This is a genomic window from Sphingomonas baiyangensis, assembly GCF_005144715.1.
GTDB classification, from domain to species: Bacteria; Pseudomonadota; Alphaproteobacteria; order Sphingomonadales; family Sphingomonadaceae; genus Sphingomonas; species Sphingomonas baiyangensis.
In genome coordinates, this window is record NZ_SWKR01000002.1 from 729,864 (window position 1) to 842,367 (window position 112,504).

General features: G+C 67.1%; 114 protein-coding genes, 4 tRNA genes and 1 pseudogene (2 of these 119 only partly in view). 63 read left to right on the plus strand and 56 right to left on the minus strand.

Annotated elements, in window-relative coordinates:
* On the minus strand, positions 1–544 hold the 5' portion of the coding sequence (locus FBR43_RS06685) for an SPOR domain-containing protein (protein WP_136942424.1). The gene continues 368 nt to the left of window position 1, outside the view; the window shows 544 of its 912 coding nt (coding positions 1–544); the start codon lies at positions 542–544; its stop codon lies beyond the left edge, outside the window.
* Positions 528–1,556, minus strand: coding sequence for a lytic murein transglycosylase (locus FBR43_RS06690; protein ID WP_136944076.1), 1,029 nt, complete (start codon positions 1,554–1,556; stop codon positions 528–530). Before FBR43_RS06690 ends, FBR43_RS06685 begins: the two co-directional genes overlap by 17 nt.
* A gap of 173 nt (positions 1,557–1,729) precedes the next feature.
* Here FBR43_RS06690 and FBR43_RS06695 point away from each other — a divergent pair, with 173 nt between their 5' ends.
* Genes FBR43_RS06695 through FBR43_RS06705 form a run of 3 tightly spaced genes read left to right on the plus strand, consistent with a single transcriptional unit; the run spans position 1,730 to position 4,131 of the window.
* Positions 1,730–2,974, plus strand: a complete 1,245-nt coding sequence (locus tag FBR43_RS06695; RefSeq protein ID WP_136942425.1) for a hypothetical protein — start codon at positions 1,730–1,732, stop codon at positions 2,972–2,974.
* 29 nt (positions 2,975–3,003) lie between these two features.
* Positions 3,004–3,651 carry an acyltransferase family protein gene (locus tag FBR43_RS06700; protein ID WP_136942426.1) on the plus strand — a complete coding sequence of 216 codons (648 nt, stop codon included), beginning with the start codon at positions 3,004–3,006 and terminating at the stop codon, positions 3,649–3,651.
* A gap of 36 nt (positions 3,652–3,687) precedes the next feature.
* A complete protein-coding gene (locus FBR43_RS06705) occupies positions 3,688–4,131 on the plus strand; it encodes an acyltransferase family protein (RefSeq protein ID WP_136942427.1) in 444 nt (147 codons plus the stop codon).
* 3 nt (positions 4,132–4,134) lie between these two features.
* Here the strand turns inward: FBR43_RS06705 and FBR43_RS06710 are convergent, their stop codons facing one another.
* The 7 genes from FBR43_RS06710 to dnaE all read right to left on the minus strand — a co-directional run bounded on the left by FBR43_RS06710 (position 4,135) and on the right by dnaE (position 16,525).
* A complete protein-coding gene (locus FBR43_RS06710) occupies positions 4,135–4,902 on the minus strand; it encodes an SDR family NAD(P)-dependent oxidoreductase (protein WP_136942428.1) in 768 nt (255 codons plus the stop codon).
* A gap of 1 nt (position 4,903) precedes the next feature.
* Positions 4,904–6,088 carry a zinc-dependent alcohol dehydrogenase gene (locus FBR43_RS06715; RefSeq protein WP_136942429.1) on the minus strand — a complete coding sequence of 395 codons (1,185 nt, stop codon included), beginning with the start codon at positions 6,086–6,088 and terminating at the stop codon, positions 4,904–4,906.
* On the minus strand, positions 6,088–6,714 hold the full coding sequence (locus tag FBR43_RS06720) for an SRPBCC family protein (RefSeq protein WP_136942430.1): 627 nt from the start codon (positions 6,712–6,714) through the stop codon (positions 6,088–6,090). The genes FBR43_RS06715 and FBR43_RS06720 overlap by 1 nt, the downstream gene beginning before the upstream one ends.
* A gap of 120 nt (positions 6,715–6,834) precedes the next feature.
* Positions 6,835–10,416: an ABC transporter permease/M1 family aminopeptidase gene (locus FBR43_RS06725; RefSeq protein ID WP_136942431.1), complete on the minus strand. Its 3,582-nt coding sequence runs from the start codon at positions 10,414–10,416 to the stop codon at positions 6,835–6,837.
* A gap of 17 nt (positions 10,417–10,433) precedes the next feature.
* A complete protein-coding gene (locus FBR43_RS06730) occupies positions 10,434–11,327 on the minus strand; it encodes an ABC transporter ATP-binding protein (RefSeq protein ID WP_136942432.1) in 894 nt (297 codons plus the stop codon).
* A 57-nt stretch (positions 11,328–11,384) separates the two neighbouring features.
* On the minus strand, positions 11,385–12,977 hold the full coding sequence (locus FBR43_RS06735; RefSeq protein ID WP_136942433.1) for a long-chain fatty acid--CoA ligase: 1,593 nt from the start codon (positions 12,975–12,977) through the stop codon (positions 11,385–11,387).
* A gap of 62 nt (positions 12,978–13,039) precedes the next feature.
* On the minus strand, positions 13,040–16,525 hold the full coding sequence (dnaE, locus tag FBR43_RS06740; protein WP_136942434.1) for a DNA polymerase III subunit alpha: 3,486 nt from the start codon (positions 16,523–16,525) through the stop codon (positions 13,040–13,042).
* 153 nt (positions 16,526–16,678) lie between these two features.
* Here dnaE and FBR43_RS06745 point away from each other — a divergent pair, with 153 nt between their 5' ends.
* The 7 genes from FBR43_RS06745 to FBR43_RS06775 are packed head-to-tail and all read left to right on the plus strand — an operon-like array spanning position 16,679 to position 28,958.
* Positions 16,679–19,021: a sensor histidine kinase gene (locus FBR43_RS06745; RefSeq protein ID WP_136942435.1), complete on the plus strand. Its 2,343-nt coding sequence runs from the start codon at positions 16,679–16,681 to the stop codon at positions 19,019–19,021.
* A complete protein-coding gene (tsaE, locus tag FBR43_RS06750) occupies positions 19,018–19,464 on the plus strand; it encodes a tRNA (adenosine(37)-N6)-threonylcarbamoyltransferase complex ATPase subunit type 1 TsaE (protein WP_136942436.1) in 447 nt (148 codons plus the stop codon). Before FBR43_RS06745 ends, tsaE begins: the two co-directional genes overlap by 4 nt.
* Entirely contained in the window at positions 19,449–20,432 is a 984-nt protein-coding gene (locus FBR43_RS06755) for an aminoglycoside phosphotransferase family protein (protein WP_249276485.1), read from the plus strand. Before tsaE ends, FBR43_RS06755 begins: the two co-directional genes overlap by 16 nt.
* Position 20,433: 1 nt before the next feature.
* Entirely contained in the window at positions 20,434–21,189 is a 756-nt protein-coding gene (locus FBR43_RS06760) for a nucleotidyltransferase family protein (RefSeq protein ID WP_136942438.1), read from the plus strand.
* Entirely contained in the window at positions 21,182–24,127 is a 2,946-nt protein-coding gene (gene addB / locus FBR43_RS06765; protein ID WP_136942439.1) for a double-strand break repair protein AddB, read from the plus strand. The genes FBR43_RS06760 and addB overlap by 8 nt, the downstream gene beginning before the upstream one ends.
* Positions 24,120–27,476, plus strand: a complete 3,357-nt coding sequence (gene addA / locus FBR43_RS06770; RefSeq protein ID WP_136942440.1) for a double-strand break repair helicase AddA — start codon at positions 24,120–24,122, stop codon at positions 27,474–27,476. The genes addB and addA overlap by 8 nt, the downstream gene beginning before the upstream one ends.
* A gap of 45 nt (positions 27,477–27,521) precedes the next feature.
* Positions 27,522–28,958 carry an AMP nucleosidase gene (locus tag FBR43_RS06775; protein WP_136942441.1) on the plus strand — a complete coding sequence of 479 codons (1,437 nt, stop codon included), beginning with the start codon at positions 27,522–27,524 and terminating at the stop codon, positions 28,956–28,958.
* Positions 28,959–28,964: 6 nt separating this feature from the next.
* Here the strand turns inward: FBR43_RS06775 and FBR43_RS06780 are convergent, their stop codons facing one another.
* From FBR43_RS06780 to FBR43_RS06805, 6 genes are read right to left on the minus strand one after another with little or no spacing between them, the layout of a single operon-like run.
* Positions 28,965–30,320: a sensor histidine kinase gene (locus FBR43_RS06780; RefSeq protein WP_136942442.1), complete on the minus strand. Its 1,356-nt coding sequence runs from the start codon at positions 30,318–30,320 to the stop codon at positions 28,965–28,967.
* Positions 30,317–31,414 carry a hypothetical protein gene (locus FBR43_RS06785; RefSeq protein WP_136942443.1) on the minus strand — a complete coding sequence of 366 codons (1,098 nt, stop codon included), beginning with the start codon at positions 31,412–31,414 and terminating at the stop codon, positions 30,317–30,319. The genes FBR43_RS06780 and FBR43_RS06785 overlap by 4 nt, the downstream gene beginning before the upstream one ends.
* Positions 31,415–31,450: 36 nt before the next feature.
* A complete protein-coding gene (locus FBR43_RS06790) occupies positions 31,451–32,626 on the minus strand; it encodes a hypothetical protein (protein ID WP_136942444.1) in 1,176 nt (391 codons plus the stop codon).
* A gap of 6 nt (positions 32,627–32,632) precedes the next feature.
* Positions 32,633–33,829, minus strand: coding sequence for an exo-beta-N-acetylmuramidase NamZ family protein (locus FBR43_RS06795; protein ID WP_136942445.1), 1,197 nt, complete (start codon positions 33,827–33,829; stop codon positions 32,633–32,635).
* Entirely contained in the window at positions 33,826–34,365 is a 540-nt protein-coding gene (locus FBR43_RS06800; protein WP_136942446.1) for a DOMON-like domain-containing protein, read from the minus strand. Before FBR43_RS06800 ends, FBR43_RS06795 begins: the two co-directional genes overlap by 4 nt.
* 9 nt (positions 34,366–34,374) lie before the next feature.
* Positions 34,375–35,292, minus strand: coding sequence for a DUF808 domain-containing protein (locus tag FBR43_RS06805; RefSeq protein ID WP_136942447.1), 918 nt, complete (start codon positions 35,290–35,292; stop codon positions 34,375–34,377).
* 130 nt (positions 35,293–35,422) lie between these two features.
* Between FBR43_RS06805 and FBR43_RS06810 the strand changes: the two genes are divergently transcribed.
* Entirely contained in the window at positions 35,423–35,668 is a 246-nt protein-coding gene (locus tag FBR43_RS06810) for a hypothetical protein (protein ID WP_136942448.1), read from the plus strand.
* 379 nt (positions 35,669–36,047) lie between these two features.
* On the opposite strand, the gene FBR43_RS06815 is transcribed toward FBR43_RS06810, so the two are convergent.
* Complete coding sequence (locus FBR43_RS06815) at positions 36,048–36,752, minus strand: hypothetical protein (RefSeq protein ID WP_136942449.1); 705 nt, start codon at positions 36,750–36,752, stop codon at positions 36,048–36,050.
* Between the two features lie 170 nt (positions 36,753–36,922).
* On the opposite strand from FBR43_RS06815, the gene dcd reads away from it, so the two are divergent.
* On the plus strand, positions 36,923–37,474 hold the full coding sequence (gene dcd, locus FBR43_RS06820) for a dCTP deaminase (protein ID WP_136942450.1): 552 nt from the start codon (positions 36,923–36,925) through the stop codon (positions 37,472–37,474).
* Between the two features lie 52 nt (positions 37,475–37,526).
* Here the strand turns inward: dcd and FBR43_RS06825 are convergent, their stop codons facing one another.
* The gene (locus FBR43_RS06825) at positions 37,527–37,889 is read right to left on the minus strand and encodes a tetratricopeptide repeat protein (protein WP_136942451.1); all 363 of its coding nucleotides are present in this window, start codon (positions 37,887–37,889) and stop codon (positions 37,527–37,529) included.
* 207 nt (positions 37,890–38,096) lie between these two features.
* Here FBR43_RS06825 and FBR43_RS06830 point away from each other — a divergent pair, with 207 nt between their 5' ends.
* Positions 38,097–39,236 carry an SET domain-containing protein-lysine N-methyltransferase gene (locus FBR43_RS06830; RefSeq protein WP_136942452.1) on the plus strand — a complete coding sequence of 380 codons (1,140 nt, stop codon included), beginning with the start codon at positions 38,097–38,099 and terminating at the stop codon, positions 39,234–39,236.
* Here FBR43_RS06830 and FBR43_RS06835 read toward each other — a convergent pair.
* Complete coding sequence (locus tag FBR43_RS06835; RefSeq protein ID WP_136942453.1) at positions 39,227–39,763, minus strand: gamma carbonic anhydrase family protein; 537 nt, start codon at positions 39,761–39,763, stop codon at positions 39,227–39,229. The two genes, FBR43_RS06830 and FBR43_RS06835, sit on opposite strands and share 10 nt — an antisense overlap.
* A 9-nt stretch (positions 39,764–39,772) precedes the next feature.
* Positions 39,773–40,741: a thioredoxin-disulfide reductase gene (trxB, locus tag FBR43_RS06840; RefSeq protein WP_136942454.1), complete on the minus strand. Its 969-nt coding sequence runs from the start codon at positions 40,739–40,741 to the stop codon at positions 39,773–39,775.
* A gap of 206 nt (positions 40,742–40,947) precedes the next feature.
* On the opposite strand from trxB, the gene FBR43_RS06845 reads away from it, so the two are divergent.
* Positions 40,948–41,184, plus strand: coding sequence for a hypothetical protein (locus tag FBR43_RS06845; RefSeq protein WP_136942455.1), 237 nt, complete (start codon positions 40,948–40,950; stop codon positions 41,182–41,184).
* Between the two features lie 115 nt (positions 41,185–41,299).
* Here the strand turns inward: FBR43_RS06845 and FBR43_RS06850 are convergent.
* The 4 genes from FBR43_RS06850 to FBR43_RS06865 form a co-directional block, all read right to left on the minus strand.
* Positions 41,300–41,376: transfer RNA gene (locus tag FBR43_RS06850), tRNA-Met, on the minus strand.
* Positions 41,377–41,435: 59 nt separating this feature from the next.
* On the minus strand, positions 41,436–41,951 hold the full coding sequence (locus FBR43_RS06855; protein WP_136942456.1) for a 2'-5' RNA ligase family protein: 516 nt from the start codon (positions 41,949–41,951) through the stop codon (positions 41,436–41,438).
* Complete coding sequence (locus FBR43_RS06860) at positions 41,948–43,894, minus strand: potassium transporter Kup (protein ID WP_249276486.1); 1,947 nt, start codon at positions 43,892–43,894, stop codon at positions 41,948–41,950. Before FBR43_RS06860 ends, FBR43_RS06855 begins: the two co-directional genes overlap by 4 nt.
* Positions 43,895–44,021: 127 nt before the next feature.
* The gene (locus FBR43_RS06865; RefSeq protein ID WP_169542662.1) at positions 44,022–44,492 is read right to left on the minus strand and encodes an Lrp/AsnC family transcriptional regulator; all 471 of its coding nucleotides are present in this window, start codon (positions 44,490–44,492) and stop codon (positions 44,022–44,024) included.
* Positions 44,493–44,623: 131 nt separating this feature from the next.
* Here FBR43_RS06865 and ald point away from each other — a divergent pair, with 131 nt between their 5' ends.
* From ald to FBR43_RS06880, 3 genes are all read left to right on the plus strand, one after another.
* Entirely contained in the window at positions 44,624–45,730 is a 1,107-nt protein-coding gene (gene ald / locus FBR43_RS06870) for an alanine dehydrogenase (RefSeq protein WP_136942458.1), read from the plus strand.
* A 51-nt stretch (positions 45,731–45,781) separates the two neighbouring features.
* Positions 45,782–45,994 (plus strand): DUF3072 domain-containing protein, encoded by a 213-nt coding sequence (locus FBR43_RS06875; RefSeq protein ID WP_136942459.1) that lies wholly within the window; start codon positions 45,782–45,784, stop codon positions 45,992–45,994.
* A 103-nt stretch (positions 45,995–46,097) separates the two neighbouring features.
* Positions 46,098–46,457 carry a hypothetical protein gene (locus FBR43_RS06880; RefSeq protein ID WP_212611901.1) on the plus strand — a complete coding sequence of 120 codons (360 nt, stop codon included), beginning with the start codon at positions 46,098–46,100 and terminating at the stop codon, positions 46,455–46,457.
* Between the two features lie 37 nt (positions 46,458–46,494).
* Here FBR43_RS06880 and FBR43_RS06885 read toward each other — a convergent pair whose 3' ends face one another.
* The 3 genes from FBR43_RS06885 to FBR43_RS06895 form a co-directional block, all read right to left on the minus strand.
* Positions 46,495–47,151 carry a tetratricopeptide repeat protein gene (locus tag FBR43_RS06885; protein ID WP_136942461.1) on the minus strand — a complete coding sequence of 219 codons (657 nt, stop codon included), beginning with the start codon at positions 47,149–47,151 and terminating at the stop codon, positions 46,495–46,497.
* 37 nt (positions 47,152–47,188) lie between these two features.
* Positions 47,189–48,241, minus strand: coding sequence for a Glu/Leu/Phe/Val family dehydrogenase (locus tag FBR43_RS06890; protein WP_136944078.1), 1,053 nt, complete (start codon positions 48,239–48,241; stop codon positions 47,189–47,191).
* Positions 48,242–48,268: 27 nt separating this feature from the next.
* Positions 48,269–48,345 (minus strand) — tRNA-His (locus FBR43_RS06895).
* 188 nt (positions 48,346–48,533) lie between these two features.
* Between FBR43_RS06895 and FBR43_RS06900 the strand changes: the two genes are divergently transcribed.
* Complete coding sequence (locus FBR43_RS06900; RefSeq protein ID WP_136942462.1) at positions 48,534–49,214, plus strand: prolyl hydroxylase family protein; 681 nt, start codon at positions 48,534–48,536, stop codon at positions 49,212–49,214.
* Between the two features lie 62 nt (positions 49,215–49,276).
* Here the strand turns inward: FBR43_RS06900 and FBR43_RS06905 are convergent, their stop codons facing one another.
* From FBR43_RS06905 to lon, 5 genes and pseudogenes are all read right to left on the minus strand, one after another.
* Positions 49,277–52,051 carry a TonB-dependent receptor domain-containing protein gene (locus FBR43_RS06905; protein ID WP_136942463.1) on the minus strand — a complete coding sequence of 925 codons (2,775 nt, stop codon included), beginning with the start codon at positions 52,049–52,051 and terminating at the stop codon, positions 49,277–49,279.
* A 95-nt stretch (positions 52,052–52,146) separates the two neighbouring features.
* A complete protein-coding gene (locus FBR43_RS06910) occupies positions 52,147–53,760 on the minus strand; it encodes an autotransporter outer membrane beta-barrel domain-containing protein (RefSeq protein ID WP_136942464.1) in 1,614 nt (537 codons plus the stop codon).
* A gap of 264 nt (positions 53,761–54,024) precedes the next feature.
* Positions 54,025–54,099 (minus strand) — tRNA-Val (locus tag FBR43_RS06915).
* Between the two features lie 63 nt (positions 54,100–54,162).
* Positions 54,163–54,438, minus strand: a pseudogene (locus FBR43_RS06920) (HU family DNA-binding protein); the annotation flags it as partial.
* Between the two features lie 208 nt (positions 54,439–54,646).
* A complete protein-coding gene (gene lon / locus FBR43_RS06925; protein ID WP_136942466.1) occupies positions 54,647–57,043 on the minus strand; it encodes an endopeptidase La in 2,397 nt (798 codons plus the stop codon).
* Between lon and FBR43_RS06930 the strand changes: the two genes are divergently transcribed.
* Positions 57,042–58,790, plus strand: a complete 1,749-nt coding sequence (locus FBR43_RS06930; RefSeq protein ID WP_249276487.1) for a M1 family metallopeptidase — start codon at positions 57,042–57,044, stop codon at positions 58,788–58,790. The two genes, lon and FBR43_RS06930, sit on opposite strands and share 2 nt — an antisense overlap.
* On the opposite strand, the gene FBR43_RS06935 is transcribed toward FBR43_RS06930, so the two are convergent.
* Positions 58,777–59,946, minus strand: a complete 1,170-nt coding sequence (locus FBR43_RS06935) for a pyridoxal phosphate-dependent aminotransferase (RefSeq protein WP_136942467.1) — start codon at positions 59,944–59,946, stop codon at positions 58,777–58,779. The genes FBR43_RS06930 and FBR43_RS06935 overlap by 14 nt on opposite strands.
* Positions 59,947–60,042: 96 nt before the next feature.
* On the opposite strand from FBR43_RS06935, the gene FBR43_RS06940 reads away from it, so the two are divergent.
* The 11 genes from FBR43_RS06940 (at position 60,043) to FBR43_RS06990 (ending at position 70,434) form a co-directional block, all read left to right on the plus strand.
* Entirely contained in the window at positions 60,043–62,346 is a 2,304-nt protein-coding gene (locus FBR43_RS06940; protein ID WP_136942468.1) for a bifunctional salicylyl-CoA 5-hydroxylase/oxidoreductase, read from the plus strand.
* Positions 62,343–63,104, plus strand: coding sequence for an SDR family NAD(P)-dependent oxidoreductase (locus FBR43_RS06945; protein ID WP_136942469.1), 762 nt, complete (start codon positions 62,343–62,345; stop codon positions 63,102–63,104). The genes FBR43_RS06940 and FBR43_RS06945 overlap by 4 nt, the downstream gene beginning before the upstream one ends.
* A gap of 91 nt (positions 63,105–63,195) precedes the next feature.
* On the plus strand, positions 63,196–64,005 hold the full coding sequence (locus FBR43_RS06950; RefSeq protein WP_136942470.1) for an enoyl-CoA hydratase family protein: 810 nt from the start codon (positions 63,196–63,198) through the stop codon (positions 64,003–64,005).
* Positions 64,005–65,165, plus strand: a complete 1,161-nt coding sequence (locus FBR43_RS06955) for an acyl-CoA dehydrogenase family protein (protein WP_136942471.1) — start codon at positions 64,005–64,007, stop codon at positions 65,163–65,165. The genes FBR43_RS06950 and FBR43_RS06955 overlap by 1 nt, the downstream gene beginning before the upstream one ends.
* Positions 65,165–65,575: an acyl-CoA thioesterase gene (locus FBR43_RS06960; protein WP_136942472.1), complete on the plus strand. Its 411-nt coding sequence runs from the start codon at positions 65,165–65,167 to the stop codon at positions 65,573–65,575. Before FBR43_RS06955 ends, FBR43_RS06960 begins: the two co-directional genes overlap by 1 nt.
* Complete coding sequence (locus FBR43_RS06965) at positions 65,572–65,970, plus strand: RidA family protein (protein ID WP_136942473.1); 399 nt, start codon at positions 65,572–65,574, stop codon at positions 65,968–65,970. The genes FBR43_RS06960 and FBR43_RS06965 overlap by 4 nt, the downstream gene beginning before the upstream one ends.
* 10 nt (positions 65,971–65,980) lie before the next feature.
* Entirely contained in the window at positions 65,981–67,156 is a 1,176-nt protein-coding gene (locus FBR43_RS06970) for an acyl-CoA dehydrogenase (protein ID WP_136942474.1), read from the plus strand.
* Positions 67,157–67,202: 46 nt separating this feature from the next.
* The gene (locus FBR43_RS06975) at positions 67,203–67,964 is read left to right on the plus strand and encodes a class II aldolase/adducin family protein (RefSeq protein ID WP_136942475.1); all 762 of its coding nucleotides are present in this window, start codon (positions 67,203–67,205) and stop codon (positions 67,962–67,964) included.
* A 12-nt stretch (positions 67,965–67,976) separates the two neighbouring features.
* Positions 67,977–68,516 (plus strand): (2Fe-2S)-binding protein, encoded by a 540-nt coding sequence (locus FBR43_RS06980; RefSeq protein WP_136942476.1) that lies wholly within the window; start codon positions 67,977–67,979, stop codon positions 68,514–68,516.
* 110 nt (positions 68,517–68,626) lie between these two features.
* Positions 68,627–69,664 carry an RcnB family protein gene (locus FBR43_RS06985; RefSeq protein ID WP_136942477.1) on the plus strand — a complete coding sequence of 346 codons (1,038 nt, stop codon included), beginning with the start codon at positions 68,627–68,629 and terminating at the stop codon, positions 69,662–69,664.
* 80 nt (positions 69,665–69,744) lie between these two features.
* Complete coding sequence (locus tag FBR43_RS06990) at positions 69,745–70,434, plus strand: prolyl hydroxylase family protein (protein ID WP_136942478.1); 690 nt, start codon at positions 69,745–69,747, stop codon at positions 70,432–70,434.
* Between the two features lie 46 nt (positions 70,435–70,480).
* Here FBR43_RS06990 and FBR43_RS06995 read toward each other — a convergent pair whose 3' ends face one another.
* Positions 70,481–71,320, minus strand: a complete 840-nt coding sequence (locus FBR43_RS06995; protein ID WP_249276489.1) for a class I SAM-dependent methyltransferase — start codon at positions 71,318–71,320, stop codon at positions 70,481–70,483.
* Between the two features lie 38 nt (positions 71,321–71,358).
* Between FBR43_RS06995 and recJ the strand changes: the two genes are divergently transcribed.
* The gene (recJ, locus tag FBR43_RS07000; RefSeq protein ID WP_136942480.1) at positions 71,359–73,125 is read left to right on the plus strand and encodes a single-stranded-DNA-specific exonuclease RecJ; all 1,767 of its coding nucleotides are present in this window, start codon (positions 71,359–71,361) and stop codon (positions 73,123–73,125) included.
* 59 nt (positions 73,126–73,184) lie between these two features.
* Positions 73,185–73,259, plus strand: a tRNA-Glu gene (locus FBR43_RS07005).
* Positions 73,260–73,269: 10 nt separating this feature from the next.
* On the opposite strand, the gene FBR43_RS07010 is transcribed toward FBR43_RS07005, so the two are convergent.
* From FBR43_RS07010 to FBR43_RS07090, 17 genes are all read right to left on the minus strand, one after another.
* Complete coding sequence (locus tag FBR43_RS07010; protein WP_249276490.1) at positions 73,270–74,376, minus strand: site-specific integrase; 1,107 nt, start codon at positions 74,374–74,376, stop codon at positions 73,270–73,272.
* A complete protein-coding gene (locus tag FBR43_RS07015; RefSeq protein ID WP_136942482.1) occupies positions 74,358–74,606 on the minus strand; it encodes a hypothetical protein in 249 nt (82 codons plus the stop codon). Before FBR43_RS07015 ends, FBR43_RS07010 begins: the two co-directional genes overlap by 19 nt.
* Complete coding sequence (locus FBR43_RS07020) at positions 74,603–75,496, minus strand: tyrosine-type recombinase/integrase (RefSeq protein WP_136942483.1); 894 nt, start codon at positions 75,494–75,496, stop codon at positions 74,603–74,605. The genes FBR43_RS07015 and FBR43_RS07020 overlap by 4 nt, the downstream gene beginning before the upstream one ends.
* Entirely contained in the window at positions 75,489–75,923 is a 435-nt protein-coding gene (locus tag FBR43_RS07025; protein WP_136942484.1) for a hypothetical protein, read from the minus strand. Before FBR43_RS07025 ends, FBR43_RS07020 begins: the two co-directional genes overlap by 8 nt.
* Before the next feature lie 220 nt (positions 75,924–76,143).
* The gene (locus tag FBR43_RS07030) at positions 76,144–76,647 is read right to left on the minus strand and encodes a hypothetical protein (protein WP_136942485.1); all 504 of its coding nucleotides are present in this window, start codon (positions 76,645–76,647) and stop codon (positions 76,144–76,146) included.
* Positions 76,648–76,872: 225 nt separating this feature from the next.
* On the minus strand, positions 76,873–77,235 hold the full coding sequence (locus tag FBR43_RS07035; RefSeq protein ID WP_136942486.1) for a hypothetical protein: 363 nt from the start codon (positions 77,233–77,235) through the stop codon (positions 76,873–76,875).
* On the minus strand, positions 77,232–77,588 hold the full coding sequence (locus tag FBR43_RS16105) for a GapR family DNA-binding domain-containing protein (RefSeq protein WP_169542524.1): 357 nt from the start codon (positions 77,586–77,588) through the stop codon (positions 77,232–77,234). The genes FBR43_RS07035 and FBR43_RS16105 overlap by 4 nt, the downstream gene beginning before the upstream one ends.
* Position 77,589: 1 nt before the next feature.
* Positions 77,590–79,026 (minus strand): AAA family ATPase, encoded by a 1,437-nt coding sequence (locus FBR43_RS07045; protein WP_136942488.1) that lies wholly within the window; start codon positions 79,024–79,026, stop codon positions 77,590–77,592.
* Positions 79,023–79,607 carry a J domain-containing protein gene (locus FBR43_RS07050; RefSeq protein WP_136942489.1) on the minus strand — a complete coding sequence of 195 codons (585 nt, stop codon included), beginning with the start codon at positions 79,605–79,607 and terminating at the stop codon, positions 79,023–79,025. Before FBR43_RS07050 ends, FBR43_RS07045 begins: the two co-directional genes overlap by 4 nt.
* Complete coding sequence (locus FBR43_RS07055) at positions 79,604–79,939, minus strand: hypothetical protein (RefSeq protein ID WP_136942490.1); 336 nt, start codon at positions 79,937–79,939, stop codon at positions 79,604–79,606. Before FBR43_RS07055 ends, FBR43_RS07050 begins: the two co-directional genes overlap by 4 nt.
* On the minus strand, positions 79,929–80,174 hold the full coding sequence (locus FBR43_RS07060) for a hypothetical protein (protein WP_136942491.1): 246 nt from the start codon (positions 80,172–80,174) through the stop codon (positions 79,929–79,931). Before FBR43_RS07060 ends, FBR43_RS07055 begins: the two co-directional genes overlap by 11 nt.
* Complete coding sequence (locus FBR43_RS07065; RefSeq protein ID WP_136942492.1) at positions 80,164–81,213, minus strand: AAA family ATPase; 1,050 nt, start codon at positions 81,211–81,213, stop codon at positions 80,164–80,166. Before FBR43_RS07065 ends, FBR43_RS07060 begins: the two co-directional genes overlap by 11 nt.
* A gap of 121 nt (positions 81,214–81,334) precedes the next feature.
* A complete protein-coding gene (locus FBR43_RS07070; protein WP_136942493.1) occupies positions 81,335–81,517 on the minus strand; it encodes a hypothetical protein in 183 nt (60 codons plus the stop codon).
* Entirely contained in the window at positions 81,514–82,008 is a 495-nt protein-coding gene (locus FBR43_RS07075) for a hypothetical protein (RefSeq protein ID WP_136942494.1), read from the minus strand. The genes FBR43_RS07070 and FBR43_RS07075 overlap by 4 nt, the downstream gene beginning before the upstream one ends.
* A 20-nt stretch (positions 82,009–82,028) precedes the next feature.
* Positions 82,029–82,946 carry a PD-(D/E)XK nuclease-like domain-containing protein gene (locus FBR43_RS07080; protein WP_136942495.1) on the minus strand — a complete coding sequence of 306 codons (918 nt, stop codon included), beginning with the start codon at positions 82,944–82,946 and terminating at the stop codon, positions 82,029–82,031.
* 84 nt (positions 82,947–83,030) lie between these two features.
* Entirely contained in the window at positions 83,031–83,465 is a 435-nt protein-coding gene (locus FBR43_RS07085) for a hypothetical protein (protein ID WP_136942496.1), read from the minus strand.
* A gap of 10 nt (positions 83,466–83,475) precedes the next feature.
* Positions 83,476–84,099, minus strand: a complete 624-nt coding sequence (locus tag FBR43_RS07090; RefSeq protein WP_212611902.1) for a S24 family peptidase — start codon at positions 84,097–84,099, stop codon at positions 83,476–83,478.
* An 83-nt stretch (positions 84,100–84,182) separates the two neighbouring features.
* Here FBR43_RS07090 and FBR43_RS07095 point away from each other — a divergent pair, with 83 nt between their 5' ends.
* The 8 genes from FBR43_RS07095 to FBR43_RS07125 all read left to right on the plus strand — a co-directional run bounded on the left by FBR43_RS07095 (position 84,183) and on the right by FBR43_RS07125 (position 89,876).
* Positions 84,183–84,395: a hypothetical protein gene (locus tag FBR43_RS07095; RefSeq protein ID WP_136942498.1), complete on the plus strand. Its 213-nt coding sequence runs from the start codon at positions 84,183–84,185 to the stop codon at positions 84,393–84,395.
* Between the two features lies 1 nt (position 84,396).
* Positions 84,397–85,797 carry a DEAD/DEAH box helicase gene (locus FBR43_RS07100; protein WP_136942499.1) on the plus strand — a complete coding sequence of 467 codons (1,401 nt, stop codon included), beginning with the start codon at positions 84,397–84,399 and terminating at the stop codon, positions 85,795–85,797.
* A gap of 220 nt (positions 85,798–86,017) precedes the next feature.
* Positions 86,018–86,224, plus strand: a complete 207-nt coding sequence (locus FBR43_RS07105; protein WP_136942500.1) for a hypothetical protein — start codon at positions 86,018–86,020, stop codon at positions 86,222–86,224.
* Positions 86,221–86,601, plus strand: coding sequence for a hypothetical protein (locus FBR43_RS07110; protein WP_136942501.1), 381 nt, complete (start codon positions 86,221–86,223; stop codon positions 86,599–86,601). Before FBR43_RS07105 ends, FBR43_RS07110 begins: the two co-directional genes overlap by 4 nt.
* A 17-nt stretch (positions 86,602–86,618) precedes the next feature.
* Positions 86,619–86,753, plus strand: a complete 135-nt coding sequence (locus FBR43_RS16545; protein WP_262708681.1) for a hypothetical protein — start codon at positions 86,619–86,621, stop codon at positions 86,751–86,753.
* Positions 86,750–87,337: a hypothetical protein gene (locus tag FBR43_RS07115; RefSeq protein ID WP_136942502.1), complete on the plus strand. Its 588-nt coding sequence runs from the start codon at positions 86,750–86,752 to the stop codon at positions 87,335–87,337. Before FBR43_RS16545 ends, FBR43_RS07115 begins: the two co-directional genes overlap by 4 nt.
* The gene (locus FBR43_RS07120; RefSeq protein ID WP_136942503.1) at positions 87,334–87,630 is read left to right on the plus strand and encodes a hypothetical protein; all 297 of its coding nucleotides are present in this window, start codon (positions 87,334–87,336) and stop codon (positions 87,628–87,630) included. The genes FBR43_RS07115 and FBR43_RS07120 overlap by 4 nt, the downstream gene beginning before the upstream one ends.
* Positions 87,627–89,876 (plus strand): VapE domain-containing protein, encoded by a 2,250-nt coding sequence (locus FBR43_RS07125; RefSeq protein ID WP_136942504.1) that lies wholly within the window; start codon positions 87,627–87,629, stop codon positions 89,874–89,876. The genes FBR43_RS07120 and FBR43_RS07125 overlap by 4 nt, the downstream gene beginning before the upstream one ends.
* 55 nt (positions 89,877–89,931) lie before the next feature.
* Here the strand turns inward: FBR43_RS07125 and FBR43_RS07130 are convergent, their stop codons facing one another.
* The 4 genes from FBR43_RS07130 to FBR43_RS07145 all read right to left on the minus strand — a co-directional run bounded on the left by FBR43_RS07130 (position 89,932) and on the right by FBR43_RS07145 (position 91,530).
* Complete coding sequence (locus tag FBR43_RS07130; protein WP_136942505.1) at positions 89,932–90,291, minus strand: hypothetical protein; 360 nt, start codon at positions 90,289–90,291, stop codon at positions 89,932–89,934.
* Positions 90,288–90,659: a hypothetical protein gene (locus FBR43_RS07135; RefSeq protein ID WP_136942506.1), complete on the minus strand. Its 372-nt coding sequence runs from the start codon at positions 90,657–90,659 to the stop codon at positions 90,288–90,290. Before FBR43_RS07135 ends, FBR43_RS07130 begins: the two co-directional genes overlap by 4 nt.
* A 60-nt stretch (positions 90,660–90,719) precedes the next feature.
* Positions 90,720–91,058, minus strand: a complete 339-nt coding sequence (locus tag FBR43_RS07140) for a hypothetical protein (protein WP_136942507.1) — start codon at positions 91,056–91,058, stop codon at positions 90,720–90,722.
* Positions 91,059–91,137: 79 nt separating this feature from the next.
* Entirely contained in the window at positions 91,138–91,530 is a 393-nt protein-coding gene (locus FBR43_RS07145; RefSeq protein ID WP_136942508.1) for a DUF3846 domain-containing protein, read from the minus strand.
* 143 nt (positions 91,531–91,673) lie between these two features.
* Here FBR43_RS07145 and FBR43_RS07150 point away from each other — a divergent pair, with 143 nt between their 5' ends.
* From FBR43_RS07150 to FBR43_RS07240, 19 genes are all read left to right on the plus strand, one after another.
* Entirely contained in the window at positions 91,674–92,162 is a 489-nt protein-coding gene (locus FBR43_RS07150; RefSeq protein WP_136942509.1) for a type II toxin-antitoxin system TacA family antitoxin, read from the plus strand.
* A 213-nt stretch (positions 92,163–92,375) separates the two neighbouring features.
* A complete protein-coding gene (locus FBR43_RS07155) occupies positions 92,376–93,155 on the plus strand; it encodes a hypothetical protein (RefSeq protein WP_136942510.1) in 780 nt (259 codons plus the stop codon).
* 34 nt (positions 93,156–93,189) lie between these two features.
* Positions 93,190–93,681 (plus strand): Gp49 family protein, encoded by a 492-nt coding sequence (locus FBR43_RS07160; protein WP_136942511.1) that lies wholly within the window; start codon positions 93,190–93,192, stop codon positions 93,679–93,681.
* The gene (locus FBR43_RS07165) at positions 93,678–93,902 is read left to right on the plus strand and encodes a hypothetical protein (RefSeq protein WP_136942512.1); all 225 of its coding nucleotides are present in this window, start codon (positions 93,678–93,680) and stop codon (positions 93,900–93,902) included. The genes FBR43_RS07160 and FBR43_RS07165 overlap by 4 nt, the downstream gene beginning before the upstream one ends.
* Before the next feature lie 206 nt (positions 93,903–94,108).
* Positions 94,109–95,569 carry a hypothetical protein gene (locus tag FBR43_RS07170; RefSeq protein ID WP_136942513.1) on the plus strand — a complete coding sequence of 487 codons (1,461 nt, stop codon included), beginning with the start codon at positions 94,109–94,111 and terminating at the stop codon, positions 95,567–95,569.
* A 2-nt stretch (positions 95,570–95,571) separates the two neighbouring features.
* Positions 95,572–97,575 (plus strand): portal protein, encoded by a 2,004-nt coding sequence (locus FBR43_RS07175; RefSeq protein ID WP_169542527.1) that lies wholly within the window; start codon positions 95,572–95,574, stop codon positions 97,573–97,575.
* Between the two features lie 9 nt (positions 97,576–97,584).
* Positions 97,585–98,523: a hypothetical protein gene (locus tag FBR43_RS16110; RefSeq protein ID WP_169542528.1), complete on the plus strand. Its 939-nt coding sequence runs from the start codon at positions 97,585–97,587 to the stop codon at positions 98,521–98,523.
* 55 nt (positions 98,524–98,578) lie between these two features.
* The gene (locus FBR43_RS16115) at positions 98,579–99,181 is read left to right on the plus strand and encodes a hypothetical protein (protein ID WP_169542529.1); all 603 of its coding nucleotides are present in this window, start codon (positions 98,579–98,581) and stop codon (positions 99,179–99,181) included.
* Positions 99,182–99,360: 179 nt separating this feature from the next.
* The gene (locus FBR43_RS07190; protein WP_136942517.1) at positions 99,361–100,449 is read left to right on the plus strand and encodes a N4-gp56 family major capsid protein; all 1,089 of its coding nucleotides are present in this window, start codon (positions 99,361–99,363) and stop codon (positions 100,447–100,449) included.
* A 55-nt stretch (positions 100,450–100,504) separates the two neighbouring features.
* The gene (locus FBR43_RS07195) at positions 100,505–100,909 is read left to right on the plus strand and encodes a hypothetical protein (RefSeq protein ID WP_136942518.1); all 405 of its coding nucleotides are present in this window, start codon (positions 100,505–100,507) and stop codon (positions 100,907–100,909) included.
* 18 nt (positions 100,910–100,927) lie between these two features.
* Positions 100,928–101,635: a hypothetical protein gene (locus FBR43_RS07200; protein ID WP_136942519.1), complete on the plus strand. Its 708-nt coding sequence runs from the start codon at positions 100,928–100,930 to the stop codon at positions 101,633–101,635.
* Entirely contained in the window at positions 101,635–102,330 is a 696-nt protein-coding gene (locus FBR43_RS07205; RefSeq protein WP_136942520.1) for a tail fiber domain-containing protein, read from the plus strand. Before FBR43_RS07200 ends, FBR43_RS07205 begins: the two co-directional genes overlap by 1 nt.
* A complete protein-coding gene (locus FBR43_RS07210) occupies positions 102,327–103,838 on the plus strand; it encodes a hypothetical protein (protein WP_136942521.1) in 1,512 nt (503 codons plus the stop codon). Before FBR43_RS07205 ends, FBR43_RS07210 begins: the two co-directional genes overlap by 4 nt.
* Positions 103,835–104,041, plus strand: coding sequence for a hypothetical protein (locus FBR43_RS07215; RefSeq protein WP_136942522.1), 207 nt, complete (start codon positions 103,835–103,837; stop codon positions 104,039–104,041). The genes FBR43_RS07210 and FBR43_RS07215 overlap by 4 nt, the downstream gene beginning before the upstream one ends.
* Positions 104,038–104,430: a hypothetical protein gene (locus FBR43_RS07220; protein WP_136942523.1), complete on the plus strand. Its 393-nt coding sequence runs from the start codon at positions 104,038–104,040 to the stop codon at positions 104,428–104,430. Before FBR43_RS07215 ends, FBR43_RS07220 begins: the two co-directional genes overlap by 4 nt.
* A gap of 8 nt (positions 104,431–104,438) precedes the next feature.
* Positions 104,439–106,199 (plus strand): hypothetical protein, encoded by a 1,761-nt coding sequence (locus FBR43_RS07225; RefSeq protein WP_136942524.1) that lies wholly within the window; start codon positions 104,439–104,441, stop codon positions 106,197–106,199.
* A complete protein-coding gene (locus tag FBR43_RS07230; protein WP_136942525.1) occupies positions 106,196–107,062 on the plus strand; it encodes a hypothetical protein in 867 nt (288 codons plus the stop codon). Before FBR43_RS07225 ends, FBR43_RS07230 begins: the two co-directional genes overlap by 4 nt.
* A complete protein-coding gene (locus FBR43_RS16600) occupies positions 107,028–107,318 on the plus strand; it encodes a D-Ala-D-Ala carboxypeptidase family metallohydrolase (RefSeq protein ID WP_394344013.1) in 291 nt (96 codons plus the stop codon). Before FBR43_RS07230 ends, FBR43_RS16600 begins: the two co-directional genes overlap by 35 nt.
* Complete coding sequence (locus FBR43_RS07240) at positions 107,315–110,131, plus strand: hypothetical protein (RefSeq protein WP_136942527.1); 2,817 nt, start codon at positions 107,315–107,317, stop codon at positions 110,129–110,131. The genes FBR43_RS16600 and FBR43_RS07240 overlap by 4 nt, the downstream gene beginning before the upstream one ends.
* On the opposite strand, the gene FBR43_RS16290 is transcribed toward FBR43_RS07240, so the two are convergent.
* A complete protein-coding gene (locus FBR43_RS16290) occupies positions 110,128–110,385 on the minus strand; it encodes a thermonuclease family protein (RefSeq protein WP_249276491.1) in 258 nt (85 codons plus the stop codon). The genes FBR43_RS07240 and FBR43_RS16290 overlap by 4 nt on opposite strands.
* A gap of 368 nt (positions 110,386–110,753) precedes the next feature.
* Positions 110,754–110,984: an Arc family DNA-binding protein gene (locus FBR43_RS16295; protein WP_212611903.1), complete on the minus strand. Its 231-nt coding sequence runs from the start codon at positions 110,982–110,984 to the stop codon at positions 110,754–110,756.
* Here FBR43_RS16295 and FBR43_RS16430 point away from each other — a divergent pair.
* The 4 genes from FBR43_RS16430 to FBR43_RS07270 form a co-directional block, all read left to right on the plus strand.
* Positions 110,938–111,324, plus strand: coding sequence for an Arc family DNA-binding protein (locus FBR43_RS16430; protein WP_136942528.1), 387 nt, complete (start codon positions 110,938–110,940; stop codon positions 111,322–111,324). The genes FBR43_RS16295 and FBR43_RS16430 overlap by 47 nt on opposite strands.
* 105 nt (positions 111,325–111,429) lie before the next feature.
* The gene (locus FBR43_RS07260) at positions 111,430–111,855 is read left to right on the plus strand and encodes a hypothetical protein (RefSeq protein WP_136942529.1); all 426 of its coding nucleotides are present in this window, start codon (positions 111,430–111,432) and stop codon (positions 111,853–111,855) included.
* Positions 111,852–112,124 (plus strand): hypothetical protein, encoded by a 273-nt coding sequence (locus FBR43_RS07265; protein ID WP_136942530.1) that lies wholly within the window; start codon positions 111,852–111,854, stop codon positions 112,122–112,124. Before FBR43_RS07260 ends, FBR43_RS07265 begins: the two co-directional genes overlap by 4 nt.
* Positions 112,121–112,504 carry the 5' portion of a hypothetical protein gene (locus FBR43_RS07270; RefSeq protein WP_136942531.1) on the plus strand. 369 nt of this gene lie beyond the right edge of the window, so 384 of the gene's 753 nt are visible here — the first part of the coding sequence; the start codon lies at positions 112,121–112,123; its stop codon lies off the right edge, out of view. Before FBR43_RS07265 ends, FBR43_RS07270 begins: the two co-directional genes overlap by 4 nt.

Consider the following 112,504-nt stretch of genomic DNA (forward strand, 5'->3'; position numbering starts at 1 on the left):
CCGGCTTGGCACTGTCGGTCGCCGGCTTCCTGGGCGCCGGGGTGGCTGGCGGACGGTCGGGCATCGGCATCGCTCCACGCGGCGGAAGGTCCTTGCGCAGCCCGGTGAGCAGCACGGGAGGGGCATCGAGCCGCTGCACCGCTTCGCCGCGACGGGCTGCCGCCATATCGGGCGCGGGCGGCGTCACCGCGCGCACGCGCACGGCGGCCATCGGCTGCGTCAGGCCGAGCGCAGTACGCGCGGCGGGCGACAATGCGACGATCGCGGGCGCGGCGAGCGGCGCCTGTTGCGTCACCGCAAGCAGCACCGTGCGGCCACTGTCGAGCGCCGTCACTTCGACATGGCTGTCGATGGGCAGCGTGGGGTGCGCAACGCCCGCCTCGGCGCGATCGGCGGCATAGCCCACCGCGTCGTAGCGCGCCGCCTCGCCCGAAGTGGCGCGCGGTCCCTCGCCTGCCGGCAGTTCGGGCGGCGGCGTGGCGGGAGGCGTTGCGGCCTGTTGCGGCGCCATCAGCACCGCGACAATCTCAACGAGCGACTTCATCGGCGAGCAACCCCACGGACAGCGCGTAAAAGTTCGAGCAATTGTAATCGAGTATCACACGATAATTCGACGTGAGCAGATAGGCGGTCTGCCCCGGCCCATCGGGCTCGAGCAATACTGCCTGCACATCGTCGGCGGGCCACGCGCCGCCCTGCGGCGTCACGCCGAGCGCGCGCCATTCGCGCATCGTGCGCCACTGGCTGTGCCGCTCGAACACGCGCGGACAGCGCGGCGACACGGTGCGCGTGTCGAGACTGCCGCGCGCGAGGCTGCCGGGCACCGAGACCGCGAAGCCCCAGGGCTGACCGCGTCGCCAGCCGGCGTTGCGCAGGTAATTGGCGATCGACGCGAGCGCATCGGTCTCGTTGTTCCAGATGTCGGCGCGACCGTCGCCGTCGCCGTCCTTGGCGAGACGCAGATACACCGACGGCAGGAACTGCGGATGCCCCATGGCGCCGGCCCAGCTGCCCTTCAATTGCTCGCGCGGGGTACCCTGATCGATGATCTTGAGCAGCGCGATGAACTCGCCCGCGAACAGCGGACGGCGCCGGCCTTCATAGGCGAGCGTGGCGAGCGAGCGCGCGAGATCGAAATCGCCCTTGTAGCCGCCGTAATTGGTCTCGTGCCCCCAGATCGCGACGAGAATCTTGGCGGGCACGCCGCTATCGGCCTCGATCGCGCGGAGGCGGCCGAGATTGGCGGCGAAGGCGCGGCGCCCCCGGCCGATGCGCGCGGCATCGACATGCCGCTCGCGATAAGGGGCGAAGCGGGGGACGGGGGCGTTGGGCCGCGTATCGCCGGGCTGGCCGCGATCGAGTTCGATGACGCGCGGGTTCATCGTCAGCGTCGGCAGCACTGCATCGGCGGTGCGCGCACTGACGCCCGCGCGCAGCGCATCGGCCCGCAGCGTCCGCAGATAGGCCTGGAAGCCCGCCTCGTCCTGCGCCGCCGCGCCGCCCACCAATCCGAACGCCGCCAATCCACCCAGAATGGCCGCACCAACGATACGCATCACGCTACTAGTCCCCGGCATGGCGGCGTTGTGGCACATAATCCCGCAGCCATGCACCCCCCTTTCGCGCCGCGCGGCGGGAATATGGCCGCGCGACCCAACGTTCGAGCGCAGCGCTTGGCGCTCGCCGCAGGACGCGCTAGGGCACGCACGAACGCCTGGGTGGAGCCGCGATGCATCTGACTGCGCATGAGCGCCTCGAACGTGCGGCTCAGGGCATGCGCCCGGCGCTGCGGGCGCCGGCGCGGATGAAGGCCGCGCGTGCGCCGTCGGACCGGCTGGGGCTCCTCGCGGTGCTGACGATCGGCGCCTATCTGTTCGCCAAGCAATTCTATTTCTTCAGCGGCGGCAGCATTCAGCCCGCCGACGGGCTTATTACCGCAATGGCGCTGTTCGTCGTCGGCCCGCGCGGGCTTGCGCAGTTTCTGCGCCAGCAGCCGCTGCTGACGGCGATGACAATCTGGATTGCGCTGGTGAATTTCACCTGGTTCGCGATCTCGGGCGTCAGCGACTATGTGGTCACGACGCTCTATTACGTCTTCAACCTGTTCGTCGTCGTCGCGGTGTTCAGCACACGGCTCGACCGGCCCGAGGCGTTCGACCGGATCGTGCCGTGGTTCATCTTCGCGGCGATCCTCGCGCAGTTCGCGGTGGTCTATTATATCGGCGACAGTGCGGGGCTGCGCAGCAAGGGCACGTTCCGCAATCCCAACCAGCTTGCCTATTGGGGCGTGTGCCTCTTCAGCCTGTTGATGATCCTGCGCAGCAACAAGCCAAAGCCGATCGACCTGCCGTTCCTGCTGATGATCCTGTATTGCGAGGCGATGTCGGCATCGCGCGCCGGTGTGGTGGCGACCGCGCTGCTGATGCTCATCTGGCTCTATTTTGCGTTGCGCACGCCGGCGCTTCGTATGGTCGGCGCGGCGGCGGGAGTAGTCGCGGCATGTCTGCTGATGGTTGCCGGTGCCGTCAGCACCGATCGCATCGTGTCCGACGACCGCGTCCGTATTCGCCTCAACGACAATCGCGAGGGTCAGATCGAAGAACGCAACTACGACCGTATTGTCGACAATTACGAATATATCGTGGTCGGCGCGGGTGAAGGCGACCTTGAGCGGTGGGGCAGCGGCGACGAGTTCGCGATGGAAATCCACTCGTCGTTCGGTACGATGCTGTTCTCCTACGGTCTGCCCGGCCTGGCGCTGTTTGTCGCGTTTCTCGCGGCGGCGACGCTCCGCGCTCCGTTCGGGCTCGCAATCTATCTGCTCCCGCCGATCCTTTACGGCGTCACCCATCAAGGCCTGCGCTTCTCGTTTTTCTGGATCGTGATCGGCGTGCTGCTGGCGATTGGCGAAGCCGCCCGCCGCCGCCGTGTGTCACAGCGACCGCTCTATACGGGGCGCCGCCTCGCCTTTTGAACGTTCGGGTAAGTGATCGAGGTGGGCGCATGGCATCGCACAAGTTCGTCGCGCTCGATTCGTGGCGCGGGATCGCCGCGCTCACGGTTGCGTTCGGCCATCTGAAGACGTCGGGCTTCCTTTCGACGCTGCCGGTTGCGAGCGGTTCCTATCGCTTCGTCGACTTCTTCTTCGTGCTGTCGGGCTTCGTCATCGCGCATTCGAGCGGCGTTCGCATCGCCTCAAAACGCGGCGAGATCTGGCCGTTCTTCATCCGCCGGATCGCCCGGCTGTGGCCGCTCCATCTTTTCGTTCTCGGTCTTTTCGCGGCTTATCGCGTGCTGCTCGCCATTGCGAAGATTTTGGGCCTCCGGGCAGGTTCCGCTGCCTTTGAGGGTGAATTTGCGCTCGCCTGGCTGCCCGCCAACCTGACGATGACGCAGGCCTGGGGTTTCCTGCCGATGGCGACGTGGAACGAGCCGGCTTGGTCTATCAGCGCCGAGTTCGCCGCCTATATCACTTTCGCACTGTGCCATGCCGCTTTCGGGGCGCGCGGATGGATCGCGCTGGCGGTCATCGGCGCGCTGGCGGCGATGTTCACGCTGCTGCATCCGCGGGTGATGCAGGCGACCTATGATCTGGCGCTGGTGCGCTGCCTGCTGAGCTTTTCGGCCGGCGTGCTGGCCTATATCGCCTGACCGCGCGTCGCGGCGGCGCGATTGCCCGCCCCGACGTTGACCGAGGCCGTGTTTGCGGCAGCGGTATTCGCGGCGGTCGCGCTGCTGCCGCACGACCTGAACATCCTGTGCGTGCCGCTATTCGCCGCGACCGTGCTGGTGTTCGCGCGCGAGCAGGGGCGGCTCTCGCGGCTGTTGCGCCACCCCTGGTTCGAGGGGCTCGGGCGGCGCTCCTACTCGATCTACCTCGTCCACGCCTTCGTCGCCGTGGGCCTGCTGTCGGCCGCCGCAGTGGCGAGCGTGCTCGACCTGCCGCTGATCGGTTTCGGCGAGGCGCAGCCGGGCCAGAAAGGCATCGTCGCGCCGCCGCTGCTGGCCGATGCGATCATCGTCGCGTTCCTCGTGCTGATCGTCCAGCTTTCGAAGCTCAGCTATCGCTTCGTCGAGCTGCCCGGCAGCGCCCTGGGAGCGCGACTGCTCCGCAAGGCGCCCCCGGGCTAGGCGCTATTCGGGCTTGGCCATCTTCGCGTGCTGCTTCGCCAGCACCGTATCGGGCGTGAGGTGCGAGAGCGCGGCCTGGATCTTGTTCTTGGCGCCCGAGACGACATGCGCCGATCCATCGATCATCGCCTTCCAGCCGTTGCGCGCGGTGTCGGCGGGGTCTTCCTTGCCGTCGTCCTTGCCCACCGGCGTGTCGAGCATGTTGGCGCGCCGGAAGAAATCGGTGTCGGTGGGGCCGGGCATCAGCACCGTCACGCCGACGCCGGTGTCCGAAAGTTCCTCACGCAACGCGTAGGCGAAGCTGTCGAGATATGCCTTGGTCCCGTTGTACACCGCCTGATAGCTGCCGGGAATAAGCCCCGCGATCGATCCGACGATGAGGATGCGGCCCTCGCCGCGCGTGACCATCGTCTGCGCAACCTTCTGGATCAGATAGGTCGTGCCGGTGACGTTGGTGTCGATCACGCGTCGCCAATCGGCCGGCGCCTGCTCGACGAAGGCGTGGCCCAGGCCGCGGCCCGCATTGGCGATGAGTATGTCGATCGGGCGGCCATCGACGGCATCGATCAGCCGGTCATTGCCCTCGAACGTCGCGAGATCGGCCTCGACCGCCTCTACGCGCACGCCGCCGGTACGCAATTCGCCCGCTGCGGCATCGATCTGCGGCTCGTCGGCGACGAGCAGCAGGTCGTAGCCCTCGCTCGCCGCGATCTTCGCCAGTTCGCGCCCGATACCAGTCGAGGCGCCGGTGATGACTGCCAGCTTGCCCATGTCAGCTCTCCATGCCGGGTTTGAGGACGATCTTGGTGTAGTCGTCCTGATGGTTCTTGAAGTTCGCATAGCCTTCAGCCGCCGCTTCGAGCGGCAGGCGGTGCGAGATGAGGAAGGTCGTGTCGATCTTGCCCTCGGCGATCATCGCCAGCAGCTTGTTGGTGTATTTCTGCACATGCGTCTGACCGGTCCTGAGCGTTATGCCCTTTTCCATCAGCGCGCCGAGCGGAAACTTGTCGGTCATGCCGCCATAAACGCCCGGGATCGAAAGCCGCCCGCCCTTGCGCACCGCGAGGATCGCCTGCTTGAGCGCCGATGCGCGATCAGCGCCGATGCCGACCTTCTGCTTGGCAATGTCGAGCATGTTGTCGACCGAGAAGCCATGCGCTTCCATGCCGACGGCATCGATCACCGCATCGGGGCCGCGACCGCCCGACATTTCGAGCAGCGCCTCGCGCACATCGGTTTCGCGGAAGTTGACGATCTCGGCGCCAAGCCCCTTGGCCAGCGCGAGCCGGTGCGGGTAATGATCGATGACGATCACGCGCGCGGCACCCATGATGAGCGCGCTCTGTGCGGCGAACAGGCCGACCGGACCGGCGCCCCAGACGGCGACCACGTCGCCGCTCTCGATCTCGGCATTCTCCGCCGCCATCCAGCCGGTGGGCAGGATGTCCGACAGGAACAGCACCTTGTCGTCATCGAGACCGTCGTCCTCGATCACCACGGGACCGACATCGCTGAACGGCACGCGGACATATTCGGCCTGGCCACCGGCATAGCCGCCGGTCAGGTGCGAATAGCCGAACAGCCCGGCCATCGGGCTGCCGTACAGCGTCTCGGACATCTCCTGCTTGTCGACGGGGTTCGAATTGTCGCAGGCGCTGAACTGCTGCTTGCCGCAGAAATAGCAGGCGCCGCATGCGATGACGAACGGCACCACTACGCGCTGGCCCTTGCGCAGCGTTGAATGCGGGCCGGTTTCCACCACGCGGCCCATGAACTCGTGGCCGAGCACATCGCCCGGTGCGACAGCGGGGATCACCCCGTCATACAGATGCAGGTCCGATCCGCAGATCGCCGTCGAGGTGATCTGGATGATCGCATCGCGCGGATTGACGATCTCGGGATCGGGCACGGTATCGACGCGGACGTCCTGCTTGCCGTGATAGCACAAGGCGCGCATCAGGCTTTCTCCTCGGTTTCGAGCCGGCGCTCGGATGTGGCGATCTCGCCCGTTTCCATCAGCATGCGAAAGCGCCGCAGGTCGCGGCGCGCCTGGATGGCGGGCTCGCGTTGCAGCAATTTGGCCACCGCCTGACCGGCGCGACCGAAGGGCGGGATATAGGCGATCACCAGTTCGACCTCGGTGCCGCCGCCCGGCGCATCGCTGAAGCGCACGCGCCCTTCGGTATCGATGTCCGATCCTTCGACCGACCGCCAGGCGATGATCCTGCCCGGCTTCTCCTCGGCGATGCGCGTCTCGACCGAGACGGTGCCGCCGCCGGGCGCCCTGATCGTCCAGCGCGAGCGATCGTCGCCGAGTAGTTCGACCATGTCGAGATTGTCCATGAACGCCGGCAGGTTGGTGAAGTCGCGCCAGAACGCGAACAGCTCGTCGCGCGACGGCTTCATGATCGTCACCGTCTTGCCGACGACGGCATAGTCGCCGAAGCGAGAACGCCGCGCGGTGCGGCCAGGTGCGTCGTCCGCCGCGCCGTGCGGACGCGACGAGCGGGCGAGCAGCAGCCCGCCGCCGATCGCGAGCAGTGCCGCCGCTCCGCCGGCTGCAGAAAGCGTCTTTCGTTGCATGTTGGCCTCCGTTCGGAATGCCAAGCGCGCAAAGCAGCTTTACTGTTCCGCCAAGCGGAAGATCAATGCGAATTATCGAGCATATGACGACCGATGCTGATGCAGATCAATATTAGCGGTCTATTCGACCGCAACCAGATTGTCGTCGCCGTTACGATCGACATATTTGTTGTACGGATCGATGCCGGCGAACGCGGGCCGCCGATCGGTGACCAAGCGTATCTGCTGGCGACCGCTGCGCACCGGGCGGCGCTCCATGAACAGCACGTCGGCGCGGTCGAACGCGCCGATGCCGGGGCGCGCGGTGAACAGGCCGATGTCGATTTCGTCGGCCAGGGGTGCTGCGCGCTCGGCCCCCTGCCCATCGGCATAGGCCTTGCCCGCTTCGACCGTCAGCACCGTCTCGAACCGGCCGGGCGCCACTTGCCGCGTCGACGCGGCCGTTGCCTTCAGGTCGTAGATGGTGATGCGTTCGAGCAGATCGGCGACGAGCTGGCGCTCGGCATCGTTGCGCGCGAGGCTGCGGAAGCCCTCGACCAGCTCGGTCGAGCGCGCATAGGGCTGGCTCTTGAAGCGGTAGCGCGCGAGCAGGTTGGCGAGCATGGCGTTGACGCGGTCCTCGCCCAGCCGGTCCTGCAACAGGTACATCGCCAGCGCGCCCTTGCGGTAATGGATATAGCCCTGATTCTCGACACGGTTGAGCGGCAGTTCCTCGATCGCCTCGCCGCCGCGTGAGCGCAGATAGTTGTCGAGCTCGTATTTCAGGAAGCGGCGGATGCGATCTTCGCCGTACAGCTCCTTCATCACCATCAGCGCACCATATTGCGCCATCGTCTCGACCAGCATCGTGCCGCCCTGCATGTCGGCACTGATGAGCTGGTGCGCCCAATATTGGTGCGCCATCTCGTGTGCGGTGACGTAGGTCACGTAATCGATGGCGTCGGGATCGCGCGTGTCGGCGATGAAGCCGATCTTCTCCGAATAGGGGATGGTGCCGGCAAAGGCCTGCGCGAAGGTCGCGTAGCCGGGAAACTCGATGATGCGCGCATAGTCGAACTGATAGGGGCCGAAGGCGCGCTCGAAATAGGCGAGCGAGCGCTGCATCGCGGTCAGCATCTTGGGTACGTTATAGTCGTGCGCGGGATGGTGATAGACGCTGAGCGCGACATCGCCCGCCTGCGCCTTCGCCTCGGCATAGCGCGCCGACTGAACCGAGAAGAAGGCGAGGATCGGCGCGCTCGACACGAAGCGTGCGGTGCGGCGGCCGTTGGCGGTTTCGTCCGACATGCGACTGCCGGGCGCGACGGGCGTCTGGTCGCTCGTTGAGACGGTGATGTCGGACATCACCCAGTCGGCATTGCCGATATAGTTGCGCCGCGTGGCGGCCAGATCCTCGAGCTTGGCGGGGCGCAGCTCGGCGGGCAGGCCGTATTTGCGTCGTTCGCTGCGATCGGTGAGCAGGCCGATGCGTTGCATGCCGATCTGCGGCGCGAACTCGGTATTGTTGAGGAAGCTACCATTGGCGACCAGCCGCGTGTCGTCGCCATTGGCGCGCAGCCCGCGCTGCTCGCGCCGCGTGGTGAAATCGAGCGTGGTGCGTGCACCCGGCGCGAGCGGCGTATCGAAGCGGTAGATGCGGTATTTGTGCAGCCGGTCTTCCATCGCCAGCGTGGCGTTGGGGAGGCCGAGGCCGGTAATTTCGGTGTTCGGATCGCCCATGCGGACGTGCAGCGTCTCGATCGGCGCGTCGGTATCGTTGACGAGCGTGTAGCGCCCGCGCGCTTCCATGCGGCGCTCGGCCGGATAGAGATCGACGCGAACGCGCATCGCCGTCGCCGAGGGCTGCGCCACATTCTCGTATTTGAGGAAGCGCTTTTCATATTCGGCAAGCCGCGCATTGCGATCGTCACGCGTGCGATAGGTGTTGAGGACGTTCATGTTCCAGTAGAGGAACGCGCCGGTGCCCGCGAACACCAGCAGCGCCGCCGCGATGACGATGCCGGGGGTGCCGCGCAACCGCGCGGGCATGCGCCGCAGCCGCGCCTTCAACCGTGTCTCGGTGCCGCGCCGCCACAGCAGGTGCGCGAGCACCGCCAGCACGATGGCGAAGGCGCCCCAGTAGAGCCGCAGCCACCAGCCGAGCGGCCCGCCGACCTGATCGCCGTTGATGTCCGAAAGCTGAGGCGTGCCACTGGCGCCGTAGAGGTAGAGCGGATGCTCGAAGCCGACATTCGACAGCGTGATGGTGGCGACCAGATAGACGACCATCAGCGCCCAGCCGACATATTTGTTGGGGCTGAGCGCCTGGATGAACACCGCCAGCACCGCGATCAGGACCATGTCGATGCCATAGGGCAGCAGATACCAGCCCAGATACTGACCCAGATCAATCGACGCGCCGCCGCGGATCGTCTGCACGAGGATCGCGGCGACGACCGAGATGGCGAGCGTCGCGAACAGCACCAGCGATACCGCCAGCGTCTTGGGCAGCATATAGGCCCAGTTGGGCAGCGCCGTCGCATCGACGATCTCGTGCATCCGCCGGTCGCGATCGCGCCACACCACTTCGCCGGCATAATAGATCGCGATGATGATGGGGATGATGCCGAACGCGCCGAACAGCACTTCGAGGATGGCGAAGGTAAGGGGCCGCGCGGGCGTGCCGTACAGCTCGTTCGAGCCGATCAGGCCGCCCACGGCATTGGCGAGACCGATGACGATGAGCACGAAGAAGGCTGGGCTCTTGACGAGCTGGCCGATCTCGAAGCGGCAACGACGCAACAACTGGCTGCGCCACGCCCGCTCGGGAGCGACGGGCGGCAGCGTCGCCACAAGCTCGGGCGCGACAGCACCGAGCTTCGCCGCGCTGCGCGCCTGCCGGCGCAGCTTGCGCTTCGAGATGCCACGCTCGGCGAAGCTGAAGCGCCAATAGGCGATGACCAGCGCAAGCAGCGCGACGCCGAGCACCAGGATACGATTAACGAGCAGGCGCCCCTCGAACGGCGCGATCAGCGTGTTCGATTCGCTCGCCGTCCAGTAGCGCGTGGCGTTGCCGAGCGCGGCGATGCCGAACGGCTCGAAATAGGCGACGGTATCGCGCCATTCGGGCTTCGAGGCAGTGACGCCTACCAGCACGAAATAGGCGACGAGGAACACGACGACGCCGAGATAGCTGTACATCATCGAACGCGTCATGGTCGCGACCGCGAAGAAGATCGCCGCCGTGAGGACGAGGTTGGGCAACGCTAGCGCGGTGAAGGCGAAGGCATAGTCGCGCGCGCGATTGGGCCCCAGCGTCTCGGCATCGAGCCAAGGCATCAGCGATCCGATCCACATCGCCAGCGGCACCGCGGCGAAGGCAATGACCGCTGCACCCAGCGCGCCGGCGAACCGGCCGATCAGATAATCGAACCTGGCGACGCGCGTGGAGCGCACCATCGGCCCGAAGCCGCTCTCGTCGTCGCGCACGATCACGTTCGCCACGAACGCGGTCGTGACGAACATGAAGAACACCGACATGATGAGGTGCGTCTGCGCGATCGCCGCGGGCGAATTGGCATGCACGTTGCCGCCGCTGCCGATCTGGATCTGGTCGATCGTCACGGCGCCGAAGGTCAGCAGGAAGAACAGGATCGCGACGACCCAGAAGACGGGGCTGCCGAGCTGGTAGCGGAGTTCGAAGCTGGCGATGCGGCCGAACATGGGTGTGCTCCCCCGGCTCAGGCGGCGTGCGCGGGGGCGGCGCGGCGGCTGTGCGCCAGCGTCGAGAAATACACGTCCTCGAGCCCGCCCTGCACGCTTTCGAAGCCGTCGCCGGGGTCGCTGTCGGCGAGCACATGGATGACGGTGCGCCCGGCGAACAGCCGCGTCGAGATGACTTCGTGACGCTCGCGATACTCGTCCAGCGCGTCGCGCGATATCGTGCGCGCCCAGATGCGCCCGCGCGCCTGATCGATCAGCTCGAGCGGTGCGCCTTCGCGCTGGATGCGCCCGCCGGCGAGGATTGCCATGCGCGGGCACAGATCGGCCACGTCCTCGACGATATGCGTCGAAAGGATGATGACGACATTCTCGCCGATCTCGGCGAGCAGGTTGAGGAAGCGGTTGCGCTCCTCGGGATCGAGGCCGGCGGTGGGCTCGTCGACGATGATGAGCTCGGGATTGCCGATCAGCGCCTGCGCGATGCCGAAGCGCTGCCGCATCCCGCCCGAAAAGCCCGCGATCGCCTTCTTGCGGACGTTCCACAAATTGGTCTGGTTGAGCAGCGTCTCGACCGTCGCCTTGCGATCGGCGGCCGAGGCGACGCCTTTCAGCACCGCCATGTGATCGAGCATGTCATAGGCCGACACGCGCGGGTAGACGCCGAAATCCTGCGGCAGATAGCCGAGCGTGCGCCGCAGCCGCTCGGGCTCGGCGATCACGTCGATGTCGCCGAAGGTGATGCTGCCCTCGGTCGGCGTCTGCAACGTGGCGATCGTGCGCATCAGCGTCGACTTGCCGGCGCCGTTGGGACCGAGCAGCCCGTACATGCCCTTGGGAATGTCGAGCGTCACGCCATCGAGCGCGCGCGTGCCGTTTGCGTAGACATGGCCGATGTCGCGTAGCTGAAGCATCTGATTCCCCCCGGATTTGGCATCAGCCTATCCGGGTGTGCTGCAACAGTAAAGCACCTATGCGGCCTGCAGGCTGTACCCCTTGTATTTCTCGCGCAGCGCGGTCTTGAGCAGCTTGCCCGTGGCGGTGTGCGGCAACTCGTCGACGAAATGGATTTCGTCGGGCAGCCACCATTTGGCGACCTGCCCGGCCAGATGCGCCTGGATCGCCTCGGGCGTCACGTCGCTGCCGGGCTTCTTCACCACCAGCAGGATCGGCCGCTCCTCCCAGCGCGGGTGATGCACGCCGATCGCCGCCGCCTCGGCGACGCCGGGGCAGCCCACCGCGGCATTCTCGAGATCGACCGAGCTGATCCACTCGCCGCCCGACTTGATGACGTCCTTGGCGCGATCGGTGATCTGCATCGTGTTGTCGGGGTGGATGACGGCGACGTCGCCAGTGTCGAACCAGCCATCAGCGTCGACGCAGGGCTGCTCTTCGCCGAAATATTGCTGGATGATCCATGGCCCGCGTACCTGCAACCGGCCCGAGCTCTGCCCGTCGCGCGGCTGCGGTTCGCCAGCATCGTTGACGATCCGCATCTCGACGCCGAAGGGCGCGCGGCCCTGCTTGCAGACCTGATCGACCTGCTGCTCGAAGCTAAGTTCGTCCCAGTCGTAGCTCTTGGCGCCGATGGTGCCGATCGGCGAAGTCTCGGTCATGCCCCAGGCGTGGTTGACGCGGATATCCATCTTCATCAGCCGCTCGATCATCGATCGCGGCGCCGCCGACCCGCCGATGGTGACGACTTGCAGATGCTTCGGCGCATCGCCCGTCGCGTCCATGTGCTGGAACATCGCGAACCATACGGTGGGCACTCCCGCCGAGTGCGTCACCTTCTCGCGATTCATCAGTTCGCACAGTATCTTGGGCTCGTTGACGCACGAAAAGACGAGCTTGAGACCGACGGCCGGCGAGGCGAAGGGCATGCCCCAGCCGACGGCATGGAACATCGGCACAATCGGCATCGCCACCGAGCGCGCCGAGAGATCGAACACCGAGGGCTGCAATTCGGCGAGCGCGTGGATCATCGACGAGCGGTGCGAATAGACCACGCCCTTCGGATTGCCCGTGGTGCCGCTGGTGTAGCACAGCATGCACGGCTCGCGTTCGGAACCCTCGACCCATGTATAGTCGCCATTCTCAGGCGCGATCAGCGCCTCGAAGCTGTTTTCGCCGTCGCCATCGAAGACGACGTAGTGCTCGATCGTCGTCCACTGGTCCTTCATCTTGTCGACCAGCGGCTGGAACATCCGGTCGTACATCAGCACGCGATCTTCGGCGTGATTGGCGATATAGGCGAGCTGATCGGGAAACAGGCGCGGATTGATGGTATGGACGATCCCGCCCATGCCGATGGTGCCGTACCACGCGACCAGATGGCGGGCATGGTTCATCGCGAGCGTGGCGACACGGTCGCCGGGCTTCAGCCCCAGCCGTTCGAGTGCCTGCGCCAGCCGGCGCGAATCATGCGCGATCTCGCCCCAGTTGGTCACGCTCTCGCTGCCATCGGCCCAGCGCGTCAGGATCTCGCGCGTCGCATGCTCGCGCTCGGCATGTTCGATCAGCCGCGGGATGCGCAGCTCGAAATCCTGCATTCCACCAAGCATCGACCTCTCCGTTTTTCTCGTTTCGGGTACGGAGAATAGCCGCTCGTGCGCGGGCGTCCAGCCTATCCGGCGAGTTGCAATTTGGGGCTCATCAGATCGCTCGATCGAATACCGGGCACGGCGTCGATCGCCGCCACCAGCTCATGGTCGAGCAGAAAGTCGTCGCCGAGCAATATCTCGGCCTCGGCGCCATCGCGCAAAGGCGTCAGGATGCGGACCCGGCCGCGCCCGCCGCGCTGGTCGCGCAGCATCGCGCCGAGCGGTACGAGCGCGGCGGCGTCGTCGACCCAGAGGCTCAGCACCAGCCGCGCGTTGTTCGAGAGCGTCTCGAATGCCTGCACGCTCTTGACGGTGACGCGCGCCGCATCCTCGCCGGCGCGGCGATCGAGCTCGATCTGAAGCAGCGCGCATCCGCCGGCACGCGCGGCTTCCTCGAGCGCATCGGCGGGGGCATCGTCGAAACAGGTCGCCACGGTCTGGCCGCTAGAGTCCGAAAGTGTCGCCATCATGTAGCGCTTGCCGCGCGCCGAGGTGCGCCAGCGCGCGTCCTCGACCAGCGCGGCGATCGTCGCACCGGCACGCGCGCCCTCCGCCACGTTGACTTCGGCCAGCGCCGCGATCGGACGGGCGGCGTGTACCCTGGCGAGATGCGCATAGCGATCGAGCGGATGCGCCGAGAAATAGAAGCCGAACGCTTCCTTCTCGGCACCGATGCGCTGCGCCAGCGTCCAGCCGGCACTCGCGGGGAGGCGGATGGGCGGCTCGCTCGCCTCGCCGTCGCCGAACAGCCCCCCCTGCCCGCTCGCGCGGCCCGCATGGATGCGCTGCGCCGTTGCGAGGATCGTCTCGGCGGCGGCGTGCACGCCGGCGCGGTTGTCGGCGAGGCAATCGAACGCGCCGGCGGCGGCAAGCGTCTCGACCTGCCGCTTATTGAGCAGTCGCGGATCGACTCGGCGGGCGAAATCGTCGAGCGAGGTGAACGCGCCTTTCGCGCGCCGCTCCTCGACCACCAGCTCCATCGCGCGCTCGCCGACGCCCTTCAACGCCGCCAGCGCATAGCGCACCGCCAGCCCTTCGCCATGCGGCTGCACGTCGAACTCGGCCTCGCTCGCGTTCACGTCGGGCGGCAGGCAGGTGACGCCCAGCCGCTTCATGTCGTCGACGAAGATCGCGAGCTTGTCGGTCAGCGCGAGGTCGAAGCACATCGATGCCGCGAAGAACTCGTGGCGATAATGCGCCTTCAGCCAGGCCGTCTGATAGGCGAGCAGCGCGTAGGCGGCGGCATGGCTCTTGTTGAAGCCATAGCCCGCGAACTTGTCGATCAAATCGAACAGCTCGTTGGCCTTGGCGGCGGGAATCGCATGATGCTCGGCACAGCCCGCGACGAAGATCGCGCGCTGCGCGTCCATTTCGGCCTTCACCTTCTTGCCCATCGCGCGGCGCAGCAGATCGGCGCCGCCGAGCGAATAGCCCGCCAGCACCTGCGCGGCCTGCATCACCTGCTCCTGATAGACGAAGATGCCGTAGGTCTCGGCAAGGATCGGTTCGAGCAGCGGGTGCGGATAGGTGACGGGCTCGCGCCCGTTCTTGCGCGCGCCGAAACTCGGGATGTTGTCCATCGGCCCCGGCCGGTAGAGCGAAACGAGCGCGATGATGTCGCCGAAATTGGACGGACGCACCGCCGAGAGCGTGCGGCGCATCCCTTCGGATTCGAGCTGGAACACGCCCACCGTATCGCCGCGCTGGAGCAGCGCGTACACGCCCTCATCGTCCCACGGCAGCGTGTCGAGATCGATCGCGATGCCGCGCTTGGCGAGCAGGTCGACGGCCTTGCGCAAGACGCTCAATGTCTTGAGGCCGAGAAAGTCGAACTTCACCAGTCCCGCGCCCTCGACATATTTCATGTCGAACTGCGTGACGGGCATGTCCGAGCGCGGATCGCGGTAGAGCGGTACGAGCTCGGCGAGCGGGCGGTCGCCGATCACCACGCCGGCGGCGTGCGTCGATGAATGGCGCGGCAGCCCTTCGAGCTGCTTGGCGAGGTCGAGCAGCCGGCGCACATCGTCCTCGCGCTCATAGGCGTGCGCGAGCTCGGATACGCCGTTGATCGCGCGTTCGAGCGTCCACGGGTCGGTGGGGTGGTTGGGCACCAGCTTGGCCAGCCGGTCGACCTGCCCGTAGCTCATCTGGAGGACGCGGCCGGTATCCTTCAGCACCGCGCGCGCCTTGAGCTTCCCGAAGGTGATGATCTGCGCGACATGGTCGCCGCCATATTTGCGCTGCACGTAGCGGATGACCTCGCCGCGCCGCGTTTCGCAGAAGTCGATGTCGAAATCGGGCATCGACACGCGCTCGGGATTGAGGAAGCGCTCGAACAGCAGCCCCAGCTTGATGGGATCGAGATCGGTGATCGTCAGCGCCCAGGCGACGACCGAGCCCGCCCCCGATCCGCGACCCGGCCCCACCGGAATGTCGTTGTCCTTGGCCCATTTGATGAAGTCGGCGACGATGAGGAAATAGCCCGGAAACCCCATCTGGATGATGACGTCGAGCTCGAACTCTAGCCGCTCGCGATATTCGGTTTCCCAACCCTCGGCACGCTCGCTGCCCTCGAGCGCGGCGATCCGGTCGAGCCGCTCTTGCAAGCCTTGGCGCGCGGTTTCGCGCAGCATCGCCGCCTCGCCCTCGCGGTCGCCGGCGAGGCTCGGCAGGATCGGTTTGCGCTTGGGCGCGGCCACCGCGCAACGCTGCGCCACCACCAGCGTATTGGCGATCGCCTCAGGCAGATCGGCGAAGTCGCTGCGCATCGTGTCGGCGGGCTTGATCCATGCGTCGGGCGAACTGCGCTTGCGATCCTCGGACATCACATAGGTCGAGTGCGCGATGCACAGCATGGCGTCGTGCGCGGCATGAAAGCCCGCATCGGCGAAGCAACTCGGATTAGTTGCGACCAGCGGCAGGTCATTGGCGTAAGCGAGATCGATGAGCGCCGCCTCGGCGCGCTGCTCGATCGCGTCGCCGCGCCGCGCCAGCTCGATATAGAGCCGGTCGCCGAACAGGTTCTGCAACCGGTCGAGATAGGCGGCGGCGTCGCGATGCTGGTCGTCGGCGAGCAGCCGCGCGAGTGCGCCCTCGCCGCCCGCCGTCAGGCACAGCAGGCCCTCGCTGTGCCCCGCCAGCGCGTCGATCGGGACGTGCGCATCGAGTTCGAGCGGGCGGCCGAGATGCGCCTGCGACACCAGCGCGCACAGATTGGCGTAGCCCGCTTCGTCCTGCGCATAGAGCGCCAGCCAGTCGAGCACCGGATCGCGCCCCTCGACACCCGGCCGCGCGACGCCCAGCATCGTGCCGATTATCGGCTGGACGCCCGCGTCGCGACAGGCGTCGGAGAATGCCATCGCCGCGTACAGCCCGTTGCGATCGGTCAGCGCGACGGCAGGAAAACCGAGCGTGCGCGCGTGTTTGGCGATCGCCTTGGGCTCGATCGCGCCATCGAGCATGGTATAGCAGGAGAAGATGCGAAGGGGGACGTAACCGGCATGCGACATGCCCGGCAGGGTAGCCGCTGCGCCCTGGCGGCGAAAGGGCGTCGAGGGCTTATCCACACAAAAGCGTCCGCCGTTGCCCTCCCGCGAATTGCCGCCTAGTGCCCGAACGATGGACGACAGGCGTGCCGAAACGCCGGCCGCGCGGCGCCGGGCATGATCGCGGAAACCGGGCAGATCGCGCTGGCGGGCGCGGTGCTGGCGCTGCTCGTCGCCGCGGCCGGCTGGGCGCTCTACACGGGTCTTGCGATGCGTTCGCGCGCGCGAACGCTCGAGGCCGACAATGCTCGGCTATGGGCTCTGATCCGTGCCGCGCCGGCACGAGCGATGGTGGTGCTGGACGACGGGCGTATCGAGCTGTCGAGCCAGCTGTCGGACTGGCTGGGCCTTGTCGCCGATCCGCGCGAGCTCTCGGGCCTGAGCGAGGATCGTGGCGGACTGCTTGCCGAGGATGCGCGCGCGCTCGCCGCGGCCGTCGAGGCGGCGCGCAAGGCGGCACGGCCGTTCCGCCTGCCGGTGCAGGCGCGCGGATCGGCGCAGCGGCTGCTGGCGGTCGGCGACCGGGCGCCCGACGCGCTGGGCGCGGGCGGCGCCGTGCTCGTCTGGTTCTTCGACGCGACCGAAACCGAAAGCGAAGTCGCGCGGCTGACCGAGCGCGCGACGATGCTGCGCGACGCGTTCGACGCGCTGACCGGGCTGATCGAGGCCGCGCCGATGCCGATGTGGTATCGCGCGCCCGATCTGCGCCTCGCGATGGTCAATATCGCCTATGTCCGCGCGGTCGAGGCGCGCGACGGCGAGGATGTGGTGGCCCGGCAGGTCGAGCTCGTCGAGGACGGTGCCGGCGCCGGCCCGCACGCGCATGCGGCGATCGCGCGCGATACGGGGCAACCGCAGGTGGCGGCGCTTCCGGCCACGGTCGGCGGCGCGCGGCGGATGCTGCGCGTGTACGACGTACCGCTCGCCGATGGCGGCACCGCGGGCTTTGCCATCGACATCGAGGATCTCGAACAGGCGCGCAGCGGCATCAAGCGCTTCGGCGAGGCACAGCGCGCGATGCTCGATCGCGTATCGGCCGGCGTTGCGCAGTTCGGCGCCGATCGGACGCTAGTCTTCTGCAACCAGCCGTTCCGCCGCATGTTCGGTATCCGCCCCGAATGGCTGGCCGAGGCGCCCGAATTCGATCGCCTGCTCGACCGGATGCGCGAGGCCGGGCGACTGCCCGAGGTCCGCGACTATCCCGGCTGGAAGGCCGAGCGGCGCGACTGGTTCCGATCCCCTGAGGAATCGATCGAGGAAAGCTGGCACCTGACGGGCGGAATGCACCTTCGCGTCGTCGCCCAGCCGCTGCCCGATGGAGGCCTGCTGCTGATCTTCGAGGATCGTACCGAGCAGGTCCAGCTCGCGAGCGCCCGCGACACGCTGCTGCGCGTACGCACCGCGACCACCGAGAATCTGTTCGAGGCCGTGGGCGTGTTCGCCGCCGACGGCCGGTTGCAGTTGTGGAACAACAAGTTCCGCACCGTCTGGGGCTTCGATACCGAGTTGCTCGCCAGCCATCCGCGCGTCGACACGCTGGCGCGCGAGGCGGCGCCGCGCCTCGCCAACCCCGCGCGTGCCGCGCTCATCGCCGAGCTCGTGCGGTCGGCAACGGTCGACCGGCTGCAACGCGGCGGCCGCGTCGCCTTTGCCGACGGGCGGCATTTCGAGTTCGCGGCGGTTCCGCTGCCCGATGGCAATGCGCTGCTAACGATGCTCGACATCTCCGACAGCCGCCGCATCGAACAGGCATTGCGCGACCGCAACGAAGCGCTCGAGGCCGCAGACAAGGTGAAGACCGGCTTCGTCGCCAATATGAGCTACGAGCTGCGCACCCCGCTCACCTCGATCAAGGGCTTCGCCGAGATGCTCGAAGGCGGCTATGCCGGGACGCTGGGCGAGGATGCGCTGGGTTATACGCGGGCGATCCTCGAATCGGTCGAACGGCTGGGGACGCTGGTCGACGACGTGCTCGATCTCACGCAGGGCGATGCGCCGCCCAAGCGCGCGCCGTTCGATCTGGCCGCGGCGTCCGAGCGCGCGGCGGGCGCCATCGCGCCGATGGCTGCCGAGCGCGCGCTCGATTTCGCGATCGAGACGCATCCGAGCGCCGGCACCATCGCGGGCGATGAGCGCCGCATCGTGCAGGCGATCGAGCATGTGCTGCGCCATGCCGTCACCCACACGCCGGCCGGCGGGCGCGTGCTACTGCATGTCGACGGCGACGAGAGCGGCGCGCGCATCATCGTGTCCGACGACGGGCCGGGGATGAGCGCCGCCGAGCAAGCTACGGCCTTTGACCGCTTCGCGCGCCACGGCGTCACCGCCAGCGGCGAGCGCGCGCTGGGGCTCGGCCTGCCATTGGCCCGTCAGTTCATCGAGGCGCATGGCGGTAGCGTCGCGCTCGTTTCCGAAGCCGGTCAGGGCACGCTGGTGACGATCGGGCTGCCACGCGCATGATCGCGTTGCTGGACGAGGCGGCCTCGCGGGCGTTCGGCGCGAAGCTCGCACGGGTGCTTGCGGTGGGCGATGTCGTCACGCTATCGGGCGACTTGGGCGCCGGCAAGACGAGCATCGCGCGTGGGGCGCTCGCGGCGCTGGGCCTTCAGGGCGAGGCACCCAGCCCCAGCTTCGCGATCGTCCAGAGCTATGCGCCGCCCGAACTGCGCCTGCCCGTGCTTCACATCGATCTCTACCGCATCGAGCATGAGGACGAGCTGCTCGAACTCGGGCTCGACGACGCTCGGCGCGATTCGGCGCTGCTCGTCGAATGGCCCGAACGCGTCGGCACGCGTTGGTGGCATGATGCCCTCGCCCTGACGCTTGCCCCGGCGGCGGACGGCGGACGCGCCTTGACAGCGCAGGTGCCGGCGGCATGGAAGGCGCGATGGCCCCTGATCTGAACCCGCCCGCCGGCGTCGACGCGTTCCTCGCCGGCATCGGCTGGGGCGATGCCGAAATCCAGCCGATCGCCGGCGATGCATCGTTCCGCCGCTATTTCCGCATCGTAATGCCCGGGCGCAGCGCGATCCTGATGGACGCGCCGCCGCCGCACGAAGACCCGCGCCCCTTCCTGCGCGTCGCGCGCTGGCTCGGCGAGCGGGGGTTCGCAGCACCCGCGATCCTCGGCGAGCAGCTCGACGAGGGGCTCGTGCTGCTCGAGGATTTCGGCAACGCCCGGATGCGCGAAACCGTCGACGCCGCGCCCGAAAGCGAGCTGCGGCTCTACGAGGAAGCCGTCGACCTGCTGATCCGCCTGCACGGCCACCCCGCCGGTCCGTGGCGGCCCTATGATCTTGCCGAATATCAGCGCGAAGCGGGATTGCTGGTCGAATGGTATTGCCCGGCGGTCTCGCTCGACGTCGATGTCGAGGGATATCGCGCGGCCTGGGACGCAGTGCTCGCGCCGCTCGCCAATGCGCCGGTGGTGACGGTGCTGCGCGACTATCACGCCGAAAACCTCATGCTGCTCGAGGAAGGCGCGCAGACGCTCGGGCTGCTCGACTTCCAGGACGCGCTGGCGGGCCATCCTGCCTATGATCTGGTGTCGCTATTGCAGGATGCGCGGCGCGAGGTGCCTGCCGCGCTGGAGGCCGCGATGCTCGATCGCTATCGCCGCACGACGGGCGTCGATGCATCGTTCGAAGTCGCCTATCATGTGCTCGGCGCGCAGCGGAACGCCAAGATCATCGGCATCTTCACGCGGCTGTGGCGACGCGACGGCAAGCCGCGCTATCCGGCGCTGTGTCCGCGCGTATGGGGGTATCTCGAGCGCGACCTGGCGCATCCCGCGCTGGCACCGGTACGCGGCTGGTTCGACGCGCAGATTCCGCCGGCGCTGCGCGGCGACCCGATCGTGCTGGGCGCCTGACATGGCGCAGACGCTGGCGCTGCGTCCCGAGCCCGACGCACCGGTGCCGCAGACCGCGATGGTGATGGCCGCCGGGCTCGGCAAGCGGATGCGCCCGCTCACCGCCACGCGTCCCAAGCCGCTGGTCGAGGTGGCTGGCAAGCCGCTGATCGACCATGTGTTCGATCGGCTTCGCGCGGCAGGCGTCGCGCGCGCCGTCGTCAACGTTCATTATCTTGCCGATGTGATGGAAGCGCATCTGCGGCACCGCGTGTCGGGCATCGAAGTCGCCGTGTCCGACGAGCGCGAGACGCTGCTCGAAACCGGCGGCGGCCTTGCCCATGCGCGTCCGTTGCTGGGTGACGCGCCGATCCTGTGCGTCAACAGCGACAATCTGTGGGTCGACGGCCCCGTCGACGCCATCCGGGCGATGGCCGCGATGTGGGATGCCGCGCGCATGGACGTGCTGCTGCTGCTGGTGCCGCTGGCGCGGGCGCACAATCACGGCGGCCAGGGCGACTTTCACCTCGACGCGCAGGGCCGCATCACCGGCCGTCGCCGCCCGGGCCGGCTGGCGCCCTTCGTCTATACCGGCGTCCAGATCCTCAATCCCGCGATCATCGCCGATCATCCGGCGGGCCCGTTCTCAACCAACCTGTTCTGGAACCGGGCGATCGCCGCGAGCCGCGCTTACGGGCTGGCGCACGAGGGCCTGTGGTTCGACGTGGGCACCCCGCCCGCCATCCGCCGCACCGAGGCGGTGCTGGCCGATGGCTGAGCGTCGTCCGCTCGGCATCTACTCGATCCCGCCGCACCGCGCGTTCGCCGATACGCTGGCGATCGGGCTGTTGCGCCGCTATGGCGACGATCCGATGCGGCTGGCGCGCGGCACGATCCTCGTGCCCAATCATCGCGGCGGCCGCGCGATCACCGATGCGTTCGTGCGCGAGAGTGGCGGCGGGCTGCTGCTGCCGCGCATCGTCGCGATCGGCGATCCCGAGCTCGACGATGCGATGGGGGCCTTGCTCGACCCCGCCGATGCCGAGCCCCTGCCCCCCGCGATCGCGCCGCTGCGCCGCCGGCTGGTGCTCGCGCGGCTGCTTTGCGATGCGACGCCGCTTGCGGCACCCGAAGCCTTGCGATTGGCAGGCGATCTCGCGCGCACGCTCGACCAGCTGCTGATCGAGGAAGTGGCACCCGCCCAGCTTCGCGATCTGGCGCTGGCGCCCGAACTCGCCGAGCACTGGCAGACCGCGCTGACGACGTTCGAGACCGTGCTCGATCGCTGGCCCGATCTGTTGCGCGAAAGTGGCATGATCGAGCTCGCCGAGCGGCGACGCCTGCTGCACGAGCGCGCCGCGCGACGCTGGCGCGACGCGCCGCCAGCGGGCTTCGTCTGCGCGGCGGGCATCACCGCGCCCGCCCGCTCGATTGCGCGCCTCCTCCGCTCGGTGGCGGGATTGCGCGAGGGGCATGTCGTGCTGCCGGGTGTCGATCGCACGATGGACGCTGCCGAATGGGACGCGCTCGGCCCACATGAGCCCGATCCCGGTACCGGCATCACTGCCCCGTCGATCGAGACGCATCCCCAATTCCATCTAAAGCTGCTGCTCGATCGCATGGGCGTGGCGCGTGCCGAGGTGATGGAATGGCGCGTCGCCTCCGAGCTCGACGCTCCGCCCGCGCGTACGCGCGCGATCGCGACCGCGCTTGCACCCGCGGCGTTTACCGACGGCTGGCCCTCGCTGCCGCGCGACCGCCGCCGCTTCGACGGCGTCGAGGTGATCGAAACCGGCACGCCCGCCGAGGAAGCGCAGGCGATCGCGCTGAAGCTGCGCGAGACGCTCGAAACGCCGGGGCGCACCGCCGCGCTGGTGACGCCCGACCGGGCTCTGGCGCGCCGCGTGGCGGCGCATTGCGCGCGGTGGCACATCGCGATTGACGATTCGGCAGGCCAGCCGCTCGCCATCCTGCCGCCCGGCACGCTGCTGCTGGCGATTGCCGAGACGCTGGCGCAGCGCTTCGCTCCCACCGCGCTGCTTGCGCTGCTCAAGCATCCATTGGTCGCGTCGGGCGACGAGCGGCTAGCCTGGCTCGAGGGTGTGCGATCGCTCGATCTCGCCCTGCGCGGCCCGCGCCCCGCGCCGGGTCTCGAAGGCATCGAGGCGCATCTGGCGCAGGGTGATCGACGCACGGCACGCATTCGCGCGGCGGCGGCGGCATGGTGGCCCGAGGCGCGCGAGCGGCTGGCACCCATCGCCCGGCTGGCCGCTATCGATACTGCCGACATGCCGGCGATGGCGGCGATGCTGCGCGAGGCCGCTACCGCACTGGCGGGCGACGCCGCCTGGTCGCGGACCGAAGGACGCGCAGCGGCCGATCTGCTCGCGGCGCTCGAAACCGAGGGGGCCGATGGCCCACGACAGATCGCGCCCGACGATCTGCTGCCGATGCTGCGCCTGCTGCTCGACGAGATCGCCGTGCGCCCCGCACAGGGCGGGCATCCCCGCCTTGCCATCTATGGCCTCATCGAAGCGCGGATGCAGCGCGCCGACCTGATGATCCTCGGTGGCCTGAACGAAGGCGTGTGGCCTGCAGCTCCCGCGCCCGACCCGTGGCTGGCGCCGCGCATCCGCGCCGAACTGGGGCTTGCGGGACTTGAGCGGCGGATCGGTCTGGCGGCGCATGATTTCGCGATGGCGCTCGGTGCGCCGCAGGTGCTGCTCACCCGCGCGCGGTGCAATGCGGGCGCGCCGACCATCGCCTCGCGGCTGTGGCTGCGCATCGAGGCACTGGCCGAGAATGTCGCGGCGCCCGCCGGCCTTGCCGAATGGGCGCCACTGCTCGATCGTGGCGACGCGCACCGCCCCGCCGTACGCCCCGGGCCCGCCCCGCCCGTGGCTGACCGCCCGCGCGAGCTTTCGGTCACCGAGGTCGATCGCCTCAAAGCCGACCCCTATGCCTTTTACGCGCGACGGATGCTGCGTCTCTCGCCGCTCGACCCGATCGATGCCGATCCGAGTGCTGCCTGGCGCGGCACGATGGTACATGCCGTGCTCGAAGCCTGGGCGCGCGAGGACGATTGCCGCCCCGATGCGCTGCGCCCGCGCGCGCTGGCGATGCTCGATGCCGCTCGTGCACACCCCGTGCTGCGCGCCCTGTGGGAGCCACGGCTGATCGCGGCGATCGACTGGATCGCCGAGCGACTCGCGGACGAACATGCCGCCGGGCGCCGCGTGCTCGGCGTCGAACGCTCGGGCGCGCTCGACATCGCCGGCGTGCGGCTGACGGGCAAGTACGACCGCATCGACCGGATGCCCGACGGCAGCCTGGGCATCGTCGACTACAAGACGGGTAAGGCGCCGAGCGCGCGCGCGGTCGCGGCGGGCTACCAGATGCAGCTAGGGCTGATCGGGCTGATGGCCGAGCGCGGTGCGTTCGCAGGCATCGAGGGCACGGCAGCGGCGTTCGAATACTGGTCGCTCGCCAAGGCACGCGACGGGTTCGGCAGCGTGTCGAGCCCCGTCGGCGGGCGCAGCGGTGACGCGATCGCGCCCGAGGACTTCGTCGCGATGGCGGCCCGCCAGTTCGAAGCGGCGGTCGAGCGCTGGCTGACGGGCGATGAACCCTTCACCGCCAAGCTCGTCCCCGAATATGCGCCCTATGCCGAATATGACCAGCTGATGCGCCGCGACGAATGGTACGGCCGTGACTGACGCGCCGCTCCACCCGCTGCACGGCCAGCAGGCGCCGGCGAGCGATCCGCGCGCGCATGTTTGGCTGTCGGCATCGGCGGGCACCGGCAAGACGCAGGTGCTCGCCGCGCGCGTGCTGCGCCTTCTTCTGCACGGCGCGCGGCCCGAGGCGATCCTGTGCCTCACCTTCACCAAGGCAGGCGCCGCCGAAATGGCCGAGCGGATCAACTCCCGTCTCGCGCGTTGGGTGCGTAGCGACCGCGATGCGCTGTTCGCCGATCTGCGCGCGCTGGGCGAGCGCGGCACGCTCGATCAGGTGGCCTATGCGCGCACGCTGTTCGCGCGTGTGCTCGATGCGCCGGGCGGGCTCAGGATCCAGACGATTCACGGCTTCTGCCAGAGCCTGCTCGCGGCCTTTCCGGTCGAGGCCGGGCTGACGCCGGGCTTCCGGGCGCTCGAGGCGCGCGAGGAAAGCGTGTTGCAGCGTGCGGCGCTGGCGCGGATGCTCGAGGACGAGGCGGCGGCGGGGCGCGTACGCCTGATCGAGGCGATCGGCGCGCTCAGCCTGCGGCTGGGGGAAGGCGGGGCCGAGGAGTTCCTCACAGTCTGCGCACGCCAGCCAGAAGCGATGGCGGGCCTGCCCTCGGGCGTCCAGCCCTTCATCCGGCGCGCACTCGGCCTGCCGCAGGGCGATATCGAAGCGGCGGTCGAGGCGGCCTGCGCCGATGATGCGTTCGACGTGGAGACGTTGCGCCACATCGCTGCCGCCAATGCCGGCTGGGGCACCAAGACCGGGCTGGAACGCGCCGATCTTATTGCGGGCTGGCTCGGCGCGTCGCCTGCGAACCGCGCTACCACGCTCGATCGCCTGCATGGCGTCTGGGCGACGGCCAAGGGCGAGATGCGCGCCAAGCACGGCCCCAAGGATGCCGATTATGGCGAATGGGCCGCGCGCCTGCACGCCCGCTGCGGCGATCTGCTGGCGATACGCGTCCGCGCGGCCTATGCCGATTGCCTCGCTGGTGCGCTTGAAGCAGGCCGGGCCTATGCCGCCGCCTATGCCGATGCCAAGCGTCGCGCGGGCGTCGTCGACTTCGACGATCTGATCGCGGCGACGGTCCGCGTGCTCGGACTACCCGGCATGGGCGAATGGATCCGCTACAAGCTCGATCGCGCGACCGACCATGTGCTGATCGACGAGGCGCAGGACACCAATCCGCGCCAATGGGCTATCGTCAGCGCCTTTGCCGACGAGTTCTTCGCCGGCGAGGGTACGCGGCCTTCGGCGGCACGCACGCTGTTCAGCGTTGGCGATTACAAGCAGGCGATCTACGGCTTCCAGGGTACCGATCCGATCTTCTTTCGTGCCGCCGGCACGCGCTTCGATCGGCTGGCGAGCGTCGTGCCCGAGTTTGGCGGCCCGCCCCGCCCGCTCCATCAACTGTCGCTGACACATAGCTTCCGCTCGACGGCGGCGATCCTCGCCTTTGTCGATGCCGCAATCGCCGCGATGCCGGCCCCCGGCATGGGCGATCAGTGCATTCTCGAACCCCATGCATCGCAGGTAGCAGGCCCGGGCCGCGTGACGCTGCTGCCACCCGTTTCGGCCGGGGCCGATCCCGAAGACGAGGAGGGCTGGATCGACGATGCCGTTCGCCGACAGGCGGGCGACATCGCCCGCATGGTACGCGGCTGGCTCGACGACCGCAGGATGCTCGAGGCCAAGGGCCGCCCGCTGCGCCCCGAGGATATTCTCATTCTGGTGCGCCGACGCGGCGACCTCGCCGCGCTGATCGTCGCGCGGTTGTATGCCGAAGGGGTGCCCGTTGCCGGCGTTGACCGGTTGCGGCTCAACGCGCCGCTCGCGGTGCAGGACCTGCTCGCGGCGGTCCGCTTCGCGCTGCAACCCGCCGACGATCTCAATCTCGCCTCGCTGCTCGTGTCGCCGCTGATCGGCTGGAGCCAGGAGCGGCTGATGGAAATCGCGGCGCCACCGCGGCCCGGCAGCCTGTGGCGCGCGGTGCGCGAGCAGGGCGATGCAGATACCGTTGCGAAATTGCAGGTCTTCCTGCGCCGCGCCGACATCGCCACCCCCTATCGCTTTCTCGAGGACATCCTATCGGGCGATCTCGAGGGACGGCGTCGATTGATCGAGCGGCTTGGCGACGAGGCGCGCGATCCGATCGAGGAACTGCTCAACGCAGCGCTTAACTTCGAGAGCGTCGCCACGCCGTCGCTTCAGCGCTTCCTCGACTGGTTCGACCGCGGCGATGTCGAGATCGTGCGCGATTCGTCGCGGCCGCAGGCAGCGGTGCGCGTGATGACCGCGCACGGCGCCAAGGGCTTGCAGGCGCCGGTGGTAATCCTTGCCGATGCCACCGCCGATCCACGCCATACGCGTCGCGACATTCTCGACTGGCAGCCGGCGGGGCATGACGGCCCTGCTTTCCCGATCTTCCGTCCACGGTCGGTCGAGCGCGACGCGGCGCTGGCGACGACCATCGATGCCGCCGACGCGCGCGAGATGGAGGAGCATTGGCGGCTGTTCTATGTCGCCGCGACGCGCGCCGAGGAGGAGTTGGTCATCGGCGGCGCGCTGCCCGCCACCGCGCGGGGCGAGCCGCCCGCCGCCAGCTGGTACGCCGCCGCCACGCGTGCGATGGACGCACTGGGCGTGCCGCCGGGCGAAATGCGCTCTTATCATGCGGGAGCGGCGATCGAGAGAACCGCGACGCCGTCGCAATCGACGCGTGTGGCGGGCATGCCTGCCCTGCCCGACTGGGCACGCAGACCCGCACCGGCCGAGGCACGTCCCTCACGGCCGCTCGCCCCCTCGGCGATTGGCGAGGATGCGGTCGCCGATCCGCCCCCCGATGCCGCGATGCGCGCCGCCGCCGAACGCGGGCAGTTGCTACATGCGCTGTTCGAGCGGCTACCCGCGCTCGATGCGGCTGAGCGCCGACCGGTGGGCGCCGCATGGCTTGCCGCGCGTGGCGCTGACAACGCCTTGCTCAACACGGCGTTGCGCGTGATCAAACATCCCGATTTCGCCGATATCTTCGGCGCTGACGCGCTGGTCGAGGCGCCGATCGCCGCCGTCGTCGACGGTCAGGTCGTGTCCGGCACCGTCGACCGGCTGCTGATCGCGCCCGACCGCATCGCGCTGATCGATTTTAAGACGGGCCGGCGCGTGCCCGCCGACCTCGCGGCGATCCCCGCCTATCACCTGCGCCAGATGGCGGCCTATGCCGCGGCGCTTGCCGTCATCTTTCCCGATCGCCCGATCGAGGCGGCATTGCTCTATACCTCGGGCCCGGTGCTGTACGCGCTTCCGACCGGGCTGCTGGCCGCGCACGCGCCCGCAAGCTGAGCTAGGCTTCTTGCCAGCGTCATCTTTGCGCATTAGCCGCAGCAAATGACGCAAGCATCCGACATCGTCGCCGAACTCGACCGGCTATACCGCGCTTCGGTGAAGCGCCTCCAGACCGCCCTCGACGCCTATCTCACGCGTGGTGAGACACCGCAGCCCGACGCGCGGACCGACGGCTCGTTCGCCTATCCCGAAATCCGCGTGCGCTATGCCGACGGCCCCGAGCGCCCTACCCCGCTGCGCTCCTTCGGTCGGCTGGTGACGCCGGGCGAATACCGCATCAGCGTTACCAAGCCGGCGATGTATGCCGACTATCTGTGCGAACAGCTGACGCTGCTGATCGAGGATTATGCCGTCGAGGTCGAGGCGGTGCCCGGCCGGCAGGAAATCCCCTTCCCCTATGTGCTCGACCCCGGCCACGCGCTTCGGCTCGACGAGGTGTCGGCGGCCGACCTAGCCCGCTTCTTCCCCGCGACCGAACTGGCGCATATCGGTGACGAGATCGCCGACGGGCTCTGGGTGTCGGGCGACGGTACGCGGCCGCTCGCGCTGTTCGACGGGCTGCGCACCGATTTCAGCCTCGCGCGCCTGCGCCATTATACGGGAACGCCGCCCGAGCATTTCCAGAACTATATCCTGTTCACCAACTATCACCGCTATGTCGACGAGTTCGTGCGCTGGGGCATCGCGCAGCTGGGCGAGGGCAGCCGTTTCAGCGCATTGTCGGGTGCGGGCGGGCTGTTCATCGAGGAGCCGGGCGATCCCGATCTGCTCGTAACCGACAGCGCGTGGCGGCGGCACCAGATGCCCGCCTATCATCTCGTGGCGCCTGATCGCACCGGCATCACGCTGGTCAACATCGGCGTCGGCCCCTCAAACGCCAAGACCATCACCGATCACCTTGCGGTGCTGCGCCCCGAGGCATGGCTGATGATCGGGCATTGCGGCGGACTCAGGCCCAGCCAGCGCATCGGCGACTATGTGCTGGCGCACGCCTATCTGCGCGACGATCATGTGCTCGACGAGGTGCTGCCGCCCGCCATTCCCGTACCCGCGATCGCCGAGGTACAGCAGGCGCTGGCGCGCGCGGCGCAGACCGTTTCGGGCCAATCGGGCGAGGAACTCAAGCGGCGGCTGCGCACCGGCACCATCGTGACGACCGACGATCGCAACTGGGAATTGCGCTTCTCGGCATCGGCGCTGCGCTTCTCGCTCAGCCGCGCGGTGGGCATCGACATGGAATCGGCGACGATCGCGGCCCAGGGATATCGCTTCCGCGTGCCCTACGGCACCTTGCTGTGCGTATCGGACAAGCCGCTGCACGGCGAGCTCAAGCTGCCCGGCCAGGCCAACCGCTTCTACGAGCGGGCGATCAGCGAGCATATGCGTATCGGCATCGAGACGTGCGAGGAGCTGCGACGCGAGGGTGCCAAGCTCCACAGCCGTAAGCTGCGCGCCTTCAACGAGCCGCCGTTCCGCTAAGCGGGGCTATCCGCCGGCGGGCAGGCTGAGCGTGAAGCGCGCGCCCTGCCCCGCCGCGCTGTCGAGCGTGATGTCGCCCGCCATCGCGCGGGCGAGACGGCGGGCGATGTAGAGGCCAAGACCGGTGCCGCCGGGCTCGCTCGGATCGACGCGACCGAATTTCTCGAACACGCGGACGTGATCGGCAGGAGCGATACCCTTGCCCGTATCGGCGATGGTGACGCGGGCATGGGGGCCGTCGCGCGACAGTCCGATCGTCACCGAACTGCCCCGCGGCGAATAGCGCACCGCGTTGCCGATGAGGTTGACGAGGATCTGGAGCGCGCGGCGGAAGTCGCCCGTGGCGGGCAGCATGTCGTCGAACCCCGGCCGCTCGATCGTCACCTCGGCCTGCTGCGCGCGCACCGCGAGCAGCCCCGCCGCGCGCCGCGCCACATCGGCGAGGTCGATCGGCTCGGGCGCAACGGCGAAGTCGGGGCGCTCGATCGCCTGTAGATCGACCAGATCGTCGACCAGACCCATCAGGTGGCGCGCGGCGCCGGCGATGTCCTGCGCATAGCCGACATATTCGGGCATCAGCGGCCCTTCGGTCTGCGCGCCGATACTGTCGGCATGCGCGACGATTCGCGCGAGCGGCGCGCGCAACGCACGCTCGAGCCGTTCGCCGAACGCATCGGTAAACGCGCTCGGCGTTCCGGCGTCGGGCAGCGGCGGCGCATCGATCAGATGGCCGACGCCGACGAAGCCGGCGAACCTGCCCGCCGCGTCGCGCCGGGCGCGACCCGACAGGCGAAGCCGCGTGCCGTCCTCGCGCAGCACCGCGTCCTGCCGCTCGAAGCCGTTGCAGTTTGCGGCGGCGGCCAGCAGCGGCAACATGCCGTCACTGTCGCTGTCGAACGCCAGCCAGTGCGTCAGCGCCTGGCCAATCGGCGCGGGCCGTCCCGCATCGCGCCACGCCGCCGTGGTGATCCGCATACGCGCGTCGCACGCCCATTCGACATCGGCGTCGGCGGCGTCGAGCGGGGCGGCGGCAGCAAGCGCGGCCCGTGATGACGTGCGCACGCCATCGCGCGCGTGCCAGCCGCTTACCTCGAGCGTGACACCCTCGGCATCGGGGGACGCGCGGACCCATAGCTCGGCGTCGTCGTCGCCATCGGCGACCACCGCGGAGCGCGCGACGACAATGCCGAGACGCTGCGCCAGCCGTGCGATCGCCGCGATCGCGGAAACGGCAAGCGGCGCGCCTTCGCTTCCGCCGGCTTGCGCGTTGAGGCGGACGAGCGGCGCGTCGGCGTGTACGAGCCGACCTTTCGGGTCGAGCCGCGCCGATGCCGACGTGGCACTGTGGATGGTGTCGCTCACTTGCCGAGTGCTCGTATCGCCATCGTCGCCGCGCGAAACGGCGCGGGCAGGCGCAGATGCTCGAGCGCGGCGGCAGCCTCGTTCGGGTCGATCTGCATGATGGCCTCGATGCGGTCGGCGAACGCCTCGACGTCGCGGCGCGGATCGGCTTCGCTCAAGGCGTAGCCGATCCTCGCTACCGTATCGCGTGGGAGATCGAGTGCACGCAGCCCGAGCCACAGCCGCGTATCGCGCGGATCGACGATCATCGCGCGGACGTCCTCGAACGACAATGCAAGCGCGTGCGCGACGAGCGCGGTGGCGAGCACGATGCGCCCATCGGCGAGCGCGATCTCGATCGCTTCGGCGACGCGGCCCAATGGCAGATCGCGCATCACGGCGAAGCGGGTCGCGGCGGCCTCGAGCCGATCCTCGTCGTCATGCCGCGCGAGCGCGCGCTCGGTCGCATCGGCAAGCGCCCACTCGATAGCGGATCGTGCGGCGGCGTCGACGGGCGCGAGGGCCACCGCGATCGCGGCGGCGATCCCCCAAGCGCAGCGAAACTGCGTCTCGGCATCAAGGTCGACCGCATAGGGCGGCTGATCGACGGGGCCGCGGCGCCGCGCTTCGAGCGCGCGCAGTGCAACGGCGCTCGCTTCGGTCGCCATGTCGGCGGTGTCGAACGGATCTTCGGACTCGCTGCGCTCGATCAGCGCTTCGGGCAGTCGTTCGGCGATCAGGTCGAGGACTACCCGATCGAGCAAGGCCGCCGCCATTGCCTCGTCGCTCAGCAGATGATCGTAGAGGCGCGGGCAGATCGCCGCTGCCTCGACCGCGTTCAGGGCGGCGTGGGCCTTGCGATTGCCGGCGGCGGACAGCCGTTCGAGCGCGTCGCCATGGATCGCGCCTCCGATCGTAGCGACGATGGTGCGCAGCAGCGCGGCGAAGGCGACGCGTGTACGATCGTCGAGCCGTTGACAGTCCTCGGCCAGAAAGTCGCGCAGTGCAGCCGTGCGGATTGCCCGCGTGCGCACGTCGGCTGCCGCCGCATCGGCGATCAGCAAGGCGGCTTCGCGCACCGGCGCATCGCGCGGATCGGCAGGGTTTAGCGACATTGGCGCCAGCGCTAGCCGAATGTCGTTAAAACCGCACTAAGGCTTGGCGCGCACCGCCTCGACGGCCAGCGCCAGCGTAGCGAACGCGTAGGCGAGGCAAAGCGCAAGCCCGATCGCGCCATGGCCGATGATCGCGAAGGGCGCGAGCAACAGCAGATGCGCCGACGGGCTTGCCCACCACCATTGTGCGCGCACCGGCATCCGCTCGCACAGCGCGGCCGCCGAAAGCAATGCGAGTGCGAGCGTAAGGGCGGTCAGGGTGCCAGCGGCCCGGCTTTCGGCAATGCCCGTCATCACCACGCCAAGCCCTGCAAGTGCTGCGACGCCATGTTCCTGCGCGCGTGCGTGGCGATCGTCGCCGCGCAGCCAGCTGAGCAGCGAGCCCGTCGACAGCAAGGCCGCCGCGACCACGAGCGCAATCAACCCCGAGGCGACCCAGCTCGCGGCAAGCGCCACCAGTCCGCCCGCAGCGACGGCCAAAGCCAGCGCCACGACTGCCACGCCCGGCACGCCGCGAGCCACCATGGCGGGCAGCGCGACGCGCGAGATCGGCGTGAAGACGAAGCGATCGGGCCAGTCGGTGCGGCTGACCGCGAGCGCGGCAAGCACCGCGTTGCTTCGGCTGGCGAGCACCGACGGGTGCCGCTCGACCCCGTGGCCGGCGCGCTTGGCGGAGGCCGGCAACAGCAGTTGCGCCGCGCCGCCCTGCACCGTCGCACGCAGCAGCGCCGACTGGAAATCATATTCGCGCGGCATCGCGGCGATTTCCTTTAACCGCGCGACGTTGAGCGAGGCGAGGCCCGCCCAGTTATGTCCGGCATCGACACGCTCGACCGCAGCGGGGCTCTCGGCCTCGGGCGTTACCATCAGCGTGTCGGGCTGGGCGGCAGCGATCGCGCGGATCGCGGGATCGATCGTCACCAGCGAATCGGCGATGACCACGATACTGGCAAGCGGATGCGCGCGCGCTGCCGCCTCCTCGGCCGAGCGCACGATGTCGACCGCGACGCCGCGCCGCGTGATGCGATTGACCGCGCCGAGCAATGCAGGCGTGACGCGCGCTACCGCCACGAGGATGTGCGAGGCGCCCGCGGCGATCAGCAAACGCGCCTGATATTCGATCAGCGTCATGCCGCCGAACGGCAAGGTCGCGGCCAGCGTCTCGCCACGCTCCTCGGCAGCCTCGGTCGCGAAGATCAGCCCTGCGAGCATTGCCGGTCAGTACAAAAGGAAGGGCGCGCGCGCCTCGGCCCAGGCAGCCTCGTCGGGCTCGGTCAGATGGTCGAGATCGCCCGGCGTCGCCGCCGCATCATCGACCCATTCGCGCAAGCCCGGCCCGCCGTTGATGACGTCGATCGCGAGCTTGCCATGCTCATACTCGTACGGAAAGTCGCGCCACAGCGGATAGTCGGGATGCAGGCGCCGGATCGCCTTGAAGGCGAGCGCCTGCAACCGCCATGGCTGGAACGCCGCGTGATCGTAGAAATCGCCCTCGGCATGGATGTGCAGCCCGTGACAGAGCTGCCCGACATGCTTGTGGAACGTGGGTTCGAACGTGATCGTGCGCAGCGCGCAGCCCGCCAGCCAGTGCGGCGCGATGTGACGCATCTCGGCGAGTACCGCACGCGCATCGAGATCGGGCGCGCCGAACAGTTCGAGCGGGCGTGTCGTCCCGCGTCCTTCGGAAAGCGTCGTGCCTTCGAGCATCACCGTCCCCGCATAGGCGCGCGCCATGTTGAGATTGGCAGCATTGGGGCTGGGGTTGATCCAGATGCGATCGGGCGGCCAGCCGAAACCCGGCGCGGCATCGGGCTGCCAGCCCTCGAGCGGCACGACATGATAGGCGACGTCGAGCTTGAAATGCGCGACGAACCACGCGCCCAGTTCGCCAAGCGTCAGGCCGTGGCGCATCGGGATCGGTCCCGCGCCGACGAAGCTTTCCCATCCGGCGCGCAGCGTGAGCCCCTCGATCGGGCGGCCGGCGGGATTGGGGCGATCGAGCACCCAGACTTCCTTGCCGTGCGCGGCCGCCGCCTCGAGCATGTAGAGCAGCGTGGTGATGAAGGTGTAGATGCGGCAGCCCAGATCCTGCAGGTCGACGAGCACCACGTCGAACGTGTGCATCGACTGGCCGGTGGGGCGGCGGACTTCGCCATACAGGCTGAATACGGGTACGCGATGGACGGGATCGTCGTAATCGGGCGATTCGACCATATTGTCCTGCTTGTCGCCGCGCAGGCCGTGTTGCGGGCCGAACGCCGCGGTCACGTTAACGCCGGCGGCCACCAGCGCATCGAGGCTGTGGACGAGATCGCGCGTGGTCGAAGCCGGATGCGCGACAAGCGCCACGCGCCGCCCCTTGAGCCGCGCCATCAAATCGGGGTCGGCAAGCAGCCTGTCGATACCGAAGTTCATGCGCGTCTGGGTGCCGTGACTTCGAGCGCAAAGCAATCGCGATGATGAAAATCAGGCTTTCCGGGCGGGTGTGCGAGCGCGCGATAGCTGCGCGATCCATCGCGCCGCGCCAGCACCGCACTCAGCCCGACGCGCAGAAGCGGGAACTCGGCGAGCCAGCCGATCGAAAACCGCGCGTCGATCAGGAGCGATCCGCCGGCGGCATGTTCCAGCGCGATCGCGACGGGTTCGATCGCTTCGGCATCGCGCATGCCGGCGCGGTAGCCTTCGAACCGATAGGCCGCCCATGCGCCCGATGGCGCGAAATTGCATTCGAGATAGCTGCCATCGGGCGCCATCGCGAACAGCTCGAAACAAGTGTCGCGCCAAAGTCCGTCGCGGCGCAGTGCAGGCGCCGGCCTCGGCAGGTCGAGGTCGGACAGATCGCCCGACACCATGTAGCGCGCGTGCCAGCGCCCGCCGCTGCCGCGCGTAACCGCGGCATCGACAAGCAGTGCGTCGGGCGTCTCGCCGGGATGCGCGACGAGGCGATGCATCGGCGCGCTCTAGTGCTTCGCGCCGGGCTTCAGATGCATCAGCCCCGCGACGATCGCACCGGCGACGAGCCCGACAATGGCCGCGGCAGTGGCGCTGACCAGCCAGCCGATCACGCCCGATCCGCCGCCGATCGCGGCGGCTGCGTCCTCGACCAGATGTTCAGGGCCGGCGAAGCCGAATTCGGCAAGGCCGTGGATGAGGATGCCGCCGCCTACCCACAGCATTGCCGCGGTGCCGATGATCGCGAGCGCCTTGAGCAGCACGGGCATCGCCTTAACCAGCCCGCGCCCGAAGCCGGCACTCGGCCCGCCCGAATTGGCGAGGTGAAGGCCCACATCGTCCATCTTCACGATCAGCGCGACGACACCGTACACCAGCACCGTGATGACGAGCCCGACGAGCGCGAGCACCACGCCCTGCACCGCAAGCGTGCGATCGGTCAGTTCGTTGAGCGTGATGACCATGATCTCGGCCGACAGGATGAAGTCGGTGCGGATCGCGCCCGAGACCTGCCGCGCCTCGAGTTCGGCGGGATCGGCGATCTGCGCCACTTCCTCGATCGCGTGCTTGCCCGACAGCGACTTGATGATCTTCTCGGCGCCCTCGAAGCTCAGATACAGCCCGCCCAGCATGAGCAGCGGCGTGAGTGCCCAGGGGGCGAGCGCGCTCAGCGCAAGCGCGGCGGGCAGGATGAACAACAGCTTGTTGCGCAGCGAGCCGATCGCGATCTTGCCGATGATCGGCAATTCGCGTTGCGGCGGCAGGCCGACGACATAGCCGGGTGTCACCGCCGCATCGTCGATCACCACGCCGGCGGCCTTGCTGCCCGCGCGTCCCGCCGCCGCCGCCACATCGTCCGCCGACGCCGCCGCCAGTCGCGCGAGCGCCGCCACATCGTCGAGCAGCGCTACCAGTCCACCTGCCATCGCGGGTTCCCCAAGCCTTTGCCCGCCCCTACGATGCAGGCGGGGCGAATGCTACCGTCATGCGCGGCGCGAAACATTTCGCTGCGCCGCGCGGTTATGGCAGGCAGTATCGTGCTTCTGGGGACCGTTCATGGAAGATCGTTCGAACCTTGCGCTCGGCATCCGTCGCTCGGCGGAAATGGCGGCGGTGTTCATGATCGGCGACGGCCTGCTGGGGATGCTGCAACCGCAGCGCCACATCGAATTGTGGCGCTCCGACGTTGGCGCGGTCGACGCGCTCGTACGTCCATTCGCCGGGCGGCCGAGGCGCAGGCGGGCTTATGGCGCGTTGCAGCTGGGTGCAGGGGTGCTGCTGGCGTCGGTGTTGAAGCGGTGAACCGCTCGACGCTGCGATGGTCCGGATCACCGCTGCCGCCGTCGGCGACCGCGTTGTAGAACTTCAGTGAAAGATCAGCCTGCGTGGCGAGCGGGTTGCCGATTCCGATCGGCCAACCATGGATGCCATCGGTGGACCATGGCGCCGGTTGCTCATCGTCCGTGCCGCGATAGAAGATGATTTTCTCACCGTTCCACACATAGGCGATCGCGTAAAAGCCAGAGTCGACGCCATCAGTATTGGGTAAGACTTCGGACTGACGGATAATGACAGCGTAGCCTATCTGCGTTTGATTTAAAATCACAGATAAATCCGTGATTCCTTCAGCGTATCCACGATTATAAGAGTCCATCGCAAGGATCGAGAAAAAGATCGCGATTCATTGAACACTCTCCGTCGTGAACGCCCCTGCCATCAAACTATCAGAAAGGGTGGGTTCGATTGCGAATCGGTTGCCGGCGAACGTCTTGTTCCTATACGAACCCAGCCATCCCAATCGCTCATCAATTCCCGTAGAGATTGCCTCGTCGGTAACGGCGACTGAAATACGTCTCAGCCGCATACCCGACCCGAAAGTCGCAGCGAGGTCCTCCGGATCGACCCGCGCGACGCTTGTGGGGTCACGGATGTCAGCAAACGTGACAAGCAGCGGGTAATCCTCCCGCGCCATCTCGCGGGGCGGGCCGTTGCGCATGGCGGCGAGCTTCGGCGCCGCTTCGATGAAGTGGTCGGCGCCGCCGACGAAGCCGGGATAGAGTGCGCGGGTCACTCCCGTCATGATCTCGCCGCGACCTTCATCGGTGAGCAGGGCGAACAGCGTTCGACCCAACGGAAGGTCGACCGCGACCGCTTGGCCCTTCAAATGTACGCCGGCCCGCGCGCTGTCAGCGATCCGCCAGCTCGCCTCCTTCACCGAGATTTCCATGACGCTGGACCCGGTCCGCAAGCCCTGCGGCGTATCCACCGCCACGGTCATGCGGAACCGGTAGGTCGTGGGGAACAACTGGGCGCATCCCGCCAGCAGCGCAGACATGCCGCTACCGATGGCTCCGAGCGCGCCCCGCCGCGTCATCATCCCGCTCATCCCCTGCACCTCACATGCCGAAAGCACTCCGGTGCACGATGTCAGGCAATCGCTTCCACAACGCTAACCCAAACGATTGCCAGCACGGCTCACCCGCGTTCGCGCATGTCGATTGAGCCTTGCCCAGCCGCGCCGCGCCCGCGACAAGGCGGCGGCACAAGGGGAATGGCATGATCCTGTCGGATATCTGGATTCGCGAGGCGGCGCAGACGCGCGGCATGATCGAGCCGTTCGTCGAGGCCCAGCGGCGCGAGGGCTGCATCAGCTACGGCCTCTCGTCCTACGGCTATGACGCGCGCGTTGCCGACGAGTTCAAGATCTTCACCAATGTCGACAACGCCATCGTCGACCCCAAGGATTTTGCCGCCAACAGCTTCGTCGATCGCAAGACCGATGTGTGCATCATCCCGCCCAACAGCTTCGCGCTGGCGCGTACGGTCGAATATTTCCGCGTGCCGCGCGACGTGCTGGTCATCTGTCTGGGGAAATCGACCTATGCGCGCTGCGGCATCATCGTGAACGTGACCCCGCTCGAACCCGAATGGGAAGGTCATGTGACGCTCGAATTCTCGAACACCACGCCGCTGCCGGCAAAGATCTACGCCAATGAGGGCGCGTGCCAGTTCCTGTTCCTGCGCGGCGAACAGGCGTGCGAGACGAGCTATGCCGATCGCGCGGGCAAATATATGGGTCAGCGCGGCGTGACGCTGCCGCGCCTCTAGTGGCGCCGCGATCGTCCCGGCCGGCAGCCGCCGCCGGGCCGATCAATCTGGCTCAGCGGACCGCCATGCGTTGCCGCTCGAGCTTTGCCAGCCCGCGCTCGGCAATCGCGTGCGAACCCAGCGCGTGGCCCGGCCGCAGCAGCAGCGAGACATCGTCGGTCGCCATCACGCGCGCGTACATCGCCTGCGCCTCGTTGATGCGATTGGTGCGCGCATAGATCGCGGCAAGGTTGATGAGGAGCTCGGGCTTGTCGGGTTCGAGCGCGAGCTGCGCGCGAAGCGCGGCCTCGGCCTCGGAGAACTCGCCGGCCTCGATGGCGTCATGGCCGTAGGGATCGCTCCGGACCTGTTCGGCGACCGATACTGCCGGGGCGCCCAGCATCGCCGCAACAAGGATGCAGTGTGGAATGCGCATGATGCATCTCCGATATGATGTTTCAATAGAGTGACGGTTATGTGTCACTTTTGTTTCATGCGCTTTTGTGCCCGAGCGTGCAATGACAAATTTGTTACAGTTTGACGGCTTGATCTGCGACGTGACGACTCGCGGAGTCAGCACGAGTCGCGCTAGACAGAGCGCGTCGCGCTATGGTAAATCGCATGGCAATCGGGGGAATGCGACGTGCCGTTCGAGCTGTGGGTATGGGTCGCGATCGCCTTCCATTTCGCGGGATATGGCACTTATCTGCTTGGGCTTCGGCGGCAGCAGGTCGAACCCAATCGCGCTTCCTGGCTGATCTGGAGCGCCGCGACGGTCATCGAAGCGGTGACCTATTCGGCCGCGAACCCCGGCAGTCCCACGGCCTTCGTGTTCCTCGCCTCGGCGGGCGCGTGCATCCTCGTGCTCATCGGCATCTGGCGCCGCTCGGCGTGGGCGCGCCCGACACGGCCCGAGACGATCTGCATGATCGCGTCGTTCGCCGCGCTCATCCTGTGGCTGGTGTTTCGCGAGGCGTTCTGGGCGCACATGCTCGTGGTGCTCGTCGTGCCGATCAGTTTTCTGCCGACCTGGGCCAGCGCGCGGGCCGATCCCGCGCGCGAGGCTTCGCCCGCCTGGGGACTATGGACGCTGGGCGACACCGCCGCGTTGCTCACCGCGCTTGCCGCGCGCGACGAGGGCGTCAGCGAGCTTGCCTATATCGTCATGGAGATCGTCTGCCATGCCAGCGTCTGGGCGATCGTCGGGCTCGGCACGATCAACCCGCTGGCGCGCTTCGGTCCGCGCGCGCCACACCGTTCGACCGCGGGCGGCGATTTCGATGTCGGCGACACGCATCTGGGCAAGGCGGTGTTCGCGCGCCGCGCATTCGACGAAGGCGAGCCGCTGATGATGTTCACCGGCCGGCGCATCCGTGCCGACCGCGTGCCGAGCCTGCTGCGCGGCAGCGCCGACCGGTTCGTGCAGGTGACGCCCGATCATTTCATGGGCCCGTCGGGACGGATCGACGATCTGGTCAACCACAGCTGCGATCCCAATGGCGGGCTGCGCTTCAGCCCGCATGGGGTGACGCTGGTGGCGTTGCGCGCGATCGCGCCGGGCGAAGAGATCAGCTGGGATTACTCAACCGCACTGGCGCAGAGCAACTGGCACATGATCTGCCGATGCGGCGCATCCGGCTGCCGCCGCGTCATCGGCAATTTCGAGACGCTGAGCGCCGAACGGCAGGAATATTTCCGCGCGCGCAATCTGGTTGCGCCCTATCTGCGCCGACGCGACGCGCTGGCGCCGCTGCCCGCGCGCCCACATGTGCGCTACGGCTGATCGACGCGCACCAGCCCTTCGGCATATTCGCGCGCCTTGGCGACATATAGCGCCGCCGACATCCGGAGCCCGGCGATGGCTGCGGGGTCGAGCTGGCGCACTACCCGTGCCGGGCTGCCCACGATCAGGCTGCCGGCCGGAAACGCCTTACCCTCGGTTACGAGCGCCCCCGCCCCCACCAGGCAATCGTCGCCAATCACCGCATGGTTGAGGATCGTCGCCCCCATGCCCACCAGCACGTTGTCGCCGATCGTGCAGCCATGCAGGATCGCGTGGTGGCCGATCGTGCATCCCGCGCCGACGCTCAGCGGTGCGCCGGGGTCCGAATGCAGCATCGCGCCTTCTTGCACATTGGTATTGGCCCCGATGCTGATCGTAGTGTTGTCGGCGCGGATGACGGCGCCGAACCACAGGCTGACCCCCTCGCCCAGCACCGCATCGCCAATCACATCGGCCGACGGCGCGATCCAGGCCGATCCGTCGCCGGGCAGCTGCGGCGCCTTGCCGCCGATCGCATAGAGCGGCACGCGGCGGCCCTATTCGGCGGCTTCGCGAACGTGCTCGAACTCGACCTCGGCAAGGAAGCGCTCGGCGTCGAGCGCCGCCATGCAGCCGGTGCCGGCGGCGGTGACGGCCTGGCGATAGACCTTGTCCATCACGTCGCCACAGGCGAACACGCCCTCGACGCTGGTGCGCGTCGATCCGGTCTGCACCGCGATGTAACCATCGGCATCGAGCTCGAGATGGCCGCGGAAAAGCTCGGTCGCCGGGTGATGGCCGATCGCGACGAACCCGCCCTCGACGTCGAGCCGCGAAAGCTCGCCGGTCACGGTGTCGCGCAGCTCGAGCGCCACCAGCCCTTCGGGATCACCGTCGCCGACGAAGCGCTCGACGCCCTTGTTCCAGAGCACGGTGATCTTCTCGTTGGCGAACAGCCGCTCCTGCAGGATCTTCTCGGCGCGCAGGCTGTCGCGCCGGTGGATTAGCGTCACGTCGTCGCTGTGATTGGTGAGGTACAGCGCTTCCTCGACCGCGGTGTTGCCGCCCCCGATCACCGCCACCTTGCGACCGCGATAGAAGAAGCCGTCGCAGGTGGCGCAGGCCGATACGCCCTTGCCCTTCAGCGCTTCCTCGCTGTCGAGCCCCAGCCACTTGGCCTGCGCGCCGGTGGCGATCACCAGCACCTCGCCTTCATACACGTCGCCGCCGTCGCCGATGAGGCGGAAGGGGCGGCGCGAGAGATCGACCTCGACGATCGTGTCGTACATCAGCCGCGTGCCGACATGCTCGGCCTGCGCCTGCATTTCGTCCATCAGCCAGGGACCCTGGATGACGTCGCGGAAGCCGGGATAATTCTCGACATCGGTGGTGGTCGTCAGCTGGCCGCCGGGCTGGATGCCCTGCACGACGATCGGCTTCATCCCGGCGCGAGCGCCGTAGATCGCGGCGGAGAGCCCGGCCGGGCCCGAGCCGAGGATGAGCATGCGGGTGGTGTGCGTAGTCATGGGCGCTCCGATACGCGATCGGCCGCGCGACTGCCAGTGGTTGGCGGCGCCGTCGCGGCCTCTCGATCAAGTCGGATCGATACAATAAAAACGCAATCGAAAGAAAATATTGGCAGGGGCGTAAGCGTGCGTTCGGGGATGCGGCAGCCAGGAAAGCGGCAGGTCGTCAATCCGTTCGGGGCGCAGACAACCGACGGAACGCTGAGATGAAGACCATATTGGCATTGTTCGTGGCGCTGGTTGCGATCGTGCTTGCGCTGGGGCTTCGGGAATGGACGCGCGATCGCAATCATCGCCAGCGGCGCAAACGCCGCCAGGTGCAGCGCCGCGCGCACCAGAAGGCCTGGGAGTGGGTGATGGGCTCGCGCCGCCATCGCCGGCTGCCCTATCTCCCGAAGGACGACGCCAACGCCGGCGAGGAACGATCACGGCTGCGCCGGTGACCGCTGCGTGGCAGCCTCGCCCGGCACGTGCTGCGTTCCTGCCGGCAATTTGATGAGGATGGTAGCGGAGGACTGCACCAGCCTGAACCGGAACGTCCTTGCGCCTCGGTTCAGATGGTAGCGGAGGAGGGACTTGAACCCCCGACACGCGGATTATGATTCCGCTGCTCTAACCAACTGAGCTACTCCGCCCCGATCAGGGCCGCCGTCGTGCGGCAAGGCGCGCCACATAGGCGGGCGTGCGGTGCCGGTCAAGCAAACATATGGCGCGAAAGCGGCTCCCACGGGCCACCGCGATACCACCAGCTCGCCAGCCCCGAAATTGCCAGTGGACGCCGCGAGAAGCTCGCCGAAAGCGCGGCCTGCAACGCCTTGGCCGCTGCGGGCTCGACCTTGTTCTGGATGGTGACGTGCGGGCGCCAGCCCGCGCGATCCTGCGGCACGAGCATCGGCGCGAACGCGTGCGCCAGTTCCGCCCGGATGCTCTCGAGCGCCGGCGACTCGACGCGGAACGCCGTCCCCCGCCCGAGCGACATGACGCCGCCGAGCCACGCCTGCGGTGCGGGCATGCCGCGCGTAGCCGCCGACAGCCGCTGCTTGAGCTCGCGCGCCAGATCGGGAGCGATGTGGTGAAACAGCGTCAGATGCGCGTCGAGATGGTTGCGCTCGGGCGGAAAATGCGCGCGGCGCAGATCGTTGAGCCACGCAGCGTCGGCAGCGTCGAACAGCGCCGTCACGATGATGGGCGCGGGTGCGACCGGGCTCAAATCTCTACCTGGCTACCAAGCTCGACGACGCGGTTAGTCGGCAGACGGAAGAACTCCATCGCGCTTTCGGCGTTGCGCAGCATCCACGCGAACAGCTTCTCGCGCCACACCGCCATGCCGGGCTTGGCGGAAGGCAGCAGCGTCTGGCGGGCAAGGAAGAAGCTCGTCTCGATCATCCGGAACTCGGCACCGCATTCGTGCACGCGCTTGAGCGCGGCAGGCACGTCGGGCTCCTCCATGAAACCATAGCACAGCACCATACGATGGAAGCCGCGCTCAAGGTCTTCGAGCCGCACGCGATTGGCCTCGGCGACATAGGGCTCGTCGATGATCTTCACCGTCAGCAGGATCACGCGCTCGTGCAGCACCTTGTTGTGCTTGAGATTGTGCAGCAGCGCGTGCGGCACGCCTTCGGGCGTCGAGGTCATGAACACCGCGGTGCCCGGCACGCGCGTGGCCGAATTGGCGGCCGACTGGATGAACACCTGAATCGGCATCGCAGCCTCGCGCAGCCGCTCGATCATCAGCTTGCGGCCCTTGGCCCAGGTCGTGAGCAGCGTGAAGATGACAAGGCCGACGAGCAGCGGGAACCAGCCGCCATCGGGCACCTTGGTGAGGTTGGCGGCCAGATAGGCGGCGTCGACGACGAAGAAGACGGCGAGCAACGGCACCGCCTGCCACCATTTCCACTTCCACAGCGCGAACAGCAGCACCGTAAGCAGGCACGAATCGATGAACATCGCGCCCGTCACCGCGATACCATAGGCCGCGGTCAGGTTCGACGACGACTGGAAGGTCAGCACCAGCGCGATGACCATCGTCATCAGCAGCCAGTTGATGATGGGGATGTAAATCTGCCCCGCCGTCGATGCGCTGGTGTGATCGATGCGCAGCCGCGGCATGAAGCCCAGCTGGATCGCCTGCTGCGTGACCGAGAAGGCTCCGGTGATGACCGCCTGGCTGGCGATCACGGCGGCGCAGGTCGCGACCAGCACCAGCGGCAGCTGCAGCGCTTCGGGCGCCAGCAGATAGAAGGGGCTCTGGATCGCCGACGCATCGCGCAGCAGCAGTGCGCCCTGCCCCATATAGTTGAGCATGAGCGAGGGCAGCACGAACCAGAGCCACGAGAAGCGGATGGGCTTGCGACCGAAATGCCCCATATCGGCATAGAGCGCCTCGGCGCCCGTCACTGCCAGCACGACCGAACCGAGCGCGAGGAAAGCCGCCAGCGGATCGAGCGCGAAGAACGCAACGGCATAGTTGGGCAGAAGCGCCCAAAGCACGCTGGGATCGCGCACGATGCTGATAGTGCCCAGCACGGCGATGGTGACGAAATAGAGCACCATTACCGGGCCAAAAAAGGCGCCGACGCGCGCCGTGCCGCTGCGCTGGATCGAGAAGAGGAATACGAGGATCACGACGGCGATCGGCAGCACGAGGCCGGCAAAGGCGGGCGCTGCGACCGAAAGTCCCTCGACTGCGCCCAGCACCGATACCGCCGGGGTAATCATGCTGTCGCCGTAGAACAGCGCGGTGGCGAAGACGCCGAGCATCACGATGCCCGCGGTCCATCGCTTGCCCGCGGTGCGCCCCGAAATCAGCGCCAGCAGCGCCAGGCTGCCGCCCTCGCCCTTGTTGTCGGCACGCATGATAATGCTCACATATTTGAGCGTCACCACTATCATCATCGACCAGAAGATGAGGCTGATGACGCCCAATACGTGCAACCGGTCGATCGCGAGCGGATGGTGGCCGGCAAAGGTTTCGCGAAAGGCGTAGAGCGGGCTCGTGCCGATATCGCCGAAGACGACGCCTACGGCGCCTACCGCCAGCTTCCAAAAGGCCTGTGCACGTTCATGCGCGTGGTGATCGGCGACCGATCCGCCTTCCGGGGCATCGGCGTCGGGCGCGGCATTCACCACGGACGGAGGTTCGATCGACACGGGAAGGGTGACATCGCGGAAAGGACTTCGTGCTGGGCTGGACCGGGCGGCGCGTTAGCACCGCCGCTGCACTGCCGCAACGCGAACCATATTGATCGGAATTGCCGTACGGGATGCGGCGCTCGCCTCATGCCGCGAACAGTGCCGCCGCCTCGCCGCGCGTCGGCACGTCACGCAACACGAAGCTCGAAGCGATCGTCGTCACCCCCGGGAGGCGCCCCAGATGCTCGCGGTGCAGCCGCTCGTAATCGTCGAGATCGCGGGCGATGATCGTCAGGCGATAGTCCTGGTGCCCCGAGACGAGCGCGCACGAGATGATGCCCGGCACGGCCGAGACCGCGCGCTCGAACGCCGCCAGATCCTCCTCGACCTGCGTCGACAAGGTGATGTCGACCAAGGCCGTGACATGGAAGCCGAGCCGCTTGCGTCCCATCTGCGCGCCATATCCGGCCAATGCCCCGGCGGACTCGAGCGCCTGGATGCGTCGCGTACATGCCGACTGTGAAAGCCCGACATGCTCGGCAACGCGGCTCACCGGTGCACGTGCGTCCTGTGCGAGTCGCTCGAGGATCGCGCGGTCGATACGGTCGATCTGCATCGAAATGCGATATAGCACGCAATCTCCCGCATATCCATGCGCGTATGGACTGGTTGGCGGCGATGTTTGCAGGGATCCGCACCGGCCGGTCGGGCTATGCTCAGCCAAATCAATTCGACAGGAGAGCGGCCATGCGCATCGGTGTTCCCAAGGAAATCAAGAATCACGAATATCGCGTCGGCCTGACGCCCCCCTCGGTGGCCGAGCTCGTCGCAGCGGGTCATGAAGTGGTCGTCGAGACCAAGGCCGGCGGCGGCATCGATTTCGAGGATTCCGATTATGTCGAAGCGGGTGCACGCATCGTCGGCACGGCCGCCGAGGTATTCGCGCAGGCCGACATGATTGTGAAGGTCAAGGAGCCGCAGCCGGGCGAGGTCGCGATGCTCGAGGCGCGGCACACGCTGTTTACCTATCTTCATCTGGCTGCCGACAAGCCGCAGGCCGAAGGGCTGATGCGCTCGGGCGCTACCTGCATCGCGTATGAAACGGTAACGAGCGATTCGCGCTCGCTGCCGCTGCTGAAGCCGATGAGCGAAGTGGCGGGGCGCATGTCGGTGCAGGTCGGCGCACATTATCTCGAGAAGGAACAGGGCGGCCGCGGCGTGCTGCTTGGCGGCGTGCCCGGCGTTGCGCCGGCGCGTGTGGCGATCCTCGGCGGCGGCGTCTCCGGCGTCAACGCCGCGCAGATGGCGGTCGGCATGCGTGCCGATGTCACGATCTACGACATCAACAACGATCGCCTCGCCGAGCTCGACATGTTTTTCTCGAGCCAGATCAAGACGGCCTATGCCAGCAAGGCGGCGATCGCCGCGGCGGTAAAGAACGCGCATCTCGTCATCGGCGCGGTGCTGGTGCCGGGTGCGGCCGCGCCCAAGCTGGTGACGCGCGACATGCTCAAGACGATGAAGCGCGGATCGGTGCTGGTGGACATCGCGATCGACCAGGGCGGCTGCTTCGAGACCTCGAAGGCGACGACGCACGACGACCCCGTCTACGAGGTCGATGGCGTGATCCATTATTGCGTGGCCAACATGCCGGGCGCGGTGGCGCGTACTAGCGCGTTCGCGCTCAACAACGCGACGCTTCCCTATGTGCTGCGCCTCGCCAATCTCGGCGCCGAGCCGGCGATGCGCGCCGATCGCCATCTGGCGGCCGGGCTGAACGTGTCGGGCGGCCAGATCCGCCACGAGGCGGTGGCCGAAGCGCTCGACCTGCCTTTCGCGGCGTGGAGTGCCTGAGCGGAACGCAATAGGAACATGATCGTTGGCCATCGCGAAGGAGACCTAGCGATGGCCGACAATCCCAAGACCGAGCCCTTTTCGAACGCCGAAAAGGACCCCGACGACTGGACCACCGGCGACGAGCCGATGACCGGCGCACAGGCGAGCTATCTCAAGACGTTGAGCGAGGAAGCCGGCGTTGAGATGCAGGAAGGTCTGAGCAAGGCCGACGCATCGAAGGCAATCGACGCGTTGCAGGAGAAGACCGGGCGGGGCGCGTGATCCGTCCCGTTTGTACTGGTCCGTCCGAATCTTGATAGCTTTTGCCTGAAACCCTGCCAAGAAGATCCGCGCTTTCAAACCGCGCGGATCGATGGGGGGGACCATGAAAGCATTCTTGATTGGGTCGGCGGCTGTACTGACGATGCTGGCGGCGCCGGCATCAGCGCAGGACGAGGTGCTGACTGTCAACAACCGGACGGGCTACACTATCTCGGAGATATACATCGCCCCGACCACTACCGACGAGTGGGAAGAAGACATCATGGGCGATGACGTGCTGCCGAGTGGCCGCTCGGTCGACATCGACTTCAGCCGTTCCGAGGAAACCTGCGTGTGGGACATGAAGGCGGTGTACGACGACGATACCAACGCGGTGTGGCGCAAGATCAATTTGTGCGAAATCTCGGCGATCTCGCTATTCTACAACGAAAATACCGGCGTGACGAGCGCGCGCTACGAGTGACCGTCTGATAAGGGGTGCGCCTCGTGACGCCGAAGCATCAGCGCGGCGCACCCTGCATCTGGCGGCGCATCACCACCTCGATTGCGATCATCTGGTCGAGCGCCGCGAGCCGGTCGGCGATGCCGGTGCGATAGGGCGAACCTTGGCGCGAAACCGCGACCGCGCGCGCCCAATAAGGACGGGCGCCGCCAAAGTCGCCGGCGCGCACCATCGCCAATCCCTCGAAGAACCAGGGGGCGGGATGCTCATGGTTGAGTTGTCGCGCACGCGCGAAGGCGAAGCGTGCTGCCGGAGAGAGCGTATCACCATCGGCGCGCGCCAGCGCCGTGCCTAGCCCCGTCCACAGCGGCAGATTGTCGGGCGACGAGCGCACGGCCGCGATCATGATCTGTGCCGCCCCGCGCAGATTGCCGCTGCGCGTCAGCGCGTCGCTGGCGGCGAAGAAACTGTCCGAATATTGGAAGCGCCCGAACATCTGCTGGCGCAGCGCGGCGATCGCCGGATCGAAATCGCCGCCGCCCGCCGCGCGCTCGATCGGGCTGCCGGCCTGCATCGGTCGCCCCTGCCAGGCATAGCCGGCGGCACCCAGCATCATGCCGGCGGCGAGCATCGTCCATAGGAGCCGCGGCGTGCGCAGCGCCCAGAGCAGCGTTGCCGCCCCAACGCCGAGGAACGCGAGCACGATCCAGCCCATCAGGCCGACCGCCCTCGCGCGCCATTATGCGTTGCGATCACCCGCGCCCGATCAGACGACGCGCCTGATCGTCGGCGACTTCGGATGCCGGGCGATCGTCGCGCGCGCTTTCGTCCCAAACGCGATCGAGCCGCTCGGGAATCTGGCGGATACGTGCCTCGACCTCGGCGCGATCGCCCTGCCCCAGATATTCGAGGCCGACATTGATGATGCCGCCGGCGTTGATGACGTAATCGGGCGCGTAGAGGATGCCGCGCGCATGGATCGCGTCGCCGTCGGCACGCGTCGCGAGCTGGTTGTTGGCGCCGCCTGCAACCGCGTTGCAGCGCAGCGCGTCGATCGTACGCAGCGTCAGGATCGCACCCAGCGCGTTGGGGCTGACGATGTCGGCATCGAGTGTCAGCACAGCATCGGGATCGGCAGTTGCAGCGCCAAGCTCGTCGGCCAGCGCCTGCGCGCGGTCGCGATTGACGTCGGCGATGGTCAGCGTCGCGCCATCGGCGGCCAGCAGGCGGGCAAGGCCGCCGCCAACGCTGCCCACGCCCTGAATGGCGACATGCACGCCGGCCATGTCATCGGTGCCGAGCGCGCGCTTCGCCGCCGCCTTGACGCCCAGATACACGCCCATCGCGGTGAACGGGCCGGGATCACCCCCTGCCCCGCCCGATGCCTTGACGGGCAGCCCCGAGGCATAGCGCGTGACGCCGGCGATCGTCGTGAGATCGGCTTCCGAGATACCGACATCCTCGGCGGTGACATAGCGACCGCCGAGCGATTCGACTGCGCGGCCGAACGCCTGCAGCATGGCGGGCGTCTTGGTACGCGCCGCGTCGGCGAGAATCACGCCCTTGCCGCCGCCCATAGGCAGACCGGCCATCGCGTTCTTGAAGCTCATGCCGCGCGACAGGCGCAGCGCGTCGGTGATTGCCGCGGCCGGATCGGCATAATGCCAGAACCGCACGCCGCCCGCCGCCGGCCCGAGCTTGGTCGAATGCACCGCGATGACGGCCTGAAGGCCCGATTCACGATCGGTGAAGAGGTGCACGCCTTCGTGCGCGTCGAAATCGGGAAAGCCCCAGTCGGTCTGCACGCCTGTACCCATGTTCGGGGGAAAGGATGGGGCGACCGACGGGACTTGAACCCGCAACTTCCGGCATCACAAGCCGGTGCTCTAACCAATTGAACTACGATCGCCGTGGAGTGGCGCGCTTAGCCTCGCAAAAGCCCGAACGCAACCGCCTGCGCGCCAGATAGCGCGGGGCCGAGTTCCGTCAAGCCGCCACCGCATATGCGTGAAGCGTCGACCTCGCCGGGCGCGCCCGGCGTGTCCAATCCCGCAATCACCGCTTTCGCGATCGGCACCGATTTGGCACGATGGGGCAATGGCCAGTCTCGCTTCCCCGCCTACCTCCGGTTCGCTGCTCGGATCTGGCCTGCCTGCCGCACCCGTCGTCGATCATCTGCTCAGCCAGTCGGGCGTGCAGAGAGTGCCCAGTCCGAAGCTGTCGCTGTTCGTTCGCCGACAGTTCCTCGACGCGGCGATGTGCCAGCAGCTTTGCGCGATGATCGATGCGACGCGGCGTCCCTCGACCGTATCGGATTTCAACGGCGATACCGCGTTCCGCACCAGCGAGACCTGCGATCTCGATGCGCTCGATCCGGTCACGCAGGCGCTGGAGGCCAGGCTGACCGAATTCACCTGCCTCGACCCCGTTTTTGGCGAGCCCATACAGGGTCAGCGTTACGCCGTGGGGCAGGAGTTCAAGGCGCACACCGACTATTTCAGTCCCGATGGTGCCGATTTTGCCAAGTTCTGCTCGGTAGCGGGCAACCGCACTTGGACCGTGATGGTCTATCTGAACGAGCCCGAAGCCGGCGGCGCCACGCGCTTCAAGGCGATCGACAAGATCGTGCATCCCGAGACGGGCAAGCTGCTTGCGTGGAACAATCTGCGTGAGGATGGTCGCCCCAACCCCGCCACGCTGCATCACGGGATGAAGGTGCGCGCAGGCACCAAATACGTCATCACCAAATGGTATCGCGAAAGGCCCTGGGGCTGGTGACGAGAAAGGGCTCCGGACGTGTTCGCCCGAAGCCCGATCCCCCTCTTAACCGTTGATGCGGTTCACAGCCGCGCACTCAACCCCACCGAGATGACGCGACCAAGGTCGAAGGTATTGGTATCGACGCGGGCGCCGTTCGAGAAGGTCTGGAATTCCTGATAGCGCGTGCGCGTCAGGTTGCGGCCCTCGACCTTGAGCTCGATCGTCTGATCGTCGCCGATGCTGATGCCCTGCCGATACACCACGTCGAAGCGCACGCCGGGCCGCTCGACGATGTCGGGCAGGCGCACGCCGTCGAACACCGGCCCGCGGCTGGTCACGCGGTCGCTGGCATAGGTGACGAGCAGCGTCGCCTGGCTCATCGTCTCCTCGTTCTCGAGGCCGAGCTGGGCGTTCACCAGATGATCCGACTGGCCGATAAGTGGTGCGCCATCCTCAAAGATCAGGTTGGCGGCAACGTCCGCCGCGCCGAAGATCGGATTGGGCACGAGCTGCGAGCCGACCTGAAGGTTCGACTGGGTATAGGTGTAGTTGGCGAGCGCGAGCAGCCGCGTACCGGCGAACAGCGAGCCGAGCGTGTCGAGCGGGAAGTATTTCTGCACCTCGATCTCGCCGCCCCAAAGCTGGGCCTCGGGCGCGTTCGAGAAGCCCGTGAGCAGCGTGCTCGAGCCCGGCGCGACCTGCGCGATCGTCTCGATCGGGTTCTCGATCCGCTTGAAGAAGCCTGCGGCGGTCAGCCGCTGGTCGCGCGCGAAGAACCATTCGTAGCGCGCTTCGAGATTGTAGAGCTCCGAGTCGGAGAGGTTGGGGTTGCCGAAGAACTGGCGGTTCGAATCGAAGTCGATATAGATCTGCGGCGCCAGCTCGCGGAACTGCGGGCGTGCGATGGTCTTGGAGGCATGCAGGCGCAGCTGCATGTCCTCGGCGAAGTTCCAGGTGATGGTCGCGGCGGGCAGGAAATAGTCGTTGTTGAGGTTGGTGCCGGGCAACACGCCGTCCGCGCGCAGCAGCGCCACGTCCTGCTGCGCATCCTCGTAGCGCACACCTAGGGTGGCACGCACGCCATCGAACGCTTCGGCCTCGGCCTGCACATAGCCGGCATGGATTTCGAGCTGCGCTTCGTAGGCCGGAGCCGCATTGTCGCCGAAGCCCGAGATGTTTTGCAGATTGATGCCCCAGAAGTTGATGACCGCCTGCGACAGCAGGAAATCGGGCCGCAGCTGGCCTACCGTGTTGTTGAGCGTGCTGTTGTCGGGGCCGACATAGCGGAACAGATAGCGGCTCGCCTGCCGCTGGGCGTCGCTATAGGCATAGCCGGCCGAGAGCGTGACGGGGCGATCCCAGTTGAACTCGTAGCTGAGATCGATCGCGCCCGACCACAGATCCTCGTTGAGGTCGCTGAACGCGACAGTCGCGGTCTGCGTCGTGCCGCCGAGCGTGTTGATATAGTCGTTAATGCCATCGGCGGCGGTATATTCGTAGCGGAACGCGCGTTCATACGGTGCCTTGCGCTTGGTGTTGGCATAGGCGCCGCGCAGATCGACCTGCAACGCATCGAAGTCGAGCTCGCCAACGAACTGCGAGGTGAAGAGCTGGCGCTCGAACCAGTTGGTATACTGCTCGATATAGGTCGGGATCGGCGCGAACGGCCCCGGAATACCCAGATTGTCGAGATCGCCGGCCGACAGGATGCCCTGCTTCAGCGTGTCGTGGATATAGAGGTTGGTGAAGCGGAATCGGTGATCGCCGACTTCGGCGCCGAGGCCGAGAAGGCCGTTGACGAGGATGCGGTTGTCGGTCGTCACCGCGGTGAAGTCGCTCGCAAGGCCGCCATCGGCCGAGTTGGCGACCTGCTGCAACGCCTGGCGCGTGCGCCAGCTGTTCGAGATGCCGCCGCCCGCGATCACGCCGATGCGTACGTCGTTGCTGACATCGAACGAGGTGCCCATGCTGATATCGGCACCCCAATTGGCGGGAATGTCGTCATTCTCTTGTAGCAGCGTCGTCTCGGCGTTGCGCAATGCCGCGGTCTGGCCCGGGTTGAGGCCGGTGTTGTTGATGCCGGCATCCTTGACGAAGCCGGGCACGGTGCGCGTGCCGTCGTCATAGCCGAACACGTCGGCGCTGCCGCCGTCATAGACATAGCCGAGCTGGCTGGTCGTCGCGGTATCGAAGCCGACCGAGCCGCCAATCTGGATGAAGCTCTCGTCAGGCACCGCGCGCGTCGTCAGGTTGATCGCGCCGCCGCCGAACTCGCCGGGATAATTTGCCGAGAAGCTCTTCTGCACCAGCGCCGAGGCGACGAGGTTGGTCGGAAAGATGTCGAGCGGCACGACGCGGCGCAGCGGCTCGGGGCTGGGCAGCGGCAGGCCGTTGAGCAGCGAGGATGAGTAGCGATCGCCGAGGCCGCGCACGAACACGAAGCCGTTGCCGACGACGCTGAGGCCCGTCACGCGCGTCAGCGCCCCGGCGATGTCGCCCTCGCCCGTACGCGCGATGTCCTCGCTCGACAGTACCGAGATCACCTGCGCGGTCGACCGCACGACGTTGGGGATGTTGCGACCGATGACGACGATGTCCTCGTTGACGTCGCCGGCGCCGGGAGCGGAAATCTCGACCTCCTGCTCGGCCTGGTCGACCTGCTGCGAGGTATCGTCGGGCCCGACGGTCTGCGGCGTCGTCGGCGCCGCGCCGCCCGCATCGGGTGTCGTCACCTGCCCTGCCGGTGGCGTGGTGGTCGATACACCGCCCGATCCCGATACCTGCGCCAGCGCCGCGGGCGCGACGAAATGCGAGGTGAGGAGCAGCAGCGAGCCGAATGCGAGCTTGTGCGTCATATCTTGGGTCCGGGTCACAAAAGGTATCGAAATGCGGCAAGGCCGGGAGCGGCGGCGCGGCTGCGCCACTGCTCCCGGCCCATGTTCGCGCCTGCTTAGATGCCGGGCACCGTGGTGCAGCTCTGGCTCGTCGCGCCGAAGTTTCCGCGGTTCGAGTTGCAGGTCCAGCCGCGATACCAATTGTCGTTCGGACCCGAGACCGCGCCAATATAGCTCGTCTGCACGAAGAAGGACGAGCCGGAGACGTTGAGCGTGGCGGCGTTGAACGGCGTCACGCCCTGCGCGCCGGTGCCGGGCAGGAAGTCGCTGGCAAGCGCGGCCGCGGCGGTGCCGTTGACCACGTTGTTCGTGCCCGCATTGACGATCGCGGCCTGCTCGGCGTTGGTCACCGTTACGCCGTTCTGCGTCGTTTCGGTCGAGAGACCATCGGCGCAGGCGAAGTAGATCGAGTTGAACACCGGAGGACCGGCCTCGTCGAGTGCCGCATTGGCCGCGCGGATCGTCGACTTGCCGCCATTCTCGGCAGTGCCTGCCACGATGTTGAGGCAGGGCTCGGTGGCCGAGGTGATGATGCCGTTGACGAAGCTGAAATCGGCGCCGCCGCGAAGGCGCAGGGCCGCGTTCACGCCATTCGAGCGGTGGATGAAGGTGAAGTTCGCGATGCGACCGTTCTGGCGCGGCAGCGCGTCCTCGTTGCCGTTCGAATCGATCTCCATCATGTAGGTGTCGGTCTGCGTGTTGTTCGGGCGCTGCGAGGCGATCGCGAACTGGATGAAGCCCTTCCAACCCACATCGGTATCGATGCTGTCGTCATCGGCGCCGGTCACCACGAGATAGCGGGCATTGTGCGTGCCGCCGAAAATCTCGATGCCGTCGTCCGAGCTGTTGTGGATCTGGATATATTCGAGGCGCGTGCCCGAGCCGACGCCACCGGTGGTGAGGCCCTGAAGTTCGTTGTTGGGGCTGATGACGGTGCCTGAGTAGCGGATCTGCACATAGCGCATCACGCCCGAGGTGTCGTTGGCGGTGGCGCCGCCGTAGAGCGCGTTGCCGGTGCCCTCGACCACGGCTTCGCAGTTCGCCGAGCCGCCGGTGACGCCCGAGAGGTTGCAGTTCGAGATCGGCGCGCGGCCGGCGAGGATGATGCCGCCCCACAGGCCCTGCGATTCGTCGGTGACGTTGCCCGTCAGGTTCGCTTGCGCGGTGAAGATGATCGGGTTGGTCTCGGTGCCTTCGGCATCGATCGTCGAGCCGCGGTTGACGACGAGCAGGTCGTTGTCGGCATTGGTGGTGTTGGCGTAGATGATCGCGCCGGCGTCGATCGACAGATTGCCCTGCGTGCCCGTGTTGAGCGCGCCGCCACGATCGATGCCCACATCGACGCGGCCGTTCATCTCATAGGCCACGCCCGCGACTGCGGGGAGCGAGAGATTGCCGGTGATCTGCGACGGCAGGCGGCACGAGCGGAAATTGCCGATGGTGCCGACATTGGTGGTGCCGGTGGGGCAGTTCGCGGCGGGGCCGGTGGTCGAGGTCGGCGTCGGCGTGGGTGTCGGCGCGGGGGTCGGCGCCGGAGCTGGCGTGGGCGCGGGCACCACGATCACGCCTTCGCCGGGCGATGCGACGCTGGTCGCGCCGTCGCAGGCCGCGAGCGACGCAGCGGCGCAGCTGGTCATGAGGACGAGGCTGAGGCGTTTGAAATCGGCCATGAACTGTCTCCGTTCCGGTTTTTTCCGGTTGTGCGATGGTCGGGCGGACGCCCTTGATCGACTCGGAGAGCCCCCTGTCGACCGCGAAACCCGGCTAGGGGCCGTGCGTGACGGCGGGATGTGATTTTGAAGAAAGTTCGGTTTCGTTCGGATGACGGAACCATGACAGTCGTGACACTGCCGTGACGATCTGGGCTATCGGTGCCGATCGGCGCGGGCAAAGAAAAACCCCGCCGGGCCGAGCCCGCCGGGGTCTTCATGCGGTGGTGGGCGCGACAGGGATTGAACCTGTGACCCCACCCGTGTGAAGGGTGTGCTCTACCGCTGAGCTACGCGCCCCGAACCGTCGGGAAGCGGGCCTTTAGGCGGCTGTATCGCGCCTGTCCAGCCCGGAAAGACCGATCAGTTGACCGAATCCTTGAGGCCCTTGCCGGCCTTGAACTTCGGCTGCGACGACGCCTTGATCGTCATCGGCTCGCCGGTGCGCGGATTGCGGCCGGTCGACGCCTTGCGCTTGCTGACCGAAAAGGTGCCGAAGCCCACGAGACGAACCTCGTCGCCCTTCTTGAGCGCCGACGAAATCGAGTCGAACACGGCCTCGACCGCCTTGCTGGCATCGCCCTTGCTCAGCCCCGAATGGTCGGCAACCTGGCCGATCAGTTCCTGCTTGTTCATTGCCCTCGGTACCCCTGTATGATGGTATGATTCTGGCGGATAAAGGAATCGTCGGCCTCGGCCGGTGCGGCAGTAAGGCCGCTCGACGCCATCGAGTCAAAGAAATTTGGCTCTTTTTGCGGTCAAATGCCGAAAAAACAGCGGTCCGCAGCGGGTAAACCCCCGATGCGGACCGCAGCATCCCGTTTCGGGACGATCCGAGCCGGCCCGATCAGTGATGCATCGCTTCGGTCGCGGGCGGCACGCCGGGCGGCGGCTGCGCGGCGAGTTCGTCGGCGTCGCTCCAGTCGATCGCGACCAGCGGCTCGGTGAGCGCCAGACGCAGCACCTCGTCGACATGGCTGACGGGCACGATCTTCAGATTGTCGCGGATGACGGCAGGAATCTCGGCCAAGTCCTTCTCGTTCTCGGCCGGGATCAGCACCGTCTCGATGCCGCCGCGCAGTGCCGCCAGCAGCTTCTCCTTGAGCCCGCCGATCGGCAGCACGCGACCACGCAGCGTAACCTCGCCCGTCATCGCCACGTCCTTACGCACCGGCACGCCGGTAAGCGTCGAGACGATCGAGGTGACGAGGCCGATGCCCGCCGAAGGACCGTCCTTGGGCACCGCGCCTTCGGGCAGGTGGACGTGGACGTCCTTGCGCGCGAACAGGCTGGGGCGGATGCCGAAGGTAGGTGCGCGCGCCTTGACGAAGCTCATCGCGGCCTCGACGCTTTCCTTCATCACGTCGCCGAGCTTGCCCGTCGTCTTGATCGCGCCCTTGCCGGGCACCGTCACGCTCTCGATCGTGAGCAGCTCGCCGCCTACCTCGGTCCAGGCGAGGCCGGTGACGGCACCGATCTGGTGCTCCTCCTCGCCGATGCCGAAGCGGTATTTCCGCACGCCGGCGAATTCGTGCAGATTGTCGGGCGTCACCGTCACGCTCTCGGCCTTGCCTTCGAGGATGCGGCGCAGCGCCTTGCGCGCCAGCTTGGCGACCTCGCGCTCGAGCGTGCGCACGCCGGCCTCGCGCGTGTAATAGCGGATGAGATCACGCAGCGCAGCCTGCTCGAGCGTGAACTCGCCCTGCTTCAGGCCGTGCATCTCGATCTGCTTGGCGATCAGATGACCTTCGGCGATCGCAACCTTCTCGTCCTCGGTATAGCCTTCGAGCCGGATGATCTCCATGCGATCGAGCAGCGGCTGCGGGAGGTTTAGCGTGTTCGCGGTGGTGACGAACATGATGTCCGACAGGTCGATGTCGATCTCGAGATAATGGTCCTGAAACTTGCCGTTCTGCTCGGGATCAAGCACCTCGAGCAGGGCCGACGCCGGATCGCCGCGGAAATCCTGGCCGAGCTTGTCGATCTCGTCGAGCAGGAAAAGCGGATTGCTGGCCCCGGCCTTGCGCAGATTGGTGACGATCTTGCCCGGCAGCGAGCCGATATAGGTGCGCCGGTGCCCCCGGATCTCGGCCTCGTCGCGCACGCCGCCCAGCGACTGGCGGATAAACTCGCGACCCGTCGCCTTGGCGATAGACTTGCCGAGGCTCGTCTTGCCGACGCCCGGCGGGCCGACGAGGCACAGGATCGGCCCCTTGAGCTTGTTGGTGCGCGCCTGCACCGCGAGATACTCGACGATGCGGTCCTTGACCTTCTCCAGCCCGTAATGATCGGCGTCGAGCACCGCTTCGGCCTCGACCAGATCCTTCTTGAGCTTCGACTTCTTGCCCCAGGGCAGGCCCAAGAGCACATCGAGATAGTTGCGCACGACGGTCGCTTCAGCGCTCATCGGCGCCATCGTCTTAAGCTTCTTGAGCTCGGCGGTCGCCTTGGTGCGTGCTTCCTTCGAGAGCTTGAGCGTGGCGATCTTCTGCGTCAGCTCGGCGATCTCGTCGCCCTCGCCTTCCTCGTCCTCGTTGCCCAACTCGCGCTGGATCGCCTTCAGCTGCTCGTTGAGATAATATTCGCGCTGCGTCTTCTCCATCTGGCGCTTCACGCGGCTGCGAATCTTCTTCTCGACCTGCAACACGCCGAGTTCGCCCTCCATGAAGGCGAACACCATCTCGAGCCGCTTGCGCGGATCGGTCTCGACGAGCATCGCCTGCTTGTCGGCGACCTTAACCGCGATGTTGCCCGCCACCGCATCGGCAAGGCGCGAGGCATCCTCGAGCTCGCCGAGCTGCACCGCCGTCTCGGCGGGGAGCTTGCGGTTGAGCTTGGCGTAATTCTCGAACTGATCGACCACCGAGCGCATCAGCGCCGCGACTTCCTTGCCCTCGGCCGCGGTTTCCTCGACCGGCGAGACCTGCGCGACCAGATGGCCGTCGACGGCTTCAAGGGTATCGAGATTGGCGCGCACCTTGCCCGACACGAGCACGCGCACGGTGCCGTCGGGCAGCTTGAGCAACTGCATCACCTCGGCGGTGACGCCGGTATCGTACAGATCGTCGCGGCCGGGATCGTCCTGTGCGGGATCGAGCTGTGCGACGAGGAAAATCTCCTTGTCGTCGGCCATCGCGGCCTCGAGTGCGGCAACGGACTTGTCGCGGCCGACGAACAGCGGCACGATCATGTGCGGGAACACAACGATGTCGCGCAGCGGCAAAACGGGATAGCTGGACTTCATGAACACTCCGATGGCGCGCGATGGGCAGCGCCTTTGCAGCCTATATGGGGGGCGGGCGCAAGGCATCAATCGTCTGCTGGCAGCCGGCCTCGCCGCGTTCGCGCTCGCTGCCGCCGCACCCGATCCGGGCAAGCCGCCGCTCACCGGTCGCACGCCGCTCACCGGCGCCGCCGTCGCGCCCGAACAGGCGGCGGTGACGTTCGAAACTGCCGATCTGGCCTTCGAGCTGTTTCCCGATCGCGAGCAGATCGAGGCGCAGGCGACGCTGGTGTTCGCCGCCAAGGCGCCGGTCGCGCGGCTCGTGCTCGATCTCGATCGCAACCTGCCGGTGCGCGCCGTCACCATCGACGGAACGGCACTGTCCGCCGGCAGCTGGCGCAATCCCGACGGGCGACTTGTGATCGACCTTCCCCGCCCCCTTCGCGCGGGCGAGCAAGTGACAGCACGGCTCGCTTATGGCGGCACCCCGCATGTGGCGGTGCGTGCGCCCTGGGACGGCGGCTTCGTCTGGGCGAAGACCGACAGCGGCAAGCCCTGGATCGCGACCGCCGTGCAGGGCGAGGGCTGCGACCTGTTCTGGCCGTGTGTCGATTACCCGACCTACGAACCCAAGCGCGTCGACCTGCACATCACCGTGCCCGCCGGCCTTTCGGCGCCTTCGAACGGGAAACTGCTCGGCGTCGATCGCCTGCCCGACGGACGCAGCCGCTGGAACTGGTCGATCGCCAATCCCAACACCTATGCGATCGCGCTCACCGTCGGCCCCTATCGCGAGCTGAAGGCGGTGCATCGCAGCCGCTTCGGCAACGATATCCCAATGCATTTCTGGTATCTCGAGGGCAACGACGCCAAGGCGCGCCGGCTGTTCACCGAGTTCGCGCCGATCGTCGACTGGTTCGAGCGTACCATCGGCCCCTACCCGTTCGCGAACGAGAAGATGGGCGTGGTCGAGACGCCGCATCTGGGCATGGAGCACCAGACGATCAACGCCTATGGCAACGAGTACAAGCAGGGCCCCGAAGGGTTCGACTGGCTGCTGCACCACGAGTTCGCGCATGAATGGTTCGGCAACCAGATGTCGGTCTTCAACTGGGACGATTTCTGGCTGCACGAGGGCTATGGGCAATATATGCAGCCGCTCTACGGCCGCTCGCGCGAAGGCGACGGGCGCTATCTGGCGATGATGTTCGCCGAGCGATCGCGCTTCGCCAACAATCATCCGATCGTGTCGGGGCGCGCGCGCGCCGCCAATCTGGTGTCCGACGACGCGACCGGCCCCGGCGGCGACATCTATTTCAAGGCGGGCTGGATGCTGCACACGCTGCGCGGCCTGGTGGGCGATGATGCCTTCGCCGAGATCACTCGGCGCGCGGTCTATGGCCGGCCCGATCCCAAGCCCGGCAACTTCGCGCCGCGCTTCACCTCGACCGCAGAATACCGCCAGATTGCGGATCAGGTGAGCGGACGCGAGCTTGGCTGGTTCTTCGACGCCTATCTGGGCAATGCCGCGCTGCCCGAGCTGATCGAGCGCCGGCGCGGCGACACGCTGTCGCTCGAATGGCGCGTGGGCGGCGGCGCTGCGTTCCCGATGCCACTCGAGGTCTCGGTCGATGGTCGCATCGAGCGCGTGGCGATGACGGGCGGGCGCGGATCGCTGCGCGTGCCCGCCGGCGCCGAAGTGGTGGTCGACCCGATGGCGCGCGTGCTGCGGCGCCTTCCCGGCGAACGCCCGGCTAGAGCGCGTTGAAGAACGCGCCCAGCCGCTCCATCCCTTCGCGCAGCCGTGCTTCGGAGACCGAGCCGAAGCAGACGCGCAGATGCCCCTCGCCGCCCGCGCCGTAGAAGCTGCCCGCCTCGACCACGACGTGCGCGTCGTTGAGGATGCGCGTGGCCAGTTCCTGCGCCGCGACCCCCGTCGCGGAAATGTCGGGAAACGCGTAGATCGTGCCCTGCGGCTCGGGACAGGTGACGCCCGGCATCTGGTTCAGCGCCTGGACGACAATGTCGCGCTTGACGCGATCAGCCTCGACCATCGCCAGCATCGGCTCCTGCGGTCCGGTAACGGCGGCCATCGCGCCTTCCTGCACGAACACGTTGACGTGCGTCACATCAGTCATCGCGATGCGCAGGATCGCGGGCATCAGCGCGGCATCGGCAGTGAGATAGCCGATGCGCCAGCCATCCATCGAATAGGCCTTCGTGAAAGCGAAGCAGGTGATCGTGCGGGCGCGCATGCCCGGCAGTGCGGCGATGCTGAGATGCTCGGCGTTGCCATAGGTGATGTATTCATACACCTCGTCGGACAGCACGAGCAGGTCATGCTCGATCGCGATGTTGGCGACGATCTGCAATTCGGCGCGGCTGTAGACGCGGCCGGTGGGGTTGGCCGGATTGACGATGACGATCATGCGCGTGGCGGGCGTCAGCGCCGCCTCGATCGCCTCGCGCCGGATGGCGAAGCCGTCGTCCTTGTCGAGCGGTGCCGTCACCACGCGACCGCCGGCCATTTCGGTCTTGCCGATATGCTGCGGATAATAGGGGTCGAGCAGCAGCACCTCGTCGCCTGGATCGATCGCCGCCATGAACGCGGCGAACGAGGCGTGCGTCAGGCCGTTGGTGACGAGGATTTCGTCGACGCCGTAATCGAGCTTGTTGAAGTCGGCGAGCTTGGCGGCCAGCGCCTGACGGAACGCGAGCGTGCCGCGAAAATCGCCATAATGGACGATGCCGTCGTCGAGCGCCTTTTTCGTCGCCTCCTTGATGTGCGAAGGCGTGTCGGCATGGGGCCGGCCAAACTCAAGATGGATAAGGTCCGCGCCCTGTGCCTCGAGCGCCAGCGCCTGTTCGTACATGCCGAAGCTCTTCTTCGACGCCTGTGCAAGGCGTCTGGCAGGCCAGCGCATCCGCATTTCTCCTTCGCGACCGAGATACTTTATCCTTGAAACTTCTGCAAGCGGCGATAGGTTCGGAGCCGTCGACACCGCTGTTGGAACTCTGTGATGCGCATAGCCTGTCTGGGCGGCGGCCCTGCCGGATTGTATTTCGCGATATCGATGAAGCTGCGCAACCCGGACCATGCGGTCGATCTGTTCGAGCGCAACCGGCCCGACGATACGTTCGGCTGGGGCGTGGTGTTCTCCGACCAGACGGTCGAGAATCTGATGGCGAACGATCCCGTGAGCGGCGCCACGATCCGCGACGAGTTCGCGCATTGGGACGATATCGACGTGCATCTGCGCGGCGAGTGCATGCGCTCCTCGGGCCACGGCTTCATCGGCATCGGGCGCAAGCGGCTGCTGGCGATCCTGCAGCAGCGCGCGCGCGATTTGGGTGTGACGCTGCATTTCGAGCATGAGGCGTCGGCCGATCTCGCCGATTATGGCGACTATGACCTCGTTATCGCCGCCGACGGCGCCAACAGCCGCATGCGCAACGCCTATGCCGAGCATTTCGACGTCGACATCCAGACGCGGCGCAACAAGTTCTTCTGGTTCGGCACCTCGAAGATGTTCGAGGCATTCACCTTCGCCTTCGAGCAGACCGAAGCCGGCTGGGTATGGGCACACGCCTATCGCTTCGCCGACGACTGCTCGACCTTCATCGTCGAGATGGCGCCCGAAACCTGGGCGGGTCTTGGACTCGACGCGATGGACCAGCCCGAAGCGATCGCGCTGTGCGAGCGCATCTTCGCGAAATATCTTGACGGCAATCCGCTGATGTCGAACGCGACGCACCTGCCCGGCCCGCAGGCTTGGCTCAACTTCCGCCGCATCGTCTGCGGGCAATGGTGGCACGACAAGCTCATCCTGCTGGGCGACGCCGCGCACACCGCGCATTTCTCGATCGGCTCGGGCACCAAGCTGGCGTTGGAGGATGCAATCAAGCTGGCCGAGGTGCTCAACCGCCCCGGCCTCGACCGCGCGACCGCGCTCCAGGAATATCAGGACGAGCGCAATCTGGAAGTGCTCAAGATCCAGAACAGCGCGCGCAACTCGACCGAGTGGTTCGAGACGCTCGATCGCTATCTGCCGTTCGAGCCGATCCAGTTCGCCTATTCGCTGCTCACCCGATCGCAGCGCGTCAGCCACGAGAATCTGCGGCTGCGCGACCGGGCATGGCTCGAAGGAGTCGAGCGCTGGTTTCATTCGCGGGCGACGGGCACACTCGCCAACGACCCCGCGCCGCCGATGTTCGCGCCCTATCGGCTGCGCGGCCTGACGCTCGCCAACCGCATCGTCATGTCGCCGATGGCCACCTACAAGGCGAAGGACGGGACGCCGGGCGACTTCCACTTCGTTCATTACGGCGCGCGCGCTGAAGGCGGCGCGGGGCTAATCTATACCGAGATGACCTGCGTATCGCCCGAGGGCCGCATCACGCCGGGCTGTCCCGGCATGTACGCGCCCGAGCATGTCGCGGCGTGGCGGCGCATCGTCGATTTCGTGCATGCCGAAAGCGCCGCGAAGATCTGTCTCCAGCTCGGCCATTCGGGCGCCAAGGGTTCGACGCGCATCGGCTGGGAAGGCATGGACGCGCCGCTCGAGCACGATAACTGGCCGCTGATGGCCGCCGCCGACGTGCCGTGGAGCGCCGCCAACCAACGCCCCGTCCCGATGACGCGCGCCGACATGGACGCGGTGCGCGACCAGTTCGTGAGCGCTACCTACATGGCGATCGCTGCGGGGTTCGACATGGTCGAGCTGCATGCCGCGCACGGCTATCTGCTTTCGGGCTTCATCACCCCGCTCCAGAACAAGCGGACAGACGAATATGGCGGCAGCCTCGAGAACCGGCTGCGCTTCCCCCTCGGGGTGTTCCGCGCCATGCGCGCCGTCTGGCCCGACGACAAGCCGATGGCGGTGCGCATCTCGGCGACCGACTGGATGGCCGATGCCGGCGTGACGCCCGACGAGGCCGTGGCGATCGCCCGCGCCTTCGTCGACGCCGGCGCCGACCTGATCGACGTGTCGGCAGGCCAGACCTGGGCCGAGGCCAAGCCCGTCTATGGCCGCATGTTCCAGACGCCGTTCGCCGATCGCATCCGCAACGAAGGTGGCGTCGCGACGATGGCGGTGGGCAACATTTTCGAGCCCGATCACGCCAACTCGATCCTTGCAGCCGGCCGCGCCGATCTGGTGGCGGTCGGTCGCCCGCACCTGATCGATCCGATGTGGACGCTGCGCGCCGCCGCGCAGGCCGAATATCGCGGCGTCGCGGTGCCGCGTCCGTACGAGGCAGGCATGGTGCAGCTCGCGCGCAACCTGAAGCGCGCGGCCGAGCAGGAAGCGGCGCTGCGGGCATGAGGCTCGGCAGCCATCATGCGCTGGTGACGGGTGGCGGATCGGGCATCGGCGCCACCGTCGCCCGTGCGCTGGCGGCCGAGGGCGCGAGCGTCACGATCGTCGGGCGGCGACGCGAGGCGCTGGAAAGCGTGGCAGACGGCATCGCGGGCGCCGCGGTCGCCGTCGCCGACGTGACTGACCGCGCGGCGGTCGACGCCGCGTTCGATACGGCACGCGCGGCGCATGGTCCGGTCACGATCCTCGTCAACAATGCCGGCGTCGCGCCCTCCGCGCCGTTCGCGCGCACCACGATCGACCAGTGGCGCGCGGCGATGGCGATCAATGCCGATGCGGTGTTCCATTGCTGCCAGGCGGCGCTCCCCGATCTGCGCGCCGCGCCCGCTGGGCGCATCGTGACGATCGCCTCGACCGCCGGGCTCAAGGGCTATGCCTACACCGCCGCCTATGTCGCATCGAAGCATGCCGCGATCGGGCTGACGCGTGCGCTCGCGATCGAACTCGCGCAGACGGGCGTGACGGTGAATGCCGTGTGCCCCGGTTTCACCGACACGCAGATCGTCGACGATGCCGTCGAGAACATCCGCGCGCGTACGGGCCGCACGCCGCGCGAGGCGCGCGAGGAGCTTGCGCGCTTCAATCCGCAGCGCCGGCTCGTCGCGCCCGAGGAAGTCGCCGAGGCGGTAGTGTGGTTGTGCATGCCGGGCAGTGCCGCGATCACCGGCCAGGCGATCGCAGTAGCTGGCGGCGAGGTGATGTGATGCGCCATCCGGACGGCGGACCGAACACTGGAGCATTGACGCCGGCGGTTGCGACTGCGCGATATACCATATCGACGGGCAAGGAGAGGACATGAATCCGGCAGACTTCGCGCCCGAGCATTTTGGCTGGGCGTTCGCGGACGGCGTCGCCACCATCACGCTGAACCGCCCCGACCGCAAGAACCCGCTGACGTTTGAAAGCTATGCCGAGTTGCGCGATGCGTTCCGGGCGCTCGTCTATGCGCGCGAGGTGAAGGTGGTCATCGTCACCGGCGCGGGCGGCAATTTCTCCTCGGGCGGCGATGTGCACGAGATCATCGGGCCGCTGACCGAAATGGCGATGCCCGAACTGCTCGCCTTCACGCGGATGACGGGCGATCTGGTCAAGGCGATGCGTGCCTGCCCGCAGCCGATCGTCGCCGCGATCGACGGCGTGTGCGTGGGTGCCGGCGCGATCATGGCGATGGCGAGCGACCTGCGCCTCGCGACGCCTGCGGCCAAGACCGCGTTCCTGTTCACGCGCGTCGGCCTCGCGGGCTGCGACATGGGCGCGTGCGCGATGCTGCCGCGCATCATCGGCCAAGGCCGCGCCGCCGAGCTGCTCTACACCGGCCGCGTGATGACCGCCGAGGAAGGCGAGCGCTGGGGGTTCCACAATCGCCTTGTCGCTGCCGAGGCGCTTATGAGCGAAGCGCAAGCCCTTGCCGCCGAGCTCGCCGCCGGCCCGACCTTCGCGCACGGCATCACCAAGACGCAGCTTTCGACTGAATGGGCCGTCAGCATCGAGACGGCGATCGAGATGGAAGCACAGGCGCAGGCGATCTGCATGGCGACCAACGATTTTCGCCGCGCGTTCGAGGCATTCGCTGCCAAGCGCCGCCCGGTGTTCGAGGGCGATTGATGGCCGATCGCAGCTTTCTCGACTGGCCGTTCCTCGACGATCATCACCGCGCGCTGTCGGCGCGCCTCGAGGCGTGGTGCTCGGCCAATCTCGACGACGCGCATCCGGATGACGTCGATGCCGAATGCCGCCGGTTGGTGCGCGCGCTCGGCGATGGCGGCTGGCTGCGATACTGCGTGCCCGCGCGCTGGGGCGGCGTGCATGAGGCGCTCGACGTGCGTTCGCTGTCGCTGATCCGCGAAACGCTGGCGCGCCATTCGGGGCTCGCCGATTTCGCGTTCGCGATGCAGGGGCTGGGATCGGGCACGATCAGCCTGTTCGGCACCGACGAGCAATGCGCGCGCTATCTGCCGGCGATCTCGCGTGGCGAGCGGATCGCGGCTTTCGCGCTGACCGAGCCGGGCTCGGGTTCGGACGTCGCGGCGATGACCACTACGGCAGTCCGCGCGGGCAATGGCTGGAGGATCGAAGGCGCCAAGACCTATATTTCGAACGGCGGCATCGCCGATCAATATGTGCTGTTCGCGCGCACCGGCGAGGCAGCCGGTGCCAAGGGCATCTCGGCCTTCATCGTCGATGCCGATGCGCCGGGCCTGTCGATCGCCGAACGCATTGCGGTGATCGCGCCGCACCCGCTCGCCACGCTGGCGTTCGACGACTGCCGCGTGCCCGCCGACGCGCTGCTAGGCGAGCCGGGACGCGGCTTCGCGCAGGCGATGGCGACGCTCGACATCTTCCGCACCACCGTCGGCGCCGCAGCCCTCGGCTTCGCGCGCCGCGCGCTCGACGAGGCGACCGCGCGCGCGAAAGCGCGCAGCCTGGGCGACGGCTCGCTTGCCGACAATCCGGTGACGCAATCGAAGCTCGCCGAGATGGTGCTCGATACCGATACTGCCGCGTTGCTCATCTACCGCGCCGGCTGGCTGCGCGACGTGATGGGCCAGCGCAATAGCCGCGAGGCGGCGCTCGCCAAGCTGCACGCGACCGACGGCGCGCAGCGTGTGATCGACAAGGCGGTGCAGATGTTCGGTGGCGACGGCGTGCGCGTAGGGATGGCGGTGGAAGCGCTGTACCGCGAAGTGCGCGCGCTGCGCATCTACGAAGGCGCGTCGGAAGTGCAGAAGATCGTCATCGCGCGGCAGCATCTGGCAGGTCGCTGATGCTGCGCTTTCAATATCCGTTGCGCTTCGCGCACTGCGATTCGGCGGGCATCGCCTATTATCCGCGGCTATTCGAACTGACCGACGCAGCGATCGAGGACTGGACGCCCGCCGTCCTCGGCTTCGATCGCCGCACCATGCATCAGTCGAGGGGGCTGGGCCTGCCGACCGTCGATCTTCACGCCGATTTCACAGCCCCTGCGCGGCTGGGCGAGCTGCTAAGCTTTGACGTAGCGCTTCGGCGCGTGGGCGGCAGCTCGATCGACCTCTCCGTCGAAGTCCAGTGCGAGGGCGCGCCTCGGTTCGCGGTGCGGCTTACGCAGGTGCTGATGGACCTTGCAGGCGCCGTACCCGTGGCCTGGCCCGACGATCTGCGCGCCCGCCTCATGAACGCCAAGGAACCCGAATGACCAACCAGACCCTGCTTCCCCCCGGCTGGAAACGCCCCAAGGGCTATGCCAACGGCATCGCGGCACGCGGGACGATGGTGTTCACTGCCGGTGTCGTCGGCTGGGACGGCAACGAGCAGTTCGCCGAGGGCGGCATCGCCGCGCAGTTCCGCCAAATCCTCCACAACACGCTGGCCATCCTCGCCGAAGCGGGCGCGCGCGCCGAGCATATCGTGCGGATGACGTGGTATGTCACCGACCGCGATGCCTATGTCGCCGCACTCGGCGAGATCGGCGCGGCCTATCGCGAATTGATCGGCCGCCATTATCCCGCCATGGCAGTGGTCGAAGTCGCCGCGCTGGTGGAACGCGAGGCGCTGATCGAGATCGAGACCATCGCCGTGGTCCCCGACTGAGGAATTGACGATGCAGAAGTTCGACTGGGCCGATCCCCTGCTGCTCGACGACCAGCTGACCGACGACGAGCGCATGATCCGCGACACCGCGCGCGACTATGCGCAGGAAAAGCTGCTACCGCGCGTGACGCAGGCGTTTCTCGACGAGCATACCGATCCCGCCATCTTCACCGAGATGGGCGGGCTTGGGCTGCTTGGCCCGACGGTCGATCCCGAATATGGCGGCGCGGGCGCTTCCTATGTCGCCTATGGCCTTGTCGCGCGCGAGGTCGAGCGCGTCGATTCGGGCTATCGCTCGATGATGAGCGTGCAGTCGAGCCTCGTCATGTACCCCATCTTCGCGTTCGGCAGCGAGGAACAGAAGCGCCGCTATCTGCCGAAACTGGCCACGGGCGAGGCGATCGGCTGCTTTGGCCTGACCGAGCCCGATGCCGGCTCCGATCCCGGCGGGATGCGCACGCGCGCGGTCGAGACCAATGGCGGCTATCGCCTCAACGGCACCAAGACGTGGATTTCGAGCTCGCCGATCGCCGACGTGTTCGTCGTCTGGGCGAAGTCCGACGCGCATGACGGCCGGATCCGCGGCTTCGTGCTCGAAAAGGGCATGAAGGGGCTTTCGGCACCCAAGATCGAGGGCAAACTCTCGCTGCGCGCGTCGATCACCGGCGGCATCGTGATGGAGGATGTCGAGGTCGGCGAGGATGCGCTGCTGCCCGATGTCGAGGGGCTGAAGGGGCCGTTCTCGTGCCTCAACCGCGCGCGCTACGGCATTTCCTGGGGATCGATGGGTGCGGCCGAGGCGTGCTTTCATGCCGCGCGGCAATATGGCCTCGATCGGCACCAGTTCGGCACCCCGCTTGCGGGGCGGCAACTGTACCAGAAGAAGCTGGCCGACATGGAAACCGAGATTGCGCTGGGGTTGCAGGCGTCGCTGCGCGTCGGCCGGCTGATGGACGACCACCGTTTCGCGCCCGAGATGATCTCGATCGTCAAGCGCAACAATGTCGGCAAGGCGCTCGACATCGCGCGGATGGCGCGCGACATGCACGGCGGCAACGGCATCGCGGCAGAATATCACGTGCTGCGCCACGCACTGAACCTCGAAACGGTGAACACTTATGAAGGCGCGCACGACGTCCACGCGCTGATCCTCGGCCGCGCGATCACGGGGATCGCCGCCTTTTAGTGGCCGCGGTTTTGCTCTAGCGTCTCTCCGCTACAGGAGAGACGCCATGGCCACCGCCGCCCTCACCCGCCCCACCATGTCCGAAGCCGAATGGGAAGCGCGCCAGCAGCTTGCCGCCTGCTACCGCGTGTTCGATCATCTCGGCTGGTCGGAGATGATCTACAACCACATCACGCTGAAAGTGCCGGGCGAGGAAGGCGCGTTCCTCATCAACCCCTTCGGCCTGCATTTCAGCGAGGTGAAGGCGTCGAACCTCGTCAAGATCGATATCGACGGCAACAAGCTCGACGATTCGCCCTATCCGGTCAACCGCGCGGGCTTTGTCCAGCACGCGCTGTTCCACCGCCACCTGCCCGACGCGCACTGCATCATGCACACGCACACCACCGCCGGCATGGCGGTAAGCTCGGTCGAGGGCGGGCTCAGGCCGACCAATTTCTATGCCTGCAATTTCGCCGGGCAGATCGCCTATCACGACTTCGAGGGCGTGACGGTGCGCGACGAGGAAGGCGAGCGCCTGCTTGCCAATCTGGGCGACAAACGCGTGATGCTGCTGCGCAATCACGGCATCCTCGTGATGGGCAAGACTTTGCCCGAGGCGTTCATCAAGCACTGGTCGCTGCAACGCGCCTGCGAGATCCAGGTCGCGACGCTCGGCATGGGCGAGCCGCTGCTGGTCGCCGACGAGGTGGTGGCGGTGCATCAGCGCGACCTGCACATGGCGCAGGTGCCGGGCGGTGCGGGTGCCGCCGACTTCGCCGCGATGGTGCGGCTGGTCGATCGCACCGACAAGAGCTGGCGCGACTGATCCGCCACGCCGATGACCGCGCTCACCGTCAACAACGAGCCCGTGCAATATGCGATGGACCCGGCGACGCCGCTGGTGTTCGCGCTGCGCGACGCATCGAACCTCACCGGCACCAAATATGGCTGCGGCACGGGGGAATGCGGCGCGTGCACCGTTGATATCGACGGGCGCGCGGTCGCCGCGTGCCAGATCACGCTGGCGGCGTGCGAGGGCACGTTCGTCACGACGATCGAAGGACTGTCGCGCGATCGGGGGCATGCGGTGCAGCAAGCGATCATCGCCTCGAACGTCTCGCAATGCGGCTTCTGCATCCCCGGCATCGTGATGAGCGCGGCAGCGCTGCTGCGCGATGATCGCGATCCGGACGAGGAGGCGATCGTCGCTGCGATCGACCATCTCTGCCGCTGCGGGATACAGCCACGGCTGATTGACGCCATCCGGCAGGCGGCGCGGATCGAGCGCGGCGACGAACAGATCACGCCGCCTGCGAGCCCCGATATCGAACCGGGCGACGCTGCGCGGACGGTGCCGGCGCTGACGCCTGCCGACTGAAAGCTTGCGCATGGCTTTCACCGCAATTCAGCCACCGCTCATCCTGGCTGGCATAGAAGGGCTGCATCGTCGCAGCCGATCGGGCACGCGACCAGCGAAGGACAGTTTCCATGCGGAACAAATGGATCATCGCGCTCGCGGCCGCATCGGCACTCGTGCCGGCCGCCGCCATCGCGCAGGACGGTCGCCGCGGCGAAGGCCACCAGCAGCAGCGGATCGAGCGCCAGGCGGCGCGGCAGGCGGCACCGATGCGTCAGCAGCGCGCCGAGCGCCAGGCGATGCGCCAGGCCGACCCAGCGCGCCGGCAACAGCGCGCCGAGCGTCAGGCTGCGCGCCAGGCGTTGCCCCGCGAAGTGCGCCAGGAGCGCCGCGCGGCACGGCAGGCCGATCCGTCGGCGTTCCGCCAGCAGCGCCAGGCCGAGCGCGCGGTGCGCATGGCGCAGCCGGGCGCTGCCCGCGATTTCGCACGCGACCGGCGCGACTTCGCGCGCGACCGTCAGGCGTTCCGCACCGATCGCCGTGACGACCGGCAGGATTTCCGCCGCGAGCGTCGCGACGACCGGCAGGCGTTCCGCAACGGCGAGGTCAACCGGCAGCAGTTCCTGCGCGACCGTGCACAGGATCGCCGCGTATTCGACCGCGAGCGTCAGGCCGATCGCCGCGATTTCCGCGACGACCGCCGCGACTTCCGGCAGGATCGCCGCGACTTCCGCCAGGACCGGCGCTTCGCGGGCGATCGCGGTGGCTGGAACGACGATCGGCGCTGGTATGGCGATCGCGACTGGAACGGCAACCGCGGCTGGAACGACGGGCGCGGCTGGAACGGCAATCGCGGCGGCTGGGATCGCGGCTGGCGGCAGGATCGCCGCTATGACTGGCGCGGTTTCCGCCAGGCCAATCGCGCAGCGTTCCGCCTGCCGCGTTACTATCCACCGCGTGGCTATAATTACGGCTATCAGCGCTTCGGCATCGGCCTGACGCTGGGATCGATGCTCTACACCCAGAACTTCTGGATCAACGATCCCTGGGCCTATCGTCTGCCGCCGATCGACGGGCCGTTCCGCTGGATCCGCTATTATAACGACGCGCTGCTCGTCGATATCGAAACGGGCGAAGTGATCGACGTCGAGTACGACATCTTCTGGTGAGCCGACGCGGCAGGATCGGGGGCGGGCAGCGATGCACCGCCCCCTTTTCTTTGCGTCCATGCTGGGGCAGTTTCGCGCGCATGGCTACCAAAGCGAAGACGCCCGGCACCCCCTCGCCGCTCCGCCGGCAGATCGGCGAGAGCGTGACCGCACGGCTCGACGCCGCCCCCGGCGTGACGCGCGTCGATATCGAGGCGGCACAGGTCTATTATCACCTCGATTTCCTTACCGACGAGGAATGCGAAACGCTGATCGCGGTGATCGACAAGGGGCGCCGTCCCTCGACATTGCTGTCGCAATCGTCCGATCCGAGCTTCCGCACCAGCGAAAGCTGCGACATGACGCGCGGATCGCCGATTATCGAGCCGATCGAGCGGCGCGTGTGCGAACTGATGGGCATCGACATGCCGCGCGGCGAGACAATGCAGGGCCAGCGCTACGCCCCCGGCCAGCAGTTCCGCGCGCATCACGACTATTTCCACGAGAGCGAACCCTATTGGCCCGCGATGCAGCGCGAAGGCGGCCAGCGCACTTGGACGGCGATGGCCTATCTCAACGATGTCGAGGAAGGCGGCGCCACCTGGTTTCCCAAGGTCGGCATCCGCATCCCACCGCGCAAGCGCATGTTGCTGATCTGGAACAACATGGCCGCCGATGGCAGCCCCAATCCCGACACGCTGCATGAGGGCATGGCGGTGGTGCGGGGCACGAAGTACATCTTCACGAAATGGTTTCGCGAGAACCCGTGGGGCCGCTTCGTCAAGGGGTAGCGCACGCGCAAGCTGGCGAACGGCGACCAACGCTTGGCGGACCGGCTCAGGCCGGGGGGCTCACCACCAGTCGATACCCTGCGTCATAAAAGTCGAGGTCGCGGAGGTGGCCGTATCTGCGGTCCCATTCTCCGCTTTCATGGTCGCGTTTCAGGCGCGCCAAACCTTCGTCGACGCTCTGCAATGACCAGAATGACGAGCTTCCCGAGCGGATCCAGGGGTCGAGATAGGCCTCTGGCCGGCGCCAATAGGCGTAGAGAAATCCGTCGGTGCAGTCATGCGGCACCGCCACGGGCTCGATCGCGACCGACCCCAGCCACTCGCCATATTGCGCCATGCTCGGCATCTGGCGTTCGTCGAGCGTGGCGAGCTCGGGGAAATAATCGGTGAGCCATGGGCGATGCGCCGGATCGAAGGTCAGCAGCACGATCGGCCCCTTGGTGACGCGCCGCATCTCGCGCAATCCGGTAGCCTTGTCCGCCCAGTGATGGATCGTGAGCACCGCCATCGCGGCGTCGAACGTCCCGTCGTCGAACGGCAGGCTTTCTGCACTCGCCTGCACGCAGGGGGCTGCCATGGCCGGACGCTTGCGGATCATCTCGATCGAAGGTTCGACCGCCGTGACCTGCCGATCGAAAGGCTCGTACGATCCGGTTCCGGCGCCGACATTGAGGATTTTTCCAGAGCTACCAAGCGCGCGGTGAAGCTGCGCGGCGATCCGCTCATCCGGGCGTCGCAACGCGGCGTAGTTGACGCCGATCGAGTCATAGAGCGCGGTCATGCGAGTTACGTAGACCTCACCAACGCGGCTGTGGCAAGCAGGCGGCTGGCGCGAAACCGTGGTAAGAGCGTTTGCCAACCTCCGCTCGAAGCGAGGCTGCCGCACCCTAGCCCGATGCGCGACGTCACGCTATCGAACCCACGATGTCGCCCGTCTGCAACGTATCGCAATCGATCCTCGGCCAGCCCTGGCATTGGCGCGGGCTTGCCGGCGATACGCTCGACAGCGGCTTCGCGCCCGACGATCTGGTGACGCGGCTGCTGCTGGCGCGCGGCTGCCCGCGCGATGCACTCGATGCGCACCGTGCGCCATCGATCCGCGCATTCATGCCCGATCCTTCGATCTTCCGTGACATGGACAAGGCCGCCGAACGGCTTGCCGATGCCGTGCAGGCGGGCGAGCAGGTCGCGATCTTCGGCGATTACGATGTCGACGGCGCTACCTCGGCGGCGCTCATGGTGCTGCTGCTGCGCGACCTCGGGCTCGCTGCCCGCCCCTACATCCCCGATCGGCTCATGGAGGGCTACGGCCCCTCGGGCGAGGCGCTGGTGCGGCTGGGGCGCGAGGGCGCGACGCTGATCGTCACCGTCGATTGCGGCGCGCAGGCGTTCGAGGCGCTCGACGCAGCGCGCGACGCCGGCATCGAGGTGATCGTCGTCGATCACCACAAATGCTCGAGCGCGCTTCCGCACGCGCTGGCGATCGTCAATCCCAACCGGGTGGACGAAGGCGAAGGCGCCGCGCACGGGCACCTCGCCGCCGTCGGCATGGCATTTCTGCTCGGCGCGGCGCTGCTGCGCACGCTGCGTGCGCGCGGGCACTTCTCGCCCGAACGGCCCGAGCCGCGTCTCATCGACCTGCTCGATATCGTGGCGCTTGGCACCGTCGCCGATGTCGCCGCGCTCAAGGGGCTCAATCGCGCCTTCGTGGCGCAGGGCCTGAAGGTAATGGCGGGCCGCCGCAATATTGGACTGGCCGCGCTGATCGAAGCGTCGCGGCTCACGCGCGCGCCGGTATGCAGCGACCTGGGCTTCGCGCTCGGGCCGCGCATCAATGCTGGCGGGCGCGTCGGGCGCGCCGATCTGGGCGTGCGCCTGCTCACAGCCACCGACGCGCACGAGGCACGCGGTATCGCCGAGGAACTCGACCGGCTGAACGAGGAACGCCGTGCGATCGAGGGCGAGGTGCAGGCGCTCGCCGACACGCTGGCCGACGCCCAGACCGACCGTGCCGTCACGCTCGTCGCTGCCGAGGGCTGGCACCCCGGCGTCATTGGCATCGTCGCGGGCCGCCTGAAGGAACGGCTCGGCCGCCCCGCGCTGGTGTTTGCGATCGACGAAGCGGGCATCGCCAAGGGTTCGGGGCGCTCGATCCCCGGCGTCGATCTGGGAGCGGCAGTCCTCGCCGCCAAGGACGTCGGGCTGCTGCTGGCGGGCGGTGGCCACGCGATGGCCGCTGGTGCGACGATCGCGGCGGACCGGATCGGGGATTTGACCGCCTTTCTGGAGGAGAGGCTCGCCGAGCGCGTGCGGGTGGCGCAGGGCGAGCGCGCGCTGCTGGTCGACGCGGTACTGGCACCCGGCGGCGTGTGCGTCGATCTGGTCGAGGCGCTCGAGGTCGGTGGACCCTATGGCATGGGCTGGCCGCAACCGCGCGTCGCCGTTGGCCCCGTGCGCATCGTCAAGGCCGACCGCGTCGGCAATGGCCATGTCCGCGTGATCGCGGTCGGCGAGGACGGCCGCAGCCTCAAGGCGGTGGGCTTTCGCCAGGCCGATACCGCGCTCGGCGCCGCGCTGCTCGGCACGCCGCCGCACCGCCGCCTGTGGCTCGCCGGGCGCGCGCGCCGCGACGACTGGGGATCGCGCCCCGCCGCCGAACTGCATATCGACGACGCTGCATGGGCCGATTGAGCCGCCAAACCCCCTTGACCGCCGCCCGCTGCCTGCCGTACGGGCATCGCCACCCGGACGGCCCCTTCGTCTAGCGGTTAGGACGCGGCCCTTTCACGGCTGAAGCACGGGTTCGATTCCCGTAGGGGTCACCATCGGCAGAAATCAGCCGTTTCCGACGATACGCCCGGCTGCGTTTACCCCCGCCAGCGCCACGATTTTACCCCCGGCCACGCGATCGGCGATGCCGCGGGCGACCATCAACGCCCGCGCGCGCTTGCTGTAGTGGCGCACCATCTCGGGCGACATGCCCAGCATCGAGCCGACTTCGGTATCACTCAGGCCCAGCTCGACTAGGTAGCAGCAGGCGTTCTTGCGCAGACCGTGGAACGTGAATGTCGCGTCCTCGGCGATCATCTCTCGGGCGCGCAGGTCGGCGAGCACCTCGCGCACCTCGTCCTTCGCCATCAACGCGCGGAGCCGTTCCTGCAGGGCGGCAGTCGTCTTGAACGGCGCGCCGGTGCGCTCATACAGCAGCGTCACCGATCGGCGTGGAAGGCGCGCCAGCTCGTCCAGCCATAGCGGATGCATCGGGATCGCGACGTGCTTGGTGACGCCGCCGCGCCGCACCTTCTGTTGGGTGAAGTCCATGATGCCGTCGCGCACCCAGCCATATTGCATACGGATGCAGTCGCCGATTCGCTGGCCCGAGCAGAGGCCGGTGATGATCGCGAGCCGTGTCATCGGTGTGGCCGCCTCGATCGCCACGCGCAGCAGGTCGGCCGGCCAGGGTTCGTGCTCTCCCGTTTTCAGGATTGGCACCTTGTCGGCCGGGTTGTCGTCGCGCAGCCCGAGCTTGATCGCGTGACGCATCAGCGATCCGAACACGGACAGCCAGACGTTCGCCTTGCCCGGCGTCTCGGCATAGGCGTCGCGCATCTTGAACAACGCCACCGGGCGCACGCCGGCAATCGTCCGGTGTCCGTGAACCTCGGCGATCATGTCGAGATAGCGCGACTGGTTCGTGCGCGTGCGGAGGCTCTTGGCCTTCCATTCGGTGCTGCCACGATAATCGACCACCAGCCATCCCAGCGTGCCGGCGGCGGGGCCGACCCGTTCGGGTGCCGACGTGGACAGCCGCGCATATTCGGCGGCGAAGTCCGGATGGTCGATCGGTGGGAGCCGATGATAGGTGTCTTTCCCGGCGACCTTCCGGCGGAAATAGAGCAGCCCGTTGATGGGCTTGACGTTCTTCAAAGTAAGTCGTCCCACGACCTATCTTCCTCTCTGGCGAGCGCGAGAGGCTGGGACATTCCGAACTGGTTGGCAATGAGGCGGTCGAGCTGCGCGCGCGACCAATAGACGTTCGAGCCCTCTTTTCTGCCGTGCTGGCGATAGCGCGCAAGGAACGACGACTGGCTCTGTCCCATATAGAGACAGGCGACGTCGGCCGTCATGCGCGCGGGCCAGTCCGGCAGGGTCGAGAGCCGCTCGGCCTTCACGGAATCCAGACCTCCTCGACGGCGGCGCGGCGCTCGGCCTGACTGGTGCGGACATAGTGGCGGCGCGTGACGGGCGATCCCGGCGCGTGGCCGAGCAGCGTCTGCAGCAGCGCCTCGCTGTGGCCGTGCGCGATCCGCGACGCGAACCATTTGCGCATCATCTTCGGCGTGAGGCCGTCCGCGGCCGGCGGTGCGTCGTCGCGGTCGAGGAAGTGGCGACGCATGGCCTTCTGCATCGCCGCGACCGTCGGGAACGGGTGCGCGTCGAGCGCGCGGCCGAGCGTCGCGCGAATCCAGATGGCGCGCGCGGTGCGGTTCAGCGGCACCTCGCGGCGGCGGCTCTCGCGCTTCACCTGAAAGTCGGGCCGGCCACCGATGGCGATCGCGTCAGTCGTCGCGTCACGCACCTGCAGGCGTTCGAGCTCGTGCGGCGCGAGGCCGGTCAACAGCATGAACTCGAGCGCGTCGGCGTGGCGCGCCGGCAGCGTGCGCAGATACCACGCGAAATCCTCGTCGCCGGGCAGCGGGCGCTCGATGTTCGGTACGCTCACGATTGGCATCCGAGGCCGATCCGCGAGCAGCCGCTCGTCGATCGCCCACGTCAGGATCTGCGCGAGCAGCGCGACCTCCTCGTGCACCGTGATCGCGGCGCACGTCTGCAGCCGGGCAGCGGCGTACACGTCGATATGGCTCTTGCGCAGGCCGGCGAGCGGGATATCGCCGAGCTGCACGCACAGCGCGCGGCCGATCTTCGCCTGGTTGGCATAGGTGCTGCGCGCGATCGAGCCGAGCGCGGTCAGCCGCGCGCGATATGCGAGCCACTGGTCGACAGTGCCGGCGAAGGTCAGCGGCGATAGGTCAGTCACGGTCAGCAGCGATAGGTCAGTCATGGCCCACCTGTTCGGTGGAGAGGGTGGCGGGGCGCTTGTTCCATGGCTGGAACCGGCGCAATTTTTCAGGCGCAAAGTCCAACCAGTTTCCGGTAAAGGTCAGCGCCCGGTCATCAATGGTCAGCAGTGCGGGCGGCTTAAACCAAGGAAACCGTATGGCCTCATGAAGCCAATCAACGTCATGAACAGGGCTGAACGTTAGTGGCACGTTGAAATGTTCGCGGATGTAGCGACGCATGGCGCGCCGCCCGGCGAGCGATTTGGATCGGGACGAATACACCATCACGCGATAGTGCTTGGTCGCCTCAACCAGATATTCCAGGGTGCCCGCAACTGGCGGATCAGCGGCGATGCCAGCGCCCTGCCACCCGCTAGTATAGCTGTGGATAACGCCGTCGAAATCAAGGCATAAGATTGGCTTAAGCACGGTCAGGCCCTCCCTTGCGGCTTCAGGTCGACGACTGGCGTAAACTGGCGAGCGCAATCCTCTGCCGTTTCGCCGTAGACGATGATACACTCGCCAGTGATTCCGTGATCCGCCATGTTAAAGCGGATTGGCTGGCCATTTTTTAGCCGGTCTATATTCCCCGCCTCCAAGCCCACAATTAGTAGTGGGCGACCATCAGCGGTCTTGCCGTGAGCGCGCATCATGCCTGTTCCACCTCCCCCATAGCGGGCGGGTGAAGGGCGAGGATGGCGTCGGCTCGCTTTCCGCCATCTGCTGCAAGCGCCTGTCGTCCTGCGTCTCCTTCGCTATGGATCAAGCGGCAAAGACGAGCCTGCTCACCATACCATGCGAGGGCTTCGCGAACGGGATTTGCTGCGGCCTTCTCGCCGAGCGCCAATCCTAACTTGAAGGCGCGTGCCCATGCCACGTCGCTGGCGTCTGCCTCCGCCATGATCTCGTCATCCGACAACGCGAGGATGCGGGCAACTTCCACCTCCCGCCCCACCGTAGGGGTTGAAGCGCGGTGCTGCTCGACTGGCGGGGCGGCGAGGACTGCAAGGATGGCACTGCGAATTGTCCGGGCGTCGCCGTGCCGCATGTCCAATCCGAAATACGCCTTATCGTGGGTATCGTCGGGAACGACTGACAACGTGTCGGCTAAGTTGCGCAAAACTTCGACCGACGGATCGCTTCTATCCTGCATGGTGCTTGTCCTTGTTGAGATGGGCGCGGAGAGCGGGCAGGTCGGCGACCGGGCACCAATCCGGCGTATTCCATCGGGTATCGCCGACGCGCTTGCCGCCTCGATCGGGGTGGTCACAGTAGATGTCTGAACCGCTGTCCCCTTGGACGCGGTAGCTGACGCTCCGTTCGTGCCGACAGCCGAAGCAGGAGGCGCGGACAGTGACGTGCGGACCTTCTCGGGCGCTCACGGCTTCGGCTCATTGGTGAGAGTGGCGCGGGCGGCTGTGACGCGACGCAGGACTTCTCGATTCAGATCGTCCTCACGATCAAACCGGAGCGAACCGGTCACTAGGTCAAGCGCTTCAGCCGCCGTGGCATTGCTCGCCTCAAGCGCCTCTACACGCGCTGCCAGTGTGGCGGTTGCTTCGATGCGGTGCTCTGCAAAAATGAGCACAGTTTTGCTGTTGTCCCATTCGCCCGAGCAGATGAGCTCGCGCAGTCGCTTGGCGCGATAATCCGTTTCCGGCAGGCTTGAAGTGTACAGTCGATGACGCAGCGCCGCCTCCCGATCGCACTGCTCAACGATCGCTTTGGTTGTGTCGGTCATTGCAGCGTGTCCCCTGCCCGCTCGTCCGCGTCGAACGGCACGTCGCTCTCGTCGCCGGCAACGTCGTCGGTATCGCGGACGGCCACCGACACGCGTACGTCGAGCGGGAGCGACTTCTGCTCCTCGATCGCATCCTCGTATACGCGCAGCAGATCGTCGAACGCCTGTGTCTGGCCCTCGCCGTTCTTCCGGCGCTTGAGGATCGCGGCGATCACGTTGGTATCGAAGCCATCCTCCTTCGCGAGCTTCTTGCGCTCGTTGAAGTCCTGGGCGGCCTCGTCCTTCGCTTCCTGCAGGCGTTCGAGCGAGCGGATGTGATTGTAGAGCGCGGAGGCGCGGTTATCGCCGAGCATGTCAGTCGTCTCCAAAGAGGCTTTCGGCCACGCGAGGGGTGGGAGCGGGAGAGGAAGCAGCGGGCGACGATACCTCCTCCCCCTGGCCGTCGAGCGGGGACGCAGCCGGATCCGGCTCCCCATCCTCGGCGGATTTCTTGCGACGACGGCCGGTGTCGATCGGCTCGGGCGTGGGGGCACCGGCGATCGCGCCATCCTCCATCACGATCCCGACCTTGCCCGAGCTGTCGACCGCCTCGACCCACAGCTGGAAGCCGTGCGCCTCGGCCATCTCGGCGAGCATCTTCTCGCCTTCCTCGTCGAGCAGCGAGCCGTCGCGCACGAGCATGACGCGCAGCTTCGGGTTGCCGGCCATGCCGATCGCGGTAGAAACGCGCAGCTGCTCGGCGCTGCTTGCCTGGTCGAACGGCTCGCCGTTGAACAGCACGACGCCCTCGGCGAACGACAACCCGGCGACGGGCATTTCGGCCTTGGCGAACGCATCGGCGATCTGCTTCGTGCGGCTGTCCATTTTCGCCGTGAGCGCATCGGCCTTCGCACGGAGGTTCTCGACGAGCTTCACCTGTGCCCGCCGCACGCGCGCCGCCTGCACCTTCCGGTTCGTCTCGCGCACCTCGGCGAGCGCGCGCTGCACGTCGGCGACGTCGATCGGCTCGGGCAGCACCTCGGCCTCGGCGAGCTTCTTCACGTCGCCCTCGGCCTGCGCCTCGAACGCCTCGGCCTGTTCGATCAGGCGGGCGGCCTCCTCGCGGAGTTCGACGGCGCGCGCGCGGTTGCGTTCGATCGCTGCCTGAAACTGCTCGCGGTTCGCGCGGCGGCGTTCGAGCATCGCGTTGTGCTCGGCCGCCTCGGCGATCTTCGCGTCGAGTGTCGCCTCGTCGACGGGCTCGGCCGGCACGCCTTCGTGCACCGGCATCTGGTCGAGCGTCATCTGCGCGGCCTTGAGGTCGCGGTTCACGTCGCGACGCTCGGCATATTCGGCAGCGGTCAGCTTTTCGAGCGCCTCGGGGTCGATCTCGAGCTTCACCAGCTTGCGCAGCAGCCGGTACTGCTCCTCGGGCTTCTCGCGGGTGAAGGCGAGCGGGTCGAACGCTACCGACGCATAGAGCGTGTCGAGCATCTTCTGCGGGCTGGGGAAGCGCGCGCCCTCGGCGCTCTCGACGACGATCTGCCCGCCGCCCTCGGCATCGAACGTACGGCGGATGACCATCGCGCCGGCGTCGAGCTCGATGCGGATCGCGCCCTCCTCCTCGCCCGAGCGAACGGGCTTCTTCGGCATGACGCTGCGACCGCCGAGCGCCGCCTGGATGGCGTCGAGCACGGACGTCTTGCCCTGCGCGTTCTTGCCGCGGATGGGAACGACGGCGCCATCGCCGGGAATGATTTCGATGGCGCGGAGCTTCTTGAAGTTCTCGGCCTGCAGGCGGGTGATTTTCATTGCGGTGCTCCGAGCTGGCGGCGTGCTTCGTCACGCGCCCAATTGAGACGGGCCATTGCGGCGGCGCTGCCGCCGGCGTCGGGGTGGGTATTCTTGGCAAGGCTGCGAAAAGCCGCTTCGACCTCGTTCAAGCCGACGGTCGCGCCGGGCTTGAAGCCGAGCACCTTGAACCAGTCGTCGGGCGCGGGGAGCGCGGTGAAGCCCTTGAAGGTCTGGCGCACCACATGCAGGCCGCCGTGCCGCATCTCGGTTCGGCGCGCCTCGATGATGTGGAAGATCGCCTGCAGGTTGTCCTGCGGCTTCGGGTAGCGGTCGACCGCGATGCAACGCTGTTCGCCGTCCCATGTGAACCAAGCGGCGACGCCAGGATCGGCGGGCGCCTTGAGCGAGAGGCCGCCGACGTTCGATGACAGGACGATGCCCGTCACCTGCTTGCCGCTATCCTTGGCGAACGCGCGCAGTGCCTTGTCGACGTTCGCGAGCGCGGCGTGCAGCGTCGTCTTGAACTGCGACGTCACGCGCTGCGTGGTGCGCGGCACCGCCTCGGGCCATTGCAGCGGATATTCGGGGATGTCGCTCACTGCCCACCTCCCGCCTTCACCGCGTCGACGAACTCGTTCACCATGCGCGGCACGTCGCGCTCGATCGCGCGCTGCATGTCGGCGAGGTGGCGCGCCATCGCGCCGCGATCGGCCGCGTCGATGCCCGCCAGCTCGGCCGACTTGATCGCCGCGACGAACACGGTGAACTGCACCGCATCGAGCAGGGCGATGCGCTGATCGTTCGCCATGAGGAACTGCGACACGACGGTATCGAGCAGCGCGTCGAGCGAGGTTGTGTAGCCCTCGCGCACCGTCGCACGCAGCTGGTCGAATGGCGTCATCGCGACGCCGTTCAGGGGTTCAGACGCCATCGGTCGCAACCTCGCTAGCCTCGATCGGGCGATGCTTGCCGACGATCGGCTTGGTATCGAACGACGGCGCGCGGTCGCTGGTCGATGCGACCGTTACCACGGCAGGGCCGCGATCGGTCGAGACGACAACCTCGTCGCCCTCGGCCACGCGCTCGCCGTCGTTGTGATAGGTGTAGGTGCGCCGGTCCCACGGCTTGAACAGGACCGAAACATACTGCCGGTTCTCAGACGCCATCGTAATCGCCTCCATCGGTGTCGGTTTGCTCGGTCGCGGCGGCTTTCAGCGCGGGCAGCTCGTCGGCGAGCGCCTTGCGCGCCTCGGAGCCCATCGCCTGCCATTCCTCCTGCAGCGCCTGCATGTTCCCCGGTCGCGCGATCTCGCGCAGCTTCGTCAGCTGCTCGGAAAAGTCGCCGGGGCCGCGCTGCGGAGGGGCATCCTGCGCGGCCCCGCCCATCGCCCAGCGTGCCAGCTTCACACCAGCCTCGCGGCCGATCCTCCTACCCTCGGGGAAAAAGGGCCGGTGCTGTTCCTGCAGCTTTCGGGGGATGGGGACGCCGGGGTTGTCGGGGGCGAGCAACATCGACGTCGTGATTTCAAACGGGAACCGCTTCTCGCAGATCGGCACCCAGCGCTCGAGCATGGGCAGCTCGGACGATGGCGTGATGACCATCTTCGTCGACTGCTTGCCCTTCCACATCTTCGGCGTGGTGCCGTCGTGCTCGAACTGCGGCACCGCCTCGACACGCATCTTCTCCTCGCTGCGCATACAGACGATGATGTGCGCGCGGGACGCGAGCATCTGGTTGACCAGGCGCTTGTGGGCGAGCTTCGGCTCCATCCAGTTTGCCGGCGGCTTCTTGCCGTTCGCTTCCAGCTCGGCCGCCCACTCGCGCAGACCGCCCTCGCCTTCATGCTCATGCGAGAAACTGTCGATGACGATCACGTCGGCGCCGGCCTGCTCGGCCTGATTGATCGCCGCGCCATAGGCTTGCGGGCGGAACGGGGGCGAGATTTCGCCGTGCATGAAGTGGAAGTGGTCGGCGTAGTGCAGCCCGCGGCCGCGCTCGGTGTCGATGAAGAACACGCGCCCTTCGCGACCCTGCGCGCGGCCGATCTCGCCGGCGATGCCATCGGCGACCAGCAGCGCGGAATACGTCTTGCCCGAGCCGCTGGCGCCGTCGAAGCCGATCAGCAGGGGCACGTTCTCGCGGCGCGCGGGCTTGAAGGATGTCGTCACAGGGGAAAACTCCGAACCGCGCCGCAGTGCTCGCACTCGCGAACCTCAGAGATGCGGGAATAAGAATCGGGCTCGTAATCGCGGCCGCGAACACGCGTCGTGATGATGTGCTGGGTCGGCTTCCAGCGATGCTCGCACAGGCCAAGCAGGCGGCGGATCACAGCAGCCGCTCCGCTGCGACCGCAACGAGCATGTCATCCTTGATCGCCTCGAATATCGCGATCTGCCGGTCGGCGAGTTGCTGCGTCATCTTCCCGTCGGCGACCCGGCGCGGATAGACGCGCTTCCTGAACGCTATCTCGCGGCGGATCGCTTCGAGCTTGTCCTCGGCGGTAATCACGCCGCCTTCGCCTTCGCCGGCAGCGTGTACGTCACCTTGCCGACTTCATCGGTATCGGACACGGCGCCGACCGATTTCAGCAGCCAGCCAGCGCGGCGATTGTCGCAGCCGAGCAGGCCCATCACCTCGTCGCGCGTGACGGGATGGCCCTCGTTCAGCAGCTCGATCACGAGATCGTCGTCATCGCCGCGGCGCCGCTCGCGCATTTTCACATTGCGTTTCTGGACGATCGCATGGCGCTTCTGCCCGATCTCATGCAGCGGGCGCATTTCCTCGATCTTGCGCTCGGCCGTCTGGGCGCGGAGGCGCAGCTCGTCACGCTCGCAGCAGACGCGACCAAGGTCGCCGACGGCCCGCTTAAACAGCGTGTGCCACTTGTCCGCGTTCTCCCGCGCAACCTGCACCGCGTCGCCCGCCATCAACGTCGTCGCGATACCGCCAGTCACCAGACCGAGCAGCCCGCACGACAGCCCCACCAAAATCGGTTCCATGTTTCTCTCCCTCGTGAAGATCAGGCGGCGCGCTGGTCGAGCGCGTCGGCGAACTCGTCGGCCTGCCGCTTCGCGGCCCAGGCGACCATTTCGTAGGATGGCGGCGCGACGTAGTGCGTGCGGGGGCGGTAGCCCTCGAACCGCCCTGCCCGCCCGGCGCTCGCCCAGCGCTCGATCGCCCACATCGTCCGCTCGTGCGCGAACTCGCGCGCCTGCTCGTCGAGCTGGATCACGGCGAGCGTGTAGGGCGGCTTGGGATCCTGCACGACGTACCGGAACTCGACGTCGCGCCAGTCGCACTCGATCAGCTTGGCGAGGCCGCGCGAATAGAACGGGTCCTGCACATCGCGTGCTTCGCGGAACAGGTATTTCACGAACCCGTCGGGATCGGGGCCGGGCGCGAACGTCTTGTAATCGTAGATCGCCGGCCGGGCGTTCATCCGCCAGTCCATCATCGAGCGGCAGTAGATCGCGCCCGCTGACGTCTCCTCCATCCAGATCGCGACCTGTTCGGGCACGCCGTTGGTGAAGGCGTCGGCGTTGTCGGCGTCGTCGGCGAGCTGCTGGCGCGCGGCGGCGGCCATCGCTTCGGCCTGCTCGTACACCTTCGTCAGACAGGGCTGCCTGCCGGCGGCGATCGCGGCCTCGCGACCTTCCTTCGCGGCCTTGGTGCGCCAATCGTCGGCGTCGATCACGACGATGCCCGAGCCCCTGCCGAGCAGCAGCTCATGCGCGACCGAGCCGAGGTCGAACTGCGTCCGGTCCTCCTCCTCAAGCTCGGGGTTCAGGCGTGGATGCTTCCACTTCGCATCGGCCAGCGTGCGATCGACGATGGTGCTGATGATGCCGCTCGATACCGAGGGGCGCTTGCACGGATCGGCGTGATATTCCGCCGCCGGCAGGTCGTAGAAGCCGGGGGCTTCGATGCGGGTTGGCATGGGGTACTCCCTTCGTGGTTAACGAAGGGGTATATTTTGTACCCTAGAGCGTCAAGCGAAAAAGATATGTTTTATACCCGGCGTTCATTCGACATACCGGATCACGATAAATTGCGTGGTCTTTCGGTTGACGGCGACGCTGTTGCCCGAGCCGAACGTGCTGGTGCCGTTCGACCAGAGGTTTCCGCCCATAGCCGTTCCAACCTGTCGCTCGCTCTGCGTGTTGAGGATCAGCGCCTCGCCCCCGACTTCCCGGGCCTTCTTCGCGATCGCCGGGCTGTCGAGGGCATCACCGTCGAGGAGGCGATCTTTCCGACTATCGGTGATGAACCCGATGATCTGGAACCGGCGCGGCGGCCCGCCGGTCATCCACAATTCGATGCCGCGCATATCGACCTTCGTTCCACCGGGGCCTGTCTGCATGGCGTCGGGGCCTTCATAGGCAGCGAACACGATCTTCGCGTGCGCGGTGGCCGGGAAGGCCACGGCTAGAGCGGCGGCGAGCAACAAACGGCGCATGGTGTCCCCCTCAGTCCAGGTCGATCAGGCTCCGGACGACGCGGCCGACGACGCTCCATCCATCCTCCATAAGATAGATCGGGCGGTTTGCCGGGTTCGTGGAATATGGCTCAAGCCGCTGCACCGGCTGGTCATAATATCGCTTGTACGTTGTCTCGCCGCGAAGCGAGAACACGTAGTACCCGCCGGCGATCGGGTCGCGATCGTGCACATTGAAGATGATCCGCGAGCCTTCGGGCGACACACGGTCCATGCTGTCGCCCCTCACGTCGGTCGCGACGAACTGACCCGGCCCCAGCCCCTCGACCGTGATGCGTTCCAGCTCACTGATGTCCTCGACCTGCCCGACGTCGGAAATTTGGCCGGCACTGACCCACGAGATCACAGGCACCTCGACGAGCGACGGCGGTGGTTTCACGAAATCCTGCATCGGCTCGGCGCCGTCGTATAGCCATTCGGCGCGCACCTTGAGCCGTCCGCCATATTTCAGGGCGGCGCGATAGCTGAAGTCGACCGACCCGTTCAGGTTCGATTTCAGCGTGTTGTAATTCCAACCCCACCGCTCGGCGGCCTCGGTCGGTTTCAACTTCGCACGCTTGAACGCCTGCTTTAATCGGTCGCTTCGCTCACTCATGGGGTAGAAGGCTAGCGACGGCATCGGCATAAATCATACCGAAGTGCTTGACGGGCAGCAGGTATAAAATATACCTAACGCCCATGGTTACTGAGCCGGAAACGTCCCACGCCGGGATCATCGAGCGCGAAGGCGGCCCCGCAAAGGTCGCTGCCGCCATCCGTCAACCGCCTGGGAACGTGAAGGCGTGGAAGCGCACGAACTCGATTCCCGCGCCATATTGGCAGGCGTTCGTCGACAACGGGCTCGCCACATACAAGGAACTTGCCAGCGCCGCTGCGGTGAAAGCCGCCTGACGTGGAGCTGCGCGACTATCAGGCCACGATGCTCGACGAGGCGCGAGCGCTGATGCGCTCGGGGACGCGGCGCGTGCTGCTGCGGCTCGCGACCGGCGGCGGCAAGACGGTCATGGCCGCCTCGATGCTGGGCGGCGCGGCCGATCGTGGGCTGGGAAGCCAGTTCATCGTGCATCGCCGCGAGCTGATCGAGCAGACCAGCGTGACGTTCCGCTCGGCCGGCATCGAGCATGGCCTGATCGCGAGCGGGATGCCCGAGGCATCGCATCGGCTGGTGCAGCTGGCCGGCGTGCAGACGCTGGTGAACCGGCTCGAGCGCGTGGCGGCGCCGAAGCTGATCGTCATGGACGAGTGCCACCACGCGGTCGCGGGCACATGGCAGCGCGTGCTCGAAACCTATCCCGGCGCGTTCCTGATCGGCCTGACCGCCACGCCCGAGCGCCTCGACGGACGCGGGCTGAAAGACCAGTTCGACGCGATGGTCGACGGCCCCTCGACGGCCGAGCTGATCGCGCGCGGGTTTCTGTCGCCGTTCCGGTATTTCGCGCCCGGCAAGCCCGATCTGGTCGGCGTGCCCGAGCGCGGGGGCGACTTCAATCGTTCGGCGCTGGGCGCGGCAATGGACAAGCCCAAGCTCGTCGGCGACGTCGTGGAGCATTACCAGCGCCTCGCCCCCGGCGAGCAGGGCATCGTGTTCGCGGCGTCGCGCGACCATAGCCGGCATATCGCGGAGGCGTTCGCCGCCGAAGGTGTGGCGGCCGCGCATATCGACGGCTCGATGTCGGACAGCGAGCGCGCCCGGATCGTCGAGGCGTTCCGCGCGGGCGATCTGCGCGTGATGTCGAACGTCGACCTGTTCGGCGAGGGCTTCGACGTGCCGGGGCTGGTGTATTGCGGCCTCGCGCGCCCCACGAAATCGCTGTCGCTGTTCCTGCAGCAAGTGGGCCGCGCGCTGCGCATCATGCCGGGCAAGTCGCAAGCGATCATCTGCGACCATGCCGGCAACGCATTCACGCACGGACTGCCCGACGATCCCCGGCAATGGACGCTCGAAGGCCGCGCCGCGCGCGCCGGCGGCGGCGGGGCGGGCGACGGTTTCAGCGTGCGCCAGTGCCTCGACTGCTATCAGGTGTCTCGCTCGACGGTGGCCGTCTGTCCCTGCGGCTCGCCCTTCCCGATTCAATCCCGCGAGCCCGAGCGCGAGGACGGCGACCTGTTCGAGTTGAAGCGCGTTGCCGAGCAGGCTGAGGCCGCCGCGAAGGCCGCGCGGAAGGACGAGGAACGCGCCTGCGTCACGCTCGCCGATTGGGAGGCCCTTGCCCGCAAGCGTGGGTACAAGCCCGGCTGGGCGAAGCACCAGTGGGAGTTCCGGCAGAAGTTCAAGCGGAGGAAGGCGGCGTGAGCCTGCACCCTGATAAGCGACCGTTCCGCCTAATCCGGCGGTTCAAGGCGGATGGTGTGTGGCACGCCGAGTATGAGGCCGACCTTTGGGAAGGACCGGACGGCAGCGGCAATCCGGTGGGGTATCGCACGCGACGCCAAACCGTTCGGGCGGATACCGTGACGACTTGGGTTAGCCCCGGTGTGTCGTTCTGGCCTGAGTTGCGAAAGGCGCTGGCGCTATGAGCAGCAGAGCCGAGCAGCAGCAGAGCCGAGCAGCAGCAGAGCCGAGCAGCAGCAGAGCCGAGCTTGAGGCCGCGATCGAACGCGCGATCACGCTTCTCGACGCGCTCGATGGCGATCCCGACTGCGAAGATGATGATCCTGACGCCGAGCACGACGGCGCGGAGCCGTTCGCGGCCGATCTTCGCGGGGGTGCGGTGATATGACCGACCGCTCCGAAAGCGCGATCCTGAAAGCGGCGCTGTGCGACGTCAGCCGCGAACCGGGCGTCATGGCATGGCGAAATAACACAGGCATGGCATGGCAGGGCCAGCGGATGCTGACGCGCCCCGGCCAGTCGCTGACGATCCGAAAGGGCATGGTGGTGCTGGTCGACGCGCGACCGATCACGTTCGGCCTGGCTGGCTCGGCCGACATTCTCGGCGTGCATGAGGGGCGCGCGTTCGCGCTCGAGGCCAAGACCCGCGTTGGCCGGCAAAGCGAGCAGCAGCAGAAGTTTCAAGCAGCGTTCGAGCGCGCCGGGGGGCTGTATGGGCTGTTCCGAAGCGAGGACGAGGCGCTGCGCATCCTGCGGGGCGGCTGATGTCCGACGAGGAGGCCATGAACCGCCTTGCTGATCGCGTCGCGGCCGGATCGTCGCTGTCTGCCGCTGCGAAGGCGATCGGCGTGTCGAAGTTCCGCGCTGACTATCTGTGGGCGCGCATCGTCGCGCGGCTGCGCGAGCAAGCGAAATGAGCCGCAAGCCGAACACCGCCTATGCGAAGGCCCAGACCGTCGACCACGAGAACGGCGAGGAGCACGGCTTCTATCCGACGCACCCGAGCGCCACGCGCGCGCTGCTGTCGGTCGAATCGTTCGACGGGCCGATCTGGGAGCCGGCGTGCGGCGAAGGCGACCTGTCGCGCGTGCTGATCGACGCGGGCTATGACGTCGTGTCCACGGACCTGATCGACCGCGGTTATGGCGAGGCTCCCGTCGATTTCCTGCGCCAGTTCCGATCGCGCGCGCCGAACGTCTGCACCAATCCCCCATTCCACCTCGCGCAGCCGTTCGTGAACGCGGCGCTGCAGCACTCGACGGGCAAGGTGGCGATGTTCCTGCGCCTCGCCTTCCTCGAAGGGCAGCGGCGCGGGCCATGGTTTCGGCGCACGCCGCTGCGTCGCGTCTGGGTGCTGTCCGATCGCGTGCCGATGCAGCGTTCCCGCATCGCCGACGCCGACGATCGGGGCGGCGTTCTCGCGTTCGCGTGGTTCGTCTGGGAGCATGGCTTCGAGGGCGCGCCGACGATCGACTGGATCGAAGGCAAGCCGTTCCGGTGAGTGACACGGTTTTCTTCGTGCTGCACCAGGATGTGCGCGGAACTGCGGCTCGCCGTTTAGATGGTGGCTGTGATTTAAACACGCTTGGTGCCACGTCCGATCGACAAGAAGCGGAGCGGCGCCTGTCATCGGATGCGTCGTACCTGCTCACCGAACACACCGCTGCAGACCTTGAAACCCGCATTTTCAAGGCGCTTCGAAGCGACGAAGATGGAGGCCGAAACGGATACCTCAGCCCCTCCTCGATTTGGTGGGTTGATGTATCCTTCCGCCGACAGGTTGCGGTCGCGTGAGCGTCCTTCCCCTGCCCTCACAGTCCGAAGTCGAGCGCGCTTTCTTCGACGCAATGATGGCGGCTGGCTTCAATCCCGGCCGGATCGACGCCGACACAAAGGATTTCGTGCGGTTCGACGCGCCCGGCGACAAGAAGGGCCGCCAGAACGGGTTCTATAAGCTCAAGCATGGCCGCTTCCCGGTCGGCTGGTTCGGGGACTGGAAAACCGGCGAGCAACACCAGTGGCAGCATGATTTCGGCCGCGAGCTGACCAAGAAGGAACGCGCCGACATCAAGGCCGAGCAGCGACGCTTGAAGGCCGAGGCCGAGGTCGCGCGCGAGGCCAAGCATCGCGAGGTTGCGGAGCGGGCTTCCGAATTATGGAAGAAGGCTTCCACCGAAGTCGAGGCGCACCCCTATCTCGAGCGCAAGCGCATCGCGGTCGCGCGCGGCCTGCGAAGCATGACGGCGGCCGACGGTACGTCCCTCCTCGTCGTGCCGATGTACGCCTTCGATCACGCGGGCAAACCCCAGCTGACCAGCCTGCAGATGATCGCCGACGACGGCGGCAAGCGGTTCCTGAAAGCCGGCCGCGTCGATGGCACGTTCTTCTCGCTCAAGGGCGACGCGAGCCTGATCGTGCTGTGCGAGGGCGTCGCGACGGGCTTCTCGATCTGGCAGGCAACCGGCGCGAGCGTCGTCTGCGCGTTCAACTCGGGCAATCTGATCGAGGTGGCGAAGGAGTTCCAGCGCCACCGGCCGAACGCGCAGCTGCTCATTGCCGGCGACGACGACGCGATCGCGCCTCACGATTGGGCCGAGCGCGGCGGCGGCCGGCCGTGGGTGAACGCGGGCGCGAAGAAAGCCGAAGCGGCGGCGAAGGCCGTGGGCTGTCGCTGGATCCTGCCTGTATTCGCCGACGGTCCCGATCGCGGCCGGACGGACTTCAACGACCTGCATCTGCGCGAGGGCGAGCCCGTCGTGCGCGGCCAGATTATCGGCGCCTATCGCTCGGTCGAGCCCGAGGATTCGGAGCCCGGCGCCGAGCTGATCGAGCCCGAGTTCGCGCAGGACGAAAGCTGGCGCCAGCGCCTGCCGAAAAACTCGAACGGCAATCCCGACGGGGCCAACGTTCAGGGCGTCGCGCTCTACATCGAAAACCATCGCCTCATGCGCGGCCGGCTGGCGTGGAACAGCTTCACCCAGGCGGTCGAGCTCGACGGCAACGAAATGGGCGACCACCACGTCGCCGAGTTCCGGCGCATCATGCACGCGGACCATTTCCGATCGAAGAAATCGGACGTCGCCGACGAGATGCTCGCCGAAGCGCGCCGACACACCCATGACCCGCTAAAAGACTATCTGACCGGCATCGAATGGGATGGCAAAGCGCGGCTCGACACATGGCTGGCGGACTATGCCGGCGCCGACGCTTCCCCGTTCGTGTCGACGATCGGGCGCAAGTTCATGATCGGTGCCGTCGCGCGCGCGCTCGATCCCGGCTCGAAGATGGACACGATGCTGATCCTCGAAGGCGAACAGGGCATCGGCAAATCAACGATGATCCGATTCCTGTTCCAAGATCGGTTCTTCGTCGACCACCTGCCCGACTTCCACTCGAAGGACAGTTTCCAGCAGCTGGCAGGCGCGTGGGTTGTCGAGGTCGCCGAGCTGGCCGCGCTCTCAAAGGCCGACGTGGGCGACGTGAAGAAGTTCCTCTCGCGCGTCGTCGACAAGTTCCGCCCGCCGTTCGGCCGCCTGCCCGTCAGCATCCCGCGTCGGTGCGTGTTCGTCGGATCGGTGAACCCGGAGGAAGGCACCGGCTATCTGAAAGACCCCACCGGCGGCCGGCGCTTCTGGCCCGTCGAGGTGCGGGCGGTGAACCTCGACGCGATCCTTCGCGATCGCGACCAGCTATGGGCCGAAGCGGTCGCCTATTATCATGAGCGCGAGCCGTGGCACCTGACTGAACAGCCGATCATCGAGCAAGCCGCGCAAGAGCAGGAAGCGCGCCGCGACGTCGACCCTTGGGAAACCGCGATCCGGCGCTATCTGGCCGACAACGTGTTCGACTATGTGACGATCGCGCAGCTGATGACGGGCGCGCTGAACCTCGGCTACGACAAGCAGGATCCGCGCGCGCTGCGCCGCGTCGGGGCAATCCTGCGCGGAATGAAATGGAAAGCCCGCGGCGAGCGCCAGCAGGGCACGATGGTCAAGGTGTATTATTCGCCCTCTTGGTGGGCGACACAGGGCAACCTATAGAACAGGCTTCCTCTGGCGAGGAACGGCGCCCCCAGCAGCAATGCCGGGGGCGTCGTCATATCAGCGATGCGAATAGATCGGCCTGCGCGGGCTGCAGCTCGTCGAGCCATGCGAGCACCTTACGCGCATCTCCGTCGTCGCGGCGCGCGGCCGCGGGTCGCAGTCGCTCGGCGGCACCGGCGATCGCCGCATCCCGGCTTGGGTAATGGGGACTGCGATCGGTCAACGGCTCGCCGTGTCCCGCGCAATCCCCATGCATGAATTGATAGTTGATCGCCGAGCGCCAGCCGCTCGAATCGTGCAGCAGCTCGATCGAGGCCACCGGCAAGCCGCGCCACCCCTTCCGATCGCGCTCGAGCGTGAGGACTTCGTGCGGCGTATAGACGCCGAACATGTTCTTGGCGCCGGCGGTCACAGTTTCTCGTCCTCGGCACCCGGCCTTGCGCTCTTTATCTGCCGGGCGTGAGCCGCATAGGTGTTAGCCTTTTGCTCGAAATAGCGCTGTAGGCCGCTAAGAGTGCGCAAGAGCGTTCCGTCACTATACTCGCCGAGAAAAGGTGCGCGTGTGCCAAAGCCTGCGCATCTAGCCGAATACCAAGGAAAACCGCGAGCTGTAGTACGATCCACGCAGAGCGTGGAGATGCGGTTGAAGCCGCTCGTTTTGATTCCTGTCGCGCGCAATTGCACAGCGTCCTTCGGTGCCCGATGGACGGTCCATTGGTAGCCCGGCATCGCCTTTGTAAGCTCAGCCCTGAACGTGTCCGCCGTGAAACTCTTTGTCATCGTATCGGCTCCTCTTGGAAGCGCGACGCCCCGAACCCGAAGGCTCGAGGCGTCGTCATATCAGGCGGCCAGCTTCATGCCGTGGGCGGCGTACGCCTCGGCCAACTCGGGATCCTTCGCGCACGCCTCGGCCGTGATGGCCCAAGCGGCAGCGATCGGGCTCGACGGTGCGGACAGCGGCTCGTCGACCATCTCGCCCACGAATGCGAGGCCGATCGCCCCATCCGCGAAGCGCACGCGCACGCTGTCCCGGCAGCGCGTCACCACCTCGCCCACGCACCCGGCATAGGCATGGGCGGCAACGATATCGTTCGGGCGCATCCGCGCGACCGTCGAGCAGCGCAGCACGTCACCAAGCCGAACCACACGCTGCTTGTCTCCGTCGTTCACATTCAACATCTCGTCTCTCCTCTGGCGATGACGCGGCGCTGGCCGCATCCTGAGCGCCCCGAGCGAACCCGGAGCGCTGGGGATGCTGTCAGGCGAGGAACTTGAGCATCTCGAACGACGAGAACCCGACCACCATCGGCGGCGGCGGCGTGTAGTCATAGCCCTCGGGATGGAAGCGGATCGGACGCTCGGCGTCGGCCAGCGACAGCCCGCAAGCCGTCGTCGCGCCCTCATCATCGTGCGAGAGCAGCAGCCCGCGCCCGGCGATCAGGAGCGCGCCCATCTGAAAGCAACGCTGCCCGTCGATCAGACGGCCCTCGTCATCGCAGATGAGATCGACCGGACGCCCGGCGCGATCCTTGCCCACCGAGCGAATGTCGATCCACTGGCATTGAAGCGCGGCCTTGAGCGCGGCGAGGCCCTCGGCGACGTCGGTTTCGGTCACAGTCTCGGCGACCGGATCAATCAGGATAGCGCGCATATCGGTGTTCCTTCTGGCGAGAAGCGCGGGCAACGATGCCCGCAACCGGCATGTAGGGTATGTTTTATACCCTTGTCAACTGATGCCGTATGAAATACGTACAGCATCCGTACAACCCCATCGACACAGGTAGGATATGCCGGATGCCAGCCGCACAGAATGAGCGCCTCGAAATGCGCGTGCCCGCAGATTTCAAGGCTCGGCTGCAGGAAGCCGCCCGCGCGGACCATCGAAGCGCCACCGATCTTGTGATCGCGGTCATGTCGTGCTGGCTCGAAGGTCGCCGCTATGAGCCCATCGCTAGGCCCGGCCAGTCGGTGGCCGGCAGCGGCTCGAAGCCTGCCGCATCCGGCTACAGCCGCCCGCCCGGTCGCCCGCGCGCGATCCGCGAGAACGAACGCGAGCAGTGGCTAATTGACCAGCTTTCCCGCGTGATACAGCCCGACGGCGAATATACGACGGCCGAGCTGGTCGCGGCTGTCAGTCGCGGCGATCATCACCCGACGTTCGGCCTGTCCGTCGATCTGCAGATGCTCCACATCGGCTTCCGCCAGGCCATCCGCGCCAGCGACGAACAGCGCGTCTGGCTCGGCCCCGACCACCCTGCGCGAGCGGCCCTTCTGCAACCGTGAAACCGACGCAACCCATGTTCCCATAGAGCACTATTCTGCGAAACACAGACCCCTCACAAAAACCCCTCCTGAAAACCCCCCATGCGCGCGCCCGGGTGTTTACGAAATAAGGCTCTATAAGAAAACTCGGTTTCAGCGGTTCGCTCGGTTTCACCCCGCCCGCCTCACAGTTTCGGTATCTTTCATACCGCTTCGATGATATCCCGCCTGCCCATGTTGCAGGACGCCGCCTCACAGTCAGCGCCAGACCAAGACGTCGAGGCTCAGCGCACGGAATTGCTCGAAAACGCCAATGCGTTGGAGAGTGTTAGCGGTCCCGTCGGTCACGGTGGGCACCGCCTGAGCGCCCAGCAGCGCCTGTGGGCGCAGTATTTCGTGCTGACAGGTGGCAACTCGTATAAGGCCGCAGTGCTGGCCGACTATGCGAGCCCCAGCACCTCCGCGCACAAGTGCCTCGTCAACGCCTCCGTCATGGCCGAGGTGCGCCGGTTGTGCGTGTCCAACGTGCAGTCGTTCCTGCCGATCGCCATCCGAACGCTGGTCGATGTGTGCTGCGATGTCACCGCAGACGCTCGAGCGCGCGTCCAAGCGGCGTCCGCGCTGCTCGATCGTGGCGGATTGAAGCCCAAGAGCGACGGTCCAGCGGTTCAGGTCAACGTGCAGGTCAACGGCGCATCGGCGCAGGCAGCGATCGCCGAGGTATGGGAACGCAAGCGCAGCCGAGAGGAGCGACGTGAGGCCCTCGATGCGCAGATCGGCAGCGCATACGAGAGCGGACGCATCCGGCATGTGGGCAAACTGTCCGGCATTGGTGACGATATGCCGGACATTTCGGGCGTCACGATCGACGCCGAGCCGGCAGCGCCCGCGCCGGCCGCCGGCACCCCCAGGGGGGGGGCAGAGCGCCAGGGTCCCGTCCCCGGCCACGTCTCTATACCTCCCCCCTCCTCCGAACATTCGCCTTCCACCCCTGAAAGCCTGTTCGATGACTGAACGGGCTGGGGGATTTCGCCGAGAGGAAACGACGATGGACAGCTTGGAACTGACCGAAAGGGAATGCGCCGACGGTCGAACGGCACCGCGGGTGTCGCTGGGTGATATCGAGGCGAACATTGCCACCAAGTCGTTCTGTCTGGGCCGCGATCTCGTCGAGCAGCCGGCCCCGACGGCGCCCTCGCTCGATGTGCTGACGATCTGCCTGCTGGTTTTGCGCAATGGCTTCACGATCATCGGCAAGAGCGCGCCGGCGTCGGCTGAGAACTTCGACGAGGAGCTGGGCCGCAAGCTCGCCTACGAGGATGCGGTTCGGCAGGTGTGGCCGCTCATGGGCTACGCACTTCGCGAGAAGCTGGCTGGAACGCCGGTCGAAGCGAACCGCGCTTGCAGCACGCTGGGCGGGAACGAAGATTATCACCGCATCCGTGCGATCGAGCTGGCGACAACGCCGGATCGCAGCATCGACGACATTCTGCGTCGCGCCGCGCGCATCTACGACTTCATCGTTCCTGCTTCGCGATGACGGACGTGCTCGCCCGGCTGGAAGCGGCTGCGTCGAAGCAGGGCCTGCGGGCGCGATGGGAAACTGTGGCGTTGCGCGGGACGGGGCTTCGTCAGCGGTTGCTGTTTCTCGTCGGGCGGGATGGTCGGGCGCGGTTCTCGACGTCGTGCGTGTTCGGGGGCGAGCGGACGGTGGAGCAGGCGTCGGCGACTTGTGCCGATGCGATGCTGGCGCCGGGATAGGGGGTTCGGGGGGTGGCGACATGCTCGGACTGCAAGTTCTGGTCGCGGATGGCGGCGGGTCGGAAGGTGGGGCTGTGTCGCCGCTATCCGCCGCGGGCTGACGCGCCCGATGCGGGGCGCATCCAGCGGAACATGTCGCAGGAAGCGGACTGGTGCGGCGAGTGGGCGACCGGCTCGCAACAGACGATCTCGATCGGGTTAAAGCTGTGAGCGGGGCACCTTCGCCGACGCGGACGCGCGAGTTCATCCAGTTCATCGCCAAGACGTACCGCGACGATTTCAACGGGTATCGGCGCGACATTCTGGGGATGGCGGACGCCGAATGGCAGGATCGCGTCGGCGAGAGCCTGATGCGGTACAAGCGAACGGCGGTGGCGGCCGGTCACGGCATCGGCAAGACGGGCCTCGCGGCGGCGGCGATCCACTGGTTCATCTCGACGCGGCCCCGGCCGGCGATCGTGGCGACCGCGAACACCGAGGATCAGCTGCAGAAGAAGCTGTGGCGCGAGCTGGCGAAGGTGAACGGCCAGGCGAAAAACAAGGATTGGTTCGACTGGAAGGCGTCGACCTTCACAATGTTCAACGATCCGACGGCGCAGGCGGTGGCGCTGGCGTGGTCGGAGAACAACCCGGAGGCGTTCGCGGGCACGCACGAGCAGCATGTGCTTGGCGTGTTCGACGAGGCGTCCGCGATTGCCCGCGTGATCTTCAACGTGTTCGCTGGCGCGATGACGACGCCCGGCGCGCGGTGGCTGCTGCTGGGCAACAGCACGCGGAACGAGGGCTATTTCTACGAGACGTGCCACGGCAAGCTGAGGGCGCGCAAGCCGGGCGACATCGAGCGCGGCATGTGGAACGGGTTCGTCGTTCCGAGCTGGGAAAGCCCGTTCGTCGATCCGTCGTGGGTCGAGGAGATGAAGGCGCAGCTCGGCGAGGACAGCGACGAATATCGCGTTCGCGTCGCCGGCCTGCCGCCCCGGTTTGATAGCGCGCAGTTCATCCCGCGCGAGTTCGTCACCCGCGCGATGGAGCGCGAAGTGAAGATGTTCGATCGCTGGCCGCTGGTGCTCGGCGTCGACGTCGGCCACGTCAACGACCGCTCGACGATCGTTCCGCGCCGCGGGCGCAAGGTGCTCGACGGCATCCGCAAGCTGCGCGGCGAGCGCACAACCGATTTCGCGCGCCGGATCGCCGAGGAGGTCATCTGGTATCGCGAGGATCAGGGCCTGCGCGCGAACGTCGTGATCGAGGAAATCGGCATGGGCGTCGGCGTCGTCGAGACGCTCGAGGATATGGGATACGCCGATCAGGTCTGGGGCGTGAACACCGGGCAGGCGGCGAACGAGCCCGAGCTCTACACGAACCTGCGCTGCGAGATGTGGGCGCTGACGAAGGAATGGCTCGAGGGCGAGGTCGAGCTGCCGAACGATCCCGATCTGAACGACGATCTGTGCTCGGTGAAGCGCAAACCGTCGGGTTCGACGAACAAGCTGCGCCTCGAAACGAAGGACGAGATGCGCCGGCGTGGCGTGAAGTCGCCCGACGTCGGCGACGGGCTGGCGCTGACGTTCGCGGTCCCGTTCGACCTGCTGCCCGAGCGGCACAACGACATGTGGCGGGATGATTATCGCGAGCCCGCGCGCGCGCATAGCTGGATGGGGTGGTGACAATGGAGCAGGCAGTCGCGGTCGCGGAATCGCCGCAGGACAGCGCGGGGGAGCAAAAGCCGCTGGGTCCGTTCCAGCTACCCGATGAGGAGCTGGTTCAGCGCATCTGGGCATGGTTCAAGGAATCGTCGTCGGCGAAGGCGCCCGCCGCGAAGAAGCGGAAGAAGGATTTCCGGGTCTATGCCGGCCGCCAGTGGGACGAGGGCGACGAGGCGCTCGCGAAGAAGCTGAACCGGCCGGCGCTAACGCTGAACATGGTGCTGACGATCATCAGTGCCGTCGAGGGCGAGGAGCGCGAAGAACGGCAGGACATCAAGTATTTCGGCAACGGGGGCGAGGACGATGGCGCCGCCTGGGGGCTGAACCGGATCCTGAAATGGATCATGCAGCAATGCGGGGGCGAGTTCACGCTCTCGCGGCAATTCCGCGACGGCACGATCTGTGGCGAGGCGTGGATCGTTCCCGAGGTCGATTTCTTCGATGACCCCGAGGGGAAGATCAAGCTCGAGCTGGTCGATGACTGCGAGGTGTTCGACGATCCGCTGGCGAAGTGCCCGGTGTCGAGCGACAGCCGGTATTTCATCCGCCAGAAGCAGATGACGGCCGAGGAGTTGGAAGCTCGGTGGCCGGGATCGGTCGAGCGGCTGACGCAGGCCGTAATCGCGCATGATCCCGGCACCGAAACCGACGGCTCGGGCTATCGCGACATCTACAGCGAGCCGGGCCGCATCGACACGCCGAAGCACTACGACAGCAAGACGAAGCTGTGGACCGTCATGGAAACGTGGTGGCACCAGATCGAGCCCGGCTGGGTAGTGCGCGACGACGCGACGGGGCTGCTCGAGGAAAAGACGCCCGAGGAGTTCGAGGCGCTGAAAGCCGCGCGTGCCGAGCAGGTACAGCAGGTGTTGGCGGCACGTGTGGCGGCGCTGGCCCCGCCGCCGATGACAGCGATGATACCCGGTATGCCGGCGCCGGCCGCGCCGCCCGTTCCCGAAATGCCGCCGCCGATCGAGGCGGTTGAGCGCCCGGTGCGGCGCTTCTATCAGGCGTTCTCGGTCTACCGCGAGCTGCTCGACAAGCAGCCCTCGCCGATGCCGCGGTTGAAGCGCGTGCCGTACGTTCCGTTCCGGGCGTTCTTCGACAAGGATGAGGGCGAGTATTTCGGGCTGGTCCGGCCGATTACTGACGTGCAGCTGCAGCACAATGTCGAGCAGTCGGTCATCGTGCAGATGATGCAGCTGCAGCCGAAGTCGTCGTGGATGGGGCCCAAGGGTTCGTTCCACAACAAGGTCGAGTGGCAGAACAAGCTCGCGCAACCCGGCTCGCTGCTGGAATACAACCAGTCGCGCGGCGGCAAGCCCGAGCCGATACCCGTCCAGCCGATCTCGCGCCACCTGATCGAGATGGCCGATGCGCGCCCCCAGACGATGCGCGCGATCTCGGGCGTGAACGTAGAGATGACGGGGCAGCGGCAGGGCAGCGACGCCGGTGTCGTGATGGAGAAGCGCAAGAAGGCGGCGCGCACGGTGCTGGCGCCGATCTTCGACAACCACCGCATGACGAAGCACGCGCTCGGCACGGTGCTGCTCGCGTACATCCAGAAATACGTCTCGGTAGGCCGCCGGCTGCGCGTCATCGGGCCGGAAGGCAAGGCCGAGGATGTCGTGATGTCGGCCGACATGCAGATCGGCCGGTACGACATCAGCGTCGGCGAATCCGACGAGAGCATGAACGATCGGTTCGAGGCGCTTTACGTCCTGCAGACGGTGCTGCCCGCGATGATGAAATCGGGGATGCCGATCACGCCTGAGTTCGTCGACCTGCTCCCGATCCCGCCGCACATCCGCCAGACGTGGAAGCGGTATGTGGCGTGGAAGCTGACGCTCGAAGGTGCGGTGCCGCCGCCCGGCTGGGAGCCGGGGATGCCGAACCCGTTCCTGCCGGCGCCCGGCGCGGCGCCACCCCTCCCCGGCCCGCCGATGGCCGCCCCTCCCGCACAGTAAGGATCGACCATGCCCGGAGCCTATGACGAAGAATTCACCCCCGAGGAGCTGGCAGCGATGGCGGACAACACGCCGCCGCCCGCCGCCGAGCCCGAGGGAACCGATGCAGCCAGCGCGGCGGCCGCCACCGATGCCCCGGCCACCGAACCGGCCGCGCCAGCCGCACCGGCACCGGCCGGCGCCCAGCCCGCACCCGGCGACCCGGAGGAGGACGAGCGATATCGCCAGTTCGCTGCGCAGTATCAGGGCCGCTCGACCGACGAGCTGGTGCGGATCGCGTACCAGCAGCAGCAGCGCGCCAACCGATCGGCGTTCGAGCAGCGCAAGGCGACCGAGCAGCGCGACGCAGTGCTGCAGCGCATCCAGCAGGCGCGCGCGGCGCGCGACGCGGCGGTCGAGAATGTCTCACAGCGCCGGCGCGAGTTCGACGAGCAGCTGCAGAACGATCCCGACGCCGCGACGCGCCGGCTCGCGCAGGAGCGTTTCGACGCCGAGGAGCGCGAGGCGAAGGAGGCCGCCGATCGCGTCGAGCAGGAGGCGCGCGCGGAGGAGGCGTTCCACTTCGCCTCGCAATACATCCCCGATTTGCCACAGCGCGCGCCGCTGATGCAGCAGTTCGGCGTCGAGATAGGATATTCGCCTGAGGAGGTGCGCGGTATCAGCGACGGGCGCGATCTGGTGATGCTGCACCTCGCGAGCGTCGCGGGCAATCTGATGAAGGCCGGCGTCATCGACCGTACCGGCCAGCTGTTGCGGACGGCGCCCGATGTGCAGGCGACTGATCCGCGCCTCACTGCGCCACCGCCGCCGAACACGCTGTCATCGGCGCCGGGGCGCAGCGCGAGTGCCGCGAAAACGGCCGAGCAACAGCTGCAGGACATGCTGAACCTCAGCGACAAGGATTTCGACGCGCTTTCGGAAGAAGATATCGCCCGAATCATGGGCTGACGGGTGTTGACCGGAGCCAGTGGGCGTGCCGGTCGATGAAGGGAGCATACTGACGATGCCGACCACGAAAGCCAGGGGCGCGAAGAAGGCACCCAGCGCGGCGCGCGCGCCGCGACGGACCAACCCCAAGCCGGCGGAAACCGCGGCTGTTGCGGCGCCCGCGCCGGTCAGCCCTCCGGAAGTCCAGCCGGAGCCGGCGGCGCCGCCGCCGGCCGCCCCCCTGCCCGCCGCCCCGGCGGATTGGGCTACCATCGCCGCCCCGGAGCGGGTGCATCTGGGCCTCATCGAAGGGACCCGGCTGCGACTGCGCCTCGTGGGCGTGCTGGGTCTTATGGGGTTCCATTCCCTCGACCGGATCGTGGCGCTGCAGAACAGCCCCGCGGTTCGCGATCTGGCAGAGCAGATGCGTGGGACCGAAGGTCAGTGTGCTCCCGTATATTTCCTGCGCAGCGCCGAGCAGGGCGTCGCGCCGTCGCTGGTCGAGGGGTACGAAGCGCTCGCCGCCGCGCAACTCGCTGGCATCGAAACGATTTCGGTGATATGCATCGCTGCACGGGACAGCGAACGCCTGCAATCGCAATTGGTTGCGATGAAGCAGGTCAAGCCGGAACCGGAAACCGACGACGATCTGATCTACCGCGTCATGCGGGACGACTGATCGAAGTCCGCCTCGCCGGCGTAACCGGCAGCGGCCCCGCCCGGCCTTACGGGTAGCGGCAGGCGCCCGGCCTCATTGGGTGCAACAGGATCGCGCACTTCACGCGCAGCGGCTCCGATCGGCCTCACGATCGAAATCCGTCTCTGTTGCAATCCAATCAGGCCGGGGGGCCTCACATCATGGCATCGACCAATTTTCCGGCCAGCCATCCGCTGGCAGTGAAGGTCTGGGCACGCAAGGCATTCGCCGATGCGGTCAAGGCAACGACCTATGGCAAGCTGACCGGCAAGTCCGATCGCGCCATCGTCCAGGTGAAGGACGAGCTCAAGAAGGAAGGCGATCGCATTCGCTTCCGCATCCGTATGCTCCCGACGGGCATCGGCGTGCAGGACAATGAGACGCTCGAAGGCAAGGAAGAAGGGCTCGACTACAAGCACTTCGACCTGAACCTCGGCGAGAAGCGTCACGCCTTCCAGGTCGACCTCAACCTTTCCGAGAACCGCACGATGGCGAATGTCCGCGAGGACATGAAGGCCGCGCAGCAGGAGTGGCTCGAGGAATATCTCGACACCACGTTCTTCGAGGTGCTGTCGGGTGCTGGCACCGGCCCCGGTGGCGTATCGAAGTATCACCCCTCGGGGATGCTCGGCGGCAATCCGCTGCTCGCGCCCTCGGCGGATCGCATCGTCTATGGCGGCACCGGCGTCGCGGCAAAGGCCGCGCTGCAGGCGACCGACATCATGACGCTGACGGTGCTCGACAAGCTCGCCGAGCGCGCGAAGCTGGCATCGCCGACGATGCGCAAGGGGCTGTTCGACGGCAAGCAGGCGTGGGTCGCGATCCTGCATCCGTGGCAGGTGACGTCGCTGCGCACGAACACGTCGACCGGCCAGTGGCTCGACATCCAGAAGGCCGCGATGATGGGCGGCAAGGTCAGCGACAACCCGATCTGGGGTGCGGCGCTGGGCATGTACCACGACATCATCCTCGTCGAATCGACGCGCATCCAGACCTTCAGCGACTACGGCGCCGGCGGCAACGTGCGTGCGGCTCGCGGGCTGCTGCTCGGGGCGCAGGCCGGTGTGGTGGCGCATGGCGTCGGCGCCGATGACAAGGGCCGCACCAAGGTGGTCGAGAAGGAGAAGGACTACGGCAAGTATCTGGGCAGCGGCATGACCATGATCTGGGGCATGTCGAAGGTCCGTTTCGAGGGCCAGTCCGACTTCGGCGTGTTCGCGTTCGACACCGCGGCGGCGCCGCTCACGTAATCGGGGATCGGGGAGCCGGTCGCCCGGCTCCCCTTCCCATGCAGGGGTAAACCACATGGCTATCATCAATACTCTCGCGCTGGCGGCCACGCTGACGCCCGCGCTCGATGTCGGCACTCATCACCAGAAGCGTTCCGTCGTCGTACCGGCGGCGGGCGTCGCGAACGGCGACCTGATCGAGCTGCAGACGTTCAATCGCGCCGGTACGCTCGTGAAGGTCGATCTCGCAGTCTCGGCCACGCTCGGCGCCGGCGCTACCGTCAAGCTGGCGGTCGGAGACGGCACCACGAACGTCGATATCACCGGCGCCACCACGGCGGGCGGCGCATCGAAGGTGAACGGCAACACCATCGGCCCGGTCGACTATGCGGCGGGCTCGAAGCTGTACGCGATCGTTGGCGGCGCGAACGTCAGCGCATCGGCCACGCTGCGTTACGATCTGCTTCGGCAGGCATCGTAACCGCGGGGGGCGTGGGGCGTGCCGATCATCTATGGTTCGGGCGGCGATCCGCTCAGCTGGGCCGACGCCCGAACCAAGGTTCGGACCGATCTGTGGCGACCGGGTACGGCGGGGGTGCCCGACGACGTTGCCGACCGGGCGCTCCACGCCGCATTGCGCAAGCTCGAGAGCGAGCGGCGCTGGCTCTGGCTGCAGAACGTCCCCGCGACGATCACGGCCGATGCCGAAACGCAGACGATCGAGCGGCCGGCAGATTGCGGCGCGGTGAACGCGCTGTCCTATCTGTCGGGACCACGCGGCTATGATCTGCTCACGCCGATTTCGATCGCGGCGGCGCGCGCGTCGGCACGCGGCACCTATGTCGGCAGTCCCCAGGCGTACGCGCTGGGCGACGATCGCATCCACCTCGATTGCAAGGTGGCGGCGGGAACGCAGTTCGAGATCCTGTACCGCTCGCGGACGCCGCTCGACGTGGCGCAGGCGATCGAGGCACCGCCGCTGCACCTGACCACGCGCACGGCGCCCGTCATCGCATGGGCGTGCTCGCTGGTCGCGCTGAGCTATCTCAAGAACGAGGCCGAAGCGGCGCGGCAGCGTGCGGCCTACGACGCGCACGTCGAAACCCTGATGAACGAGGACGATGACGCGGCCGGCGATGCGCACGGCGGCTTCGTCGTGCCCGACATTCGCCTGCACATCGCGGCGCATGGCGCGGGGGATTATTGATGCCCGACACGATCACGCTGAACCTCGAGTTCAACCTGCCCGAAGTCGGCGGCTCGGCCGATACGTGGGGCGCGAAGCTGAACGCGAATTGGGTGAAGGCCGACGCCGAGATTTTCTCGAAGGCCACCAAGCTCGATCCGATCTTCGCGGCGACGAACAGCATCACGACGCTCGTGCAACCGGGCGACGTGCGCGCATCCGCGCCGCCAGCGTTCGCGGGCACAGCGGGTGCCTCGCCCGGCTGGCGGTTCACGCCGTTCGTCGGGTCGGTCAGCTACATTATGGGCCATGCCGACGGCAGCGTCATGGTCGGCCCGCAATTCCGCGTCGGGTTCGGCGCCACGCCCGACTTCGCTGTCGTTCCGGGTGGCGACGGTTTTTTCGCGGGCGACGCAACGGCGGTGGCGTTTTTCACCTCGTCGGATCAGGCGCTCAAGCAGGACATCGAGGAAATCGACGGGGAGACGGCACTGACGGCGCTGCGCGCGGTCGGGGCGCACAGCTATACGCGCAACGGCGTCCCCGAGTTCGGCGTCATCGCGCAACGGCTTGAGCAGGCGGGGCTCGATCGGCTGGTGACGGTCGGCCCCGACACGTACCGGCGCGTCAATTACAACGGCCTGATCGCCGAGCTGATCGCGGCGCTGATCCATATCGACGATCGCCTGCGCGCGCTTGAGCCGCCGGCGCCGTGACGTTCGCGCAAACCGAGATCGGCTTCGCGCCCGGCCTGTTCGCCAACCGCTCGCGGCGTGCGTCGAAAGCGCGCTGGGTCGATGGCGACTTCGTGCGCTTCCGCGACGGCGTGCCCGCGCAGATGGGCGGCTGGGTCGCAGCCGATGTTGATGGCGGCCCGATCGAGGGCAAGGCGCGCGATATGTTCGCCTGGCAACCGAACACGTTGTTCGCGAGCTATGCGGCGCTCGGCACGCACTCGCACGTCTATCGGTACGACGGCTCGATGCTGATCGACATCACGCCGACGACGATCGTGGAAGGCTATGAGAGCGCGACAATCGGCATGGGGTACAGCGTCGGCCCCTTCGGCGGCGGCGCCTATGGCACTCCGCGCACGTCGGGCGGCATCCCCCTGAAAGCGACGACGTGGACGTTCGACGCGTTCGGCGAAATCCTGCTCGGCTGCTTCACCGGCGACGGCTCGATCTACGAGCACTCGCCGTATGATGCGGACCCGATGACGCTGGTTGCGAACGCTCCGAAGGCGGCGGCGATCTGCGTGTCGGACGAGCGGCATGTGTTCGCCTTCGGCTGCGACGGCAACCCGAACCTCGTGCGCTGGTCAGATCGCGAGAATCGCTCGGACTGGTCGCCGCGGTCGAGCAATCGCGCGGGCAGCTACGACATGCAGGCGACGTCGCCGTTCCAGTGCGGACGCCGCGTCGCGGGCTCGGTGCTCGCATGGACGCAAACCGAGCTGTTCGAGTTCGCGCCGCTCTCGAACGCGCTGGTCTATTCGCAGCGCCGGATCGGCTCGAATTGCGGCGCGCTCGGCCCGCACGCGGTCGCGGTGCTGAACGACGCGCGCGGCGGCCTCGCCTACTGGATGGGGCGCGATAATTTCTTCGTGTTCGACGGCATCGTGCGGCCCCTGCCATGCGAGCTGTGGGATTACGTCTATCGCGACATCAATCTCGACCAGCGCGTGAAGTGCGTCGCGCGCACGAACGTCGAGTTCGGGGAGGTGTGGTTCTTCTATCCGTCGGCGGGGTCGGCCGAGGTCGATCGCGCGGTGGTGTTCAGCTACGAGACGGGGACGTGGACCAAGGGCACGTTGCCGCGACTGGCGTGGCTCGATGCCGGCATCTTCCCCAAGCCGCTCGGCGTCGATGCAGCGGGCGTGATCTTCCAGCATGAGGTCGGCGACGACGCCGCTGGCGATCCGATTCCCAGCTTCGTGCTGTCGCACCCGCTCACGATCGGCGTTGGCGAGCGTCTGACCGAGCTGTCGGCGTTCTGGCCCGATCTCGAGCCCGGCTCGGGCGGTTGTGACCTGACCGTGATCGCCCGCGACTATCCCGGCGGCCCGCCGATGTCGTTCGGCCCCTACCCGTTCGATTCCAGCGTCGAGAAAATCGACCTGTCGATAGCGGCACGCGAGGTGCAGTTGCGCATCGCCGGTGTCTCCGGGCGGTGGGAGCTCGGCGCGCCGCTGCTCACGATCCAAGGCGGGGGGCTGCGATGAGCCCGCGCGAGCTGCAGGACATGGAACGCGAGAAGCGCCGTGTCGATAATCTCGAGCGCAAGCAGCGGCAGGCGCAGGACGAGGACGTCATCTTGGATGGCGACCGCCGGCTGGTGCTCCGCTCGCCCGACGGCAGCTATTGGGCGCTAACGGTCAGCGATGCCGGCGCGGTGGCGGCCCGACCGATCGGCGGCCGGCCATGACGGTGCTTGCCCATATCGCTCCCGCCGAGCTGCGCGGCGTGTGGCAGCGTATCCGCCCGCGTGTCGAGGCGATCGCGACCAAGCAGGCCGAAGCGTGGATCGCCGACGACGTGTTTGCCGAGATCCTCGCGGGCACGGCATGGCTGTGGGCGACGCCCGATCTGGGATGCTTCGTGGTGCTCCAGGTGGCCGCGACCGCCTATGACCGCGCGCTGCACGTCTGGATCGCGTCGGAAGAAACCGACGCCCGCGCGGTGGACTTCATGCCGCAGCTGCAGGCGATCGCCCGCGAGGCTCAGTGCAGCCGCGTCGATTTCGTCAGCGCGCGCCGGTGGGAGCGCGCGCTCCCCGGCCTGCGCGTCCGTCGCATCTACTCGTTCGAGGCTTAGGGGGCACCATGTCGTCGGGTAAGAAAACCACTACGACCACCCAGCAGTCGGGCACCTCGCAGGTGCAGCTGCCAGCGTGGATGACGGCGGCCGGCGAGCAGCTGTACCGCGACGCTTCGCAGACGGCGGCGGCCAATCCGGTGCAGGCGTATGACGGGCCGCGCGTCGCGGGCATGACGGGCTCGCAGCAGCAGGCGGGCGCGATCGCCCAGCAGTCGGCCGGGGGCTATCAGGCCGATCTGAACCGGGCGCGGCAATACACGTCGCAGGCGACGCAGGGGATGCCGCAGGTGTCGGCGCAGAATGTCGGCGCCAACGGTATGCAGGCAGCGCAGCAGCAGTGGACCGGGCCGGGCCAGATGCAGAGCGTGAGCGGCCAGAAGGCCCAGGTGTCGCAATGGAACCCGGCGACCGCCGGCACCGCGCCGATGATGCAGGGCGCGCAGCAGGGCGTGTCGCTGGTCGGGGGTGCGCCGCAGATGTCGGCCGCGCAGCAGCGCGATCTCGCGACCTATCAGGCGGCGATGCAGAACCAGAACCGGCAGGTGGGCGTCGGCATGTTCGACCAGCGAGCGGCCGAGCAGTACATGAACCCGTATCTGGGGGCGGTGCGCGACAACAGCGTGCGCGAAATGCAGCGCATCAACGGCATGGAGCGCGCCGCGCTGAACGACAATGCTCAGGCGGCGGCGGCGTTCGGCGGCACCCGCCACGCGCTGCTTGAGAGCGAGCAGCAGCGCAACCAGAGCGAGAGTATCCTCGACTATCTCGATCAGGCGAACGCGGACGCCTATGCCAACGCGCAGGGCCAGTTCGAGCGCGATCGCACGGCACGGTTCGGCGCCGACACGTTCAACGTTTCGATGGAGGATGCGGTCAACGCGCGGAACGCCGCGGCGCTCAACGCGGCGGGCCAGTTTAACGCGGGTTCGGCGAACCAGATGTACGCCGCCAACGCCGATCGCCAGCAGCAGGCGGGGCTTGCGAACCAGCAGCTCGAAGGCACGTTCCGGCTGTCCGATCAGGCCGCGACGAACGCGATGTACGGTGCGAACGCTGATCGCCAGCAGCAGGCCGGCCTCGCAAATCAGCAGATGCAGGGGCAGTTCAGCCTCGCGAACATGGACGCGCAGAACGCGGCGCGGCAGTGGAACGCGGGCGCGCTCAACCAGGGCTCGCAGGCGAACGCCGATCGCGCGCAGCAGGCGAACCTCGCCAATCAGGGCACGCAGCAGGCATACGACTTCGCGCGGCAGAACGCGCAGAACACCGCGCTCGGCGCCAATGCGGCGTTCCAGCAGCAGGCGGGCCAGTTCAACGCCGACGCCATGAACACGATGGGCCGCGCCAACGCCGATCGGCAGTTCGCAGCATCGCAGGCGAACGCCGGGCTGCACGGCGACTATCAGAACCGCCTGCTCGCGGCCGGACAGCAGTTCGGCCAGATCGGCGAGGCGGGGTCGCAGCTGGCGACGCAGGACATTCTGAACCTGCTTCGCACCGGCGGCTTGGAGCAGGATACCAATCAGGCCGCGCTCGACGCGCGCTATCAGGAGTTCCTGCGGATGCAGGACGCGCCGATGGAGCGGTATCGCGACCTCATGGCGATCCTGAGCGGCACGCCGCGCAACGTCACCACAAGCACCAGCGGCTCGGGCACCCAGACGACGAAGGAACAGGGATCGTTTCTCGATACCGTGCTTGGCCTCGGGCAGCTCGGCTTGTCAGCATATTCGGGCGGTCTGTTCGGAGGGAAGAAGCCAGGATGATCGGGACACGCTTCAATCGCCAGCGCACGCCGGACGGGATGCAGATCAATCCCCTTCCCCCTGCGCCCGCCCAACCACAACCACAGGTTCCCGCCTTCGGAGCAGCAGGCGGTGAACTCCCCGGCCGGGGTACAATCCCGGCCGGGGCGATCAGTCCCGAACCGGAGAAGCCGCGCGGCTTCTTCAACAAGGTGGGCGCCTACCTGAAAGAGCCCGGCGTCGGCGCGGCGCTGTTTCGAAGTGGTGCTGAAACGCTGCGCAATGGCTTCGGCTCGGGGCTGGCGGCGGCGGCGGGTTACATGGACAACCGCAACGAGGAACAGCGGATCGCGCAGCAGTGGCAGCAGGGCTTCGCACTGCAGCAGGATCGTGCGCAGCGCGAGTTCGAAAAGCAGAATGCTGAAGCACAGCGCGCGGCCATGGATCGGCGAACCGATTTGCAGGGGCGCGCGGCTGCAACGCTGATGGGCGTCGACGATCCTGAAGCGATGCGGTCAAGTCTCGAACCCTTCCGGGCAGCGTTCGAAGCGGAAGGGCTGAGCATCGACAGTTTTGATACCAGCCCGCAATCGCTAGCAGCGATGGCGGCGATGTCGCGCTCACCTGACCAGATCCTCGGCGATCATCGCATCAACTGGATGCCGATCGCGCCAGGGGCAACGATCCAAGGGTTCAGCGGCCCACGCAACATCCCGTTGCCGAGCGGTGCCGGCCGTAGCGGTGGCGCGGCGCCGGCCCGAATCACGAGCGAACGAGAGATGCGCGAGCTGCCGCCCGGCGCCGAGTTCATAGCACCGGACGGCAGCCGTCGGCGCGTTCCGGGGGGAGGTGCGACCCCAGCCGGGTCGCGTACCTTTCGCTGACCCTTTCGGTGCTCCGGGGCGTATGACCAGCGGCAGGCGAACGCCGGAAGGAAACCGGCTCGTTGGTGGCGTACCTCGCAGCGCGCATCTGCGAGGCGATGCGAGCGATCATGTGGGAACCACAGACGCGGCGCTTCGAGCCTATTTCGGGCCAGCTGCAAAGATCGGCTGGCACAGCGACCATTACCATGTCGAGCAGCCGGGATACGGGCGCGTGCCCTATTTCGGAAAGCGCGGCACCACGGGGGCACGATGATGATCGGAACGCGGTTCGCACAGTCGCAGCGCCAGCAGGCTCCGCAAGAGCAGGATCGCTGGTGGGAAAAATACGAGGCAGTGGACGAAGCGTCCGCCGATCGCGCGGCGCCACCGCAACAGCGCTCGATCCCACCCGTCATTCACGGCCCGCCGCCCTCGCCCCCGCCTCCGCCGTCCCCGCTCGAACAGGGGCGGTTCGACATCGCGGTTCGTGGGGAACAGCGGGCGGATGAGGCGGACGCACGGGCGGCGCAGTCGCATCTTCTGCAAATGCAGAAGATGCAGCAGGACATGGAGCAGGCGGAAACAGGCCGCCAGAGCCCGGCGAATATTGACGCGCTTTCGGAGCAAATCAGCCGCGTCCGTCAGCTCTATAATCAGAGCCTGCGCGGGAAAGGCGTAGGATCGATCATGGAATACCTGCCAACCGGCGAGAACCGAGCGTTCGATTCGGCGGCAGCTGGTCTCGCCGATCAGGCTTTGGCTGCATTCCGCGTGCCAGGGGTTGGCGCGCAGAGCGATCGTGAGCTTCAAGCGTTTGTGATGGCCAACCAGCCGCGCGCTGGCGATTTCGATGAGGCCATCGAGGAGAAGTTGCTTAACCTCCAACGTCGCGTCGATGCGCGTCGTGGCGAACTAGGGCTACCGGGATGGAACTATGAGGCCGGCGCCCCCATCGCCGCCGCCCCCGCCGCCCCCGCCGCCCCAGGCGGCTCGCAACCCGCCGCGCCAGAGAGCCCGGACGTAGCGCAGCCGCGCGGCGCTGTTCGCTTCAACGACGAGATGCCAGACGTTTCCGCCCAGGCTACGCGCCTAACGCCGGAGCAGCAGCGAGCCTTTCAGGCGTTGGCGCAGAGCGGGGCGAGCGAAGCGACGTTGATGGCGTTTGCGCAGGATGCAGGCTTGGGAAGCGATCCTTCGAATGTGAAGGCGATCGTCGAGTTCTACGCCAAACCCGAAAATCGCAACTCGCCGCTCGGCGTCGACTATTCGGAAATCGATCGCCTGCGCCCGGTCGATGCCGGCGATGGAGCGGCGGGCGCTGCTGCGCGCGGTGCGCTCGATTCGCTGACGCTCGGCTTCTCCGACGAAATCGGCGCTGGCGTCGATACGGCGTTCAAAGGCGGCAGCTATGCCGAGAATGTTGACCGCCGACGCGGCATGGCAGCGTTCGACGAGCAGGACAGCCCGCTCGCCCGGATGGGCGGCCAGTTCGCGGGCGGGCTCGCAATGCCCATGGGCGGCGCGCGAACCGCAGCTCAAGTCGGCAAGGCCGGCGCGGCATATGGCGCAGCCTATGGCGCGGGCAGCGCGGACAATGGCGACCGCCTCCTCGGCGCCGTCGGCGGCGGGGCACTGGGCGGCGCTGCTGGATACGGTTTGACGCGAGCAGCAGCGGGGATCGGCACCAAGCACGCCGCGCGCGCCGCCGAGCGCCAGCAGCGCGACGCTTTGCTTGCAGCGTCGCAACGCCAGCGTGTGCCGCTCACCATTCCCGACATCGCCCCCGGTGCGCGCGGCACGTTTGCCGGCGCTGAAGCCATCCCCGGCGGCGGCATGATGGCCAATCGGGCGATGAACCGCGGCGACCAGGCTATCGAAAAGCGGGTCGCAGAGATCGGCGGCGGGGGAAATGTGCTCGACCGCCAAGTGCTCGGCGAGACGCTGCGCAGCGCGGGCAAGGGCTATGTCGATCGATCGGGCGATATCGGTCGCCGCGCGTATCGGCTCGCCGAGCAGCGGGCGGGCGGACAGCAAATCACGCCTACCGAGATGCTGCGCTCGATCGACGAGCAGCTCGCCGATCTGGGGCGTTCGCCCGAGGTGAACCGCGAAACGATCGATCTGTTGAACCGCTATCGCTCCGATCTGGTCGATCCCACCGGCGCACCTAAGGCGCTGGACCTCGACGTCATCCGGCAGCAGCGCACCAACCTACGCGGCAAGACGAACGTCGACGGCCTGCGCGGCACCGACGCGGAGCGACGTATGGGCATGGCGCTGGATGCAGCCTCGAACGATATAGCCGCACAGCTCCCGGCTGGCGCAAAAGCCGCCTACGACCGCGCGGACCGCCTGTGGAAGGGGCGTAGCGATACGATCGACCGTGTGATCTCCGAGTTCATCGGCCAGAAAGACGGGCAGTTTTCGGCCGAGCAGGTGGCAGGCAATCTCACCAACATGACCAGCCCCCGGCGTGGGAACGCCGCCGCGCTGCGCTCGATGATGGAAAAGCTCGATCCGCAGCAGCGCGCCGACGTAGCGACGACGATCGCCGCCCAGCTGGGGCGACGCGGTGATGACGGGGAGAATGCGTTCAGCCCGGCGAAGTTCTTCACCGATCTGCAGCGCTACAGTCCGCAGGCGCGGCAAGCTATTTGGGGGAAGGATGGTGCGCGCGACCTTTCCGATCTCGCAAAGATTGCGGAGCAGAAGTCGGCGACGCGGGGGCGGCTGAATAACAGCAGCTCCGGGCGCACGGTCAATTTCCGCAACGCCATGCAAGTGCTGCTTGGGGGCGGCGCCGCGGTATCGGCAGGCGCCGGAAGCACACTCGGAGTTGGCTTGGCTGCAGCGACCACAGGCAGTGCTATGGCTACCGCCGCAATCCTCGGCTCTCCAAAGGCGGTTCGCGCGCTGGCATATATCGGCCGTGCCACGTCGCTCGAAAAGCAGTCGCGCGGGATGCGGATGCTTGCGGCGGTGGCGGCGCAGGAACCGGCGCTGGCGCAGGACATCGTACCGATTCGCGAAATGTTGGAGCAAGAGTGGGCGAAGGACGCGCGCACTCGGCCGTCCTCGCCGCGCTAGTCGGGCGGCCAGCGCACAGCGAAACCGCGTCGGAGCATTTCAGCGCCCACATCGCGCCCGCGAACCCAGCAGCGCGCTACGATGCGACGGTAAGGATCGCGTGCCTGGAAGCCCGAGCGGCGCGGATCGGCGTCGACATGCTCGCACGGGAGATCGCGACCGTCGATCATCGCGGCGAGCGCGGCCTTCGACGCCCGGCCATCACCGGGGGGCGCAGTCGCGTCCGCGTCGGCATGCCCGCATTTCGGGCGCATCAATGCGCGCAAGGCGGATGCGCGTCACACCGTCAACGGGTTCTGCGCAGCGGATGGTATCGCCATCGATCGCCAGCGCGGCGAGGCAGACAAATATCAGCGACGGATTTCCTTGCAGACATTCACCCGAGCGCCGGCATCCCAACGGCAGTGTCGGCCACACTCGTATGTCACTGGCTGTCCAGCGGGGAGAGAAAGCATGGAAGCCGTTGCGGCGGCTTGGCATTCGTCAAATGTCTTGAAACCCACCATCGCTATCGAGATTTCGCCGCGATTCGCGTCAGGGTGGACAAAGGCATCCCACTCGCCGGCTGGCGAACAACTGGTCAAACAGACCATTACCATGGCTGTGGCGACCCGGTAGGCCATCAATCCCGGGCCTGCTGGCGCATAGCCGCCCCGTCGACCCAATCGACACGATCAGTAAGCCGCTCGATCGCCTTATGAAGGTCGGCCACCTCCCGTTCTAGAGCCGCAATCCTCTCGTCACGATCGCGCTCTGCTTCGTCGCCTTCGAACGAGGCCTCAAGGCGAGCCACAGCTTCCGCGTTCATGGATCGGCCGCTCAGTTCTGCTGCGTTTGCCAACCGTTCGCGCATGCCAACGGGAAGGCGAAGCAAAAAGCGAGGAGCCTGGTCACTAGGCGGTTTCGGCAAGGGGAGGCTCCACACTGATATCGCCTCGGATATTTCGCTTGACCGATTCGCACAATGCTGCGAGTTTATCCGCCTCGCAACCATTGTTGAAAGGAACGAACCAGTGGGCCGACGATATCCAAGCGATGAGGCCACGCGATTCCTGCTTCGGCTGACGCCGGAGAAGCACGCGCAGCTGAAGTCCCGTGCGGAGGCGGGCTATCGATCAATGAACGCGGAAATCAATTCTCTGATCGATCGCGGTCTAGCCGGCGATCCCCCTGAACCGAAAAACGGCGTCTGAGCACCGGCCTTCGAAACCCGCTCAGACGCCGCCCGTACCAAACCAGCGCGGAAACGCGCCAATCGGAGTGCGCAAACTATGCGATCCCCTGAAAAAATCAACACCGTGGTCAGTCGCCGCGGCATTCTCGGCGCGCTTGCCGCCGCCGCTCCTGCCGTAGCGATCGGCATCCCCGCCGCTGCCGCTCCCGTCTCGAACTGGGACGCGCTGCGCGATATTTCCGGCATCATCGCCGACGAGCCGGTTCACGCGAAATGGACGTTGCTGTGGGAGCGCGTCTCGCGTGCCCGCGGGGAGTGGCACGCCGCGCGTGCCAAGCTGGAAAACCGGCCGTACAATCGACGGGCGCTCGCCATGTTCGAGCGCGAAGCCGAGGTCGCGTATATCGAGGCGATCGGCGCGCTGCTCGACGAGCCAGCCCCCTCGCCGCTGGCGGCGTTGCAGAAAATCGCCGTCACGCTGGAGCCGGGCTTCGCGCAGGACGTGCGCCAGTCGATCACGCGCGATCTGGTGATGCGGGGCGCGCGGTGAGCGCGCATCCGAAGCCGCGCCAGCCCCGGCGGCGTAACCGCTACCGCGATGGCGACCTGCTGACGAAGGCCGGATTCGAGGCCGTCGTGAAGCGGCTGGCGAAGGGCGGTGGGCAGGCGATGGACCCGGCGCGCGCCTATGACGCCACGATCGAGCTGCTGGTCGCGCACCAGAAGCGGCTCGGCCACCCGCACATGAACAACCTTCTGGAAGTCGCGCAGCATCTGGCGGCGCAGGCACATGCATTCACGAAAGGAGCGACACGATGAACGAACTGGTGTTTCAGGGCGCGCAATTGGCAGCGATCGAGCGCGACGGCAAAATGTGGGTGACGGCGCCTGACCTGTCCCGGTTCCTCGGGTACAGCCGCGCGGACAAGGTAACGCAACTCTACAATCGTCATGCCGACGAGTTTCACCCAACCATGACGCAGGTTTTTCGAGAATCTCAATTTGGCGTTCTCGAAGGCGGCGCACACCCTCAAATTGAGGTTCTCGATAATCGGCGCGGCAATCTGGTCAACGAGGTCCGCCTGTTCTCGCTGCGCGGGGCACATCTTGTGGCGATGCTGGCGAAAACGGAGATGGGCAAAGCGTGCCGGCGGTGGATGCTCGATCTCGCCGAGCGCGAGAGCGCCACCCATCTGCCG

Bases quoted from the DNA above. Each gene is read 5' to 3' on its own strand.
- trxB (WP_136942454.1), bottom strand. From the start codon at position 40,741: ATGACTACGCACACCACCCGCATGCTCATCCTCGGCTCGGGCCCGGCC.
- FBR43_RS06805 (WP_136942447.1), bottom strand. From the start codon at position 35,292: ATGGCAGGTGGACTGGTAGCGCTGCTCGACGATGTGGCGGCGCTCGCG.
- FBR43_RS06880 (WP_212611901.1), top strand. From the start codon at position 46,098: ATGAAAGCATTCTTGATTGGGTCGGCGGCTGTACTGACGATGCTGGCG.
- FBR43_RS06875 (WP_136942459.1), top strand. From the start codon at position 45,782: ATGGCCGACAATCCCAAGACCGAGCCCTTTTCGAACGCCGAAAAGGAC.
- FBR43_RS06825 (WP_136942451.1), bottom strand. From the start codon at position 37,889: ATGCGCATTCCACACTGCATCCTTGTTGCGGCGATGCTGGGCGCCCCG.
- FBR43_RS06930 (WP_249276487.1), top strand. From the start codon at position 57,042: ATGAACACTCCGATGGCGCGCGATGGGCAGCGCCTTTGCAGCCTATAT.
- FBR43_RS16295 (WP_212611903.1), bottom strand. From the start codon at position 110,984: ATGCGCGAACGGTTGGCAAACGCAGCAGAACTGAGCGGCCGATCCATG.
- FBR43_RS06700 (WP_136942426.1), top strand. From the start codon at position 3,004: ATGGCATCGCACAAGTTCGTCGCGCTCGATTCGTGGCGCGGGATCGCC.
- FBR43_RS16105 (WP_169542524.1), bottom strand. From the start codon at position 77,588: ATGCTCGGCGATAACCGCGCCTCCGCGCTCTACAATCACATCCGCTCG.
- FBR43_RS07045 (WP_136942488.1), bottom strand. From the start codon at position 79,026: ATGAAAATCACCCGCCTGCAGGCCGAGAACTTCAAGAAGCTCCGCGCC.
- ald (WP_136942458.1), top strand. From the start codon at position 44,624: ATGCGCATCGGTGTTCCCAAGGAAATCAAGAATCACGAATATCGCGTC.
- FBR43_RS06990 (WP_136942478.1), top strand. From the start codon at position 69,745: ATGGCTACCAAAGCGAAGACGCCCGGCACCCCCTCGCCGCTCCGCCGG.
- FBR43_RS07080 (WP_136942495.1), bottom strand. From the start codon at position 82,946: ATGCCAACCCGCATCGAAGCCCCCGGCTTCTACGACCTGCCGGCGGCG.
- FBR43_RS07030 (WP_136942485.1), bottom strand. From the start codon at position 76,647: ATGCAGGATAGAAGCGATCCGTCGGTCGAAGTTTTGCGCAACTTAGCC.
- FBR43_RS07165 (WP_136942512.1), top strand. From the start codon at position 93,678: ATGACGGACGTGCTCGCCCGGCTGGAAGCGGCTGCGTCGAAGCAGGGC.
- dcd (WP_136942450.1), top strand. From the start codon at position 36,923: ATGATCCTGTCGGATATCTGGATTCGCGAGGCGGCGCAGACGCGCGGC.
- FBR43_RS07075 (WP_136942494.1), bottom strand. From the start codon at position 82,008: ATGGAACCGATTTTGGTGGGGCTGTCGTGCGGGCTGCTCGGTCTGGTG.
- FBR43_RS06945 (WP_136942469.1), top strand. From the start codon at position 62,343: ATGAGGCTCGGCAGCCATCATGCGCTGGTGACGGGTGGCGGATCGGGC.
- FBR43_RS07110 (WP_136942501.1), top strand. From the start codon at position 86,221: ATGACCGACCGCTCCGAAAGCGCGATCCTGAAAGCGGCGCTGTGCGAC.
- FBR43_RS16115 (WP_169542529.1), top strand. From the start codon at position 98,579: ATGCCGACCACGAAAGCCAGGGGCGCGAAGAAGGCACCCAGCGCGGCG.
- FBR43_RS06695 (WP_136942425.1), top strand. From the start codon at position 1,730: ATGCATCTGACTGCGCATGAGCGCCTCGAACGTGCGGCTCAGGGCATG.
- FBR43_RS06730 (WP_136942432.1), bottom strand. From the start codon at position 11,327: ATGCTTCAGCTACGCGACATCGGCCATGTCTACGCAAACGGCACGCGC.
- FBR43_RS16545 (WP_262708681.1), top strand. From the start codon at position 86,619: ATGAACCGCCTTGCTGATCGCGTCGCGGCCGGATCGTCGCTGTCTGCC.
- FBR43_RS06735 (WP_136942433.1), bottom strand. From the start codon at position 12,977: ATGCTTGGTGGAATGCAGGATTTCGAGCTGCGCATCCCGCGGCTGATC.
- FBR43_RS07145 (WP_136942508.1), bottom strand. From the start codon at position 91,530: ATGCGCGCTATCCTGATTGATCCGGTCGCCGAGACTGTGACCGAAACC.
- FBR43_RS06940 (WP_136942468.1), top strand. From the start codon at position 60,043: ATGCGCATAGCCTGTCTGGGCGGCGGCCCTGCCGGATTGTATTTCGCG.
- FBR43_RS06710 (WP_136942428.1), bottom strand. From the start codon at position 4,902: ATGGGCAAGCTGGCAGTCATCACCGGCGCCTCGACTGGTATCGGGCGC.
- addB (WP_136942439.1), top strand. From the start codon at position 21,182: ATGGCTGAGCGTCGTCCGCTCGGCATCTACTCGATCCCGCCGCACCGC.
- FBR43_RS07220 (WP_136942523.1), top strand. From the start codon at position 104,038: ATGACGGTGCTTGCCCATATCGCTCCCGCCGAGCTGCGCGGCGTGTGG.
- FBR43_RS07105 (WP_136942500.1), top strand. From the start codon at position 86,018: ATGAGCAGCAGAGCCGAGCAGCAGCAGAGCCGAGCAGCAGCAGAGCCG.
- FBR43_RS07230 (WP_136942525.1), top strand. From the start codon at position 106,196: ATGATCGGGACACGCTTCAATCGCCAGCGCACGCCGGACGGGATGCAG.
- FBR43_RS16430 (WP_136942528.1), top strand. From the start codon at position 110,938: ATGGATCGGCCGCTCAGTTCTGCTGCGTTTGCCAACCGTTCGCGCATG.
- FBR43_RS06885 (WP_136942461.1), bottom strand. From the start codon at position 47,151: ATGGGCTGGATCGTGCTCGCGTTCCTCGGCGTTGGGGCGGCAACGCTG.
- FBR43_RS07150 (WP_136942509.1), top strand. From the start codon at position 91,674: ATGCCAGCCGCACAGAATGAGCGCCTCGAAATGCGCGTGCCCGCAGAT.
- FBR43_RS06910 (WP_136942464.1), bottom strand. From the start codon at position 53,760: ATGGCCGATTTCAAACGCCTCAGCCTCGTCCTCATGACCAGCTGCGCC.
- FBR43_RS06810 (WP_136942448.1), top strand. From the start codon at position 35,423: ATGGAAGATCGTTCGAACCTTGCGCTCGGCATCCGTCGCTCGGCGGAA.
- FBR43_RS07060 (WP_136942491.1), bottom strand. From the start codon at position 80,174: ATGGCGTCTGAGAACCGGCAGTATGTTTCGGTCCTGTTCAAGCCGTGG.
- FBR43_RS07020 (WP_136942483.1), bottom strand. From the start codon at position 75,496: ATGACTGACCTATCGCTGCTGACCGTGACTGACCTATCGCCGCTGACC.
- FBR43_RS06800 (WP_136942446.1), bottom strand. From the start codon at position 34,365: ATGCATCGCCTCGTCGCGCATCCCGGCGAGACGCCCGACGCACTGCTT.
- dnaE (WP_136942434.1), bottom strand. From the start codon at position 16,525: ATGTCGCATGCCGGTTACGTCCCCCTTCGCATCTTCTCCTGCTATACC.
- FBR43_RS06745 (WP_136942435.1), top strand. From the start codon at position 16,679: ATGATCGCGGAAACCGGGCAGATCGCGCTGGCGGGCGCGGTGCTGGCG.
- FBR43_RS07175 (WP_169542527.1), top strand. From the start codon at position 95,572: ATGGAGCAGGCAGTCGCGGTCGCGGAATCGCCGCAGGACAGCGCGGGG.
- FBR43_RS06760 (WP_136942438.1), top strand. From the start codon at position 20,434: ATGGCGCAGACGCTGGCGCTGCGTCCCGAGCCCGACGCACCGGTGCCG.
- recJ (WP_136942480.1), top strand. From the start codon at position 71,359: ATGTCGCCCGTCTGCAACGTATCGCAATCGATCCTCGGCCAGCCCTGG.
- FBR43_RS06690 (WP_136944076.1), bottom strand. From the start codon at position 1,556: ATGCGTATCGTTGGTGCGGCCATTCTGGGTGGATTGGCGGCGTTCGGA.
- FBR43_RS07140 (WP_136942507.1), bottom strand. From the start codon at position 91,058: ATGTTGAATGTGAACGACGGAGACAAGCAGCGTGTGGTTCGGCTTGGT.
- FBR43_RS07055 (WP_136942490.1), bottom strand. From the start codon at position 79,939: ATGGCGTCTGAACCCCTGAACGGCGTCGCGATGACGCCATTCGACCAG.
- lon (WP_136942466.1), bottom strand. From the start codon at position 57,043: ATGAAGTCCAGCTATCCCGTTTTGCCGCTGCGCGACATCGTTGTGTTC.
- FBR43_RS06715 (WP_136942429.1), bottom strand. From the start codon at position 6,088: ATGCGCGCCTTGTGCTATCACGGCAAGCAGGACGTCCGCGTCGATACC.
- FBR43_RS06755 (WP_249276485.1), top strand. From the start codon at position 19,449: ATGGCCCCTGATCTGAACCCGCCCGCCGGCGTCGACGCGTTCCTCGCC.
- FBR43_RS16290 (WP_249276491.1), bottom strand. From the start codon at position 110,385: ATGCGCCCGAAATGCGGGCATGCCGACGCGGACGCGACTGCGCCCCCC.
- FBR43_RS06935 (WP_136942467.1), bottom strand. From the start codon at position 59,946: ATGCGCTGGCCTGCCAGACGCCTTGCACAGGCGTCGAAGAAGAGCTTC.
- FBR43_RS06815 (WP_136942449.1), bottom strand. From the start codon at position 36,752: ATGAGCGGGATGATGACGCGGCGGGGCGCGCTCGGAGCCATCGGTAGC.
- FBR43_RS06790 (WP_136942444.1), bottom strand. From the start codon at position 32,626: ATGCTCGCAGGGCTGATCTTCGCGACCGAGGCTGCCGAGGAGCGTGGC.
- FBR43_RS07215 (WP_136942522.1), top strand. From the start codon at position 103,835: ATGAGCCCGCGCGAGCTGCAGGACATGGAACGCGAGAAGCGCCGTGTC.
- FBR43_RS06980 (WP_136942476.1), top strand. From the start codon at position 67,977: ATGACCGCGCTCACCGTCAACAACGAGCCCGTGCAATATGCGATGGAC.
- FBR43_RS06985 (WP_136942477.1), top strand. From the start codon at position 68,627: ATGCGGAACAAATGGATCATCGCGCTCGCGGCCGCATCGGCACTCGTG.
- FBR43_RS07135 (WP_136942506.1), bottom strand. From the start codon at position 90,659: ATGACAAAGAGTTTCACGGCGGACACGTTCAGGGCTGAGCTTACAAAG.
- FBR43_RS06970 (WP_136942474.1), top strand. From the start codon at position 65,981: ATGCAGAAGTTCGACTGGGCCGATCCCCTGCTGCTCGACGACCAGCTG.
- FBR43_RS06865 (WP_169542662.1), bottom strand. From the start codon at position 44,492: ATGCAGATCGACCGTATCGACCGCGCGATCCTCGAGCGACTCGCACAG.
- FBR43_RS06720 (WP_136942430.1), bottom strand. From the start codon at position 6,714: ATGCAACGAAAGACGCTTTCTGCAGCCGGCGGAGCGGCGGCACTGCTC.
- FBR43_RS07160 (WP_136942511.1), top strand. From the start codon at position 93,190: ATGGACAGCTTGGAACTGACCGAAAGGGAATGCGCCGACGGTCGAACG.
- FBR43_RS07240 (WP_136942527.1), top strand. From the start codon at position 107,315: ATGATGATCGGAACGCGGTTCGCACAGTCGCAGCGCCAGCAGGCTCCG.
- FBR43_RS07095 (WP_136942498.1), top strand. From the start codon at position 84,183: ATGGTTACTGAGCCGGAAACGTCCCACGCCGGGATCATCGAGCGCGAA.
- FBR43_RS06950 (WP_136942470.1), top strand. From the start codon at position 63,196: ATGAATCCGGCAGACTTCGCGCCCGAGCATTTTGGCTGGGCGTTCGCG.
- FBR43_RS06900 (WP_136942462.1), top strand. From the start codon at position 48,534: ATGGCCAGTCTCGCTTCCCCGCCTACCTCCGGTTCGCTGCTCGGATCT.
- FBR43_RS06785 (WP_136942443.1), bottom strand. From the start codon at position 31,414: ATGTCGCTAAACCCTGCCGATCCGCGCGATGCGCCGGTGCGCGAAGCC.
- FBR43_RS07205 (WP_136942520.1), top strand. From the start codon at position 101,635: ATGCCCGACACGATCACGCTGAACCTCGAGTTCAACCTGCCCGAAGTC.
- tsaE (WP_136942436.1), top strand. From the start codon at position 19,018: ATGATCGCGTTGCTGGACGAGGCGGCCTCGCGGGCGTTCGGCGCGAAG.
- FBR43_RS07090 (WP_212611902.1), bottom strand. From the start codon at position 84,099: ATGAGTGAGCGAAGCGACCGATTAAAGCAGGCGTTCAAGCGTGCGAAG.
- FBR43_RS07225 (WP_136942524.1), top strand. From the start codon at position 104,439: ATGTCGTCGGGTAAGAAAACCACTACGACCACCCAGCAGTCGGGCACC.
- FBR43_RS06975 (WP_136942475.1), top strand. From the start codon at position 67,203: ATGGCCACCGCCGCCCTCACCCGCCCCACCATGTCCGAAGCCGAATGG.
- FBR43_RS07115 (WP_136942502.1), top strand. From the start codon at position 86,750: ATGAGCCGCAAGCCGAACACCGCCTATGCGAAGGCCCAGACCGTCGAC.
- FBR43_RS06955 (WP_136942471.1), top strand. From the start codon at position 64,005: ATGGCCGATCGCAGCTTTCTCGACTGGCCGTTCCTCGACGATCATCAC.
- FBR43_RS16110 (WP_169542528.1), top strand. From the start codon at position 97,585: ATGCCCGGAGCCTATGACGAAGAATTCACCCCCGAGGAGCTGGCAGCG.
- FBR43_RS07085 (WP_136942496.1), bottom strand. From the start codon at position 83,465: ATGCGCCGTTTGTTGCTCGCCGCCGCTCTAGCCGTGGCCTTCCCGGCC.
- FBR43_RS06775 (WP_136942441.1), top strand. From the start codon at position 27,522: ATGACGCAAGCATCCGACATCGTCGCCGAACTCGACCGGCTATACCGC.
- FBR43_RS07195 (WP_136942518.1), top strand. From the start codon at position 100,505: ATGGCTATCATCAATACTCTCGCGCTGGCGGCCACGCTGACGCCCGCG.
- FBR43_RS06965 (WP_136942473.1), top strand. From the start codon at position 65,572: ATGACCAACCAGACCCTGCTTCCCCCCGGCTGGAAACGCCCCAAGGGC.
- FBR43_RS06905 (WP_136942463.1), bottom strand. From the start codon at position 52,051: ATGACGCACAAGCTCGCATTCGGCTCGCTGCTGCTCCTCACCTCGCAT.
- FBR43_RS07035 (WP_136942486.1), bottom strand. From the start codon at position 77,235: ATGACCGACACAACCAAAGCGATCGTTGAGCAGTGCGATCGGGAGGCG.
- FBR43_RS06795 (WP_136942445.1), bottom strand. From the start codon at position 33,829: ATGAACTTCGGTATCGACAGGCTGCTTGCCGACCCCGATTTGATGGCG.
- FBR43_RS07155 (WP_136942510.1), top strand. From the start codon at position 92,376: ATGTTGCAGGACGCCGCCTCACAGTCAGCGCCAGACCAAGACGTCGAG.
- FBR43_RS07190 (WP_136942517.1), top strand. From the start codon at position 99,361: ATGGCATCGACCAATTTTCCGGCCAGCCATCCGCTGGCAGTGAAGGTC.
- FBR43_RS06725 (WP_136942431.1), bottom strand. From the start codon at position 10,416: ATGTTCGGCCGCATCGCCAGCTTCGAACTCCGCTACCAGCTCGGCAGC.
- FBR43_RS06960 (WP_136942472.1), top strand. From the start codon at position 65,165: ATGCTGCGCTTTCAATATCCGTTGCGCTTCGCGCACTGCGATTCGGCG.
- FBR43_RS06845 (WP_136942455.1), top strand. From the start codon at position 40,948: ATGAAGACCATATTGGCATTGTTCGTGGCGCTGGTTGCGATCGTGCTT.